This window comes from Serratia sp. CY71090 (assembly GCF_052166845.1).
Classification (GTDB): Bacteria; Pseudomonadota; Gammaproteobacteria; order Enterobacterales; family Enterobacteriaceae; genus Serratia; species Serratia nematodiphila.
Genome location: NZ_JBJNOA010000012.1, coordinates 1 through 115,343, shown reverse-complemented (window position 1 = coordinate 115,343; position 115,343 = coordinate 1). Strand labels below are relative to the sequence as shown.

Annotated in this window: 98 protein-coding genes (1 of these 98 running past the window's edge); 52 read left to right on the top strand and 46 right to left on the bottom strand. The window is 61.1% G+C overall.

The features are described from left to right. The 4 genes from ACJ8OK_RS20295 to ACJ8OK_RS20280 all read left to right on the top strand — a co-directional run. A protein-coding gene (locus tag ACJ8OK_RS20295) for a Tex family protein (RefSeq protein ID WP_033631907.1) crosses the window boundary here: on the top strand, window positions 1-654 show its end. 1,680 nt of this gene lie to the left of the window's left edge; only the last 654 of its 2,334 coding nucleotides appear in the window; its start codon lies off the left edge, out of view; the stop codon is at window positions 652-654. Between the two features lie 606 nt (window positions 655-1,260). Beyond that, window positions 1,261-1,485 carry a ferrous iron transporter A gene (gene feoA, locus ACJ8OK_RS20290; protein WP_004930752.1) on the top strand — a complete coding sequence of 75 codons (225 nt, stop codon included), beginning with the start codon at window positions 1,261-1,263 and terminating at the stop codon, window positions 1,483-1,485. 71 nt (window positions 1,486-1,556) lie between these two features. Next, on the top strand, window positions 1,557-3,872 hold the full coding sequence (feoB, locus tag ACJ8OK_RS20285) for a Fe(2+) transporter permease subunit FeoB (protein WP_060557875.1): 2,316 nt from the start codon (window positions 1,557-1,559) through the stop codon (window positions 3,870-3,872). Beyond that, window positions 3,872-4,111 (top strand): FeoC-like transcriptional regulator, encoded by a 240-nt coding sequence (locus ACJ8OK_RS20280; protein WP_015379315.1) that lies wholly within the window; start codon window positions 3,872-3,874, stop codon window positions 4,109-4,111. The genes feoB and ACJ8OK_RS20280 overlap by 1 nt, the downstream gene beginning before the upstream one ends. A gap of 44 nt (window positions 4,112-4,155) precedes the next feature. Here the strand turns inward: ACJ8OK_RS20280 and ACJ8OK_RS20275 are convergent, their stop codons facing one another. Then, window positions 4,156-4,440, bottom strand: coding sequence for a YdgH/BhsA/McbA-like domain containing protein (locus tag ACJ8OK_RS20275; protein ID WP_004930765.1), 285 nt, complete (start codon window positions 4,438-4,440; stop codon window positions 4,156-4,158). A gap of 270 nt (window positions 4,441-4,710) precedes the next feature. Next, window positions 4,711-5,481, bottom strand: coding sequence for a pimeloyl-ACP methyl ester esterase BioH (bioH, locus tag ACJ8OK_RS20270; protein WP_021504761.1), 771 nt, complete (start codon window positions 5,479-5,481; stop codon window positions 4,711-4,713). A 40-nt stretch (window positions 5,482-5,521) separates the two neighbouring features. Between bioH and gntX the strand changes: the two genes are divergently transcribed. Both gntX and nfuA read left to right on the top strand, forming a co-directional pair. After that, on the top strand, window positions 5,522-6,205 hold the full coding sequence (gene gntX, locus ACJ8OK_RS20265) for a DNA utilization protein GntX (protein ID WP_033631903.1): 684 nt from the start codon (window positions 5,522-5,524) through the stop codon (window positions 6,203-6,205). Window positions 6,206-6,263: 58 nt separating this feature from the next. After that, window positions 6,264-6,839, top strand: coding sequence for a Fe-S biogenesis protein NfuA (gene nfuA, locus ACJ8OK_RS20260; protein WP_033631902.1), 576 nt, complete (start codon window positions 6,264-6,266; stop codon window positions 6,837-6,839). Window positions 6,840-6,908: 69 nt separating this feature from the next. Here the strand turns inward: nfuA and malQ are convergent, their stop codons facing one another. After that, on the bottom strand, window positions 6,909-8,999 hold the full coding sequence (malQ, locus tag ACJ8OK_RS20255) for a 4-alpha-glucanotransferase (protein WP_033631901.1): 2,091 nt from the start codon (window positions 8,997-8,999) through the stop codon (window positions 6,909-6,911). 9 nt (window positions 9,000-9,008) lie between these two features. Continuing rightward, a complete protein-coding gene (gene malP, locus ACJ8OK_RS20250) occupies window positions 9,009-11,414 on the bottom strand; it encodes a maltodextrin phosphorylase (protein WP_442530908.1) in 2,406 nt (801 codons plus the stop codon). Between the two features lie 460 nt (window positions 11,415-11,874). Between malP and malT the strand changes: the two genes are divergently transcribed. From malT to glpD, 5 genes are all read left to right on the top strand, one after another. Then, window positions 11,875-14,589 (top strand): HTH-type transcriptional regulator MalT, encoded by a 2,715-nt coding sequence (gene malT / locus ACJ8OK_RS20245; protein WP_033651750.1) that lies wholly within the window; start codon window positions 11,875-11,877, stop codon window positions 14,587-14,589. An 82-nt stretch (window positions 14,590-14,671) separates the two neighbouring features. After that, complete coding sequence (gene glpE, locus ACJ8OK_RS20240; RefSeq protein ID WP_004930790.1) at window positions 14,672-14,998, top strand: thiosulfate sulfurtransferase GlpE; 327 nt, start codon at window positions 14,672-14,674, stop codon at window positions 14,996-14,998. Between the two features lie 171 nt (window positions 14,999-15,169). After that, a complete protein-coding gene (glpG, locus tag ACJ8OK_RS20235) occupies window positions 15,170-16,006 on the top strand; it encodes a rhomboid family intramembrane serine protease GlpG (RefSeq protein WP_015379321.1) in 837 nt (278 codons plus the stop codon). Between the two features lie 51 nt (window positions 16,007-16,057). Continuing rightward, window positions 16,058-16,816, top strand: coding sequence for a DeoR/GlpR family transcriptional regulator (locus ACJ8OK_RS20230; protein ID WP_004930797.1), 759 nt, complete (start codon window positions 16,058-16,060; stop codon window positions 16,814-16,816). 247 nt (window positions 16,817-17,063) lie between these two features. Next, window positions 17,064-18,572, top strand: coding sequence for a glycerol-3-phosphate dehydrogenase (gene glpD / locus ACJ8OK_RS20225; protein ID WP_033631898.1), 1,509 nt, complete (start codon window positions 17,064-17,066; stop codon window positions 18,570-18,572). A gap of 58 nt (window positions 18,573-18,630) precedes the next feature. Here the strand turns inward: glpD and glgP are convergent, their stop codons facing one another. From glgP to asd, 6 genes are all read right to left on the bottom strand, one after another. Further along, on the bottom strand, window positions 18,631-21,078 hold the full coding sequence (glgP, locus tag ACJ8OK_RS20220) for a glycogen phosphorylase (RefSeq protein WP_033631896.1): 2,448 nt from the start codon (window positions 21,076-21,078) through the stop codon (window positions 18,631-18,633). A 141-nt stretch (window positions 21,079-21,219) separates the two neighbouring features. Continuing rightward, window positions 21,220-22,650 carry a glycogen synthase GlgA gene (glgA, locus tag ACJ8OK_RS20215; RefSeq protein ID WP_004930807.1) on the bottom strand — a complete coding sequence of 477 codons (1,431 nt, stop codon included), beginning with the start codon at window positions 22,648-22,650 and terminating at the stop codon, window positions 21,220-21,222. A 134-nt stretch (window positions 22,651-22,784) separates the two neighbouring features. Next, window positions 22,785-24,062, bottom strand: a complete 1,278-nt coding sequence (gene glgC, locus ACJ8OK_RS20210) for a glucose-1-phosphate adenylyltransferase (protein WP_004930810.1) — start codon at window positions 24,060-24,062, stop codon at window positions 22,785-22,787. A 15-nt stretch (window positions 24,063-24,077) separates the two neighbouring features. After that, a complete protein-coding gene (gene glgX / locus ACJ8OK_RS20205; RefSeq protein WP_103687558.1) occupies window positions 24,078-26,060 on the bottom strand; it encodes a glycogen debranching protein GlgX in 1,983 nt (660 codons plus the stop codon). Next, complete coding sequence (gene glgB / locus ACJ8OK_RS20200) at window positions 26,057-28,243, bottom strand: 1,4-alpha-glucan branching enzyme (protein WP_442530905.1); 2,187 nt, start codon at window positions 28,241-28,243, stop codon at window positions 26,057-26,059. Before glgB ends, glgX begins: the two co-directional genes overlap by 4 nt. A 443-nt stretch (window positions 28,244-28,686) precedes the next feature. Then, a complete protein-coding gene (asd, locus tag ACJ8OK_RS20195) occupies window positions 28,687-29,790 on the bottom strand; it encodes an aspartate-semialdehyde dehydrogenase (protein ID WP_442530904.1) in 1,104 nt (367 codons plus the stop codon). 192 nt (window positions 29,791-29,982) lie between these two features. Here asd and ACJ8OK_RS20190 point away from each other — a divergent pair, with 192 nt between their 5' ends. Next, window positions 29,983-30,576, top strand: a complete 594-nt coding sequence (locus ACJ8OK_RS20190; protein ID WP_025159894.1) for a YhgN family NAAT transporter — start codon at window positions 29,983-29,985, stop codon at window positions 30,574-30,576. Between the two features lie 30 nt (window positions 30,577-30,606). Here the strand turns inward: ACJ8OK_RS20190 and gntK are convergent, their stop codons facing one another. From gntK to ACJ8OK_RS20170, 4 genes are all read right to left on the bottom strand, one after another. Next, a complete protein-coding gene (gene gntK / locus ACJ8OK_RS20185; protein WP_442530902.1) occupies window positions 30,607-31,134 on the bottom strand; it encodes a gluconokinase in 528 nt (175 codons plus the stop codon). Window positions 31,135-31,235: 101 nt separating this feature from the next. Continuing rightward, window positions 31,236-32,552 carry a gluconate transporter gene (gene gntT, locus ACJ8OK_RS20180; protein ID WP_004930830.1) on the bottom strand — a complete coding sequence of 439 codons (1,317 nt, stop codon included), beginning with the start codon at window positions 32,550-32,552 and terminating at the stop codon, window positions 31,236-31,238. A 340-nt stretch (window positions 32,553-32,892) separates the two neighbouring features. After that, window positions 32,893-33,888, bottom strand: a complete 996-nt coding sequence (gene gntR / locus ACJ8OK_RS20175; RefSeq protein ID WP_004930833.1) for a gluconate operon transcriptional repressor GntR — start codon at window positions 33,886-33,888, stop codon at window positions 32,893-32,895. Between the two features lie 292 nt (window positions 33,889-34,180). Beyond that, on the bottom strand, window positions 34,181-34,876 hold the full coding sequence (locus tag ACJ8OK_RS20170) for a pirin family protein (protein ID WP_442530900.1): 696 nt from the start codon (window positions 34,874-34,876) through the stop codon (window positions 34,181-34,183). A gap of 389 nt (window positions 34,877-35,265) precedes the next feature. Here ACJ8OK_RS20170 and ACJ8OK_RS20165 point away from each other — a divergent pair, with 389 nt between their 5' ends. Together ACJ8OK_RS20165 and ACJ8OK_RS20160 are read left to right on the top strand one after the other, a co-directional pair. Next, on the top strand, window positions 35,266-35,781 hold the full coding sequence (locus ACJ8OK_RS20165) for a GNAT family N-acetyltransferase (protein ID WP_060557884.1): 516 nt from the start codon (window positions 35,266-35,268) through the stop codon (window positions 35,779-35,781). Further along, the gene (locus ACJ8OK_RS20160; protein ID WP_033631891.1) at window positions 35,774-36,952 is read left to right on the top strand and encodes a P1 family peptidase; all 1,179 of its coding nucleotides are present in this window, start codon (window positions 35,774-35,776) and stop codon (window positions 36,950-36,952) included. Before ACJ8OK_RS20165 ends, ACJ8OK_RS20160 begins: the two co-directional genes overlap by 8 nt. Window positions 36,953-37,013: 61 nt before the next feature. On the opposite strand, the gene iolE is transcribed toward ACJ8OK_RS20160, so the two are convergent. The 4 genes from iolE to iolD are packed head-to-tail and all read right to left on the bottom strand — an operon-like array spanning window position 37,014 to window position 41,883. Next, on the bottom strand, window positions 37,014-37,910 hold the full coding sequence (gene iolE / locus ACJ8OK_RS20155) for a myo-inosose-2 dehydratase (protein ID WP_015379329.1): 897 nt from the start codon (window positions 37,908-37,910) through the stop codon (window positions 37,014-37,016). A 59-nt stretch (window positions 37,911-37,969) separates the two neighbouring features. After that, complete coding sequence (locus ACJ8OK_RS20150) at window positions 37,970-38,854, bottom strand: sugar phosphate isomerase/epimerase family protein (RefSeq protein WP_004930845.1); 885 nt, start codon at window positions 38,852-38,854, stop codon at window positions 37,970-37,972. A 39-nt stretch (window positions 38,855-38,893) separates the two neighbouring features. Then, complete coding sequence (locus ACJ8OK_RS20145; RefSeq protein WP_004930848.1) at window positions 38,894-39,907, bottom strand: Gfo/Idh/MocA family protein; 1,014 nt, start codon at window positions 39,905-39,907, stop codon at window positions 38,894-38,896. Between the two features lie 35 nt (window positions 39,908-39,942). Further along, window positions 39,943-41,883 carry a 3D-(3,5/4)-trihydroxycyclohexane-1,2-dione acylhydrolase (decyclizing) gene (iolD, locus tag ACJ8OK_RS20140; protein WP_442530897.1) on the bottom strand — a complete coding sequence of 647 codons (1,941 nt, stop codon included), beginning with the start codon at window positions 41,881-41,883 and terminating at the stop codon, window positions 39,943-39,945. A 547-nt stretch (window positions 41,884-42,430) separates the two neighbouring features. Between iolD and ACJ8OK_RS20135 the strand changes: the two genes are divergently transcribed. After that, complete coding sequence (locus tag ACJ8OK_RS20135; RefSeq protein WP_033631888.1) at window positions 42,431-44,362, top strand: bifunctional 5-dehydro-2-deoxygluconokinase/5-dehydro-2-deoxyphosphogluconate aldolase; 1,932 nt, start codon at window positions 42,431-42,433, stop codon at window positions 44,360-44,362. A 203-nt stretch (window positions 44,363-44,565) separates the two neighbouring features. Continuing rightward, a complete protein-coding gene (locus tag ACJ8OK_RS20130) occupies window positions 44,566-45,402 on the top strand; it encodes a MurR/RpiR family transcriptional regulator (protein WP_004930856.1) in 837 nt (278 codons plus the stop codon). 41 nt (window positions 45,403-45,443) lie between these two features. Here the strand turns inward: ACJ8OK_RS20130 and ACJ8OK_RS20125 are convergent, their stop codons facing one another. The 4 genes from ACJ8OK_RS20125 to ACJ8OK_RS20110 form a co-directional block, all read right to left on the bottom strand. Further along, window positions 45,444-45,782, bottom strand: coding sequence for a type II toxin-antitoxin system RelE/ParE family toxin (locus ACJ8OK_RS20125; protein ID WP_004930859.1), 339 nt, complete (start codon window positions 45,780-45,782; stop codon window positions 45,444-45,446). Window positions 45,783-45,796: 14 nt separating this feature from the next. Further along, on the bottom strand, window positions 45,797-46,066 hold the full coding sequence (locus ACJ8OK_RS20120) for a hypothetical protein (protein ID WP_004930864.1): 270 nt from the start codon (window positions 46,064-46,066) through the stop codon (window positions 45,797-45,799). A gap of 174 nt (window positions 46,067-46,240) precedes the next feature. Further along, window positions 46,241-47,062 carry a 5-deoxy-glucuronate isomerase gene (gene iolB / locus ACJ8OK_RS20115; protein WP_033631886.1) on the bottom strand — a complete coding sequence of 274 codons (822 nt, stop codon included), beginning with the start codon at window positions 47,060-47,062 and terminating at the stop codon, window positions 46,241-46,243. 77 nt (window positions 47,063-47,139) lie between these two features. Then, entirely contained in the window at window positions 47,140-48,645 is a 1,506-nt protein-coding gene (locus tag ACJ8OK_RS20110) for a CoA-acylating methylmalonate-semialdehyde dehydrogenase (RefSeq protein WP_015379335.1), read from the bottom strand. A gap of 556 nt (window positions 48,646-49,201) precedes the next feature. Here ACJ8OK_RS20110 and ACJ8OK_RS20105 point away from each other — a divergent pair. Both ACJ8OK_RS20105 and ACJ8OK_RS20100 read left to right on the top strand, forming a co-directional pair. Then, a complete protein-coding gene (locus ACJ8OK_RS20105) occupies window positions 49,202-50,644 on the top strand; it encodes a sugar porter family MFS transporter (protein ID WP_442530894.1) in 1,443 nt (480 codons plus the stop codon). A 32-nt stretch (window positions 50,645-50,676) separates the two neighbouring features. Next, window positions 50,677-51,513: a TIM barrel protein gene (locus ACJ8OK_RS20100; protein WP_085337647.1), complete on the top strand. Its 837-nt coding sequence runs from the start codon at window positions 50,677-50,679 to the stop codon at window positions 51,511-51,513. 35 nt (window positions 51,514-51,548) lie between these two features. Here ACJ8OK_RS20100 and fetB read toward each other — a convergent pair whose 3' ends face one another. From fetB to ACJ8OK_RS20075, 5 genes are all read right to left on the bottom strand, one after another. Continuing rightward, the gene (fetB, locus tag ACJ8OK_RS20095) at window positions 51,549-52,322 is read right to left on the bottom strand and encodes an iron efflux ABC transporter permease subunit FetB (protein ID WP_033631883.1); all 774 of its coding nucleotides are present in this window, start codon (window positions 52,320-52,322) and stop codon (window positions 51,549-51,551) included. Further along, window positions 52,309-52,986 (bottom strand): iron efflux ABC transporter ATP-binding subunit FetA, encoded by a 678-nt coding sequence (fetA, locus tag ACJ8OK_RS20090; protein WP_442530892.1) that lies wholly within the window; start codon window positions 52,984-52,986, stop codon window positions 52,309-52,311. Before fetA ends, fetB begins: the two co-directional genes overlap by 14 nt. 191 nt (window positions 52,987-53,177) lie before the next feature. Further along, entirely contained in the window at window positions 53,178-53,465 is a 288-nt protein-coding gene (locus tag ACJ8OK_RS20085; protein WP_004930885.1) for a FaeA/PapI family transcriptional regulator, read from the bottom strand. A gap of 37 nt (window positions 53,466-53,502) precedes the next feature. Beyond that, the gene (locus ACJ8OK_RS20080; RefSeq protein ID WP_442530891.1) at window positions 53,503-54,612 is read right to left on the bottom strand and encodes an FKBP-type peptidyl-prolyl cis-trans isomerase N-terminal domain-containing protein; all 1,110 of its coding nucleotides are present in this window, start codon (window positions 54,610-54,612) and stop codon (window positions 53,503-53,505) included. Between the two features lie 29 nt (window positions 54,613-54,641). After that, a complete protein-coding gene (locus ACJ8OK_RS20075) occupies window positions 54,642-54,986 on the bottom strand; it encodes a hypothetical protein (protein WP_370446676.1) in 345 nt (114 codons plus the stop codon). 827 nt (window positions 54,987-55,813) lie between these two features. Here ACJ8OK_RS20075 and ACJ8OK_RS20070 point away from each other — a divergent pair. The 8 genes from ACJ8OK_RS20070 to ACJ8OK_RS20035 all read left to right on the top strand — a co-directional run bounded on the left by ACJ8OK_RS20070 (window position 55,814) and on the right by ACJ8OK_RS20035 (window position 63,264). Continuing rightward, window positions 55,814-56,344, top strand: a complete 531-nt coding sequence (locus ACJ8OK_RS20070; RefSeq protein ID WP_004930897.1) for a fimbrial protein — start codon at window positions 55,814-55,816, stop codon at window positions 56,342-56,344. Between the two features lie 91 nt (window positions 56,345-56,435). Further along, window positions 56,436-56,987 (top strand): fimbrial protein, encoded by a 552-nt coding sequence (locus tag ACJ8OK_RS20065; RefSeq protein ID WP_004930899.1) that lies wholly within the window; start codon window positions 56,436-56,438, stop codon window positions 56,985-56,987. A gap of 86 nt (window positions 56,988-57,073) precedes the next feature. Then, a complete protein-coding gene (locus tag ACJ8OK_RS20060) occupies window positions 57,074-59,560 on the top strand; it encodes a fimbria/pilus outer membrane usher protein (RefSeq protein WP_082997473.1) in 2,487 nt (828 codons plus the stop codon). 24 nt (window positions 59,561-59,584) lie between these two features. Continuing rightward, window positions 59,585-60,331 (top strand): fimbrial biogenesis chaperone, encoded by a 747-nt coding sequence (locus ACJ8OK_RS20055; protein WP_021505171.1) that lies wholly within the window; start codon window positions 59,585-59,587, stop codon window positions 60,329-60,331. A gap of 11 nt (window positions 60,332-60,342) precedes the next feature. Continuing rightward, on the top strand, window positions 60,343-60,954 hold the full coding sequence (locus ACJ8OK_RS20050) for a fimbrial protein (protein ID WP_004930909.1): 612 nt from the start codon (window positions 60,343-60,345) through the stop codon (window positions 60,952-60,954). Between the two features lie 14 nt (window positions 60,955-60,968). Then, on the top strand, window positions 60,969-61,973 hold the full coding sequence (locus ACJ8OK_RS20045) for a fimbrial protein (RefSeq protein ID WP_004930911.1): 1,005 nt from the start codon (window positions 60,969-60,971) through the stop codon (window positions 61,971-61,973). Window positions 61,974-61,991: 18 nt separating this feature from the next. Then, window positions 61,992-62,531 carry a fimbrial protein gene (locus tag ACJ8OK_RS20040; RefSeq protein WP_085337650.1) on the top strand — a complete coding sequence of 180 codons (540 nt, stop codon included), beginning with the start codon at window positions 61,992-61,994 and terminating at the stop codon, window positions 62,529-62,531. Between the two features lie 109 nt (window positions 62,532-62,640). Next, window positions 62,641-63,264 carry a LuxR C-terminal-related transcriptional regulator gene (locus ACJ8OK_RS20035; RefSeq protein ID WP_060557887.1) on the top strand — a complete coding sequence of 208 codons (624 nt, stop codon included), beginning with the start codon at window positions 62,641-62,643 and terminating at the stop codon, window positions 63,262-63,264. A 13-nt stretch (window positions 63,265-63,277) separates the two neighbouring features. Here the strand turns inward: ACJ8OK_RS20035 and ACJ8OK_RS20030 are convergent, their stop codons facing one another. The 5 genes from ACJ8OK_RS20030 to ACJ8OK_RS20010 form a co-directional block, all read right to left on the bottom strand. Beyond that, window positions 63,278-64,369 (bottom strand): fimbrial protein, encoded by a 1,092-nt coding sequence (locus ACJ8OK_RS20030; protein ID WP_139806268.1) that lies wholly within the window; start codon window positions 64,367-64,369, stop codon window positions 63,278-63,280. Window positions 64,370-64,442: 73 nt separating this feature from the next. Continuing rightward, window positions 64,443-66,989, bottom strand: coding sequence for a fimbria/pilus outer membrane usher protein (locus ACJ8OK_RS20025; RefSeq protein WP_442530888.1), 2,547 nt, complete (start codon window positions 66,987-66,989; stop codon window positions 64,443-64,445). A gap of 57 nt (window positions 66,990-67,046) precedes the next feature. Continuing rightward, entirely contained in the window at window positions 67,047-67,751 is a 705-nt protein-coding gene (locus ACJ8OK_RS20020; RefSeq protein ID WP_033631872.1) for a fimbrial biogenesis chaperone, read from the bottom strand. Between the two features lie 55 nt (window positions 67,752-67,806). Next, a complete protein-coding gene (locus ACJ8OK_RS20015; RefSeq protein WP_033631871.1) occupies window positions 67,807-68,352 on the bottom strand; it encodes a fimbrial protein in 546 nt (181 codons plus the stop codon). A gap of 118 nt (window positions 68,353-68,470) precedes the next feature. Next, window positions 68,471-68,857 (bottom strand): winged helix-turn-helix domain-containing protein, encoded by a 387-nt coding sequence (locus ACJ8OK_RS20010; RefSeq protein ID WP_050501227.1) that lies wholly within the window; start codon window positions 68,855-68,857, stop codon window positions 68,471-68,473. A gap of 1,062 nt (window positions 68,858-69,919) precedes the next feature. Here ACJ8OK_RS20010 and pdxR point away from each other — a divergent pair. After that, complete coding sequence (gene pdxR, locus ACJ8OK_RS20005; protein ID WP_442530886.1) at window positions 69,920-71,413, top strand: MocR-like pyridoxine biosynthesis transcription factor PdxR; 1,494 nt, start codon at window positions 69,920-69,922, stop codon at window positions 71,411-71,413. On the opposite strand, the gene ACJ8OK_RS20000 is transcribed toward pdxR, so the two are convergent. After that, window positions 71,410-72,327 (bottom strand): DMT family transporter, encoded by a 918-nt coding sequence (locus ACJ8OK_RS20000; protein WP_033631869.1) that lies wholly within the window; start codon window positions 72,325-72,327, stop codon window positions 71,410-71,412. The two genes, pdxR and ACJ8OK_RS20000, sit on opposite strands and share 4 nt — an antisense overlap. Window positions 72,328-72,621: 294 nt before the next feature. On the opposite strand from ACJ8OK_RS20000, the gene ACJ8OK_RS19995 reads away from it, so the two are divergent. Genes ACJ8OK_RS19995 through ACJ8OK_RS19985 form a run of 3 tightly spaced genes read left to right on the top strand, consistent with a single transcriptional unit; the run spans window position 72,622 to window position 78,994 of the window. Next, window positions 72,622-73,863, top strand: coding sequence for an SrfA family protein (locus ACJ8OK_RS19995; RefSeq protein WP_033631868.1), 1,242 nt, complete (start codon window positions 72,622-72,624; stop codon window positions 73,861-73,863). Beyond that, on the top strand, window positions 73,863-76,808 hold the full coding sequence (locus tag ACJ8OK_RS19990; protein WP_033633561.1) for a virulence factor SrfB: 2,946 nt from the start codon (window positions 73,863-73,865) through the stop codon (window positions 76,806-76,808). The genes ACJ8OK_RS19995 and ACJ8OK_RS19990 overlap by 1 nt, the downstream gene beginning before the upstream one ends. Further along, window positions 76,805-78,994: a virulence factor SrfC family protein gene (locus tag ACJ8OK_RS19985; protein WP_033631866.1), complete on the top strand. Its 2,190-nt coding sequence runs from the start codon at window positions 76,805-76,807 to the stop codon at window positions 78,992-78,994. Before ACJ8OK_RS19990 ends, ACJ8OK_RS19985 begins: the two co-directional genes overlap by 4 nt. A gap of 33 nt (window positions 78,995-79,027) precedes the next feature. Here the strand turns inward: ACJ8OK_RS19985 and ACJ8OK_RS19980 are convergent, their stop codons facing one another. Continuing rightward, complete coding sequence (locus ACJ8OK_RS19980; RefSeq protein WP_004930950.1) at window positions 79,028-79,927, bottom strand: LysR substrate-binding domain-containing protein; 900 nt, start codon at window positions 79,925-79,927, stop codon at window positions 79,028-79,030. A gap of 142 nt (window positions 79,928-80,069) precedes the next feature. On the opposite strand from ACJ8OK_RS19980, the gene ACJ8OK_RS19975 reads away from it, so the two are divergent. From ACJ8OK_RS19975 to ACJ8OK_RS19960, 4 genes are all read left to right on the top strand, one after another. Next, window positions 80,070-81,080, top strand: coding sequence for an aldo/keto reductase (locus tag ACJ8OK_RS19975; RefSeq protein WP_033631865.1), 1,011 nt, complete (start codon window positions 80,070-80,072; stop codon window positions 81,078-81,080). Window positions 81,081-81,135: 55 nt separating this feature from the next. After that, window positions 81,136-81,933 (top strand): SDR family NAD(P)-dependent oxidoreductase, encoded by a 798-nt coding sequence (locus ACJ8OK_RS19970; RefSeq protein ID WP_033633560.1) that lies wholly within the window; start codon window positions 81,136-81,138, stop codon window positions 81,931-81,933. A gap of 36 nt (window positions 81,934-81,969) precedes the next feature. Next, entirely contained in the window at window positions 81,970-82,386 is a 417-nt protein-coding gene (locus ACJ8OK_RS19965) for an SRPBCC family protein (RefSeq protein ID WP_031300306.1), read from the top strand. 126 nt (window positions 82,387-82,512) lie between these two features. Beyond that, window positions 82,513-82,932 (top strand): VOC family protein, encoded by a 420-nt coding sequence (locus tag ACJ8OK_RS19960; RefSeq protein ID WP_060557902.1) that lies wholly within the window; start codon window positions 82,513-82,515, stop codon window positions 82,930-82,932. On the opposite strand, the gene ACJ8OK_RS19955 is transcribed toward ACJ8OK_RS19960, so the two are convergent. Next, complete coding sequence (locus ACJ8OK_RS19955) at window positions 82,929-83,612, bottom strand: Crp/Fnr family transcriptional regulator (RefSeq protein ID WP_060557904.1); 684 nt, start codon at window positions 83,610-83,612, stop codon at window positions 82,929-82,931. The genes ACJ8OK_RS19960 and ACJ8OK_RS19955 overlap by 4 nt on opposite strands. A gap of 160 nt (window positions 83,613-83,772) precedes the next feature. Here ACJ8OK_RS19955 and ACJ8OK_RS19950 point away from each other — a divergent pair, with 160 nt between their 5' ends. Together ACJ8OK_RS19950 and add are read left to right on the top strand one after the other, a co-directional pair. Continuing rightward, window positions 83,773-84,714: a nucleoside hydrolase gene (locus ACJ8OK_RS19950; protein WP_049240478.1), complete on the top strand. Its 942-nt coding sequence runs from the start codon at window positions 83,773-83,775 to the stop codon at window positions 84,712-84,714. Between the two features lie 9 nt (window positions 84,715-84,723). After that, window positions 84,724-85,716: an adenosine deaminase gene (add, locus tag ACJ8OK_RS19945; protein ID WP_033631862.1), complete on the top strand. Its 993-nt coding sequence runs from the start codon at window positions 84,724-84,726 to the stop codon at window positions 85,714-85,716. A 28-nt stretch (window positions 85,717-85,744) separates the two neighbouring features. Here the strand turns inward: add and ACJ8OK_RS19940 are convergent, their stop codons facing one another. After that, window positions 85,745-86,944: an NAD(P)/FAD-dependent oxidoreductase gene (locus ACJ8OK_RS19940; protein WP_060557909.1), complete on the bottom strand. Its 1,200-nt coding sequence runs from the start codon at window positions 86,942-86,944 to the stop codon at window positions 85,745-85,747. A gap of 300 nt (window positions 86,945-87,244) precedes the next feature. On the opposite strand from ACJ8OK_RS19940, the gene pitA reads away from it, so the two are divergent. Then, on the top strand, window positions 87,245-88,747 hold the full coding sequence (gene pitA / locus ACJ8OK_RS19935) for an inorganic phosphate transporter PitA (RefSeq protein ID WP_015379362.1): 1,503 nt from the start codon (window positions 87,245-87,247) through the stop codon (window positions 88,745-88,747). A gap of 73 nt (window positions 88,748-88,820) precedes the next feature. Here the strand turns inward: pitA and uspB are convergent, their stop codons facing one another. Continuing rightward, on the bottom strand, window positions 88,821-89,156 hold the full coding sequence (uspB, locus tag ACJ8OK_RS19930; protein ID WP_004930978.1) for a universal stress protein UspB: 336 nt from the start codon (window positions 89,154-89,156) through the stop codon (window positions 88,821-88,823). Between the two features lie 433 nt (window positions 89,157-89,589). Between uspB and ACJ8OK_RS19925 the strand changes: the two genes are divergently transcribed. The 10 genes from ACJ8OK_RS19925 (at window position 89,590) to ACJ8OK_RS19880 (ending at window position 100,732) form a co-directional block, all read left to right on the top strand. Further along, entirely contained in the window at window positions 89,590-90,363 is a 774-nt protein-coding gene (locus ACJ8OK_RS19925) for an SDR family oxidoreductase (RefSeq protein ID WP_103086203.1), read from the top strand. 105 nt (window positions 90,364-90,468) lie between these two features. Beyond that, window positions 90,469-91,377: a LysR family transcriptional regulator gene (locus ACJ8OK_RS19920; RefSeq protein ID WP_015379363.1), complete on the top strand. Its 909-nt coding sequence runs from the start codon at window positions 90,469-90,471 to the stop codon at window positions 91,375-91,377. A 267-nt stretch (window positions 91,378-91,644) separates the two neighbouring features. Further along, on the top strand, window positions 91,645-92,082 hold the full coding sequence (gene uspA, locus ACJ8OK_RS19915) for a universal stress protein UspA (RefSeq protein WP_004930988.1): 438 nt from the start codon (window positions 91,645-91,647) through the stop codon (window positions 92,080-92,082). A gap of 199 nt (window positions 92,083-92,281) precedes the next feature. Further along, the gene (gene gdhA, locus ACJ8OK_RS19910; RefSeq protein ID WP_016930438.1) at window positions 92,282-93,625 is read left to right on the top strand and encodes an NADP-specific glutamate dehydrogenase; all 1,344 of its coding nucleotides are present in this window, start codon (window positions 92,282-92,284) and stop codon (window positions 93,623-93,625) included. 329 nt (window positions 93,626-93,954) lie between these two features. Continuing rightward, complete coding sequence (locus tag ACJ8OK_RS19905; protein WP_028128102.1) at window positions 93,955-94,941, top strand: autoinducer 2 ABC transporter substrate-binding protein; 987 nt, start codon at window positions 93,955-93,957, stop codon at window positions 94,939-94,941. Window positions 94,942-95,045: 104 nt separating this feature from the next. Further along, entirely contained in the window at window positions 95,046-96,545 is a 1,500-nt protein-coding gene (locus tag ACJ8OK_RS19900; protein WP_033631858.1) for a sugar ABC transporter ATP-binding protein, read from the top strand. Then, the gene (locus ACJ8OK_RS19895) at window positions 96,538-97,527 is read left to right on the top strand and encodes an ABC transporter permease (protein ID WP_442530882.1); all 990 of its coding nucleotides are present in this window, start codon (window positions 96,538-96,540) and stop codon (window positions 97,525-97,527) included. The genes ACJ8OK_RS19900 and ACJ8OK_RS19895 overlap by 8 nt, the downstream gene beginning before the upstream one ends. 1 nt (window position 97,528) lies before the next feature. Then, window positions 97,529-98,482 carry an ABC transporter permease gene (locus ACJ8OK_RS19890; protein ID WP_166730426.1) on the top strand — a complete coding sequence of 318 codons (954 nt, stop codon included), beginning with the start codon at window positions 97,529-97,531 and terminating at the stop codon, window positions 98,480-98,482. Between the two features lie 13 nt (window positions 98,483-98,495). Continuing rightward, window positions 98,496-100,133, top strand: coding sequence for an FGGY-family carbohydrate kinase (locus ACJ8OK_RS19885; protein ID WP_004931001.1), 1,638 nt, complete (start codon window positions 98,496-98,498; stop codon window positions 100,131-100,133). Then, entirely contained in the window at window positions 100,133-100,732 is a 600-nt protein-coding gene (locus tag ACJ8OK_RS19880) for an SIS domain-containing protein (RefSeq protein WP_442530880.1), read from the top strand. The genes ACJ8OK_RS19885 and ACJ8OK_RS19880 overlap by 1 nt, the downstream gene beginning before the upstream one ends. 28 nt (window positions 100,733-100,760) lie before the next feature. Here the strand turns inward: ACJ8OK_RS19880 and rsmJ are convergent, their stop codons facing one another. From rsmJ to ACJ8OK_RS19860, 4 genes are all read right to left on the bottom strand, one after another. Further along, the gene (gene rsmJ / locus ACJ8OK_RS19875) at window positions 100,761-101,507 is read right to left on the bottom strand and encodes a 16S rRNA (guanine(1516)-N(2))-methyltransferase RsmJ (RefSeq protein WP_004931005.1); all 747 of its coding nucleotides are present in this window, start codon (window positions 101,505-101,507) and stop codon (window positions 100,761-100,763) included. A gap of 8 nt (window positions 101,508-101,515) precedes the next feature. Further along, window positions 101,516-103,558, bottom strand: a complete 2,043-nt coding sequence (gene prlC, locus ACJ8OK_RS19870; RefSeq protein ID WP_015379371.1) for an oligopeptidase A — start codon at window positions 103,556-103,558, stop codon at window positions 101,516-101,518. Window positions 103,559-103,675: 117 nt separating this feature from the next. Further along, window positions 103,676-104,137 (bottom strand): HIT family protein, encoded by a 462-nt coding sequence (locus ACJ8OK_RS19865; RefSeq protein WP_033631854.1) that lies wholly within the window; start codon window positions 104,135-104,137, stop codon window positions 103,676-103,678. Window positions 104,138-104,153: 16 nt separating this feature from the next. Beyond that, window positions 104,154-104,558: an ASCH domain-containing protein gene (locus ACJ8OK_RS19860; RefSeq protein ID WP_033631853.1), complete on the bottom strand. Its 405-nt coding sequence runs from the start codon at window positions 104,556-104,558 to the stop codon at window positions 104,154-104,156. Window positions 104,559-104,693: 135 nt separating this feature from the next. Here ACJ8OK_RS19860 and ACJ8OK_RS19855 point away from each other — a divergent pair, with 135 nt between their 5' ends. Both ACJ8OK_RS19855 and gorA read left to right on the top strand, forming a co-directional pair. Continuing rightward, window positions 104,694-105,536 carry a 23S rRNA (adenine(2030)-N(6))-methyltransferase RlmJ gene (locus ACJ8OK_RS19855; protein ID WP_004931012.1) on the top strand — a complete coding sequence of 281 codons (843 nt, stop codon included), beginning with the start codon at window positions 104,694-104,696 and terminating at the stop codon, window positions 105,534-105,536. A gap of 130 nt (window positions 105,537-105,666) precedes the next feature. Further along, window positions 105,667-107,019: a glutathione-disulfide reductase gene (gorA, locus tag ACJ8OK_RS19850; protein ID WP_021505213.1), complete on the top strand. Its 1,353-nt coding sequence runs from the start codon at window positions 105,667-105,669 to the stop codon at window positions 107,017-107,019. 77 nt (window positions 107,020-107,096) lie between these two features. On the opposite strand, the gene ACJ8OK_RS19845 is transcribed toward gorA, so the two are convergent. The 3 genes from ACJ8OK_RS19845 to ACJ8OK_RS19835 form a co-directional block, all read right to left on the bottom strand. Beyond that, window positions 107,097-107,615 carry a DinB family protein gene (locus ACJ8OK_RS19845; protein ID WP_048326438.1) on the bottom strand — a complete coding sequence of 173 codons (519 nt, stop codon included), beginning with the start codon at window positions 107,613-107,615 and terminating at the stop codon, window positions 107,097-107,099. A 67-nt stretch (window positions 107,616-107,682) separates the two neighbouring features. Continuing rightward, complete coding sequence (locus tag ACJ8OK_RS19840) at window positions 107,683-108,534, bottom strand: PhzF family phenazine biosynthesis protein (RefSeq protein WP_033631852.1); 852 nt, start codon at window positions 108,532-108,534, stop codon at window positions 107,683-107,685. 33 nt (window positions 108,535-108,567) lie between these two features. After that, window positions 108,568-109,197: a LysE family translocator gene (locus tag ACJ8OK_RS19835; RefSeq protein ID WP_033631851.1), complete on the bottom strand. Its 630-nt coding sequence runs from the start codon at window positions 109,195-109,197 to the stop codon at window positions 108,568-108,570. Window positions 109,198-109,336: 139 nt separating this feature from the next. Between ACJ8OK_RS19835 and ACJ8OK_RS19830 the strand changes: the two genes are divergently transcribed. The 3 genes from ACJ8OK_RS19830 to ACJ8OK_RS19820 all read left to right on the top strand — a co-directional run bounded on the left by ACJ8OK_RS19830 (window position 109,337) and on the right by ACJ8OK_RS19820 (window position 113,124). Further along, window positions 109,337-110,686 carry an aminotransferase-like domain-containing protein gene (locus ACJ8OK_RS19830; RefSeq protein WP_033631850.1) on the top strand — a complete coding sequence of 450 codons (1,350 nt, stop codon included), beginning with the start codon at window positions 109,337-109,339 and terminating at the stop codon, window positions 110,684-110,686. A gap of 162 nt (window positions 110,687-110,848) precedes the next feature. Continuing rightward, the gene (locus ACJ8OK_RS19825; protein WP_004931017.1) at window positions 110,849-111,343 is read left to right on the top strand and encodes a molybdopterin-dependent oxidoreductase; all 495 of its coding nucleotides are present in this window, start codon (window positions 110,849-110,851) and stop codon (window positions 111,341-111,343) included. Then, window positions 111,340-113,124 carry an ATP-binding response regulator gene (locus ACJ8OK_RS19820; RefSeq protein WP_033631848.1) on the top strand — a complete coding sequence of 595 codons (1,785 nt, stop codon included), beginning with the start codon at window positions 111,340-111,342 and terminating at the stop codon, window positions 113,122-113,124. The genes ACJ8OK_RS19825 and ACJ8OK_RS19820 overlap by 4 nt, the downstream gene beginning before the upstream one ends. Here ACJ8OK_RS19820 and ACJ8OK_RS19815 read toward each other — a convergent pair. Both ACJ8OK_RS19815 and ACJ8OK_RS19810 read right to left on the bottom strand, forming a co-directional pair. After that, entirely contained in the window at window positions 113,114-113,965 is an 852-nt protein-coding gene (locus tag ACJ8OK_RS19815) for a helix-turn-helix domain-containing protein (protein WP_442530875.1), read from the bottom strand. The genes ACJ8OK_RS19820 and ACJ8OK_RS19815 overlap by 11 nt on opposite strands. 454 nt (window positions 113,966-114,419) lie before the next feature. Continuing rightward, window positions 114,420-115,343: autotransporter outer membrane beta-barrel domain-containing protein (locus ACJ8OK_RS19810; RefSeq protein WP_442530873.1), on the bottom strand; the 924-nt coding region annotated here is incomplete at its 5' end.

The window sequence follows — 115,343 nt, the reverse complement described above, 5'->3', positions numbered from 1 at the left end:
CCGCTGGATGCTTCTACCGTTCACCCGGAAGCCTATCCGGTGGTGCAACGCATCCTGGCCGCCACCGAGCAGGCGCTGCAGGATCTGATGGGCAACGCCTCCGCAGTGCGCAGCCTGAAAGCGGTTGATTTCACCGACGACAAGTTCGGCGTGCCGACGGTCACCGACATTCTGAAAGAGCTGGAGAAGCCGGGCCGCGATCCGCGTCCGGAGTTCAAAACCGCCACCTTCGCCGAAGGCGTGGAAACCCTCAACGATCTGCAGCCGGGCATGATCCTGGAAGGCTCGGTGACCAACGTCACCAACTTCGGCGCCTTCGTGGATATCGGCGTGCATCAGGACGGCCTGGTGCACATCTCCTCGCTGGCGGACAAATTCGTCGAAGATCCGCACACCGTGGTGAAGGCCGGCGACATCGTCAAAGTGAAGGTGATGGAAGTCGATCTGCAGCGTAAACGCATTGCGCTGAGCATGCGCCTGGATGAGCAACCGGGCGAGGGTTCACCGCGTCGCGGCGGCAACGCGCCTGCCCAGACGCGCGACAATGCCAACCGTTCGGCAGGCGGCAACAAGGCCAAACCGCGCAACGCGGCGCCGGCCGGCAACAGCGCCATGGGCGACGCGCTGGCGGCGGCATTCGGCAAGAAACGCTAAGTCGGAACCGACAGGGCGGAGCCTGCTCCGCCCTTTCCGATGAATAAAACTTGCGGCATTTCTTGACCCGCCTCAATAAACCGTTATCTTTTTATTTCCCGTTCCTGCGTGACCGCGCTCCCATTATTCAGGCAACAAAAATTTCTTCTGCAGCCATTTATTAACAACTTTGTTAACACGCATTTTTCATCTCGCCAATTGTGAGAGAAACACAAATGGTTACCGCTCGCATTACGGCGGAATAATGTTATCGAATTGCTTTTCAGCGGAAATAAATAAAGGGAAAAAACCCTCGATATTTGCAAACGAGAAAACTCGGCTACAAATACGCAACTGATTTAACTCGCCATTCTCATTTGTTCCCCATCGCAAGCGGTGGTAAAACGTCATTAATCAAGACGACACAACCAAAAACTGTCGACGCCATAATAATTGGTTACAATACCCCTATCTTTTGTATTGAATGCGATAATGATAATTACTATTATTTGCGCTCACTTTATTGCATGACCTTATGGATGAATACCGCCGACGGCGTGGCATTTTCGCCGGCAACGTCCAATTATCATCAGCCCGATGTTCATCGGCACCCGGAAGGTTAATCACATGCAGCTTCAACCTAAACACACATATAAGATTGTCGGCTTTTCCGGTGAAATTGCGCCGGCCTACCGCCAGAAACTGTTATCGCTCGGCATGCTGCCCGGCTCTTCGTTCGACGTGGTGCGCGTCGCGCCGCTGGGCGATCCGATAGAAATAAAAACTCGCCGCGTCAGCCTGGTGCTGCGCAGGAAGGATCTGGCGCTGCTGCAGCTCGACGGCCAGTCCTGAACCGGCGCACCTCCATTTGCCGACGCGCCCTTGCGCCGGCGCGGCTCTCCTTGAAGACGACACGCAGAACTATGAAAAAACTCACCATCGGCTTAATCGGTAACCCGAACTCCGGCAAAACCACGCTGTTCAACCAGCTGACCGGCGCACGCCAACGGGTCGGCAACTGGGCGGGCGTGACGGTCGAACGCAAAGAAGGCCATTTCACTACCCCGCAGTCCGACGTGCGGCTGGTCGATTTGCCCGGCACCTACTCCCTGACCACCATTTCAGAGCAAACCTCGCTCGATGAGCAGATCGCCTGCCACTACATTTTGAGCGGCGACGCCGATCTGCTAATCAACGTGGTCGACGCCTCCAACCTGGAGCGCAATCTCTACCTGACGCTGCAGCTGCTGGAGCTGGGCATTCCCTGCATCGTGGCGCTGAACATGCTCGACATCGCCAAAAGCCAGCATATCGATATCGACGTCGCCGCGCTGTCGGCGCGCCTCGGCTGCCCGGTAGTGCCGATGATCTCCACCCGCGCCGACGGTATCGGCGTGCTGAAACAGATGATCGACAATCATCGCATCAACGAACAGCAGGCGCTGGTGAACTACCCGCCGTTGCTGCTGAAAGCGGTCGCCACGCTGAGCGACGCCATGCCGCAAACGCTGCCGGCGGTGCAACGCCGCTGGCTGGCATTGCAGATGCTGGAAGGCGACATCTACAGCCACCGGCTGGCCGGTCCCGCCGTCGCGCTGTTGCCTGCGGCCATTCAGGCGTTGCAACAGCAGCAGCAAGAAGACCCGGCGCTGGTGATCGCCGACGCGCGCTACCAGTCTATCGCCACCCTGAGCGACGCGGTCAGCAACTCGCAGCAGGCGATGCCCAACCGCCTGACCGACATGCTGGATAAAGTGATCCTCAACCGCTGGCTGGGCGTACCGATCTTCCTGTTGGTGATGTACCTGATGTTCCTGCTGGCGATCAACATCGGCGGCGCGCTGCAGCCGATCTTCGATATCGGCTCGGCGGCGATCTTCATTCAGGGCATTCAGTGGCTCGGCTACACCCTGCACTTCCCCGACTGGCTGACCGTTTTCCTGGCGCAGGGCGTCGGCGGCGGCATCAACACCGTGCTGCCGCTGGTGCCGCAGATCGGCATGATGTACCTGTTCCTGTCGTTCCTGGAAGACTCCGGCTACATGGCGCGTGCGGCATTCGTGATGGATCGCCTGATGCAGGCGCTCGGGCTGCCGGGCAAATCCTTTGTGCCGCTGATCGTCGGTTTCGGCTGCAACGTGCCGTCCATCATGGGCGCCCGTACGCTGGACGCCCAACGCGAGCGCCTGATCACCATCATGATGGCGCCGTTCATGTCCTGCGGCGCCCGGCTGGCGATCTTCGCGGTGTTTGCCGCCGCCTTCTTTGGCCAGGACGGCGCAGGGGTGGTGTTCTCGCTGTACATGCTCGGCATCGCGGTGGCGATTCTCACCGGCCTGGTACTCAAATACACCCTCATGCGCGGCGAAGCCTCGCCGTTCGTGATGGAGCTGCCGGTTTACCACGTGCCGCACCTGAAAAGCCTGCTGCTGCAAACCTGGCAGCGGTTGAAAGGCTTCGTGTTGCGCGCCGGTAAGGTGATCGTGGTGGCCAGCATATTCATCGGCGGCCTGAACAGCTTCTCGTTCAGCGGCAAAACGGTCGACAACATCAACGACTCCGCGCTGGCCACGGTTTCCAAGGTGCTGACGCCGTTGCTGCAGCCGATGGGCGTCCACCGCGATAACTGGCAGGCCACCGTCGGCCTGGTGACCGGCGCGATGGCGAAAGAAGTGGTGGTCGGCACGCTGAATACGCTGTATACCGCCGAGCACATCAACAAAGAGGCGTTCGACGCCGCCAACTTCAACCTGCTCGATGAGCTGGGCGGCGCGCTGCAGGAAACCTGGGACGGCCTGAAAAACACCTTCAGCCTGAGCGTGCTGTCCAACCCGATCGAAGCCAGCAAGGGCGACGGCGAGATGGGCGTCGGCTCGATGGGCGTGATGAGCAGCAAATTCGGCTCCGGCATCTCCGCCTACAGCTATCTGATCTTCGTGCTGCTGTATGTGCCCTGCGTCTCGGTGATGGGCGCCATCGCCCGCGAATCAAGCCGCGGCTGGATGACATTCTCCATCCTGTGGGGGCTGAATGTGGCCTACTCGCTGGCGACGCTGTTCTACCAAGCGGCGACCTTCAACCAACACCCGCAGTACAGCCTGACGGCGATCCTGGCGGTGCTGCTGGTGAATCTGCTGGTGCTGTTCGGCCTGCGCCGGGCGCGCAGCCGCGTCACGGTTCGCCTGGGCAACGCCACGCCAGCGGCCTGTTGTCAGGGCGCCAAAGGGAGCTGTCACTGATGGCCGGGCTGCTGCAGTTGCGCGATGCGCTGGCGCTGCGCGGCAGCGCCCAGGCGCAGCAGCTCAGCCAATCGCTGGCGACGCCGCTGCCGCTGGTGCAGGCGATGCTGGATCGTTTGACGGCGATGGGGAAAGTGGAGCGCATCGAACAGGATGACGGCGCCTGTTTGAGCGGCGGCTGCAAAAGCTGCCCGCAGGGCCAGGGGTGCAGCACGGTGTTCTATCGACTGAAAGCCTGAAGATAAGGGGCGCCAATGACGGGCGCCCCATTACCGTTCAAGGCTTATTGTTTGTCTTTGTAAACTTCGGCGATGGCGCTGAATTTACCGTGTTCGCGGCCTGCCAGGATCACGTAGTATTGACCGCCCTTTTCGTCAGCCAGTTTGGACAGCTCTTCCTTGGCGTCCATCGGTGACGTGGTTTCCGCCGTCGTGGTGACGGTGCCGATCTTCTCGTATTTACCCGGGTTCTTATCCAGATCTTCCTTGGTCAGCAGGGTTGCCGCCATGGAGCCGAAAGACACCGAACCCAGCACTGCCGCTGCAATAATCATCTTCAATGATTTCATGACACTAACCTCTCAATGGATAATTTATCTGTTATGAAAGCCGTCAAAAATCCATGCGTAGTACCGCAGGCTGCCGCGACATCCTCAGGCCTCGTTGCTTTCCCTGACGGGGCCCGTTTCCCAGAGACGAAACGCCAAAATGAAAAGCGCCGCACGCGGTCTTTTCATTTTGCAGCCAACGCATTGACTCACTAAGTATTGAACAGCTTTGTCTTTTATCCACCCGGCGGCGTTTTTTTTCGCGCTCTATCGTGCGTTTTCCCGCTGCATTCAATGTGCTGCAATAAACGCTTCGATCATCGTCACAAATTCATCGGGATGAGAGATAAACGGCGCATGGGCGGCTTTGGCCACGATCTGCGACGCAGAATTCGGCCAGGCGGCATCGAGCAGCTCGGCGACCTTGCGCGGCACTAACCCGTCCAGATAACCGTAGATCCGCAGCAGCGGCAAATTCAACTCCGCCAGCGGCGCGCGCAGATCGGCGGTGCGCAGGATCTCCAGCCCGCCGTTCAACACCTCGACGCTCGGCGTCGGCTGGTTAAGCACCACCGCTTTCAGCTGGCGCGCATCCTGACGCGCGCTCTCGGTACCCAGCGTTTGCAGCGCCAGAAAGCGCTCGACGGTGCGCTGGAAATCCAGGCTCAGCTGATGCTGGAAACCGCTCAGCACGTCCGGGCGGATCCCCGGCCACGCATCGCGAGCGGCAAAACACGGCGAGGAGGCCACGGTGATAAGCCCCTTGACCCGCCCGGGCTGCATCAGCGCCGCCTGGCTGGCCACCAGCCCGCCGAGCGACCAGCCAAGCCACCAGGCCTGCGGCGGGGCGGCCGCCAGCACGATATCCGTCATCTGCTCCAGCGACAGGGCGCCGAACCCCTGGCTGCGGCCGTATCCCGGCAGATCGACCAGATGCAGGCGAAAATGCGGCGTCAGTCGCGCCTGGATGCAACTCCACACTTCGGCGTTCAATCCCCAGCCGTGCAGCAGCACAAGATCGCGTTCGCCTTCGCCTATTGTTTGCCAGTACAGCGCTGTCATTGGTTACTGTCCTTTCATGCTTATCCGTGTCGGAGGCCCTATGCTATCAATCCGCAGCCGCTGTTGGCTATGCCGACAGCCGTTGCGCCTGGTGCGTCATGGCATCTGCAGTTGCTGCCTGCGCCATCTGCCGGTCAACCCTCCGTGTTGCCCGCGCTGCGGATTGCCCGCCGGCGAGACGCAAATGCCCTGCGGCCGCTGCCTGCAACGGCCGCCGCCCTGGCAGCGGCTGGTGTTCGTCGGCGACTACGTTGCTCCGCTCAGCCAACTGGTAAAAAGGTTCAAGTTCCACCGCGCGCCCGAGCTGGCGCCGACGCTGGCGCGCCTGATGCTGCTGCGGTGGCAGCAGGCGCGAAGAGAGCAGTATCTGAACAGACCCGACCTGATTTTAGCGGTACCCTTGCATGCATCACGCTGCTGGCGCCGTGGCTATAATCAGAGCGATCTGCTGGCCCGGCCGCTGGCGCGCTGGCTGGGCTGCGCCTATCGGCCCGCCGCCTTGCGCCGGGTGCGCAAAACCGCCCTGCAACAGCGGCTGAGCGCCTCTGCCCGCAGACGCAATCTGCAGCGCGCGTTCGCCTGTACCGTGCCGGTCGCCGGCCGGCATATCGCCCTGGTGGATGACGTGGTGACCACCGGCAGCACCGTCGCGGCGATCGCGGCGCTGCTGCGGCGGCAAGGCGCCGCTTCGGTGCAGATATGGTGCGTTTGCCGCACGTTGTAGTGCCACGGCAATGGGCGTATTATAACCGACTATAGAAGTCAACTATTGAGCTAATGCTATGATCCGTATAACAGATGCTGCACAGGAACACTTTGCCAAACTGCTGGCAAATCAAGAAGAAGGCACCCAAATCCGCGTATTCGTGATCAACCCGGGCACGCCGACGGCCGAATGCGGTGTCTCTTATTGCCCGCCGGACGCGGTAGAAGCGACGGATACCGAACTGAAGTTCGACAAACTGTCCGCCTATGTCGATGAGCTGAGCGCGCCGTATCTGGAAGACGCCGAAATCGACTTCGTGACCGACCAGCTGGGTTCTCAGCTGACGCTGAAGGCACCGAACGCCAAGATGCGCAAGGTCGATGACAACGCGCCGCTGATGGAGCGCGTGGAATACGTGCTGCAGTCGCAGATCAACCCGCAGCTGGCGGGCCACGGCGGCCGCGTAACGCTGATGGAGATCACCGACGACAACATGGCTATTCTGCAGTTCGGCGGCGGTTGCAACGGCTGTTCGATGGTGGACGTCACGCTGAAAGAAGGCATCGAGAAAGAGCTGCTGCAGAAATTCCCGGAGCTGAAGGGCGTGCGTGATTTGACCGAGCACCAGCGCGGCGAGCACTCCTACTATTGATACCCGGCGTTCGCGCCACGGTAGATAACATAATGCCGGAAGGGGGAACCCGTTCCGGCATTGTCGTTTTCAGCCCACCGACACCTTGCGGCGCCGCTTGTCCAAATCCTTCAGTAAGCGGTTTATGTGCGGGTCGGCAAACATCTCCTCCAGCGTCTGGGTCAGCTTGCGCCGCCAGTTAGGGTATTGATCGCTGGTGCCGGGAATATTGACCGGATCGGCCATATCCAGCCAGTCTTCCGGCTGCAGGCCGAGCAAGGCGCTGGCGCTGTCGGCAACATAGCGCTGCAGGCCGCGGTTGAGCAGCGGGCTCATGCCGAGCAGCGCCGCCTTCTTGCCCACCTTCTGCGGCACGCAGCCATAGCGATGCAATCCGTCCAGCAACCCCTGTTTGGCGCGTTCCCGATCGGCGAACAGCGCCCGCAGGATCTCCGCATCCGGATAAAGGCCCAGCCGATTGCCGAGCGTCAGATCGTCGCTTTGCCAGTAGCCGCGCAGCGTCGGCAGATCGTGGGTGGTGATGGTCGCCATCGCCTGCACCGGGTAGGCCTGCGGCGCACGGAAATGGTGCTCGCCGTCGCTTTCGAAATAGAGCACTTTGTAGGAGTAGACGCCGCTGTCGCGCAGCTTGCCGACGATCTCCACCGGCACCGTGCCGAGATCCTCGCCGATCACCATGCAACGGTGGCGCTGGCTTTCCAACGCCAGCACCGCCAGCAGATCGTCCACCGGGTATTTGACATAGGCGCCGCGACCGGCGGTTTCGCCATACGGGATCCACCACAGCCGCAGCAGCGCCATGACGTGATCGATGCGCAGCGCGCCGCAGCTGGTCATGTTGGCGCGCAAAAGATCGATGAACGGCTGATACCCGCGCGCCGCCATCACGTGCGGATCCATCGGCGGCAGGCCCCAGTTTTGCCCCAGCGGCCCCAGAATATCCGGCGGCGCCCCGACCGACGCTTTCAGGCAGTACAGCTCACGGTCACACCAGGTTTCCGCCCCGCCTTCCGCCACCCCGACCGCCAGATCGCGATACAGGCCAATCGGCATCTGCTGCTGCCTGCTCTGGTCAAAACACTGCGCGAACTGGGTGGCCGCCAGCCATTGCAGCCACAGGTAAAAGCGGACCGCGTCCTGATGTTCGGCGCAAAACTGCCGCACCGCGTCGCTCTGCCCCTGCCGATAGCGCTCGGGCCAGGCCGGCCAGCCCCACTGGCTGGCGTCTTTGGCCGCCAGATGGGCATGCAGCGCATCAAACGCCGCCTGCTGATACAGGCTGTCGCCCCCCTCAGCCACGAACTGCTCGAACGCCTGACGCTGCGCGTCGTTCGGCTGGCGCGCCTGAAACAGCGGGAACGCCAGCTTCAGCGCCGCCAGCTTCAGCTGCATTACGGCGGTGTAGTCCACCCACTCCGCGGCGCGCGCCTTGGCCAGCTGCTTCTGCGTCGCCGGCTTCTGCCACCAGCGCTGCGCCGCGTCGCTGCGCTGGAAATCCTCCACCGCATTGACATCGATATACGCCAGATTCAGCCAGCGGCGCGATGAGGGGCTGTAGGGGCTGGCGCTCTCCGGGTTGGCCGGATACAGCGCATGGATCGGATTGAGGCCGACGAAGGCACCGCCGCGCTCACCCACCTCTTCCACCATCAGGCGCAGATCGCCGAAATCGCCGATGCCCCAGTTGCGATCGGAACGCAGCGTATACAGCTGAACGCAGGCCCCCCACAGCTTCTTGCCGGTCAGCAAGGCGTCCGGCTCAAAGCAGCGCCTCGGCGCGACGATCACTCGGCATGACCACTGCTGCTCGCCCTGGCTCAGCGTCAATTGGTGGTACCCCATCGGCAGATCGCCGGGCAGCGTCAGGGTCTTGCGCGCGCCGACGCGCCCCTGCAGGCATTCGCCGTCTTCACGCTGCAGCGCCCACAGGTACTCGCCTTCACCCGCCGGGGTCAACGCCAGCGGCGCGCCCTGATAGAACACCTTGACCGCCGGTAACGGTGATGCCGCGCCTTCCTGCGCGCCATCGGCCCGATTCATGGCCGCCAACAGCTTGCGCTTGGTCTCCGGTTCAATCGCCTGCCGCTTGCCGTGGGCATTGATAAAATCGGCAGCGATCCCCGCCTGCGCTGCCGCCTGATCGATACGCTTGCGATCCATTCGCTCTCCTTAACGTTTGGCTTGCCAGATACGCTGCTGATAATCGCGGATCGAGCGATCCGAGCTGAACATGCCGACGCGCGCGGTGTTAAGGATAGTCCGCCGCGTCCATTCGTCCCGATCGCGATACAGCTCGTCGACCCGGCGCTGCGCCTGGCAGTACGAGGCAAAGTCCGCCAGCACCAGGTAGGGATCGCCGCCTTCCAGCAGGCTGTGCAGCATCATGTCGAACGCGTGCTTGTCGCCGTGGCTGAAGGCACCGCTCGCCAGCTCGTCCAGAATCGTCTTCAGGTGCTTGTCTTTCTTGCGGTAGCTGAGCGGATCGTAACCCTTCGCCACTATCGCCTTCACCTGCGCCACGGTATTGCCGAAGATAAAGATATTGTCTTCGCCCACCTGCTCGGCGATTTCGACGTTGGCGCCGTCCAGCGTGCCGACCGTCAGCGCGCCGTTCAATGCCAGCTTCATGTTGCCGGTGCCGGAAGCCTCTTTGCCGGCGGTGGAGATCTGTTCGGAGATATCCGCCGCCGGGATCATCAATTCGGCCACCGACACACGGTAGTCAGGGATGAACGCCACTTTCAGGCGATCCTTCACCAGCGGATCGTTGTTGATCTTCTCGGCCGCCTGGTTAATGGCGTAGATGATGTTCTTCGCCAGGTAGTAACCCGGCGCCGCCTTGGCGCCGAACAGGAACACGCGCGGCACGATGTCCAGGTTCGGGTTGTCGCGCAGCTGGCGATACAGCGACAGGATATGCAGCAGGTTCAGGTGCTGGCGTTTGTACTCGTGCAGGCGTTTGATCTGCACGTCGAAGATCGCGTCCGGGTCGAGCGTCAACCCCATCACGCCGTGCACGTACTGGGCCAGCGCCACCTTGTTGTCGCGTTTGATCTGCTGATAACGCTGGCGGAACGCCGCGTCGTCAGCGAATTTCTCCAGCCCGCGCAGCGCGTCGAGATCGTTCGCCCACTCCACCTTCAGCGTCTCATCGATCAGGCCCGACAGCGCCGGGTTGCACTGTTTCAGCCAGCGGCGCGGCGTGATGCCGTTGGTGACGTTATGGAATTTATTCGGCCATAGCTGGTGGTATTCCGGGAACAGATCTTTCACCACCAGATCCGAATGCAGCTGCGCCACGCCGTTGACCGCAAAGCCGCTGACCACGCACAGGTTGGCCATGCGCACCTGCTTGTTGTGGTGCACCGCCAGCTTGGCCCACACCGCCTCGTCGCCCGGCCAGTGCTTATCCACCAATTTTTTAAACCTGGCGTTGATTTGTTTGATGATGGAGAAATGGCGCGGCAGCAGGCTGCGCACCAATTTTTCATCCCAGCATTCCAGCGCTTCCGGCATCAGGGTGTGGTTGGTATAGGCGAAGGTGTTGCTGGTGATCGCCCAGGCCGCCTCCCACTCCAGCTGGTGCTCGTCCAGCAGAATGCGCAGCATTTCCGGAATGGCGATGGTCGGGTGGGTGTCGTTCAGCTGGATCACTTCGTACTTCGGCAGCTCTTCAATCTTGCGGCCGGCCTGATGGTGCTTGCGCAAAATGTCCGCCACCGAGCAGGCGCACTGGAAATACTGCTGCATCAGGCGCAGGCGCTTGCCGGCCTGATGGTTGTCGTTCGGGTAAAGCACCTTGGTCAGCTTGTCGGCTTCTACGCCCTGCTTCTCCGCCTGCAGGAACTTGCCGTCGTTGAAATCGCTCAGGTTGAACGGATGCTGATGGGTCGCCTGCCACAGGCGCAGCGGCTGCGCCACGCCGTTGCGATACCCCAGCACCGGCAAATCCCAGGCTTCGCCGCGCAGGGTGAAGGCGGGGCGCCACAGTTCGCGGCCGTCGGCCTGCTTTTCCAGCTTGCCGCCGATGCCCACGTCCACCGCCAGCGCGGCGTTGTGACGGAACCACGGATAGCTCTCGCGTTGCCAGTTATCCGGCGCCTCTTGCTGTTGCCCATCGCGGAACGACTGACGGAACAGCCCGTACTGGTAGTTCAGCCCATAGCCGGTGGCCGGTTGTTCCACCGTCGCCATCGAGTCGAGGAAACAGGCCGCCAGCCGCCCCAACCCGCCGTTGCCCAGCGCCGGATCGGTTTCCTGCTCCAGCAGATCCGCCAGCTTGACGTTTTGCTCGGCCAGCGCCTGCTCGACGGTGTCGTACCAGCCCAGGTTGATCAGGTTGTTCGCCGTCAGCCGGCCGATCAGAAACTCCATCGAGATGTAGTTTACGTGGCGCAGCGGTTTGGCGCTTTTGCGCGGCGCCGGCTGCGCGGCCAACTGCTCGGCCAGCGCCGCACTGACGGCTTCCCACCATTGATGTTGCGTCATCTGCTGTGCGGAACTGAGGCCGAACCGTTGCCATTGACGGGCGAGCGCCGCCAGAAAAGCATCCTTCTTAAGCGTAGGCTGTGACATAAGGAAAACTCTCTATCCAGTAAGTGGGTCAAATTGCCGCTATCGTGCCGGTGAGAAAGCCTGACGGCATCATCCCGCCTGGGGATTAGCTGGGGAGGAGGATTGGGGCGTAGCTGGAATTGTGATCTCAGGCACTGTTTGACTCCCTTGCAACGATGCAAAAAAGCCCGCCAACGCGTGCGGCGAGCACTGAGAACGTTAACCCTGACGTTAGCACAAGTATTCGCGCTGCTGAAGTTTTGTCCATGGCCGGAAATGCGATCCGCCACCGCATCGCCGCACGCCGGCGCCAAACGTAAAAAAGTGTGATCGATAGCAACTTAACTCCAAGCCGATGCGGAAGCTTGTTGCAATACGTTTAGGGTTGGCAGAAGTTAGGGGGAGCTATTAATTACGAACCATAAAATAATTAGCGCCACTCCAATCCCGGCGGGAACCGCGATTTATACCCTGGAATACTATGCTGATCCCATCAAAACTGAGCCGCCCGGTACGGCTGCAAAATACCGTGATCCGCGATCGCCTGCTGGCCAAACTGGCCAGCGCGGGCAACTATCGTCTGACACTGGTCAATTGCCCGGCGGGATACGGGAAAACCACGCTGATCGCCCAATGGGCGGCCGGCAAGGCCGATCTGGGCTGGTATTCCCTGGATGAGAGCGACAACCAGCCGGAGCGCTTCGCCAGCTACCTGATCGCCGCCCTGCAGCAGGCCAGCGGCGGCCGCTGCGTCAAGAGCGAGGCGCTGAGCCAGAAACACCAGTACGCCAGCCTGTCGGCGCTGTTCGCCCAACTGTTTATCGAGCTGGCCGACTGGCATCAGCCGCTGTACCTGGTGATCGACGACTACCACCTGATCACCAACGACGCCATCCATGAAGCCATGCGCTTTTTCCTGCGCCATCAGCCGGAAAACCTGACGCTGATCCTGCTCTCGCGCACTCTGCCGCCGCTCGGCATCGCCAACCTGCGGGTGCGCGATCAGCTGCTGGAAATGGGCACGCAGCAGCTGGCGTTCACCCATCAGGAAGCCAAACAGTTCTTCGATTGCCGCCTGGCGGCGCCGATGGAGCAGCAGGACAGCAGCCGCCTGTGCGACGAAGTCGAAGGCTGGGCCACCGCGCTGCAGCTGATCGCGCTGTCGGCTCGCCAATCCGCCTCCTCGGCTCAGCTGTCGGCCAAGCGGCTGGCGGGGCTGAACGCCAGCCATCTGTCCGACTATCTGGTGGACGAAGTGCTGGATCACGTCGATGCCGATGCGCGCGCCTTCCTGCTGCGCTGTTCGGTGCTGCGCTCAATGAACGATGCGCTGATCGTGCGGCTGACCGGCGAAGACAACGGCCAGCAGCGGCTGGAGGAGCTGGAGCGCCAGGGGCTGTTTATCCACCGCATGGACGACACCGGCGAATGGTTCAACTTCCATCCGCTGTTCGCCTCTTTCCTGCGCCAGCGTTGCCAGTGGGAACTGGCGCTGGAACTGCCGGGATTGCACCGCGCCGCCGCCGAAGGCTGGCTGGCGCTGGGGTATCCGGCGGAGGCCATTCACCACGCGCTGGCGGCCAGCGACGTCAGCATGCTGCGCGATATCCTGCTGCAACACGCCTGGTCGCTGTTCCACCACAGCGAACTGGCCTTGCTGGAGGAGTGCCTCAACGCGCTGCCGTATGAGCGCCTGATCCAAAACCCCAAGCTGGCGCTACTGCAGGCCTGGCTGGCGCAGAGCCAGCACCGCTACAGTGAGGTCAACACCCTGCTGGAGCGCGCCGAGCGCACCATGCGCGAGCAGAAAATCGAAATAGACCAAACGCTACACGCCGAGTTCGACGCCTTGCGCGCCCAGGTGGCGATCAACGCCGGTAAACCGGAAGAGGCCGAACGGCTGGCGACCGAAGCGTTGAAATTCCTGCCGCTGTCCAGCTACTACAGCCGCATCGTCGCCACCTCGGTGACCGGCGAAGTGCACCACTGCAAGGGCGAACTGGCGCGCGCGCTGCCGATGATGCAGCAAACCGAGCAGATGGCGCGACGCCATCAGGCCAACCATTATGCGCTCTGGGCGCTGCTGCAGCAGAGCGAAATCCTTATCGCCCAAGGCTTCCTGCAGGCCGCTTACGAAACCCAGGACAAGGCGTTCGAACTGATCCGCGAGCAGCACCTGGAACAGCTGCCGATGCACGAGTTCCTGCTGCGCATCCGCGCCCAGATCCTGTGGTCGTGGTCGCGGCTGGACGAGGCGGAAGACGCGGCGCGCGCCGGGTTGAAAATCCTGGCTAACTACCAACCGCAGCAGCAGTTGCAGTGCATCGCCATGCTGGCCAAATGCTCGCTGGCGCGCGGCGATCTGGACAACGCCAATACCCATCTGCAGCGCTGCGAAACCCTGCTGCACGGCGCGCACTATCATCGCGACTGGCTGACCAACACCGACAAATCGCGGGTGATCCACTGGCAGATGACCGGCGACACCGCCGCCGCCGCCCAGTGGCTGCGTCATACCGAAAAACCCGGCATGGCGGACAACCATTTCACGCAGGGCCAATGGCGCAACATCGCGCGGGTGCAGATCCTGCTCGGCCAGTATGAAGAGGCCGGCGTGGTGCTGGATGAACTGAACGAAAACGCTCGCCGCTTGCGACTGGTGAGCGATCTCAACCGCAATCTGCTGCTCAGCAACCAGCTTTACTGGCTGCAAGAGCGCAAAGGCGAAGCGCAGCAGGCGTTGATCGAAGCGCTGTCGCTGGCCAACCGCACCGGTTTTATCAGCCACTTCGTCATCGAGGGCGAAGCGATGGCGCAGCAGCTGCGCCAGCTGATCCAGCTCAACACGCTGCCGGAGCTGGAACAGCATCGCGCCCAGCGTATCTTGCGCGACATCAACCAGCATCATCGGCACAAGTTCGCGCATTTTGACGAGAACTTCGTCGATAAGCTGCTGACCCACCCGCAGGTGCCGGAACTGATCCGCACCAGCCCGCTGACCCAACGCGAATGGCAGGTGCTGGGGCTGATCTATTCCGGTTACAGCAACGACCAGATCGCCGGCGAGTTGGACGTGGCGGCCACCACCATCAAGACGCATATCCGCAATCTGTACCAGAAACTGGGCGTGGCCCATCGCCAGGAGGCGGTGCAGCAGGCGCAGCAACTGCTGAAAATGATGGGCTACGGCGCGTAAAAACCCTGATATCCCTCTGGTCTTAAACGCCGCAGAGTTGGTTACAATAGCGGCGTCCCCCTATTACGAGGCAGTCAGCAGTATGGAACAGTTCGAAGCGATCAACGTTGAGCAGGCGTACACCCGCTGGAAAGAGGGCAGCGCCGCCCTGGTCGACATCCGCGATCCGCAAAGTTTTGAAGCCGGGCATACGCCGGGCGCTTTTCACCTCACCAACGCCACCCTGTCGGCCTTTATGCAGCAAAACGACTTCGAGCGGCCGGTGATGGTGATGTGCTACCACGGCAACAGCAGCCGCAGCGCGGCGCAGTACCTGCTGCACCAGGGGTTCGACGCGGTCTACAGCATCGACGGCGGCTTCGAAGCCTGGGCCCGCCAGTATCCGCAAGACGTGGAAACCTCTGCCTGATCCCCGCCGCCCGCCCTGCATCGGCGGGCTTCCCTTTCGTTTTTGTGCGCGTTTTCGCGGGTTTTTCGCAGATCCGTTTGCCAGCGCTCAGGATTTCGACGTTATAATCGGCCGTCAGGGTCGCCGGCGAGCAAGCCGCGGCCAAAATCATTCACTTACGACGGAAGAGCAATGGTTAGAGTAATCGCCATATCCAACCCGCGCCTGGCGCTGGCCTTTGTCGACTATATGGCGACCCAGGGCATCCGGCTTGAGCTGCGCAACAGCGGCGAGGCGGCGGAAATCTGGCTGGCCGACGACGGTCACCTCGAGCAGGTGCAACACGAGCTGCAGCAGTTTCTGGCCGATCCGCTCAACCGCCGTTATCAGGCCGCCAGTTGGCAGACCGGCCATACCGACGCCGGCCTGCATTATCAGAGCGAATCCTACCTGCACACCCTGCGCAGCAAGGCCGGGCCGCTGACGCTCGGCGTGATGGTGCTGTGCATCGCGGTCTATATTCTGATGCAGGCGCTGGGCGACGATACCGTGATGTACTGGCTCTCCTGGCCGCAGGACAGCAGCCAATACACGCAGCTGTGGCGCTGGGTCAGCCATGCGTTCCTGCATTTCTCCCTGCTGCATATCCTGTTTAACCTGATGTGGTGGTGGTATCTCGGCGGCCAGATGGAAAAACGCCTCGGCGCCGGCAAGCTGTTCGTGCTGGCGGTGGTGTCGGCCTTCTTCAGCGGCTGGGCGCAATCGTTGTTCAGCGGCGCGCTGTTCGGCGGACTGTCGGGCGTGGTTTATGCGCTGATGGGCTATGTGTGGCTGTCGGGCGAACGGGCGCCGGAGCGCGGCTTGATGCTGCCGCGCGGCCTGATGGTGTTCTCGGTGCTGTGGCTGGTGGCCGGATATTTCGATATTTTAGGAATGTCGATCGCCAACGCGGCACACATAGCCGGTTTAGTGTTAGGGTTATTGATGGCATTTTGGGATACGCGTCATCGCGCACACAACGAACAATAACAGCCGGGAGCTATGCCCCAATGGGCATAGCGGGCGTTTTAGGGGATTATCGTGAAGCAAACACAGCGTCATGACGCAATTATCGAGCTGGTGCGCCTGCAGGGTTACGTCAGCACGGAAGAGCTGGTCGAACATTTTGACGTCAGCCCGCAAACGATTCGCCGCGATTTGAATGACCTGGCCGACCAGAACAAGATCCAGCGTCACCACGGCGGCGCGGCGCTGCCTTCCAGCTCGGTCAACGCTGCCTATAACGATCGCAAGGTGATGTGGTCGGAAGAGAAGGCCCGCATCGCGCAGCGCGTCGCCAGCCAGATCCCGGACGGCGCCACGCTGTTCATCGATATCGGCACCACGCCGGAGGCGGTGGCCCATGCGCTGATGAACCACAAGAACCTGCGTGTGGTCACCAACAACCTTAACGTCGCCACCCTGCTGACCGCCAAAGAAGACTTCCGCCTGATCCTGGCCGGCGGCGAAGTGCGCACCCGCGACGGCGGCATCATGGGCGAAGCCACCCTGGACTTCATCTCCCAATTCCGTCTCGATTACGGCATTCTCGGCATCAGCGGCATCGATATGGACGGCTCGCTGCTCGAATTCGACTATCACGAAGTGCGCACCAAACGCGCGATTATCGAAAATTCCCGCTGCGTGATGCTGGTGACCGACCATTCCAAATTCGGCCGCAACGCCATGGTCAACCTGGGCAACATGAACCTGATCGACTACCTGTTTACCGACCAGCTGCCGCCGCCGAGCGTGATGAAAATCATCGAACAGTACGACGTGCAGCTGGAGTTGTGCTGATTCAGCCTTAACCTGCGGGGCGCGCCGCCGCCCCGTTTCATCCCTTCAGGCCCCCCTCATCGACAGCCGTTTGCGCGCCCGCGCCATATCCATACTATTTGTGTGACTATCATCACCAAACTGTTACCTCTATCACGCCTAAATGTTTTTGTTTGGTTAACTCTTGGCTTGCTTGTTGGTTTTTGATTACAATCATGAGCGAAAACGAACATGAAAGAGCTATTTCGAACATCTGGAGGAAGATGACGTGGAAACCAAAGACTTGATCGTTATCGGTGGCGGCATCAACGGTGCCGGCATCGCGGCGGATGCTGCCGGGCGCGGGCTGTCGGTACTGCTACTGGAAGCGCAAGACTTGGCCTGTGCTACGTCTTCCGCCAGTTCCAAACTGATCCACGGTGGCCTGCGCTACCTGGAACACTACGAATTCCGTCTGGTGAGCGAAGCGCTGGCCGAGCGTGAAGTGCTGCTGAAACTGGCGCCGCACATCGCGTTCCCGATGCGTTTCCGCCTGCCGCACCAGCCGCACCTGCGTCCGGCCTGGATGATCCGTATCGGCCTGTTCCTGTACGATCACCTGGGCAAACGCACCAGCCTGCCAGGCAGCAAGGGTTTGCGCTTTGGACCAGAGTCAGTGCTTAAGCCTGAACTGAAGCGCGGTTTCGAATATTCTGACTGCTGGGTTGATGATGCTCGCCTGGTGGTGCTGAACGCGCAGGAAGTGGAAAAACGCGGCGGCGAAGTGCGCACCCGCACCAAAGTGACCCGCGCATGGCGTGAAAACGGCCTGTGGATGGTGGAAGCGGTCGATATCGACAGCGGCAAAACCTTCACCTGGCGCGCCAAAGGCCTGGTGAACGCCACCGGCCCGTGGGTGAAAAACTTCTTCGACGACGGCCTGAAGCTGAAATCGCCTTACGGCATCCGCCTGATCAAAGGCAGCCACATCGTGGTGCCGCGCGTGCACGATCAGCCGCAGTCTTACATTCTGCAGAACGAAGACCACCGCATCGTGTTCGTGATCCCATGGAATGACGAGTTCTCCATCATCGGCACCACCGACGTGGAGTACAAAGGCGATCCGAAAGACGTGAAGATCGACGAGAACGAAATCGCTTATCTGCTGAAAGTGTACAACGACCACTTCAAGAAGCAGCTGGGCCGCGACGACATCGTCTGGACTTACTCCGGCGTGCGTCCGCTGTGCGACGACGAATCCGATTCACCGCAGGCGATCACCCGCGATTACACGCTGGACGTGCACGATGAGCAGGGCAAGGCGCCGCTGCTGTCGGTGTTCGGCGGCAAGCTGACCACCTACCGCAAGCTGGCCGAACATGCGATGGAAAAACTGGCCCACTACTACCCAGGCTGCGGCCCGGCGTGGACCAAAAACGCCACGCTGCCGGGCGGTGACATCGACGGCGATCGCGACGGCTACGCGGCCAAACTGCGCCGTGCGCACGGCTGGTTGCCGGAAGCCCTGGCGCGCCGCTATGCCCGCACCTACGGCAGCCAGAGCGAGCTGATCCTGGCCGGCGCCAACGGCCTCGCCGATCTGGGCGAAGATTTCGGCCACGGTCTGTATGAAGCCGAACTGCGCTACCTGACCGAGAAAGAGTGGGTCGTAGAGCTGGACGACGCCATCTGGCGCCGCACCAAGCTGGGCATGTGGCTGGACGAAGCGCAGCAGGCGCGAGTAGAAGCCTGGCTGGCGGAACACGCGAAAACGAAAGCGCTGTCTCTGGCTTCCTGAGCTGCAGCGTAACGAAAAAGGGCCGGTTATCCGGCCCTTTGCTTTTTTCCTCTCTCGCTTACAGCTTCACCGGCTTAATGTGCCAAATTTCATCCGCGTATTCCTGAATGGTGCGATCGGATGAGAAGTAGCCCATATTGGCGATATTCAGCACCGCGCGCCGCGTCCACTCGTCCTGATTGAGATAGACCTCGTCCACCTTGTCCTGCGTGTCCACATAGCTGCGGTAATCCGCCAACAGCTGATAGTGATCGCCGAGGTTGACCAGCGAGTCGAACAAATTGCCATAGCGTTTCGGCTCTTCCGGGCTGAACACCCCGGTGGCGATCTGCGTCAGCGCCTGATGCAGCTCCGGATCCTGCTCATAGTACTGGCGCGGGTTGTAACCGTTGCGGCGCAGTTCCTCAACCTGCTCGGCGGTATTGCCGAAGATAAAGATATTCTCCTCCCCCACGTGCTCGCGCATCTCGACGTTGGCGCCGTCCAGCGTGCCGATGGTCAGCGCGCCGTTCAGCGCGAACTTCATGTTGCTGGTGCCCGAGGCCTCGGTGCCCGCCAGCGAGATCTGTTCCGACAGATCCGCCGCCGGGATAATGATCTGCGCCAGGCTGACGCCGTAGTTCGGGATGAACACCACCTTCAGTTGGGTATGCACGCGCGGATCGTTGTTGATCACTTTGGCCACGTCGTTGATCAGACGGATGATCTGCTTGGCGGCATAGTAGGCTGAGGCCGCCTTGCCGGCGAAGATCACCACCCGCGGCACGCGCTCGATGTCAGGGTCAGCCAGCAAACGGTTATACAGCGTGATGACGTGCAGCACGTTGAGCAGCTGCCGTTTGTACTCGTGGATGCGCTTGATTTGCACATCGAACAACGCATCCGGGTTGACCACCACGTTGAGCGTTTTGGCGATGTACAGCGCCAGCCGCTCCTTGTTCTGCCGTTTGGCGCGCTGCACCGCCTGCAGGAAGCTCGGGTAATCGACGTTGGCTTGGATCTCGCTCAGCTGGCTGAGATCGGTGCGCCAGGTTTGACCGATGCAGTCGTCCAGCACCGCCGCCAGCGGCGGATTGGCCAGCGCCAACCAACGGCGCGGCGTCACCCCGTTGGTTTTGTTGCAGAAACGGGTCGGGAATAGCCGGGCGAAGTCGGCGAACAGCGACTGCACCATCAGTTCGGAATGCAGGGCGGAAACGCCGTTGACCTTGTGGCTGGCCACCACCGCCAGCCACGCCATGCGCACCCGGCGGCCGTTGGTTTCGTCGATGATCGAGACCCGCGCCAGCAGATCGTTGTCGTCCGGCGCCACTTCCTGCACCATCTTGAGGAAGTGATCGTTGATTTCGAAAATCAGCTGCAGATGGCGCGGCAAGATGCGGCCAATCATATCCAGCGGCCAGGTCTCCAGCGCCTCGCTCATCAACGTGTGGTTGGTGTAAGAGAACACCTGCTCCACCACTTCCCAGGCGTCGAGCCACTTGAATTTATGCTCGTCGATCAGCCGGTGCATCAGCTCCGGAATCGACAATACCGGGTGGGTGTCGTTGAGGTGAATGGCGATCTTGTCCGCCAGGTTGTCGAAGGTTTTGTGCATCAGCCAATGGCGGTTGAGAATATCCTGCACCGTGGCCGACACCAGGAAATACTCTTGCCGCAGCCGCAGCTCGCGCCCGGACGAGGTCGAATCGTCCGGATAGAGCACGCGCGACACGTTCTCCGAGTGGTTTTTGTCTTCCACCGCCGCGAAGTAATCGCCCTGGTTGAACTTGCCGAGGTTGATCTCATTACTGGCCTGCGCGCCCCACAACCGCAGCGTGTTGGTGGCGTCGGTGTCAAAACCGGGGATCACCTGATCGTAGGCGATGGCCACGACCTCTTCGGTCTCCAGCCAGCGCGCCTTGGCCCCCTCCTGCTGCACGCGGCCGCCGAAGCGCACCTTGTAGCGGGTGTTATGGCGCGGAAACTCCCACGGATTGCCGTACTCCAGCCAGTAGTCCGGCGATTCCATCTGTTGGCCGTTGACGATGTTCTGCTTGAACATGCCGTATTCATAACGAATGCCGTAGCCGCGCCCCGGCAGCGCCAGCGTCGCCAGCGAGTCGAGGAAACAGGCCGCCAGCCGGCCCAGGCCGCCGTTACCGAGCCCGGGGTCGTTTTCTTCCTCCAGCAGCTCCGCCAGGTTCAGCCCCATCTCATTCAGCGCGTTGTCGATATCCTGATAGATGCCCATCGACAGCAGCGCGTTTGACAGGGTGCGGCCGATCAGGAACTCCATCGACAGGTAATACACCTGCCGCACGTCTTGAGACAGCTGGGCGCGGTTGGAACGCAGCCAGCGCTCCACCATGCGATCGCGTACCGCGAACAGCACGGCGTTCAGCCAATCGTGCCGGTTGGCGATGGCCGGATCCTTGCCGACGATAAACATCAGCTTATAGGCGATGGAGTGTTTCAGCGCTTCCACACTGACCGTAGGTGAGGTGTAACTAAACGGTGAAGTCATGGCTTTTTAATCCCTTGTGGGGAGCCCCGCCATTCGCCGCGGAATAGCGGGCTCCGCTGAACATGGACGCGGCACGCCGCGCCCCGACAATCTACCCTTACGGCTGCCCGCCGCGCGTCAACCCGAAACGCGAAACGCGGGCTACAAGCGTTGATAAAGCGATAAATACTCTTTCGCCGCCACCGGCCAGCCGAAGTCCACGCTCATGGCGTGGCGCTGAACGTGGCGCCAGTGTTTCGGCCGGCTCCACAGCACCATGGCGCGGCGGATGGCGTTGCCCAGCGCGACGGCGTCGCAATCGTCGAACACGAATCCGCTGGCGGTGCCGTCGGCCAGGTTCTCCAGCGCGCAGTCCACCACCGTGTCCGCCAGCCCGCCGGTACGGCGCACCAGCGGCAGCGTGCCGTACTTCAGACCGTAGAGCTGAGTCAGGCCGCAGGGCTCGAAGCGGCTCGGCACCAGAATGACGTCGGCGCCGCCGATGATGCGGTGGGAGAAGGATTCGTGATAACCGATCTGCACGCCGACCTGTTCAGGGTAGTCGGCGGCGGCGGCCAGAAACGCCTGTTGCAGCACCGCATCGCCGGCGCCCAGCAGCGCCAGCTGCCCGCCCTGCGCCAACAGTTCAGGCAACGCCTGCAGCACCAGATCGAGGCCTTTCTGGCTGGTCAATCGGCTCACTACCGCGAACACCGGCAGTGATTCGTCCACCTTCAGCCCCATGGCCTTTTGCAGATGCAGCTTGTTTTTGACCTTGCTTTTCAGATCGTCGGCGTCATAGCGGGCGCTCAGCCGCGGGTCGTGGGCCGGATCCCAAATCTTGTCGTCCACCCCGTTGAGGATGCCGCTCAGCCTGCCCTGCCGCTGCCGCTCCTGCAGCAGCCCCTCCATGCCGTAGCCGAACTCCGGCCGGGTGATCTCACGCGCATAGGTCGGGCTGACGGCGGTCACGTGGTCGGCATAAAACAGCCCGGCCTTGAGGAACGACATCTGGCCGTAGAACTCCAGGCCATAGACGTTATAGAACGACGCCGGCAGCCACAGCTCGGTCACGTGATGGGCGGAGAACAGCCCTTGATAGGCCAGGTTATGCACCGTGAACACCGAACGCGCCGGGTGGCCGTTGGCGGCCAGATAGGCGCAGCTAAGACCGGCGTGCCAGTCGTGGGCATGCACCAGCTGCGGGCGCCAGTAGCGATCCAGCCCCTTGGCCAGCTCGCAGGCCATCCAGCCCAGCAGCGCAAAGCGGCGGTGGTTGTCGGGGTAGGCGTACATGGACTGATCGTGGTACGGGCTGCCCGGCCGGTCATACAGCCAGGGCGCATCGATGAGATAGATGCCCACGCCATGGTAGGTGCCGTAACGCAGGCCTACCCGGCCGGCGAACGAGTCGATTTCCGCCACCAGCACAGTGTCGGGTATGCCGTTGCGTACGTCAGGGAAAGCGGGCAATAGCACCCGAACATCGGCGCCTTCGGCGATTTGCGCCGCCGGCAGCGCGCCAACCACGTCTGCGAGTCCGCCCGTTTTCAGCAGGGGGAACATTTCAGAACATACGTGTAAGACCTGCATTATCACTCCTGAAAGTCGGCCGAAGGCCTCTGGATAAGAAATAAAGCAGGCTTGCCGCTGTTATGTGTGCCGCGTTGCGCAAGCCATCGAACCGTTCATCGGGCGGCAGGCTATCGTTCTGCCCCCACGTTAACTCACAATTTTGACAACATTTCGCGCGTCACCAGCACGATGCCGCCTTCCGAGCGATAGAAACGCTTGCTGTCCTCATCGGCGTTTTCCCCGATCACCATGCCCTCCGGAATGTGGCAGGCGCGGTCGATGATGCAGCGCCGCAGGCGGCAGGAACGGCCGACGTTCACGTCCGGCAACAATACGGTAGAGTCGATGGTGCAGAACGAGTTCACTCGCACGCGCGGGAACAGCACCGAATGCACCACCACCGATCCGGACACGATGCAACCGCCGGACACCAGCGAGTTCATGGTCATGCCGTGGCTGCCGGAGCGATCCTGCACGAACTTGGCCGGCGGCAGCGGTTCCATGTGGGTGCGGATCGGCCAGGCGCGGTCGTACATGTCCAGCTCCGGCGTCACCGACGCCAGATCGAGATTGGCGCGCCAGTAGGCGTCCAGCGTGCCCACGTCGCGCCAGTACGGCGGCAGATCGGGGTTGGACGTCACGCAGGACAAGGTAAACGGATGCGCCCACGCCGCCTGCTGCGCGGTGATTTTCGGGATCAGATCCTTGCCGAAATCGTGGCTGGAGCCGGGGGTCGACATATCCTCTTCCAGCAGCTGGAACAGATAAGCGGCATTAAAAATATAGATGCCCATGCTGGCCAGTGACATATCCGGGTTGCCCGGCATCGCCGGCGGATCGGCGGGCTTTTCCAGAAACTCGATGATGCGGTCGCTTTCATCCACCTTCATCACGCCGAATTCGCCGGCTTCGCTGCGCGGCACCGGCAGGCAGGCCACGGTGCACTGAGCGCCCTTCTCGACGTGATCGATCAGCATGCGCGAATAATCCATCTTGTAGATGTGATCGCCCGCCAGGATCACCACGTATTCGGCCTCGTAGCGGCGGATGATATCCAGGTTCTGGTACACCGCGTCGGCGGTGCCCTTGTACCAATGCTCGGTGCTGAGGCGCTGCTGGGCCGGCAGCAGATCGACGAACTCATTCATCTCCTCGTTGAGGAACGACCAGCCGCGCTGAATGTGCTGCACCAGCGTGTGCGACTGGTATTGGGTGATCACGCCGATGCGGCGGATGCCGGAGTTCAGGCAGTTCGACAAGGCGAAGTCAATGATGCGGAATTTACCGCCAAAGTGGACGGCGGGCTTGGCGCGGGTGGAGGTCAAATCTTTCAAACGTGAGCCGCGGCCGCCGGCCAGGATCAGCGCTACGGATTTAATCGGCAACTGGCGCGCCAACATCAGGGGGTCTTTATTTTCAAACCTAACCATAGCGGACTCCTTTTATTATTTCCGTACCAGAACGCAAAGCGAGCGCGCGGCCTGGTGCCAGGCGGGCAATACCGCCCGTGAGTCTTCCTGAGTGAACGGGGCGACAACCTGCCAATCGCCTTCCGGCAACCTCATCTCCGTCGTTTGCGGCGTGGCGTTGACCAGCAACAGCCAGCGCTGCGACAGCAGGATCTGCATGAGCAGCTCGCCCCGCTCCCACTGCTGCGCGTCGAGCGGCTGGCCTTGCGCGTTCAGCCACTGCACGCTGCCGTCGTCCTGCTGCCACCAGTGGTCCTGCTGCAGCGCGGGGATCTGGCGGCGCAGCGCGATCAGCGCCGCGACGTAATCGGTCAGCGCGTCATCCGCCGTGGCCCAATCGAGCCAGGTGGTGGCGTTGTCCTGACAATAGGCATTGTTGTTCCCCTGCTGGCTGTGTCCCTGTTCATCGCCGGCCAGCAGCATCGGCGTGCCCTGGGACAGCAACAGCGTGGCGAGCATCGCCCGCTGGCTGGCCCTGCGGCGTTGCACAATGGCGTCGTCGGCGACCAGGCCTTCCACGCCGTGGTTGTTGCTGAAATTGCGATCGCTGCCGTCGCGGTTGCCCTCACCGTTCGGCTGATTGTGTTTCTCGTTGAAGCTGACCACGTCCTGCAGGGTAAAACCGTCATGCGCGGTCAGCATGTTGACGGTGGCGTAAGGCGCCCGCCCGCGCTGGTTGTACAGATCGCTGGAAGCGGCAAAACGCCGGGCGAACTGGCCGAGCGACACGCCGCTCTGCAGCCAGAAACGGCGCATGTCGTCGCGGTAATGATCGTTCCATTCGGCGAAGCGGCCGGGAAATGCCCCCACCTGATAGCCGCCGGGGCCAACGTCCCAGGGTTCGGCGATCAGCTTGCAGCGCGACAGCAGATCGTCCGCCAGCATCGCCTGGAACAGCGGCGCATCGCGATCGAACCCCGGCGTGCGGCCCAGCACGCTACCCAGATCGAAGCGGAAGCCGTCGACGTGGCACTCCCGCACCCAAAAATGCAGGCAATCCATCACCCAGGCTACGCCCTGCGGCTGATCCAACCGCAGCGTGTTGCCGCAGCCGGTGTCGTTGACGTAGTCCCCTTCGGGCGTCAGCCAGTAATAGCTCAGATTATCGATGCCGCTCAGCGACAGCATCGGCCCATCCCTGTCCAGCTCGGCGCTGTGGTTGAACACCACGTCAAGGATCACCTCAATGCCGGCTTGGTGCAGCGCCTTGACCGCATCGCGAAATTCGTTGAGCGGCGTGGCATCGGTGCTCAGGCTGGCGTAGCGGTTGTCCGGCGCATAGGGCGCCAGCACGTTATAGCCCCAGTAGTTGATCAGCCCCAGCCGCTGCAAGCGCGGCTCGGAGGTATGCTGTTGCACCGGCAGCAGTTCCAGCGCGGTAATGCCGAGGCGTTTGAAGTGGGCGATCATCGCCGGGTGCCCCAGCGCGGCGAAACTGCCGCGCAGCGCCGGTGGGATCTGCGGGTGCAGCAGCGTCAGGCCGCGCACGTGGGCTTCGTAAATCACCGTCTGCCCCCAGGGCGTGGCGGGCGGGCGATCGTCCTGCCAGTCATACTGTTCGTCCACCACCACGCACTTCGGCATCAGCTCGGCGCTGTCGTGCGGGTCCGGCTGCTCGTAACCGCCGTGCAGGTGCGGGTGGTCCGCCACCGGCCCTTCCACCGCGCGCGCGGCCGGATCGAGCGCCAGCTTGTTGGGGTTGAAGCGCTGCCCGTTCGCCGGATCAAACGGGCCGTAGACCCGGTAGCCGTAACGTTGCCCCGGCCTGCCGCCCGGCAAATAGCCATGCCAGATATCGCCGCTGCGCGCCGGCAGCGGCAGGCGCACTTCGCGCTGCTGGCCGTCGAACAGACACAGCTCCACCCGCTCGGCATGCGCCGAGTACAGGGTAAAGTTGATGCCTTCGCCGTCATACTGCGCGCCCAGCGGCGCGGCGCGGCCAGCCGTCAGCTCGGTCATGGCGCCTCCCGCAGCAGATAAATGGTCGACAATGGCGGCAACGTCACGCTGATAGAGAAATCGCGGCCATGGCTGCCGACCGTTTCGGAAGAGACCCGCCCCTGATTGCCGGCGTTGCTGCCGTGATAGTGATGCGAATCGGTATTGAGGATCTCGCGGTAGTCACCGGCGCGGGAAATGCCGATGCGGTAGCGATAGCGCGGCACCGGGGTAAAGTTGCTGATGGCGATCAGCTCATTGCCCTGCGAATCGTAGCGCGCGAAGGCAAACACCGAGTTATCGTGATCGTCGACCACCAGCCACTCGAAGCCGTCCGGCCGGTAGTCGCGCTCGTACAGCGGCGCCTGCTGCCGGTAGCAGTGGTTCAGATCGCGCACCAGCCGCTGAACGCCGTTATGCCAGTTATCCAACCCTTCCAATAAATGCCAGTCGAGGCTGGTATCGAAATTCCACTCGCGCCCTTGCGCGAACTCGCAGCCCATAAACAGCAGCTTTTTGCCCGGATGCGCCCACATAAAGCCGTAATAGGCGCGCAGGTTGGCGAACTTTTGCCAGGCATCGCCCGGCATACGGTCTAGGATCGATTTTTTGCCGTGCACCACTTCATCGTGCGAGATAGGCAACACGAAGTTCTCGGTATAGGCGTACAGCATGCCGAAGGTCATCTGGTTGTGGTGATACTTGCGGTGCACCGGATCGCACTTCATATAATTGAGCGTGTCGTGCATCCAGCCGAGGTTCCATTTGTAGTGGAACCCCAGGCCGTTGGCGTCCGGCGGCAGGGTGACGCCGGGATAGTCGGTGGACTCCTCCGCCAGCGTCACCGCGCCCGGCTGCGCCTGGCCGATAGTCTGGTTGGTATAACGCAGGAAGGCGATGGCCTCCAGGTTCTCGTTGCCGCCGTAGTAATTCGGCACCCACTCGCCGTCGGCGCGGCTGTAATCGCGATAGATCATCGACGCCACCGCATCGACCCGCAGCGCGTCGATGCCGAAACGCTCCAGCCAATACAGCGCGTTGCCCGCCAGGTAGTTGCGCACCTCGTGACGACCGTAGTTGTAGATCAGCGTATTCCAGTCCTGATGGTAGCCCTCGCGCGGATCGGCGTATTCGTACAGCGCAGTGCCATCGAAATTCGCCAGGCCGTAGGCGTCGCTCGGGAAGTGCCCCGGCACCCAGTCGAGGATCACGTTGATGCCCGCCTCATGCGCCGCCGCCACAAACGCCCTGAAGTCGGCCGGCGTGCCGAAACGCCGGGTCGGCGCATACAGCCCCAGCGGCTGGTAGCCCCAGCTGCCGTCGAACGGGTGCTCGTTGACCGGCAGCAGCTCGATATGGGTGAACCCCATGTCCTTCACGTAGTCGATCAGCTGCACCGCCAACTCGCCGTAGCTGAGCCAAAAGTGGTTATCGGTGTGGCGACGCCATGAGCCGAGATGCACCTCGTAGATGGCGATCGGCTGGTCAAAATCGTTGGCGCGGCGGCGCGCCGGCGTCGACGGCACCACCTCCGGCAGCGGCGCCACCAGCGAGGCGGTATCCGGGCGCATCTGCGCCTCGAAGGCGTAAGGATCGGCTTTCAGTTGGGTATTGCCATAGCAATCGACAATTTCATACTTGTACAGCTGCCCGGCCCGCACGCCGGGCAAGAACAGCTCCCAGATGCCGTTCTCACGCCGCAGACGCATCGGGTGGCGGCGGCCGTCCCAGAAGTTGAATTCCCCCACCACCGAGACGCGCTGCGCGTTGGGCACCCAGACCGCAAAGCTGACGCCGTCGACGCCATCCAGCGTGACGAGGTGAGCGCCCAGCCGTTCATAGGGGCGCAGGTGCGTGCCTTCGGCCAATAACCAGCTGTCGATATCCTGCAGCAGCGGGCCGAACCGGTAGGGATCGTCGACGATCTGTTGATGATCGCGCCAGCTGACCTGCAGCTGATAGCGGAAAGGATTTTTGCGCCGCGGCACCACCGCGCTGAAGAAACCGCGCGGATCGTCGCAGTTCAGCTGCACCAGCCGCCGGCCGGTTTGCTGTTCCACCAGCCAGACTGCGCCGGCGTCCGGCAGCAGCGCGCGCACCTGCAGACCGTTATCGGTCGCATGCATGCCAAGCAGAGCGAAGGGATCGGCGTAATGGCCGGCGATGATCTGATCAATCACGTCACGATCGGGAAGTACAGGCATAGTCTTCTTCCTTAGATTAACAGCATGATCTAAGCACGGCTTGTTGATTATTCCTTGGCCGTTTTGGTCATCATGCAATGCATTCGGACTCTAAAGCGTGATTGCGGTCGGTTATTGACCAATCTTTACTCTGCCGACCTGAATTTCGCTCTTTATGCTTATTTTTTGAAATATTTCAGTCATGGTGAAAAATTGTCCACCCATGCGTTAAGCATAGCCAATGTCTGTTAAAAACTGCTCAGCATTGCTCAGGAAAATTCTTCATTAAGAAAACTGCCAGCCTGGCGGCGTTTGCATGCGGCGGCTGACGAGGAGATAGGCGGGAGCCCGCCCATTGAAACGAGGCTGGCGATGACGCTGCCCGACGCGGTGCGCGGCGAACAAAAAAGCGGAAAATAAGGCATTAGGGGGCTGAAAGCAGCCAGCCCCCTGGAAGTGCGGGTTTACAGCAGGATGCGCAGCATGCGGCGCAGCGGCTCGGCCGCGCCCCACAGCAGTTGGTCGCCCACGGTGAACGCCGACAGGTACTCCGGCCCCATATTCAGCTTGCGCAGACGGCCGACCGGCGTATTCAGCGTACCGGTCACCGCCGCCGGCGTCAGTTCGCGCATGGTCAGTTCGCGGTCGTTCGGGATCACGCGCACCCAGTCGTTGTGCGTTGCCAGCATCTGCTCGATTTCCGGCAGCGACACGTCTTTTTTCAGCTTCAGCGTGAACGCCTGGCTGTGGCAGCGCAGCGCGCCGACGCGCACGCACAGGCCATCGACCGGGATCACGCTGGCGGTATTCAGGATCTTGTTGGTTTCCGCCTGGCCTTTCCACTCTTCGCGGCTCTGGCCGTTGTCGAGCTGCTTGTCGATCCACGGGATCAGGCTGCCGGCCAGCGGCACGCCGAAGTTATCGGTCGGCAGTTTGCCGCTGCGGGTGGCCTCGGTCACCTTGCGTTCGATATCCAGAATCGCGGAGGCCGGGTTCTGCAGCTCTTTCGCCACGTCGGCGTGCAGCATGCCCATTTGGGTCAGCAGTTCGCGCATGTGGCGCGCGCCGCCGCCGGAGGCCGCCTGGTAGGTGGCGACCGACGCCCACTCCACCAGATCGTTGGCGAACAGGCCGCCGAGCGACATCAGCATCAGGCTGACGGTGCAGTTGCCGCCGACGAAGGTTTTGATGCCTTTGTCCAGGCCCTGCTGGATCACCGCGTGGTTGACCGGATCCAGGATGATGATGGCGTCGTCCTGCATGCGCAGCGACGAGGCCGCGTCGATCCAGTAACCCTGCCAACCGCTGGCGCGCAGCTTAGGATAAACTTCGTTGGTATAATCGCCGCCCTGACAGGTAATAATGATATCGAGCGTGCTCAGCGCGTCGATGTCATACGCATCCTGCAGCGTGCCCTGCTGGCCGCCGAAGGCCGGCGCGGCGGAACCGTGCTGCGAGGTAGAGAAAAAGACCGGGCGAATGGCGTCGAAATCGCGCTCTTCCGTCATGCGTTGCATGAGAACCGAGCCGACCATTCCGCGCCAACCGATGAAACCAACGTTTTTCATAATATCTGTGTCCCGCCCGGATAAGGGCTTATTAGGTGATAACGAGTTGTGTGCAATATCTCCTCACCTTACAAAATGTCGGCGCGGGCGCAAAGTGAATTTATTCGATGGCTGGGGATTTCTCAGCAATCCTTCTTATAGGCAAGGACGCGGCCGGAAAGGCCGAGGCGTTTTCCCGATCACGAGGTCACCATGACAGAGATGATTTCCGCTACGGTATTGCTGTTTTTAATTATGGATCCGCTGGGCAATCTGCCGATTTTCATGTCGGTGCTCAAGCACCTGGAACCGCGCCGCCGCCGGGTGGTGCTGATCCGCGAGCTGCTGATCGCCCTGCTGCTGATGCTAATCTTTCTGTTCGCCGGCGAGAAAATTCTGGCGTTCCTCAACCTGCGCACCGAAACCGTCTCCATTTCCGGCGGCATCATCCTGTTTCTGATCGCCATCAAGATGATTTTTCCCTCGCAGGAGGGGAACAGCTCCGGGCTGTCCGCCGGCGAGGAGCCATTCCTGGTGCCGCTGGCGATCCCGCTGGTGGCCGGGCCATCGATTCTGGCGGCGCTGATGCTGCTGTCGCACCAGTATCCGCATCAGCTGCCGCATTTGGTGGCGGCGCTGCTGATCGCCTGGGGCCTCTCTGCGGCCATTTTGCTGATGTCGAACCTGTTCCTGCGCCTGCTGGGCAGCAAAGGCGTCAGCGCGCTGGAGCGGTTGATGGGGCTGATTCTGGTGATGCTGTCGACCCAGATGTTCCTGGACGGCGTGCGGGCTTACATGAAGCTGTAGGCGCCTGGCGGCGCCGACAACGGTCCGCGCTTAGCGGGCGGTAACGCGGCGAATATAGGCGAGCGTATCGGCAACCACGTCGTCCAGCGGCTGGTTGATGTCGATCGCTTGCACATCCGGCTCCTGCTCGCCCGGCTCTTCCAGCGTGGCGAACTGGGAAATCAACATCTGCGGCTTGAAGAAGTGACCTTTGCGCTGCTTCAGGCGCTCCTCGATCACCGCCTTGTCGCCTTTCAGGTAGAGGAAATGCAGGTTGAGATTGCCGTCGCGCAGGCGATCGCGATAGCTTTTCTTCAGCGCCGAGCACACCAGCAGCGACACGTCGTTGGTGCGCTGCATGGCGAAGATGGCGTCGTTCAGAGCCGCCAGCCACGGCGCGCGATCGTTGTCGTCCAACGCATGCCCGGAGGACATTTTGATGATGTTGGCGCGCGGGTGCAGGTAGTCACCATCCAGCATGGCGGCGTTGGCCTCGTGAGCGACAGCGCTGGCCACGGCGGATTTGCCGCTGCCGGAAACGCCCATCAAAACAAATACGTGATTCTGCGGATTACTCATTGTGTCATGCCCTTATGGGAACTGGCGCGCGCGCGCCAAATGCGTCCCTACTGATAAAGATACTCTGGAACGCCGGCGCCCCGCAGGGCGCCGGATAAAGATTATACGACCGTCGCCAGCAGCAGACAGCCCACCAGGCCGCACACCGAGATAATGGTTTCCAGCACCGACCAGGATTTGATGGTTTCCATGATGCTCAGGTTGAAGTACTCCTTGAACAGCCAGAAGCCCGGATCGTTGACGTGCGAGAAGATGACGCTGCCGGAACCGACCGCAATCACCATCAGCTCAGGGCTGACGCCGGTGGTGGCGATCAGCGGCGCCACGATGCCGCCGGCGGTGATCGCCGCCACGGTGGCGGAACCCAGCGCCAGACGCAGCGCAGCGGCGATCGACCAGGCCATCAGGATCGGCGAAACGTTGCTGCCTTCCATCAGGCCGGCGATGTACTTCTCAACGCCGCTGTCCACCAGCACCTGCTTGAAGGCGCCGCCGCCGCCGATGATCAACAGCATCATGGCGATGATTTTAATCGAGTCGGTGATGGTGCCCATCACTTCATCCATGGTACGGCCACGGTTCAGGCCGAAGGTGAAGATGGCGATCAGCACGGCGATCAGGGTCGCCATCACCGGGTCGCCGAAGAACTCGGCGAAGCGCAGCAGGCTGTGGCCCTTCGGCAGCACCATTTCAGCGACCGCGCGCAGCGCCATCAGGATCACCGGCACCAGCGACGTGGCAACGCTGACGCCAAAGCTCGGCATCTCCGCGTCGGTAAAGGTTTTCGGGTTGTACAGACCTTCCGGCACCGGCTTGTCAATGCCTTTCAGGAAGCGGGCATAGACCGGGCCGGCCAGGATCACCGTCGGGATCGCCAGCAGCGTGCCGTACAGCAGGGTTTTACCCATGTCGGCATGGAAGATGGTGGCGATGGCGGTCGGGCCTGGGTGCGGCGGCAGGAAGCCGTGGGTCACCGACAGCGCGGCGGCCATCGGCACGCCGACGTACAGCAGCGGGATACGCGCGGAGGCGGCGATGGTGAACACCAGCGGCAGCAACAGCACGAAGCCCACTTCGTAGAACAGCGCGAAGCCGACGGTGAAGCCGGTCAGCACCACCGCCCATTGAATGTGTTTTCTGCCGAACTTGTCGATCAGCGTGGTGGCGATGCGCTGTGCGCCGCCGCAGTCCGCCAGCAGTTTGCCGAGCATGGCGCCGAAGCCCATGATCAGCGCCAGGCTGCCCAACGTGCCGCCCACGCCGGCCTTGATGGAGCCGATGACCTTATCGACCGGCATACCCTGCGCGATCCCGACCGCCAAAGCAACCAGAACCAGAGAGATAAAGCCGTTCAGCTTGAAGCGGATCATCAGCAGCAGCAGCAGCGCTACGCCGCCTGCAACAATCACTAATGGCATAGTTTTTCTCCAACCTTTTATCGCGACTCTCTTTACAATAGGCGTAAAGCGTGCGGTTGTTTTATTTTTAGGCTCTTTCCCGGTGTTTAAGAAGAGCTGTAGGTGTTGTTGAGTCAGAGGTTCAGTCTTGCAGCAAGATGACCGCGCACTCGTTGTTACCGGTATCATGATACCGGTAACAACATGAGCGCCGGAACCGGGTAACCGGCTAAAATTCGCGTTCTGGGACAGAGATCAAACTTATGCCGGCAACGAGAGGCGGGCTTACAGGCGGGATAACCAGCGCGCCTCAGGGCGCGCTGTAAAAAGAAAGAGTGTTAAAACAGAACGTTAAAATGGCTCAGATGCTGCCGCCGGGGATCACGGTGAAACCGACGTCCACCATGCGCGGGCACACCGTTTCGCCGCGCAGCCGGGCCAGCAAGCGCTCGGCCCCGATCTGGCCCATGCGTTCGCGCGGCGTCAGCACGCTGGCCAGCTTCGGCACCATCACCTGGCCGATGTCATGGCCGTGGAAACCGGCGATCGCCATGTCCTGCGGGATCGACAGCCCTTGCCGCTGGCATTCGAAGGCCGCGCCGATCGCCAAGTCATCGTTGGTGCAGAAGATACTGTCGATCTGCGGGTAGTCACGCTGCGCCTGGCGCAACAGCTCGCCGCCGGCGGAATAAGAGGAAGAACGCGCGGTCATGATGCTGTACGGCTCCAGGCCGGATTCACGCATCGCCTGCTCATACCCCTGCTGCTTGATGATGGTACGCTCATCCTGACGAGCGCCGAAATAGACCACGTGACGGTGGCCGTGCGCGATGATCTGCTGGGTCATCTGGCGCGCCGCCTCGAAGTTGTTGAAGCCCACCGCCAGATCGATGCACGGCGAGACGCAGTCCATCAGCTCCACCACCGGAATGCCCGCCACCTCGATCATTTTCAGGGTACGCGGCGTATGGTGGCGCTCGGACAGGATCAGACCGTCGATATTGTAAGACAACAGCGAGGTCAGACGCTCTTCTTCACGTTCCGGCAGGTAGCCATAGTGCGCCAGCATGGTTTGGTAGTTGTGCGCGTCGGTCACGCTTTCGATGCCGCGCAGCACTTCGGCGAACACCTGGTTGGTCAGCGACGGCAACAGCACGCCAATCGCCCGGCTGGTGGCGTTGGAGAGGATATCCGGCGCGCGGTTGGGGATGTAGCCCAGCTCATCCAGCGCGACGGCGATTTTTTGCTGCAGGGCGGCGGAAACCTGGTCGGGATTGCGCAGATAACGGCTCACCGTCATCTTGGTCACGCCCACCTTGTCCGCCACATCCTGGAGTACCGGCCGTTTTTTCTTCATTATCAATGAACTGACTAACCGTGAATGGGCAGCCATTTTAGCAAAAAAAACGGCGGGCCGATATTGTCGGTTATGCGACGGCCAACGCAAAAAGGGCTCACACCGTGAGCCCTTCATACGCTGACAAAGGGGGAAAAAGCGTGGTTTTTCCCCCTTTGTGATGATTAGCCGAAAATCAATAAATTGATTTTCCTTGTTTTTATATGCTGGCGGCGTCAAGTCAGGCAACATCGTCAGACGTGTCATTAACCTCAAGGGCTCACATCGTGAGCCCTTGAAATTTACCGCTTAATCACACCGGCGGCAGATCGAACAGCAGGATTTCGCTCTCTTCGTCGGCCAGGATCGTCAGCGCCGATTCATCCCACACCGCGAACGCGTCGCTGATGCCGGCGGCCTGGCCGTTGACCGAGACCTTGCCGCGCACCACCTGGATCCAAACGCGACGGCCAGCGGCGATCGGGCATTCCCCCTGCTCACCTTTATTCAGCGCCCAACGCGACAGCGTCATATCCTGGAACACCTTCAGCGAGCCGTCACGCGCATCCGGCGACAGCACCAGCTGACGGCCCTGCGGCGCGTCGAACATGCGCTGCTCGTAGCGCGGCTCCAGCCCGACCTGATCCGGGATGATCCAAATCTGGTACAGGTGCAACGGACGATCCTGATTAGCGTTGTACTCAGAGTGACGCACCCCGGTGCCCGCACTCATGATCTGGAATTCGCCGGCCTGGATCTGCTCCTTGTTGCCCATGCTGTCCTGATGTTCCACCGTACCGCTCAGCACGTAGGTCAGGATTTCCATGTCTTTATGCGGGTGAGTACCGAAACCCTGCCCTGCGTCGATCACATCTTCGTTGATCACTCGCAGCGCCGAGAACCCCATAAAGTTCGGATCGTAGTAATCGGCAAATGAGAAGGTGTGCCAGCTATCCAGCCAGCCATGATTGGCGTGGCCGCGGTCTTCCGCTTTACGTACATAAATCATTTTCAACTCTCCTCAATGTTTTTTTACAGTCTAGTCCTGCCAGCAGAATAAGAAAGCGTAAAAAACTCATGCCTCTGTTCAAAAATTTCGATGGAATGAAACAGCGGATGGGCAGCGGATTTGTTGAAAGCGGAACCGGCTGAAAAAGGGCAAAAAAAAAGCCAGCACCCGAGCTGGCTAAGTAAACACTGGAAGCAATGTGAGCAATGTCGTGCCTTCGCAGCGAGAGTATCAAGGATTGATGCCCTCCCCGGAACGCATCGCAATAATAATCATTATCATTCGCACCTGTAAAGCGTTTTTTTTGACCCGTTCAAATAATATTGACTCAAGGCAGTAAACGGATAAATTCAGAGGTTATTCAACCGGTAAGCAAAAGGAGCAGCGAGATGAGCGAGATCGTGATACGCCACGTGGAAACATCGGATGCGCAGGCTCTGCATCATCTTTATTCTCAGACGCCCGTCTACCGCGATACGCTGCAGCTCCCGCTACCGTCCGTCGAGTCCTGGCAAAAACGCCTCGCCAACCCCGAACCGGGCATGCATAACCTGGCGGCCTTCGTTGACGGACAGCTTGTCGGTCAGTTAGCCGTGATGCTGAATCAGCGCGTTCGCCGCCGCCACGTGGCCACCTTCGGCATCGGCGTCGATCCGCGCTACCACGGTAAAGGCGTCGGCAGCCGCCTGATGCAGGCGATGATCGACCTGTGCGACAACTGGGCGGCCATCGAGCGCATCGAACTGACGGTGTTTACCGACAACCCGGCGGCCATCGCGCTGTATCGAAAGTTCGGTTTTGAGATTGAAGGCACCAGCCGCGCTTTCGCCATTCGCGACGGCGTGCTGGTCGATGCCTACCATATGGCGCGTTTTCGCTCCGGGCAGCCGCGCGGCGATGCGTGATCTCATCCCCCCGCAGGGGCCGCTGCGCCGGCCCCTGAATATCAACCGCCGAACCTTTTTACACGCGCTGGCCGGCCTGACCGCCGCCGGCATGTTCTCCCCCTTCACCCCATTAGGTGCCGCTATGCCAACTTCCGCCGCCGGGCGCCCTGGCGCCCGCAACCTGATTACCGATGTGCCCGGCCTGAAGGTCGGCGTGGCGCAGGACAGCCGGGTGCGCACCGGCGCGACGGTGATCCTGCCGGACAGCCCGGCGATTGCCGCCGTAGACGTGCGCGGCGGCGGCCCCGCCACCCGGGAAACCGACGCGCTGGGTGAAGACAATTTGGTACAGACCGTCGATGCGTTGACGTTCAGCGGCGGTTCGGTATACGGCCTGGCGGCGGCGGACGGCGTCGCGGCCTGGCTCGGGCTACAAGGCAGAGGCTATGCGCTGCGGCCGGATCCCGGCGTGCCGGTCTCACCTATCGTGCCCACCGCCTGCCTGTACGACCTTGCCAACGGCGGCGATAAAAACTGGCAGCTCACGCCGCCGTATCGCCAGCTGGGCATCGACGCGGTCGGCAAGGCTGGTTTGGACTTTCCACTGGGCACCGTCGGCGCCGGCTACGGCGCCATGACCGGCATGGGCAAGCTGAAAGGCGGGCTCGGTTCGGCATCGATCGTTGCCGCCAGCGGCGCTACCGTCGGCGCACTGGTGGCGGTCAACAGCCTGGGAGCGGTGGTGGCGCCCGGCACCCGTGCCTTCTGGGCGACGCCCTATGAAATTGACGGTGAATTCGGCAACGGCGGCGCGGCGGCGCTGGCGCAACTGCGCGCGCAGGGCGAAGACTGGATGGTGCAAGAGCCGCAGGGCGGCAGAAAGAACACCACCCTGGCCTGCATCGCCACCGATCTGGCGCTGACGCGGGTGGAGTTGAAACGGGTGGCCATCATGGCGCAAGACGGCATGGCGCGCGCTATTCGCCCGCTGCACAGCCCGTTTGACGGCGACGTGGTGTTCGCCCTGTCCACCGGGCAGCGCGAGGTACAGGGCAGCCGCGAACTGGCGGTGCTGCAGATCGGCGCGCTGGCGGCGGACACCCTCGCTCGGGCGATCGCCCGGGGCGTATACGCCGCCACGCCGTGGCCGGGCAGCCAGGTCACAACCTGGCAAACGCTCGGCGGCTAACGCGCCGCCATCAAAAAAGGGGCGCCGGCGGCGCCCCTCGATCTTTATTGCCCCCCACCGCCTAAATGCCGGCGGTTTCCCGAATATAACGGCGCGCCTTCACCGCATACTCGAACGGGTTGGCCAGCGCCGGATCCTGCTCGGCCTCCACCACCATCCACCCTTTGTAACCGCGCTCGTCCAGCAGCTTGAACACCGGCCTGAAGTCGATCACGCCATCACCCGGCACGGTGAAGGTGCCCTTCTTCACGCCGTCGAGGAAGCTCAGCTTGTTGGCCTTCACTTCCGCCACCACCTCATCGCGCACGTCCTTCAGGTGGACATGGTTGATGCGCGGCAGATACTTCTCCAGGATCGCCATCATCGCCTGTTGGCTGCCTTCCGAATAGTAGGCGTGGCCGGTATCGAACAGCAGGTAAACGTCGTCGTTGACCATGCTCATGTAGCGATCGATTTCGGCCGTGGTCTGAATGCCGGTGCCCATGTGGTGGTGCAGGCACACCTGCATGCCTTTATCGGCGGCGATCTTCGCCAGCTCGTTGTAACCGTCGGCCACGCGCTGCCACTCTTCATCGCTGAAGTACGGCTTCTCTTCGAACACGCCTTTGGTGGTGCCCTGAATGCTCTTGCTCTGCTCGGAGCAGCCAATCACCCTGGCGCCCATGGCATGCAGGAAATTCATGTGGTTGATAAATTCATCAATGGTTTTGTCTTTCTGGCCGTCGGCGAAAAAGGTGCTGAACCAGGCGTTGCAGATCTGGATGCCGCGAATATCCAGCATCGGTTTCAGCACCGCCGGATCGCGCGGGTATTTGCTGCCCACTTCGCTGCCGGTGAAACCGGCCAGCGCCATTTCACTGACGCACTGCTGGAAGGTGTTCTCCTTGCCCAGATCGGGCATGTCGTCGTTGGTCCAGCCGATCGGCGCAATGGCCAATTTCACGTTGTCTTTATTCATGGTTTGCCTCGGTCCTTGCAGGGCCGCCGGTACAAACGCCGCCGGCGAGCCGAATCAGATTATTTGCCCAACAGCTCTCTTTCGATGCGTTCTCTGGTCGCCACCGCCTGGCTCGGCATCTTTTCCGGGTAGCCGAACAGCGAGGTGCAGATGATCGATTCGCCGCCGACCTTGAAGCTGCGGTTGGCAAATTCCATGTCGCGCAGCGTCTGGAACAGGGCGTCGAAATTCACCTCGCCTTCGCCGATGCCGACGTGCTGGTGCACCGCGGCGTCAACGCCCGGCGGGTTGACGATATAACGGCAATGCTTGGTGTGATTCATGGTGTCGGCGATCAGCACGTGGGAAAGATCGTCCCCGGCGTACTGCAGCATGCCGGCTACGTCACCCTGCCCCTTGTCGTAGTAGAAGGTGTGCGGCACGCTGTAGAGGTATTTGACGTGGTCGCTGCGCAGCGACTTCACCAGATCGGCGGTTTCGTTGCTCAGCTCGCAGAAGTCCCACGGATGCGACTGGATCTCCATACGAATACCCTCGCGCTCAACGATCGGCAGCAGCTCCTCCATCGAGCGATACCACAGCTCCTCGCAGATCTCCGGTTCGTTGGGATTGCCGGCCAGCTCGGTGTTGATCACCTGCACGCCCATTTCCACCGCGATTTCGATCATCCGCCGCCAGTTTTTGACCGCCGCCTGGCGGCGATCTTCCCCCGGACCGGACCAGCGATACACCACGATAAATGAGGAGATCTCCACGCCGGTCGCTTTTAGGGCGTTTTTATACTCCGCCATGATTTCGCGGCTGGCCTTCGGATGTTTGTAAAACGGGTTGATCTGCGGGTGCGGCGACTGCTCGATGTATTTGTAGCCCCAGTCCGCCACCTGCTGAACCATTTTGGTGACGCCCAAATCCCGGATAACGTCGACATCAAAAGCGATCTTCATGGTCACTCCTCTGCAATCGTGGTTACGCGCTGCGAGCGGTTATTTGCCGTAAAACGCCGGGCGCGCCGGCAGGGTCACCGGCACGATCTCGCCGCTGAGCTGGGCCGCCACGCAGGCGTCGGCGGTCACTGCGGCGGCGTAGCCGTCCCAGGCGGAAGGCCCGGTCAACTTGCCCGCGGCTACGTCGTTGATGAAGCCCTGCAGCTCGACGTCATAGGCATCGATAAAGCGATCCTTCCAGTCGGTCAGGATTTCGGTCGACAGGCGGGCGCCGCTGCGCATCTGCACCGAGGACGGTTCCGGCAGTTTGGCGATGCCGGTTTCCCCCACCACTTCGCACTGAATGTCGTAGCCGTACTGGCAGTTGACGAAGATTTCGACGTCGATGCGCGTCCCCTTGGCGGTTTCAAACAGCACAATTTGCGGATCTTTCAGGTGCGGGAACGCCTTCGGGCTCTTGCGTGGGAACACCACCTGCACCGACACATAGTCGTCGTCGAGCAGCCAGCGCAGCACGTCGATTTCGTGGATCAGGGTGTCGGTGATCGCCATATCGGTGGTATAGGCCTCGCCGACCGTCGGATTGCGGTGCGCGCAGTGCAGCATCAGCGGCTCGCCGATCTGGCCGCTGGTCAGTACCTGTTTCAGCGCGCGATAGCCCTGGTCATAGGGGCGCATGAAGCCGACCTGCACCAGCCGTTTGCCGTGCTTCGCTTCGGCGTCGACGATGTTTTTGCAGCCCTGCGCGGTCACCGCCAGCGGCTTCTCGCAGAATACCGGTTTGCCGGCGGCGATGGCCGCCAGCACGAACTCTTCATGACTCGGCCCCCAGGAGGTGACCAGCACCGCCTGCACGTCGGCGGCCTTGATCAGATCGTGGCCGTTGTCATACACCCGCGCATCCAGCTGCAGATCGCTCACCACCTTGGCGGCGTTGTCGCGGTTGATGTCGTTCACCGCCACCACGCGGGCGCCCTGCAACACTTTGCTGCAGCGACGGATATGATCGCGGCCGATGGCGCCGGTGCCGATAACCCCAATGTTCAATGTCATTTTCGCTACCCTCGAGATTAATGTATGAAAACGAATCAGTAATCGCGCGCCTTATCGATGTTTTCCTGCAGCTTGCGCGCCACTGCGACGATTTTTTCGCTGTCGGCCACCTGAGCGCCGCCCACGCGCCACCAGCTGAGATACTTGTGCACCATGGTCTTCGGCAGCACCTTGATGTCCAGCAGCGTGGACACGGTTTGCCTGCGGGCGTCGGCCAGCGCGTCGAGCAGCTGCTGCTCGGTAGTGACGCGATAGGTTTTACAGCCGTAAGCCGCCGCCAGCATGGCGAAATCGACCGGCACCAGTTTGCCGTCGAGCTTGCCGCCCTGTGGATTGCGGAAGCGGAATTCGGTGGTGTAGCTGTCCATGCCGTGTTCCATCTGCAGGTTGTTGATGCAGCCGTTGGTCATGTTGTCGAACAGCACCACGTTGATCTTGCAGCCTTCCTGAATCGAGGTGACCAGTTCGGAATGCAGCATCATGAAGGCGCCGTCGCCCACCATCGCGTACACCTCGCGCTGAGGCTCGGCCAGCTTGACCCCCAGCGCGGCGTTCACCTCGTACCCCATGCAGGAGTAGCCGTATTCCACGTGGTAACCGTGCTCGCCGCGGTTGTGCCACACCCGCTGCAGATCGCCCGGCAGGCTGCCGGCGGCGGCGACGATCACGCTGTCCGACGGCAGCTCGCGGTTCAGCACCCCCAGCACCCGGCTTTGCGTCATCGCCGAGCCGGTCTCGGCGATAAATTCGGCGAATACCTGCTCGCGATCGAGGTGATCGTCTATCTCCGGCACAAAGTCTGCGCCGCTGTATTCCACCGCGTAAACGCGCTCGGTCTCTTCGCGCTGGGCACCACGCGCCGCGGCGATGGCGTCGCCCCAGCCGGCGCGATAATCGGCCTGCGCCAGCAGCGCGCCCAGTGCGTTCAGGGCCTCGCGGGCGTCCGCCAGCACCTGCACGCCGTCGAGCTTGCCGGCGTCGAAGGCGCTGACGTTGATATTGAGGAAGCTGACGTCCGGGTGTTGGAACAGCCATTTGGACGAGGTGGTGAAATCGGTGTAACGGGTGCCGACGCCAATCACCAGATCGGCCTGCCGGGCCAGCGTGTTGGCCGCCAGGCAGCCGGTTTCGCCGATGCCGCCGAGGTTGAATTCATGGTCGCTCGATACCGTGCCTTTACCGGCCTGGGTCTCGGCGAACGGAATGCCGAAGCGCTCGGCGAATTCGCGCAGCGCTCGCCCGGCCTGCGAGTACTTCACGCCGCCGCCGCACACCAGCAGCGGTTTGCGTTTGGCCGTCAGCAGCGCCAAGGCGTCCGCCAACATGCCGTCGGTCGCCGGGCGGCGATCGAGCCGATGCACGCGCTTTTGGAAGAAATAGTCGGGATAGTCGTAGGCTTCCCCCTGCACGTCCTGCGGCAGACACAGCGTTACCGCGCCGGTTTCCGCCGGATCGGTCAACACGCGCATCGCATTGATGCAGGCGCTCATCAGCTGTTCCGGGCGCACGATGCGATCCCAGTATTTGCTCACCGCACGGAACGCGTCGTTGGTGCTGATGCTGAGATCGTAAGACTGTTCGATTTGCTGCAACACCGGGTCCGGCTGGCGGGAGGCGTAAACGTCGCCCGGCAGCAGCAATAAAGGAATGCGGTTGGCGGTGGCGGTGGCCGCGGCGGTGATCATATTGGCGGCGCCGGGGCCGACCGATGAGGTGCAGGCGTAAATTTGCCGGCGCAGCTTCTGTTTGGCGAAGCCGATCGCCGCATGGGCCATCCCCTGTTCGTTGCGGCCCTGGTGCACCCGCAGATCGCCGCTATCCTGTTCCAGCGCCTGCCCCAGCCCCAGCACGTTGCCGTGGCCGAAAATCGCGAAAATGCCCGCGACGAATTTGGTTTCCACGCCGTCGGCCAGCAGATACTGGTTATCGAGAAATCTGACGAGCGCCTGCGCCATGGTTAACCTGATCTTGCCCATTTACCCACCCTTTAGATTAAGGGCCGCCCCGGAAAGCGCTCATGCCGAGCCGACAATCCCGTGTTTGTGTTACGCGGCGGCAGCTATTATCTTGAGCAGGCGATGCCCGCGCTGCTCACGAAGTCGACAACCTGAAACGTGAAGCGATTATAAACAAATATATTTTTCATAAAATCACATTACAGAAGAAACATTTCATTTTGCGATAAAGATCGCATATTACATGAAAAGCCCGTTTCATCTCGTGGTTCAGCCTTCATGGGCTTCGTGCCGCGCACCGGCCGATAAAAGTCGTTGGCACATGGGCTGACAGCCTTTTCCTCTGCCCTCACCTCCCTTTTATGTTCGGCCCCGGCGGCCCTTGCGCAGCCGATTCATCGCCTTTTCCCACGCCTCTGTCGATGTTTTAAACGCATCACATTTTTGGGGTGTAAATTTCATTTCATATTGAAATTGAAATTTTCATTCCCCATACTGTCCCCATGCTTCCTGCAGGGCGCCACGCTCGGGCCGCCGCCGGAGTTTTGCTTAACAGAAGGAAACGGGTATGGCTACACAACAAAAACAGCTTGATGTCATTTGTCTCGGGCGCATCGCCGTCGATTTCTATGCTCAGCAGATCGGCGCGCGTCTGGAAGACGCCGGCACATTCGCCAAATACCTCGGCGGCTCTTCCGGCAACGTGGCCTACGGCACCGCCATTCAGGGGTTGAAATCCGGCATGCTGGCCCGCGTCGGCGATGAACACATGGGCCGCTTTCTGCGTGAAGAGCTGCAGCGCGTCGGGGCCGATACCCGCTGTCTGATCACCGACAAGCAACGATTAACCGGCCTGGTGATCCTCGGCATCAAGGATCAGGAAACCTTCCCGCTGATCTTCTACCGTGAAAACTGCGCGGACATGGCGCTGACGCCGGACGACATCGACGAGGCCTACATCGCCTCCTCGCGCGCGCTGGCCATCACCGGCACGCACCTGTCGCACCCGAACACCCGCGCCGCGGTGCTGAAGGCGCTGGAGTATGCGCGCCGCCACGGCCTGCGCACCGCGCTCGACATCGATTACCGCCCGGTACTGTGGGGGCTGACGTCGCTGGGCGACGGCGAAACCCGCTTTGTGGAATCAGACCAGGTAACCCGCGAACTGCAGGAGGTGCTGCACCATTTCGATCTGATCGTCGGCACCGAAGAGGAATTTCATATCGCCGGCGGCAGCACCGACACGCTGACGGCGCTGAAAAACGTGCGCCGGACTACCGCGGCCACGCTGGTGTGCAAGCGCGGCGCACAGGGCTGCTCGGTGTTCGAAGGTGAAATCGCCGACGACTGGGCGCAGGTGAAGCTGCACGCCGGTGTGCGGGTTGAAGTGCTGAACGTGCTGGGGGCCGGTGACGCCTTTATGTCCGGACTGCTGCGCGGCTACCTGAATGATGAGGGCTGGGAGCAGGCCTGCCGCTACGCCAACGCCTGCGGCGCATTGGTGGTTTCGCGCCACGGCTGCGCGCCGGCGATGCCGACCAAACGGGAGCTGGACGACTACCTGCAGCGTGAACAGCAGGTCACGCGCCCGGACCGCGACGCACGCCTGAACCACCTGCACCGGGTCACCACCCGCAAGCAACAGTGGCCGGAACTGTGCGTGTTCGCCTTCGATCACCGCAAGCAGCTGGCGGACATGGCGCGCGAAGCCGGCGTCGGCGAGGAACGCATTCCGCGCCTGAAGACCCTGCTGCTCACCGCGGCGCAACAGGCTGCCGCGCAGGCCGGCCTCAACGGCAACAGCGGCATTCTGGCCGACACCACCTACGGGCAGGCGGCGCTGAACGAGATCACTGGCCAGGGATGGTGGATCGGCCGGCCGGTGGAGCTGCCCAGCTCGCGCCCGCTGCGCCTGGAGCACGGCAATATCGGTTCGCAATTGATCGACTGGCCGCAGGAGCACGTGGTGAAGTGCCTGGTGTTTTATCACCCGCAGGATGCGGAGGAACTGCGCCGCGAACAGGATGAGCTGATCGCCGACGTCTACCGCGGCTGCTGTAAATCCGGCCACGAGCTGCTGCTGGAGGTGATCCTGCCGGACAGCAACGCCGACAAAGACGAACGCTATTACCTGGAGATGATTGAGCATTTCTACCAGTTGGGCATTCAGCCCGACTGGTGGAAACTGCCACCGCTGAGCGCAGAAAACTGGCGGCAGGTCGGTGCCCTGATCGACACCTACGATCCCTTCTGCCGCGGCGTGCTGATCCTGGGGCTCGACTCCCCGGAGGCGGTGCTGAAGGCGGGCTTCGCCGCCGCCGCGGATGCGCGCTGGGTGAAAGGTTTCGCCGTCGGCCGCACCATTTTCGGCCAACCTTCGCGCCGCTGGCTGCAGGGGGAAATCGACGACGCGGCCCTGATCGAGCAGGTGAAACAAAAATACCTGACGCTGATCGGTTTCTGGCGCCAGTACCGTCCGCAGGCGGGCGGCGCGCACTGACAGCGACAGCAGGTTCACGTCCCCTTAAAGCCATTTCGCCGCTTTAAGGGGATTTTTTTGCCCCTTTTCTGTGAAGTCGCGCAATGTGCGATCGAATAAATCGCTTTTTGAGGAAATGAAATTTCCGCTCCGTCTGTTAAAATACCCTGTCAATATTTCAGGCATCAGGCCAATGCGCCTTCACCCCACTGCGAGCCGAATGGATGAACAACCCAACTCAACTTTCGCTGTTACAGGACGAGATCCGCCACCGTTATGAAACGCTGAGCAAGCGTTTGAAGCAGGTGGCGCGCTATATTTTGGATAACAGTAACAGCATCGCTTTCGATACCGTTGCCTCCATCGCCGCACAGGCCAGCGTGCCGCCTTCCACCCTGATCCGTTTCGCCAACGCCTTCGGCTTCAGCGGCTTCAACGAAATGAAGCAGGTGTTCCGTCAGCATCTGATGGAAGAAACGGTGAACTATACCGAGCGCGCGCGCCTGTTCCGCCAAACCTCTACCGACGACAACGTCGCGCCGGAGAAGCCGGCGGAGATTCTCAACGTATTCACCATGGTCAATGCGCAGGCGCTGCAGCAGCTGGCGATGCAGATTGCCCCCGAGCAGTTGGATCGCGCCGTCGAACTGCTCAACAACGCCGAAAACATCTACGTGATTGGCCTGCGCCGCTCGTTCAGCGTCGCCTCCTACCTCACCTATGCGCTGCGTCATCTGGAGCGCCGCGCATTTCTGATCGACGGCCTGGGCGGCATGTTCACCGAACAGCTGAGCATGGTGAAACCGAAAGACGTGGTGATCGCCATCAGCTATTCGCCGTACGCCCGCGAGGCGGTGGAACTGGTGGAATTGGGCGCCAAGCGCGGCGCGCAGCAGATCGCCATCACCGACAGCCAGGTCAGCCCGCTGGCCGCGTTCAGCGACGTCTGTTTCGTGGTGCGTGAAGCTCAGGTGGACGGGTTCCGTTCGCAGGTGGCCTCGATGTGCCTGGCGCAAACGCTGGCGGTCTCGCTGGCGCTGAATAACGCCCGGGACGAGTAAGGCGGATGTGAACGCGCCCGACAGGCTCGGGCGCGGCGGAATTATTGCAGCAACAAATAGCGGTAGAGCGCGCTTTCCAGATCCTGCTTCATGCTGATGAAAAGCAGAATCTCCACCGTTTGGCCGTCGTAGTCATAGATGACGCGGTATTCGCTGTCGGGATCCAATCGTTCGTGCAACCGCACTCCCATGCCCGCCAGCACGGCGTTGAAGCGGTAGCGGGCGGGATCGTCGGCAATTGCCGCGAGGGACGATAACAACAGATTGTCCACGAACATCCCGGCTGCGACGGCCCCTATCGTTCCGCTCTTATAAGACTCGATGTCTTTCAGGCTCCATTCCGCCGCCGGCGCGACGGTAAAACGTATTTCCTGGGGCATCCTGCACCTCGGGTCTATTTCCGCGCGTCACGCAGCCGCTGCAAGGTTTCTTCGGGCGACAGACCGCGCTGATTTTTAATCTCTTGCTTCGCCATCATAGTCAGTTTCAACAACGCGTTGGACTGGCGCTCGAGATTGCGTTCCCGTATTTCGGCCTCTCTCTCAGCCGCCGTTTGCACAAACAGCTCGGCAACACCATTTTTTGTGACGTAAACCCCGCCTTCAAACAGATCGGGCGAACCTAATCCTTCGCGCGCCGCTTTTTGAGACATGGTGGTTGTCATAATTTTTCCTCCTGTGTACCGGCATTCTCACTGCATAACAGCGGTTCGTTAGATTCACTCAGCCAGGGAGCAATCGCGTGCGGACAGGTTATCATTTGAGCAAGACAGAGGGCAAATTTAGGTCAAATTTATCCCCTGATAAAGAGAAAGCCCGGCAAGCCGGGCCTCAAGCGCTTATTGCGCGGCGGGGTAGCCGTCGCCGTTAATCCAGGCGTGGTCTTTTTCCCAGGTGAATTTCCACTGCCGCACCGGCCCGGCCATCACGTTGAGGTAATAGTTGTCGTAGCCCGCCAGGGTCGCCACCGGATGATAACCGCGCGGCACTTTCACCACGTCGCGATTGTAGACCGGCATGCATTCGTCGAGCGTGCGATCGTCGGTATAGACGCGCTGCATGCAGAACCCTTGCTCCGGCTGAATGCGGTGATAGTACGTCTCTTCGAGATAGGTCTCGTCCGGCGAATCTTCTTGATCGTGCTTGTGGCTCGGGTAGGAGCTGGTGTTGCCCTCGTCGGTGTAAACCTCCACCACCAGCAGACTGTCGGCCGGCTCGCTGTCCGGCAGAATGTTATGCACCAACCGCTGGTTGCGCCCCTTGCCGCGCCGCTCCACGCCGATTTCCGCCGGCGTGATCAGGCGTGAAGGCAGATGGCCGCTGCCGGGCGCGCTGCACACCGCCAACTCCAGATCGGTTTCTGCCCGCACGTCGATGCGATCGTGGTGCGGCACGTACACCGCGTAAGGCGGCGTGCGCTCGAACGGACTCATGCGTTTGCCGATATGCGGGTATTCGGCGCGCAGCGTGGCGACGGAGGCGATACCGGCCACCAGTACCAGACACAGTTCCTTGTCACCGCATTCCAACCGCAGCGACTGCCCGGCGGCCAGGCGGTAAACGTCAAAGCCGACATAGCCCCAACCGGCATTTTCCGGCGTCACGTGCTGGATACGCCCCTCGGCGTTCGGCGCCTGACATTTGGCAAGCAGTGAAGACATTTCGATTCTCCTGTTAACTCCCCGTGCAAAGGCCGCTGCCCCCATGGAGCAACGGCCCGCTCATACTCTGCGATCGCTTAACCCAGCGTCGGCATGCTGAATTCAGACACCGTCTGTTGTCCGGCCGGCCAGCGCGCGGTGGCGGTCTTCATGCGCGTGTAGAAGCGCACGCCGTCGGTGCCGTGCACGTTCAGCGCGCCGAACACCGAGCGCTTCCAGCCGCCGAAGCTGTGGAACGCCATCGGCACCGGCACCGGCACGTTGACGCCGACCATCCCGGCCTGCACTTCCTGCACGAACTGGCGCGCGTAGTGGCCGCTGCCGGTAAAGATGGCGCTGCCGTTGCCAAACTCGTGGCCGTTGACCGTGTCGATGGCGGTGCGATAGTCCGGCACCCGCACGATGCCCAGCACCGGCCCGAAGATCTCTTCGCGGTAGATGCGCATGTTCGGCTTCACATGGTCGAACAGCGTGCCGCCGACGTAGTAGCCTTCAGGGTAGCCCGGCACCTGATAATTGCGGCCGTCGGCCACCAGGGTGGCGCCTTCTTCCACGCCCAGATCGATGTAGCCCAGCACCTTTTTCTGATGGGCGGACGACACCAGCGGCCCCATTTCATTCTCTTCGCCACCCTGCTGCAAGCCCGGCCCGACGCGCAGCTGCGCGATCAGCGGCTTCAGTTTGGCGATCAGTTTGTCGGCGGTGTCGTCACCGACCACCACGGCGATCGGCAGCGCCATGCAGCGCTCGCCGGCAGAGCCGAACGCGCCGCCCATCAACGCGTTGACCGTGGCGTCCAGATCGGCATCCGGCATGACGATCGCCTGGTTTTTCGCCGCGCCGAAGGCCTGTACCCGCTTGCCGTGCGCGCTGGCGGTGGTATAGATATGTTCCGCCACGGTGGAGGAACCGACGAAGCTCACCGCCTGAATGCGCGGATCGGTGCACAGCTGCGCCGCGTCTTCATTGGCGCAGTGCACCACGTTGAACACGCCGTCCGGCAGGCCGGCTTCTTTCAGCAGCTCCGCCAGGCGCACTGAGGCCGAAGGCACCAGCGCCGGCGGCTTGAGGATAAAGGTATTGCCGCAGGCCAACGCGATAGGGAACATCCACATCGGCACCATCGCCGGGAAGTTGAACGGGGTAATGCCCGCCACCACGCCCAGCGGCTGCATCAGCGAGAAACTGTCGACGCCGCTGCCGACGTCCGGCGAGTATTCGCCCTTGATCAGATGCGGGATGCCGCAGGCAAATTCGACCACTTCCATGCCGCGCGTCAGTTCGCCCAGCGCATCCGAATACACTTTGCCGTGTTCGCTGACGATAAGCTCGGCCAGCTCGTCGCGGTGCTGTTCCAGCAGCGCCTTGAAATTGAACATGATGCGCGCGCGGCGCAGCGGCGTGGTGCGCGACCAGTCGGCAAACGCCCGGTGGGCCACGTCGATGGCCTGTTTGACTTCGGCGGCGGTGCTCTGCGTGACGCGTCGCTCAACCTGCCCGCTGGCCGGGTTGTGCACGTCGACGGTTTGATTGCTGCTGCTCAGGCACACCTGCCCGTCAATAAAGTTACCCACGGTTTTCATGTCACGCCCTCTTTTCAAGTCCGCTGTCGCCTGGCCACACCCAGGCGGCGCGGCGTTAATCGTCCCGCTCGCCAAACCCCGTCGGCAAGCCGGCTAAATCCTGACCGGATGCAGCAAACTCTATTTCATTGAAAAAAAAGTTTCAAATAAATTGTTTTGAAAAATTTGTTTTTAGTGCGTGAGGTCGCAATTTTGCGGTGTCGATCGGGTTGGCGCTTGCATTGCCGTGCCAGGGGAAGCGCAACTGCGGCGGAGAAAGTTGGGGTAATACACACTGACTTTGCTACAGAAAACCCGCACTGTGCCTGCCCTGTCGCCGTTACCGCACGCCCTCGAGCGCCCAAGGTGCCCGAATCGCTCGCGACGGTTTTTTTTGAACTGGATCTAAAAATCAATATTCCATTATTCACTAATTATGAAATAAATGTTCTTGTTTGTTCCAGCATTTATCGACGACATCGCCTTGATGACAGGCACGGTTCACACCCTTCCGCTCGCCCTCTTCCCGACACCCCAACCGTGCGGACGGAAGCCAGGATAAAAATCGGAGCAACACATGTCATATCAGCGTAAGCACAATACCGGCTACATATTGCGAATTTGCGGCATCGCCGCCCTGGGCGGCATTCTGTTCGGCTACGATACCGCCGTGATCTCCGGCGCGATCGAAGCGTTGAAAGCCTATTTCGATCTCAGCCCGGCCGAAACCGGCTGGGCAGTCTCCAACGTGGTGATCGGCTGCGTGGTCGGCGCCTTCGCCGCCGGGCCGCTGGCGGCGCGCTGGGGCCGTAAAAAGGCGCTGATGCTGGCAGCGCTGCTGTTCACCGTGTCCGCCGTCGGCGCAGCTTTGGCCCCAACTTTCACCTGGTTCGTCATCTACCGCATCATCGGCGGGCTGGCGGTCGGCATTGCCGCCACCGTGTCGCCGATGTACATGTCGGAGGTGTCGCCGAAAGACATGCGCGGGCGGGCGCTCAGCATGCAGCAATTCGCCATCGTCTTCGGCCAGATCGTGATTTTCTACGTCAACTTCAAAATCGCCAGCCTCGCCAGCGAAGCCTGGCTGGTGGAAATGGGCTGGCGCTGGATGTTCGCCTCGGGCGTGATCCCCTGCATTCTGTTCTGCATCCTGGTGTTCGTCATTCCTGAATCGCCGCGCTGGAACGTGATGATGGGCCGCGACGATCAGGCGCTGGCGATGTTGACCAAGGTCTCCAACGCCGCCCACGCGCAGAATCTGCTGAAAGAAATCAAAGACTCGCTGCAGCAGGATCAACAGCAGCAGCACCGGAAGCTGAACTACGGCGATATGCGGGTGCGGTTCATCCTGTTCGTCGGCTGCATGATCGCCATGTTGCAGCAGGTCACCGGCGTCAACGTGATGATGTATTACGCGCCGGTGGTGCTGAAAACCGTCACCGAAAACGCGCAGGAAGCGCTGTTCCAGACCATCTGGATCGGCGTGCTGCAGTTGGTCGGTTCGGTCATCGGCGCCATGCTGATGGATCGCATGGGCCGCATTCCGCTGATGCGTTACGGCACGCTGGGCGCCATCGCCGGCCTGCTGCTCACCTCGTACGCGCTCTACACGCAGGCCACCGGCTATTTCGCGCTGTTCGGCATGCTGTTCTTCATGGTGTTTTATGCGCTGTCCTGGGGCGTCGGCGCCTGGGTGCTGGTGTCGGAAATCTTCCCGAACCGCATGCGCGCGCAGGGGATGAGCATCGCCGTCGGCTGCATGTGGGTCGCCAACTTTGCGGTGTCGCAGTCGTTCCCGATGATCAACGACCACCCTTACCTGTTCTCGCATTTCCACGGCGCCTTCCCGATGTGGATCTTTGCCGCCTGCTGCCTGTTCAGCTACTGGTTTATCGGCCGCTATATTCCTGAAACCAAAGGCGTCTCGCTGGAAAAAATGGAACAGGTGGTGCTGGCCAAACGCCACCGCCAATCCCTGCCCGACGGCAAGCCGCTGCCGCTGGAAAACGGCAAATCCTGATCTCTCACCCCTTATCGCTGGAGTCATGCCCCATGAACATTGCGCTGGACCGCTTCTGTATTAACCGCAAGATCGCGCCGAATCTCGACCTGGACAATTTTTTCCGCCTGGTGAAACGCTGCGGGCTCAGCAAAGTTGAGCTGCGCAACGACATGCCCAGCGGCAAGGTGACCGACGATCTGAGCGACGCGCAGCTCAACGCGCTCGCCGCGCAATACGGCATTGAAATCGTCACGATCAACGCCCTCGGCATGTTCAATCGGGTGGATGACCCGGCGGCGCTGCAGCAGCGCGCCGAAGCGTTGCTGGCGCAGGCGCAGGCCATCCACAGCCGGGCGCTGGTGCTGTGCCCGCACTGCAGCGCCGACGACACGCGCAGCGAGCAGCAAAAACGGGACGATACCCTCGCCGCGTTGCGTCTGCTGGCGCCGCTGTTTGCCCGCTACGGCGTGCAGGGATACGTCGAGCCGCTGGGCTTCGGCATCAGCTCGTTGCGATCGTCGCTGCTGACCCAGGCGATCATCCGCGATTCGGGCGCGCCATACCGCATCGTGCTCGATACTTTCCACCACTATCTGAGCGGTGTGGCGCAAGCCGACTTCGACTCGCAGATCCAGGTGGCGCAGATCGGCCTGGTGCATCTGTCCGGCGTGGAGGATGGGCGGGATAAAGGCGCGCTGAGCGATGAAGAGCGCATCATGCTGAGCGCGGGCGATCGGCTGGAAAGCCGCCGTCAGGTACAGAACCTGGAACGTCTGGGCTACACCGGCGTCTATGCCTTCGAGCCCTTCTCTTCGCAGTTGGACGGCTGGAGCGAGGCGGATATCGAACGGGAAATCCGCCAGAGCATCGCCCTGCTGCAAGGGTAAAAAAACGGCCTCCGCGGAGGCCGTTTTTCATGGCGTTACTTCAGGTTGCCGACCACCAGCTGGTGGCGCGCATTGTAAAACTTACGGTAGGCCAGATAGCAGGCGATGATGGTCGACAGGCTGGCGGTGGAAAGCAGCATAAAGGTCACCATAATCTGGTATTTGATCGCTTTCACCGGGTCGATGCCGGCAAAGATCAGGCCGGACATCATGCCCGGCAGGCTGACCAGCCCAACGGTTTTCGCCGAGTCCACGGTCGGGATCAGCGAAGCGCGGATGCTATCGCGGATCAGCGCCGCCGAGGCGAACTTGGGCGTCGCCCCCAGGCTGAGCATCTCCTGAATCTTCTGCTGCTCGCCTTTGAAACGCTGGCCGAGGTTGGTGTAGCACAGCCCCACCGCCACCATGGCGTTGCCGGCGATCATCCCGGAGATGGGGATCACCTGCATCGGCGTAAATTCGATGGAGCCGGTCAATACCAGCACCGCCAACGTCAGCACCGCGCCGGTGGTGATGGCGATAAACGACGTCACGAACGCGTGTTCGACGTACTTGCTGCGTTTCTTGGCGTTGTAAGCCGCGTTAAAGCAGATGAACAGCACCATCAACACGGTGAGAACGGCGTTATCCAGGTCGAAAATATACTTCAGCACGTAGCCGACGATGATCAGCTGCACCACCGCGCGGCAGATGCTCCAGATAATGTCCTTTTCCAGCGCCAGCTTTTCCCGATGGCTGATCAGGATGGCGACCACCACCAGCACCATCGACAAGCCCAAGGATTCGTTGGTGATGTTATGCTGATTCATGCTGTTGCTCCTGTTGCTCGGCGCCGTGCGCGCGCAGGGTGATCACCTCGTCCGCATGCGCTATCTCTTCGGTATCGTGCGTCACCCACAGCACCGCCAGCCGGTGTTCCGCCACCAGCTGATGCACTATCTCATTGACGTTGCGTTTGTTTTCCTCGTCCAGCGCACTGGTGATCTCATCGAGCAACAACACCCGGGGCATAAACTGCAGGTTGCGGATCAGGGACACCCGCTGCTTCTCCCCGCCGGACAGTTCATTGATGCTCTTGGTCAGCATCGCCTCCGGCAGCCCGAAACGCGCCAGATCGGCCTTCATTTTTCGCTCGGCCGGCGGTTCCTGGCGGATCTGGTAGGGCAGCGCCAGATTGTCGTAAACCGTATTGCCGAACAGTGACGGCGTCTGGAAGCAGTAAGAGACCTGCTTGCGATACGCCTCCGGCGACATCTCGTCGATCGCCTGGCCGTCGAAATAGAGCTTTCCGCGGGTCGGCTCCATTAAGGAAGAGATGATTTTCAGCAGGGTGCTTTTCCCGCAGCCGGAAGGTCCGGTGATCAGTTTGAACTCGCCTTCACCCAGCGTGAAAGAGACGGAATCCAGGATCACCTGGCTGTCTATTTGATAATGAATATCATCCAATCTCAGTATGTCTTTCTTTTCCTTCATTACGATGCCGGCTCCCTATACCTGTTCCCGTCTGAGCGATAAGTATATGGCTGCCAAAAACATCTTAGCAATGGCTGTGCGGATGGCAGCGAACGGAGGGGAAGGATTGACGGAGCGAAACGCCCCGCCAAATGATAAATTTAATTAATGATTAGCTGTAGGAATAGTCAAAAGCGACCGCCAGGGTCGAATCACTCTTTTTTTATCGCTGCCTGTTCGTCGCAGCTGTACCAGCGGAGAGAATTGTTGATGCTGCGGTGGGTGCAGTGAACCTTACCCTCCTTTTCCAGCGCCAGCAGCAGGGTGCGGGTGGTATAAATATTTTCGCCGCATTTATCCGCCAGCTCGCGCGTCTTCGGCCACTGCTCCGGCGGGGGATGATGGCCCCCAGATCCTTCCACACGCTCCCTGCACAATCCTTGCAACACATTCAGCATCAGCGATTTTCTGCTTTCAAACGTTTTCGGCGCCTTGGCCATAGCATTCCTCCTGAGTGGTTACTGCTGAGCACCCCGCTCACGGCTGCACGTCAGCGATGCGCAGGGTGTAAATCATGGTGGCATTCGGGGGGATCGCCGGCGGGTTGCCCTGTTTGCCGTACGCCAGCGCCGGCGGCACCACCAGCGTGATCGCGCCGTGGCGCTGCAGCTTCTCGATAGCCGCGCGAAACAGCGGCGGGTAGCGCGTCAACGGCTGCGAGATCACCGTCCCCGCCAGCTCCATGTCTTTGACTACCCGGCCGTCGGTCAGGCTTTCGCGCACCACGATATCCACCCGATCGTCGGCGCCGATCGCCCCGCTGCCGGCATAGTCCACCCGGTAATAGAAACCGAGCGCATCCTGCTTGACCCCCTCCTGACGGACGAAATTGGCCAGGTAGGCGTTGTCATCCCGAGGCGGCGCCTGCGTCTGTTGCGCCTGCTGCAACCGCTGCTGCGCCGTGTGCAGCGCGCCGTCGATGGCGGCTTCATCGAGCCGCAATCGCCCGGCCAGGGTATCGGCGATGCCCGCCAGCAACAGCTGGCGATCCGCCTCCAGCCCCGCGCGCCGGTTCTCCTGCTGCAGATGCAGAATGTCGCGTCCGAGCGACACGCCGGCGGCATACGCCTGCTTGTCCGCCTCGCTGGCCAGCGCGGGCGGCTCGGCCGCCTGCTGCCGTTCGGCCAGCAAGGTCTCCACCCGCCGCTGCTGCTGCGCCAGCTGCGCCGCCAAACTTGCGCTGCGCTGTTCGGACCGCGTTAACGAAACGGCCAGCACGCTCACTTCAGGCACCGGCGCAACGGCCTGCCGCAATCCCTTCAGGGCATCGGCCAGCGGCCGAATATCGACGACGGCCGGTTCCCGTTTCGGCGCCGCGGCGGCCTGAGCCGCCGCCAACTGCCGCTCCAGCTGACGGATTTTCTCCGCCTGCTGTTGCACAGAGTGCTTCAGAGAAGTTAAACGAGCGCCGTCTGCCCCCGCGACGGCGGCCGGTTTGGCGGCCGGTGCGGGCGCCGATTTACGCGCGCTGTCTTCCCTGGGCGCGGCCGGCGGCGCCTGCCGCTGTTCGGCAAACTTCAACAGCGCGGGAATGCCGTCATCGGCGGCGCAAGCGGCCCCGCTCGCCGCCAACAGCAAAAGCCCCATCGCCCATCCTTGCGCGCATCGCTTCATGGTTACAGATTCTCAACCCGGCTGGACAGATCGGACATCAGCTCATGCTCGACGTCAGCGCAGAATTTCTCGGTTTTATATTGATAAAGAGCATCAATCGCTTTACGGGTACTCTCATCCACGTTGCCGCGCACCCCGGCATATCCCGAAGCGTTGGAAAGCAGGCCATTAAAATAGGCGATGCGTTTTTGGTAACTTTGCGGATTAATATTCTTTAATGAATTAACCCGCTGCTGACAAAGCGCGATGCGTTGCTCATCGGATTTATCATTAGGATTATTCTGTGAGATTTTTTTCACGGAATTCAGTTTTGTCTTGCTCCCGCCCGCACAGCCAGAAAGCGCCATAAAAGACAGCAGAAATAGGGTCAAACCCGCCCAACGGCGCCCGCCGCAAGCATTAATCATCGTTATCATTCCGTTTATAATCCTTTAATTGTCACTTAGGTCATCATTATGTGGCGAACGGCAGCAGCACATGCCTTAATTTGATTAATCAAAATGGGTTAGGTAGCAAAAAATCCCTATCACGCAATGCGATAGAATAATTCACTACCGGTGCAATTGTTATTTAATTGTTAACCAATTAGGTCTAAACGCTGGCTAAACGCGAATAAGAAACCCCATTCCCTCATGAACAAACAACCATGAAATAACAATAAAAACAATAAATTATGTTTTATATTTTGTTTCTAAAGGGAAATGCATCATCTGCTGCCTCAGAGCGATATTAGCAAAACAATATTGTGAATTGTAGGTGCCACCCTATTTCCCCCGATCTAATATCTCGCATATCGTTATTTATATAGTGATTTATACTGGATAATATTTGTATACGATCTATTGATTTTAAAGCAAATATATTTCTTTTTCCTTTTGGTTTTATATTCTGAATTTGACTTAATTTAATAAAATCTATTTCCAAGCAATACTATTATTTGCAAGAATATTCCCAGCAACACGCCACACGTAAAACTCGTATTTTATTTACCAGAAAATCCATTATCGATTTTCCAAATCTCGTTATTTCTCATAAATAACGGATGTCGGCGTATTGCCCAGAGCAAAAGGATCTGGCTCCAACCGCACGGACGGCGACATGGCGTTGCCACCGCCGCGGGGGATTTAGATGTGCTGTTCTTTTTATTTAAAAACTCTCTACAGGAACCTGAGAAATGAAACTGAATAAATTAATGCTGGCAACCATGATTGCTTTCGCTTCCGCATCTGTTGCTCATGCCGCATCTAATCAGGGCAGCGGTAAAGTCACCTTTACCGGCGAAATTATCGATGCGCCATGCAGCGTCGCGCCGGAATCCGTTGACCAAACCGTGCCGATGGGCCAGATCAGCAGCCGCATCCTGGCCAACCAGGGTAAATCCAGCATGCAGCCTTTCAACATCGAACTGAAAGATTGCTCCATCTCCACCATGAAAAACGTCAAAGTGACCTTTACCGGCACGCCTGATCCGGTCAACAACAAACTGCTGGCCCTGAGCGGCACGGCAACCGGCGCCGGCATCGTGATCTACGACAACCTGCACTCCAAAGAGGTGGAACTGGGCACCGCGACCGACGGTCAGGGCCTGAACGACGGCGACAACTCGCTGAAATTCGCCGCTTATCTGCAGGGCAGCAGCGCCTCAAGCGCCGTGGTGCCGGGCGACTTCACCAGCGTGGCGAACTTCACCCTGGCTTACCTGTAATACCCCACAGGGGATGTCTCAGGGCATCCCCCGCTTTATTGCATGCCGAGGATACCGGCAAGGGAACAGGGAAAGACAGGGAGACGCCAGCATGACTATCCGCCTTTGCGGCCTGTTGCTCATCGCGCTCAGCGTCGGCAGCGCGGCGGCGGCAGCGAAAAATCAGGGCCACGGCAAAGTCAGCCTAGGCGGCACCATCGTTGAAACGCCGTGCGGCATCGCCAGCGACAGCCTGGATCAAACCGTCGATTTTGGTCTGATTTCCATGACCGACGCCTCGCAGGATGGGCAGTCGGTGCTGATCGGCAGCCGCCGCCATTTCACGATCAAACTGGTGAACTGCGAGCTGGCCAGCCAGGTGAAGCCTGACTTCATCTATCGCGCGGCCAACGTCACGTTCGACGGCACCGCCGACAGCGGGGATCCTTCCCTGCTCGGCGTTTACGGCGAGGCGAAGGGCGTGGCTATCGAGCTGTTGAACGATGCCGGCACGCCGATCCCGCTCGGCAGCACGACGGCGGATTACCAGATCGTCGCCGGCGACAACACGCTGCGCTTTGGCGCGCAGTTGCGCCTGCATCCCGACAAGGCGCGGGCGGGCGGCTTCAGCTCTCTGGCCAAATTCACCCTGTCTTATCTCTAGCGCCGGCGGGCGCTGCACAGCATTACGTATTCAGGTCGTACGGATGACCTGCTATTGGGCGCGGACTTGCCATGAGTGATTATGCTATGACGTCATTACAGACACGGAAACACCTACCTCTCCTCGTCATTCTGTCTTTCCTCTGGGTGCGTCCGGCATTTTCCGCCACGGAATTCAATACCGACGTCCTGGATATCGGCGAGCGCAGCAAAGTGGATCTTTCGCGCTTCTCCGACGCCGACTACGTCATGCCCGGCGCTTATTTGCTGGACATCAAGATCAACCAGAAAACGCTGCCCCAGCGCAGCATTCAGTATTTCCCGTCGCCGGATAACAAGAGCGGCAGCCAGGTGTGCCTGCCGCCTGATCTGGTGGAAAAAATGGCGCTGAAAGAAGAAGCGGCCAAAAAAGTCACCCTGTGGCACGACAACCAGTGCGCCGACATTCGCGGCATCAAAGGCGCGACCATCTCCGATCGCATCGGCGGCGGCGTGCTGGCGATCACCATCCCGCAGGCGTGGATGAAATACTCCGATCCCGACTGGACGCCGCCCGAGCAGTGGGACGACGGCATTCCCGGCCTGCTGCTGGATTACAACGTCAGCGGTCAGCTAGGCAAACAGAGCCATAACAACAACACCGCCCAGAACCTGAGCAGCTACGGTACGCTGGGCGCCAACCTGGGCCCCTGGCGCCTGCGCGCGGACTACCAGGCCAATTACAATCAGCAGGCCGGCGATCGCAGCACCGGTTTCGACTGGAACCAGATCTACGCCTACCGCGCGCTGCCGATGCAGGCCGCCAAGCTGACGCTGGGTGAGATCTATCTCGACTCCGGGGTGTTCGACGCCTATCGCTTCACCGGCCTCAACCTGGCCAGCGACGAGCGCATGCTGCCGCCTAACCTGCAGGGCTACGCGCCGGAAGTGCGCGGCATCGCCAAGAGCAACGCCAAGATCACCGTCTCGCAGGAAGGCCGCACGCTGTACGAAACCACCGTGCCCGCCGGGCCGTTCGCCATCCAGGATCTCAACAGCTCGGTGCGCGGCAAGCTGGACGTCAAGGTGGAAGAGCAGGACGGCACCGTTTCGACCTTCCAGGTGGATACCGCCACCATTCCGTACCTGACCCGCCCGGGCTACGTGCGCTACAACGTGGCGCTCGGCAAAACCTCGGCCTACGACCACCGCACCCAGGGGCCGCTGTTTTCCGCCAGCGACTTCTCCTGGGGGCTGAGCAACGCCTGGTCGCTGTATGGTGGCGCGCTGCTCGGCGGCGACTATAACGCCTGGGCGCTCGGCCTCGGCCGCGATCTGAACGTGTTCGGCGCCATGTCGCTGGACGTCACCCAGTCGATCGCTCGCCTGCCCGGCGAGCCGACCGCCAGCGGCATGTCGTTCAAGCTCAACTACGCCAAACGCTTCGACGAGCTGAACAGCCAGATCACCTTCGCCGGCTACCGCTTCTCGCAACGCAAATTCATGAACATGTCGCAGTATCTGCAGGAGCGCTACGGCGATTACGACAAGAATTACAACGGCCGTCAGAAAGAGCTGTATACCATCACCGCCAGTAAAACCTTTATGGCGGAAGACAGCGCCAGGGCGATCACCACCTATCTGACTTACTCGCACCAGACCTATTGGGACGCGCGAACCCAGGATCGTTACGGGCTGTCGACCAGCAAGTTGTTCAGCATCGGCGATATCAGCAACATCACCGCCTCGCTGTCGGCTTACCGCACCTATTACCAGGGCCGCACCGACGACAGCGTGATGCTCAACTTCACCGTACCGATCGGCGATCGTCGGCGCGTCGGCTATGCGCTGCAAACCAACAACGGCGACGTCACGCAGACCGCGTCGTACAACGACTACAGCGATCCGGACAATACCTGGCAGGTCAGCGGCGGCTTTAACCAGTCCGGCAAATCGCTGGCGCGCGGGTACTACACCCACAACGCCTCGTTCGGCTCGCTGAACGCCAGCGCCTCTTACCAGCAGGACAGCTACTCGTCGATCGGCGGCTCGTTCCGCGGCGGTCTCACCGCGACCCGGCACGGCATCGCGGCGCATCAGAACTCGAGCAACGGCGGCAGCCGCATGATGCTCGACACCGACGGCATCGCCGGCGTGCCGATCAACAACGGCCGCGCCTACAGCAACCGTTTCGGGCTGGCGGTGATTTCCGACATCACCAGCTACTACAACACCGACACCCGTATCGACGTCAACAAGCTGGCGGACGACGTCGAGGCCACTCGCGCCGTGGTGCAAGGCACGCTGACCGAAGGCGCCATCGGCTACCGCCACTTCGAGGTGGTGAAAGGCAGCAAGCTGCTGGCCACCATTCGCCTCGCGGACGGCAGCGAACCGCCGTTCGGCGCCGCGGTGCTGAGCGAGAAAGGCCGCGAGGTCGCGGTGGTCAACGACGGCGGCTCGGTCTATCTGACCGGCGTACAGCCGGAGGAAAAACTGGATGTCGCCTGGGAAGGCCAACGCCGCTGCCGCATCGTGATCCCGGGCGCCGCCAAGCCGCTGGACCAGCTGCTGCTGCCGTGCGCCACCCTGTAATCCGTAACGCTGAGAAATAATGACATGAACAAACACCCGATAACGCTACTGACCGCCGCCGGCCTGGCCCTGAGCGCCGTACTGCCCACCGCCGACGCGGCGATATCGCTGGATCGCACGCGCGCCGTCTATGTGAGCGACGCCAAATCGATCAGCCTGAATATCGTCAACGAAAACAAAGAGCTGCCTTTCCTGGCGCAGTCCTGGCTGGAGAACGAGCAGCATCAGAAAATCACCTCGCCGCTGGTGGTGCTGCCGCCGTTGCAGCGCGTGGAGCCGAGCGAGCGCAGCGTGGTGCGCATCACCAAGACGCCGGAAGCGGATCGCCTGCCGCAGGATCGCGAGTCGGTGTTCTACTTCAACCTGCGCGAGATCCCGCCGAAAAGCACCAAAACCAACGTGATGCAGCTGGCGCTGCAGACGCAGATCAAGCTGTTTTACCGGCCGAAGGCGATTGTCGCGCCCAAGGGTGAAGTGTGGCAGGAAAAGCTGGTGTTCCGTAAAAGCGGCGGCGCCATCACCGTCGACAACCCGACGCCGTTTTACATCACCCTGACCGGCATGACGCGGCAGACGCAAAAACAGGGCGGCGGCGCGATCGGCGGCTTTCAGCCGCTGATGCTGAAGCCGAAATCCAGCGAAAGCCTCAAGCTGCACGACACCGGCATGAACAGCTTCGTCATCACCTACATCAACGACTACGGCGGCCATCCGGAGCTTCGCTTCGTCTGCAATGGCGGCGTTTGCACCGCCGTGCCCGAGAAAAAATAAGGAGGTCCAGCATGGCTGAATTCACCGATCGACTGCGCCCTCTGCTGCTCGGCGCACTGCTGTGCGGCGGCGGCGCGCTGGCGGCAACGCCGCTGGGCGTGATCGAAGGCACCACCGGCACCGTCAGCTTTCACGGCGGTCTGCTCAGCTCTCCCTGCAGCCTGACGCCGGACAGCCGGGATCAGTCCGTCGATCTGGGCGACGTCAGCGCACGCGACTTCCGCAACGCCGGCGATCGCAGCGCGCCGGTGCGTTTTCGTCTCTCGTTCCGCAATTGCCTGCTGGGCGCGCGCGCGCTGGCGGATAACCCGGCCGGCCCGCGCAACGGCGATGCCGGCCGCCTCTACCTGCAGGGTGAGCAGGCCGCCACGCTGGTGTTTCTCGGCGAAAGCGACGTCGACAACCCGTCACTGCTGAAGCTGAACGGCGGCGTACAGGGCATCGGCCTGCGGCTGCAAGACCAGCAGGGCCAGGCGCTGGAGCTGAATCAGCGCAGCCGCCCCTACATTCTGCAGCCCGGCAGCAACACCCTGTGGTTCAGCGCCAGCGTGGAATCCACCCAGCGGGCGGTGATGGCGGCCGGGTTCGCCGCCGTGGCGCACATTCAGGTGATTTACCTGTGAGGCTCGAGAACGCAATGAAAACTCAACTGACCAAACTCTGCCTGCCGCTGGCGATCGCGCTGGCGGCCCCCGCCGCCTGGGCCAACGGCTATGTCACGCCGGACGGCGGGCCGAAACAGTTCTATATCGATCTGAATGAAAGCAACATCACCAACCAGGTGGGGTTCACCAAACTGTTTCCCTATGATCTGGGCGGCACCTATACCGGCAAGGTGTATTGCGATACCCCTATCCCCACCAGCCCGCACTTTTACAAGTCGGATTCGGCGTTGCCCCCCTCCGACTACGGCAACGGCTATTTAAAGCTGAATGACTTTTTGGATTTAAAAGCCGAGGTGTGGATCGCCGGCAACAAGAACGCCTACGTCACCGTGCCTTTTTACAACGAATCGAATTTGCTGAGCCAACACCGCTGCCAGCCGCCGTACTTGCAGGTCAACAACTACGGCAGCGGCTCCAAAGGCAAGATCACCTTCCGGGTGCGCAAAAAAATCATTAACGGCGTTGAGATTAACGATCGGCAGATTATCGAGATGTACGGCCGCCTCGGCTCGACCGACGGCGGTTTCGGCCCCAACCCGATGGCGCAGGTGTTTATCCAGTCCGCAATCCTCTACGTGCCCGATAAATGCGTGGTGAACGAAGGCCAGTTGATCAACGTGGAGTTCGGCGAGATCGGCGGCAGCGATCTCAACGGCTCGAACTACCCGCAAAGCATTCCGGTGCGCTTCCAGTGCGAGGGCGGCAGCTTCGAGGACGGCACGCTGAATATCAAGCTGGCGGTGTCGGGCACGGCGGCCTCCTTCAGCAACGAGGTATTCAAAACCGACAAGAACGATCTCGGCATCCGGCTGACGCATAACGGCCAGTTGGTTATCCCGAATGAGTTTTACCCGGTGCCGAACATCGGCAACGGCGGCTCCTGGAACCTGGTGGCGGCGCCGTTCGCCAACGGCGGCGCAGAGATCGGCGAAGGGGAATTCAATGCATCGGCCACCATCGTGGCGGCATTCCAGTAACCGAGGGAGGAACGGAAAATGCGTCTACGCGCTTTAGCGCTGCTGAGCTGCGCGCCCTGCTGGTTTGCCGCCATGCCGGCGGCGGCGAACACCGAGCTTATCGGCGCGCCGGTGCAGTTCCACGGCACCGTGGTGAGCCGCCCGTGCAATATCGAACCGCAGTCCGCCGATCAGCTGGTGGAGATGGGCACGGTGATCGTCAAAACCCTGTACCGCTACGGCCACACCACGCCGGTGCCATTCAGCATCAAGCTGACCGACTGCAAGACCACGGTGTTCAAATCCGTCAGCGTGACCTTCAGCGGCGCCGAAGACGGAGAGCTGCCGGGCAAGCTGGCGATCAACAACGGCGCGAACGGCGCCGCCATCGCCCTGTTCGATCATCAGGGTGCGGACATCTCTCTGAATAAGGCCACCAGCGCCGTCGCGTTACAAAACGGCCCCAACAACCTGAACTTCACCGCCTACGTACAAGGGCGGCCGAGCGCGATTCAGAACCAAAGCATTACCGAAGGCGAATTCACGTCCGTCGCCAATTTTGTGCTGGCGTACCAATAAGCCCCGCACCGCCCCAGGGAAATCAGGAAAACGCCCGGCGCGCTATCGCCGGCAATGGGCCGTCACCGTTCGCTCCGGCGCGGTGCCGCGGCCTTTTAAGGAGCCACCCATGCCAGATATTCGCTTCACGCTGTTCGACAGCGATAACTTCTACCAGCAGGGGCTGCGTCTGCTGCTGCAGGATTATCTGCACTCCCTGAACGAATGCCAGCGCCTGTACCCGCAGTTCTCGCCGCTGGCGCTGCAGGCGTTGGATAACATCGAAATCGTGTTCCGCACGCCGGAAGAGCGCTGGGGCTGCGCCTGCTGTTACCAGAGCCCCTACGGCATCCCGCGCCAGCGGCAGCTGACTCTGCTGATCCTCGACGACACGACCCAGCAACAGGTGAAAAACCTGCCGCCGCTGTTCAGCATCCATCGGCGCGATTCGGCCTACGCCATCCGCCTCAAGTTGCAGATGGCGCTGGAGAAATTTATCCAGCATCCGTGGATGGCGCTGCACGCCGCCGGCATGTGGAAATGCCAGGCCTGCCGCATCGCCGCGCTCAGCCACTGCGAAAAAAAGGTGTTGGGGTTGATGAGCAGCGGCATGTCCGCCTGCAGCATCGCCGGCCTGCTGCAGCGCAGCCAGAAAACCATCAGCGCCCATAAGCGCTCGGCGATGCGCAAGCTGAACGTGCGTAAAAACAGCGAGTTGAATAAAGTGCTGCTGAATCAGCGCGGGCTGAGTTGACCAGCCCGCCCACTCAATAATAATTGATGTTAAAGGTCACGGTCGCGTCGGCGGCACCCGGCGTGACCGTGGGCTCGGTTTGGATATAGCGGGCTTTTAACGGAATAGTAAAAGACGTGGGCGTTGCAGGAGAAAGCGGCACGGTGATTGCCCGCGAGAACTGTACGCTCTGAGGTAAAGAGGCTCCATATCCCAACTGAATGCCTACGCCGCCGGCGCTGCCGCTGCCTTCTTTCACGCCCATGACGCCATTGACGTCATCGATCACCGACGTGTTGGGCGTCAACGAAAGCGTCAGACTGTTGCCGGTCGCGCCGCTAATGCTGCCAGTACCGTCATCCGAATACTGGGCCTCGGCCGTGCCGTAAAACCTCGGGCAATCCATCAGGCGGATCGAGGCGTCTTTCCATTCGGTTACGCTGCCTTTTCCGGTGAAATGTCGCCCCATGTCATATTTCCCCATGGCGACGAAAACATCGGGCGTGGTGCAGGTTTTCGCTTCCACGTTGATAGCGCCGGTAAAGCACAGCCGCATCGCCGTAAAGGGGGCTGCGGTCGGTCCCACCCGCGTCATCAGGCAGGGCAGAGCGGCGCCGGTGACGGTACCGGGTTGCACGTCGCCAGTCTTGATTAAGCGGATACGATACTTGAACAGGTTATTCGCCCAGCCATTATCCTCTTTCACTAACGTACCGTTGGAAATATACGGCAGCGTGAAAGTATCCAACGAGTGATTATCGATAAATACGCCCACCCCCGGCAAGCCGGTTTCATACACTTTGCCGAATTTCGCCGAGCTCCACCCCGATAACGGGTACGGAGGCGTTTCATAATCCATCACCAGCGAGACGAACGTCTGCGGCGTATCGCATTTAACCCATACTGTGCCGAATGAGGGATTAAAGTTTTGCGTATAGATCACTGAGCCAACCGGCACATCTGCGCCAATACTGATATTGCCGGTCACCAAAGGCGCATTGACCGTCAGATCGTTCTTGATACTCGACTTATCGCTGTAATAACAGTCGGCCCACGCCGATTGAGCCAGCAACAGCGCCAACAAGGCGATGCCGCGCCAAATAACCTGGCGGTTTTTTTGTGTCATCTCATTCTCTCCCGCGCGTTGAAACGCGCCGCTGCAGCCGTGCCCGGCGGCGTTCTCAAGCCAAAAATAGATCTCATCGTTCTGCGCCAACGCCGCTGCGACACGGCGCGCTAAAGCGCTGCAACACCGGCCGACCGCCTTTCTGCTGCGGCATCAGCACATAATTCAAGTCGCACTGCGCATTGCGATCCGCCCCCCAGCGCACCCGCAAACCGCCTCTGTCCTGAGCGACGCGCGCATAAACCAGCCCGCCCTGCCCCACGGCGCCAACCACGGCGCCGCTTTCGTCGAGCACTTCGGCGCCGAAAGGCGCCGGCACGCCCGCAGACCCGGTGTCGATCAATACCGGCATGCCTTTACGGGCGTTATATTTCACTTTCACCAACGCGCCAGAATAAGGCGCGACCTTGCGCGTCGTCTCTTCCAGCTCGACGTCGGACGCTGCGCCTTTGGGATCCAGGCTAATTTCATTCAGCTGGTAGGGGGTTAAATAAGGCACCAACGCATAACCGCGCGCATCGACAGCGACGCCCGGGTAGGTGGAAACTCCGGCGCCTTCGGCGCCTTTCGCTTCCACCAGAGCGAACGTTTCCGAACCGTAAGAACTGAACGATACGCCGCCGGCATGCCCCACTACGGTGCCGCTGAGCCCGGCGGAGCCGCTGCGATAGCCTTTGCCCGCGCTGTAAGCGCCGCTGAGCAGCGCCCTCTGGCTGCGATACTGAGCGTTCAACGAGCCGCTGCCGCCATTGCGGTTGGCGTTCATCGCACTCAGGCCATAGCTGAACTGATTGGCAGCGCCGAGATTGCCGGAAATCATCGCCTGCTGGCTCCTCGCCCCGTTGCTGTCATGCGCCAGGCCCAGGCGCAGCTGCGGCGCGCCCGCCTTGTCGCGCCGCCCCAATGGCAGGCTGATATTCAGCAAAAAGCTATTTTGCGCCTTGCCGTTACTCGTCTTGCTGCGCGCCGCGCTCAGGCCATAGGCGACCGACCGATAGCCGTTGCTGTAGCCCAACTGATACTGCTTATCACGCCCGTACCCGTTCCAATAATCCTGCAGCGAGCCGCTGACATAAAGTTGCCCCCATCCCGACGCCAGCCCTTGGGCAACAGAGAAGGTCAGACGATTCTTGGCACGCGGAACGGCGTTATCCCCCTCACCCGGAGCCATGCGCTCACGCGTCTGCATGGCGGTCATGAAATCCATATAGCCTGAGGTGGAAAACCGATAGGCGGCCAGCGAAAGACTGCTGTTGGTTTCGTTGACGGTTTTGCTGTAGCTGAGCCGATAGCTCTGCCCGCTTTGCCGTCGCTCGCGGCTCAGGCGGCTGTCGCTTTGGGTCACGTCGATCCCCACCGCACCCAACGACGTGCCGACGGCCGTCCCTAATTGTACGGCCCGATAATCGGCCGCGGCCTGCAGGCCACCGTAGGCAGTGAGCGCATTGGATAAACCACGCTGGTAGGTCGCCTGATACAGCCAGGGCTTTTCCCGCAGGCTGTCACTGTCGGCCTTGCCAAGCACCGCTTCATAACGATCGGCCCCCGGTCGCAGCAGCTGAGTGACCGCCGCATAGGGCACGGTGAAGACACTCTGCGCGCCATCGGCTTCGCGCACCGTAACCTCCAGATCGCCGCCGTAGCCGGTGGGATACAGATCGTCGATCAGGAATGCCCCCGGCGTTACCGTGGTTTGATAAATGATCTGCCCACCTTGCCGCACGGTCACCTGGGCGTTGCTTCTGGCGATGCCGCGGATTTCCGGCGCATAGCCGCGCTGCGATTCCGGCAGCATGCGCTCATCGCTGGCCAGCTGCACGCCGTTAAACGCCAGCGTATCGAACAGTTGACCGGTGGTGTTCGCCTGGCCGATCACACCTCTGCCCTTCAGCAGCGGAATATCGCGCTGCAGGAAGGTGTTGATGCTGTCGTATTGCGAAGTGCCGTTTTGCATCCAGCTATACGTGCCGTTATGCCGCAGATACCAAGCGCCCAGGTTGGCGCCGCCGGACAAACCGGCGTAAAAAGATTGGTAGTCCACGCCGCGCGACGAGCTGGTATAGCCGTTCAGGTTGTAATTCAGAAACAGAGCCGCGACGCCGCTGTCCCACTGTACCGGATCAACGCTGCCGCGCGCGGTTTTACGCATATAAATCTGCGGTATCACAATATCCAGCCGCTGCTCGCCGCTATCAAAGTTCATCTGCGCGTCGGGGATTTGCCGCGGCAGATCGAAGCATGCCTCTCCCTGCGCCAGTGGCGCCAGCGCCGCTTTCGGCAACGCGGCCTCGTTAAACGCGATCGCCTTGACGATGTCCGACGTCAGGCAGGGATACAGGCTGCCATCGGCGCGCGTTTTGAATTCAATTTCTCTATTGGTTGTGGCTTCTTCATTGATATACAGCGCCACCCGATGTTTTCCGATCAACCCCGCCGCCCCGCGTGCAAAGCGTGACAAATCGACATGCTCGCGATTACCCATATTCAGAAATGACGGATCGAATTCGACGTTTTCGGCCCAGGCTGAGCCGCTTAATGCGCCGAGCACGCACAGCGCCGCCGGCGTTAAACGCCACGCGCCATGGCGGCCCGCGCGCGCAAAGCTAAAATATCCGCTCATGTTATTTTCCCCGTCACGCCCGGCCGATATTCGCCCCATTAATGACTTCGCTCGCGCTTACTTAACCAAAGCAATGAATTTATTGACGGCGCCGTAGTCATTGACGAATTCGACGCTTAACGATTTTCCCGCTGCAGCGCTGACGCCTTTAAATTCCAACGCGGATCGCGGCGCGATCATTTGCCCCTCAGTTTCCTTGCCGTTGGCAGCAAGGCTGACCAGCGACACAAAATACGGCGTCGGGTTAGTCGCCTTGACGCCGCCCGGCGTCACGGACCAGCTCAACTGCTTTGCCGCCTCATTGGCGTCACCGCTCAGTCCATCCGGACGGAAAAACAACTTGATGCGCGAACGGAAGGCCATTTGCAGCAGGCTTTCATCGCCTTTAAGCTGCTTTTTGGCCGGGATCTCCAGCACGTTAAGCCAGTAAACGCTCTCTTTATCCGCCGGCAACGGTGCACCGGTGTAACTCAGACGCAATGTCTGCCCCTTGCCTGCATCAATGCGGTTAATCGGCGGCGTCAAAATAAAAGGCACATTGATATTTTCTGGTTTTTTATTCGGATCGCCGTCATCAATCCAGCTTTGAATTAATACCGGCGATTTGCCCACATTATTTAATCTCACCGTAGTTTCTTTATCTGACGAAGAGTAAATAACCCGCGTACCGTTAATCACTACGCTGGCGGAAGCCATCATGGGAAAAGAGGCAAGCACGGCCAAAAAAAACGCGCACGAAAAAAAGCGAGCTTTATTGCTCATAATCATCACTCCAGTAATTTTGATAAATACAGGGGGGAGCCCCCCTGTAAAATGGTTATTTGTACTGCAGGGAATACACCACATTACTCACTACCGAACCGGCGCTTGCTGCGCCCATGGCATAATATTCAACCGTATACGGTAACGTGGCCATACCGGTAGAAGCGATAGTGTGATAGGTAGCATTCGTTATTTGACTTGGGCTGCCGGCCACGATCGGATTGAATGATCCCGAACCTTCACGCAATTGCAGCGCGACATTCTTCGCCGAGCCGGTGAGGTTATGCAGACGCCCGCTGGAGTCCACCCCTGGGCCGGCCTCAAAGTAAGCGGCCACCGTTTTCAGGGAGCCCTGGCAGTTATTCAGTTTCAGCTCAAACGCCGTGCGGCCGGCGGTCCAACTCATCACGCTCAGTTGATCCTGAGTGACGACAGGCAGCGTGATGTTGCCATCGGCTGCCTGCCCGTTGACTCTCACATCGCAAGTCATCGCGGAAACGGCGCCGCTAAAGTTAATCGTCCCGTTGCTGGCCGCTTGCGCCTGGCCGACCAAGCCAGACAGGCCGAGTAAGGTAAACACTATTGCGGAGGACTTTTTCATATAGACTCCTGATTATTTTATCAATAACGCATTCTATTACCTTTTATTTCCATGAATAACGCCAAGCAGGAACGATAATATTGATATGCGCGCTTTTATTTTACGCTTTTAAATACAATCACTCGTAGAATAAAGGCGTAACGACTGGGTTATTAAGGGTATACCCCGCCCCCTTCACATTAACGATGAAGTCATGCGGCAAACCTATCACATCGAGCCTTAATCTGAGCTCTTTAATGGTTTGCCAGAGTTTTTGGCTGGATGACGAGTAACTGTTGTCATCCCACACCTGTTGCAATATTTCCGCTTTGGTGAATTTCCGACCGTCGCCATGGTGTTGTAATAAAAAAACCAGTAAGCTCACCATGGCATCATTTAATGTCACCGCGCTAAAGTGCACCCATTTTTCCGGCGCCAGAGAATTGATTCTCACCAATCGCTTGTTGGCGATGTCCAGTTGAATGTCGTGATCTATAATAAAACCGAAGAGATGGCGTTCCATCATTAAGATTCCCTGAAAGAATAAAAAAATAAAACTGCATCATTTAAATTCATAATGTCTTTATGTCATTATAAATTCAGAAAAGTCTTGGGCAATCCCTTAAAATTGATCAGTTGCCATTCAATATTACGAGAACCATGAGAAGTTAGTCTCAAGAAGCGCCTGACAACCGATATATTCCACTGCCGTCATCTTCACACAGTGCAATAAATCATGATTATCATTAGATTTTAATCATGAGTCTTAAATCCCGCATTTCAAAAAAAATCAGATATAAATTCCAAAAACACGAAAAGCATAGCCTGCTATTTATATCTTCATCGTACCTCCCACCAAAACACTGCCTCAGACTGTTTTCCTTCCGTCCTTAAAAAGGCAACCCTCTCATCATGGAATTAATATTTATGATAGAAAAAGCCATTCAGATAACGCAGAGACATGATACACAAACCCCGAAGAAAAAAGTTTTATATATTGAAATTATCTTTAAATTTAAAATAAAAACCTACAAAAAAACATAAAATAGGTTTTTGTAAATTTAAATTAGAAAGGAAATAGAACAAACAGAATATAAGACTAATGGGATTAGTTGATTTTAATAAAAAATATATCCCAGATACCAAATCGCCGATTTTAGCTTGGGGAAATTTCGCGAAACGCGTGTACAGCCGCAGAGTTGCGCAACCTTAGGCATTCCACTACGCAGTGTAACAATGCATGCTACCTTCACCATTAGCCCCACACGCCATCAATCAATTCACAACAGATATAGCATGCCTCTGATTGACGCCTGAAAGCCATCACCAAACATTTTGGTGATGAGGTTTATTTCAAATTCGCCGATAAGCAACATTGCATTATGTAACCCCGTTATAGAAGCCTGGTAATAGCGCTAAAATAATGAAGCGCATACAATACCGGGTAAAATGTTCTCGCGGCCATCCCCCAAACACGACAACGCGGATTCGCGCTCCTTTTTTCAATCTGGTACGGCGCATTAGCGAACACAGTAAGAGTGGTTTACGCTGAATACTCATTTTCGCACTGCAAAGCGAGCCGGAATCCATGCCCAGAACAGCCAAAGTCGTTGACGTCCCAGCCCTCGGCGAGATTGACCGCCAGGCGGGGCAGCTAAGCCACCAACTGGCGCAGGCCCTGCGCCGGGCCATCCACAAAGGCGATCTGAAAGCGGGCGATCTGCTGCCTTCGACGCGCCGGCTGTCGGCGGCGCTGGATCTGGCGCGCGGCACGGTATTGGAAGCCTTTGCTCAGCTGACGGCGGAAGGCTTTCTCGAACCGCAGCCCGGCTCCGGCACCCGGGTCGCCCACTATCAGGCGCCGCGCCGCACGCCGCACGCCACGGCGCAGGCGAGTTCAGCGGTAGCGGTTCCGCTTTCTTCACAGGCGCAGCATCTGGCGCGCTTTGCCACGCAGGCGCGGGCGCTGCCGCCGGTGCCGTTCACTGTGTCAGTGCCAATCGGCGATACCGCGCCCGACGATATCTGGCGGCGGCTCGGCAACCGCATCCGCGCCCGCGGCCCCGGCGCGCCGTCGGGCTACGGCGATCCGCTGGGCGCGCTGCCGCTGCGCGAAGCCATCTGCGACTATGTGCGCCGTTCCCGCTCGGTAAACTGCACGCCGCAGCAAATCCTCATCACCTCCGGCACCCAACAGGGACTGTATTTGGCCGCGCAGATCCTGTTGGACGCCGGCGACAGCGCCTGGGTCGAAGATCCTGCCTACGCCGGCATTACCGCCATTTTCGATAGCCTGTTCCGCGATCGGCGCATGATTAGGGTGCCCGTCGCCGACGACGGCATCGACGTCGCCGCCGGTGTGCGCCTGGCCGCCGACGCCCGCGCCGCCTTTGTCACGCCGTCGCATCAGTATCCGCTGGGCATGCCGATGAGCATGGCGAAAAGAAGCGCCCTGCTGGCCTGGGCCAGAGAGCGGCAGGCTTGGATCGTGGAAGACGATTACGACAGCGAGATGCGCTACGCCGGCCACCCGTTCCCTTCGCTGCAGGGGCTGGCGCCCGAGCGGACGCTCTATCTCGGCACCTTCAGCAAGGTGTTGTTCCCGTCGCTGCGGCTGGGTTACGCCATCGTGCCGCCGCCGCTGGTCGACGCCTTTTGCGGCGCCAGGATCCTGATGGATCGCCATCCACCCAGCGCGGATCAACACGTGCTGGCCGCCTTTATCACCGAAGGGTATCTCGACCGGCATATCCGCAAAATGCGCGGCGTCTACGCCGAGAAGCGTCGGGTGCTGATCGCGGCGATCAACACGCATATTCCCGCTGAACTGGCGGTAGTGCAGCCCTGCGATCAGGGCATGCACATGGTGCTGTGGCTGAGAAAAGATCTCGACGACGTGCGGATCGCCCTGCAGGCCAACGAAGCCGGGTTGGCGCTGCGGGCGGTGTCGCCGATGTATGCGCCCGGCCACGGTGAGCCGGGCCTGGTGCTGGGGTTGGGCGGTTACGCCGACCGCCAGGTGCAACAGGCGGTGGAACGGCTCGGACGGGTGATCCTGGCTTGCGCCGGCAGCGGCGCCTAGCGGGAAAAGCGCTTGGCGCCGAACACGCAAACCACCACGCCGGCCATCACGGCGATCATCATCGGCTGGACGGTCTCATGCAGCAGCCAGCCCGCCAGCGCCAGGCCGAAGAACGGCTGCAGCAGCTGCAGCTGCCCGACGGCGGCGATGCCGCCCTGCGCCAGGCCGCGATACCAGAAAATAAACCCAATCCACATGCTGAACACCGAGACGTAAACCAGCGACAGCCAGGCAGCGCCGCTGACCACGGGCCAGGCGGCCGGTGCCACCAGCCAGGTGGCCGCCAGCGTCAACGGCAACGCCACCACCAGCGCCCAGGAGATCGCCTGCCAGCCGCCGATCCGGCGCGACAGCACCGCCCCTTCGGCATAGCCCAGGCCGCACAGCAACACCGCCCCGACCATCAGCGCATCCCCTTGCCAGGCGCCGCCGCTCCCCTGGCTCAACGCGAAAGCGCCCACCAGCACGGCGCCGACGCCTGAAAAAGCCCAAAAAGCGGGCTTGGGCCGCTCTCCGCCGCGCAAAACGCCAAAACCGGCGGTCGCCAGCGGCAGCAGGCCGATATACACCAGCGAATGCGCCGACGTGGTGTGCTGCAGCGCCAGCGCCGTCAGCAGCGGAAAACCGATGACTACGCCAAGCGCCACAAACAGCAGCGGCGGCAAATCCGCCCGCGTCGGCCGCGCCTGCCGGGTGATCAGCAGCGCGCACAGGGCCAGCAAAGCGGCGATCGCCGCCCTGACCGCCGTCAGAAACAGCGGATCGAGCTCCAGCACCGCCACCCGGGTGGCGGGCAACGAGCCGCTGAAGATCATCATGCCAAGAAAACCGTTCATCCAGCCCTGGGCCGAATGCCCGGCGGCGGGATGTGCAGGGGTAACAACGAGAGTTTTTGCAGACTGACTGTCCGTCATGTGAACGCTCCGCACGCCTGAGGCATACCGAAATCGGCAACCCGCGAGGCGATGTCATAGTGAAAGAGAACATCGTTGCCCGGCGTCGCTTGCCGGGGCTGCGTTCTATTTTTCAGATAAAACGGTTCACAGACAGGACCAGATAGCGAGATTTTCACTGTGCCGGTTAGCAAAGCGCGCCGCTAACGCCAAAGAAGGGCGTTTTTCGGGCTGTCCTTGGCCGTTTGGCGGCCCTGCCTGCGGGGTATCATGGACTTTTATGCGTTTTTGCAGAACAGGACAAGGTGCGGCGCCGTGGTGAAACCCTTCTTACGCAGTGGCAGTTTGGATGATGTGCTGGCTTTAGGCGAGAACGGGCAACCGGTCTACGCCTGCGCGCAGCAGCTGCGGGAAACCCTGCGCCTTCGCCGGCAGCAGCAGGCCGCCGACTGTCTGGCGATCCCCCAGCCGAACGAAAGCGGCACCCGCATCGACTGGTATGCGCCCTTTCCCGGCAAAGTCACCTCCTGGCTGGCGGCGAGCGATGCCCAGCGCGCGCAGGCGGTACGGCACCTGGAACACAGCCTGACGACCTTCCGCAGCCTGACGGAACAGGCCCTGGCGACCGATCACCCCAGCCATCGCCTGTTCGGCGCGCTGCTGGCCAAAGCGATGCACATACCCGACCCCAACCACGTTTACCTGGTGGACGATCGACCGGTGCTGACCTTCTGGGGCTTTATCAAGCCGCAGGCGCAGAGCCCGAACGATCCGTTGGCCTGCCTGCGCCCGATCGACGCAGAGATGAAAGTCGAAGTGGAAAAACCGGCGCCGATCGCTGCCGCTCCGCGCAAACCGGTCGTTGTCGAACCGGTAAAACCAGCCCCGGCCGCCGAGCCCGAACCGGCGCCCGCCCCGGCGGCGTTCGTCGAATCCCCTGCCGCTCGCCGGCGCCACGCTCTCTGGCTGTTGCCCGTTCTGTTGCTTGGCAGTGCGGCGCTGGCCGCCTGGCTGCACCGCTCACCGCCGCCGCAACCGGCGATGCCGGCTGAGGTACGGCATCCGGCGCCGCCGAAAAAAACCGCCGCGCCGTTGCCCAAGCTGCGCTTGCCGCTGGCGCACGCGACGCTGATGCCGCCGCCCCCGGCGCCGGCCATCCCGCAACCGCTGGACAAAAATGCGCTGGTGCTGCCGCCCGAGGCGGTGAAGGCCGGTTCCACCCGTTTCCTTAACGGCAAATGGCGCGCCACGGTAGCGCTGAAAGACCCGATTACCGGCAAGCGCCCCGGCCTGCAATACCGTCTGAACGGCGGCAAGGGCAGCGCTGTCATCGCCTACGGCGACGGCGTCAGCTGCCGGGTGGCGGTTGAAGCCGGGCTGATGCAGTCCGGCAATCTGGTGATCAACAGCCGCACCAAGGCGCGCTGCAGCGACGGCAGCCGCTACCAGATCCCGGAGATCGTCTGCCGCCAGGGCGAAACCGGCGCGGCAGAGTGCACCGGCCGCTACGATGCGGACACCACCTATCCCATGACGTTCAAGCGCGAGAGTAAATGATGCTGGCACCCCTTACGGACTACAAACACGGCATTACGCTGATCCAGGACAGCGGCATTCAGTTTCTGGACTTTGCCTTGACCCCGCGGCTGGACGCCGAGTTTCCCGGCAAATTCGTGCGCAAGACCGCCAGCGGCCCGCTGCTGCGCCTGCAATGGGAGGCCGAGAGCGGCAAATACCAGTTGCCGGCCGTGGGCGACCAGGCCGCCGAAGTGGTGCGGCCGGAGTTCAGCTACCCGCTGCAGCAGTCGCTGCGCCTGCTGGATAAGCTCTGGCTGCCGCTGCCCTTCTTGCGCCACACCCCGGCGGGCCTGTTTTTGTCGGGCCCGGACAACTGGGCGCGCCTGCAGGTGGTGCAGCTGGATGAACCGGATCAGGACGGCAACCTGCTGCGCGTGGTGCTGGCCTTCGACACTCGCGCCGCCGCGCCCGGCCAGGAGGCGCTGGCGCCGGGCGAAAGCGATCTCGGCGCCGATCTGAGCTTCGCGCTGGCGCACCGCAACCACGAGCTGGGCGAATTTCTCGATCTGACCTGGGTGGACGGCTGGCTGCGCGAGGCGTTCAGCCAGCGCGCCGCCGAGCGGGAGCAGCGCGCCGAAGTGGAGATCAACGCCGGGCTGAAAACCTTCGAGTATCAGGCGCACTACCTCAACCTGTTGCACATGCTCGGCCACCAGCTGGCGGTGCCGCAGATAAAAATGGTGGCGGCGACGCTGCAGCAACCGGCGATCGACGTCGATCTGGTGCTGGACGTCGGCAACTCGCACACCTGCGGCGTGCTGGTCGAAGACCACCCGGAAGAGAGCAACGGCCTGAAGCAAACCTACGAGCTGCAGCTGCGTTCGCTGTCTGAACCGCACCGCGTCTACAACGAGCTGTTCGAGAGCCGGGTGGAGTTTTCTCAGGCCAGCTTCGGCAAGCCGCATCTGTCGTTCCAGAGCGGGCGCGACGACGCCTTCCAGTGGCCGTCCATCACCCGCGTCGGCCGCGAAGCCGCGCAGCTGGCGCAGCGGCGAACGGGCCATGAAGGCACCACCGGCATTTCCAGCCCGCGCCGCTACCTGTGGGACGAGGAGCGCTATGCGCCCGGCTGGCGCTTCAACGAGCGGCACGAGCCGATGGCCGCCGCCGCGCCGTTGACCACCCTGATCAACGACGAAGGCGTGCCGCTGTCCGCCCTGCCGACGGCGCAACGGCTGCCGGTGTTCGCCGCCCATTACAGCCGCAGCGCGGTGATGACATTGATGCTGAGCGAGCTGCTGGCGCAGGCGCTGATGCAGATCAACAGCATCGCCCAGCGCAGCCGCATGCCGAACGCCGCCGCGCCGCGCCGTTTGCGCACCATCATTCTGACGCTGCCTTCGGCGATGCCGAAACCGGAGCGCGAGATTTTCCGCCGCCGCATGCAGGAGGCGATCGGGCTGGTGTGGAAGGCCCTCGGCTGGCACCCGCAGGATGCGCCGTTCGACGGCGCGCACGCCCGCTTCCCGGCGCCGCAGGTACAGATGGAGTGGGACGAGGCCACCTGCGGTCAGATGGTCTATCTGTACAACGAAACCCAGGTGAACTTCGCCGGCCGCACCGACGCCTTTTTCGCCGCCATGGCCCGGCCCGACCGGCCGTTGGCGCCGGGTGAGCAGGCGGGAAAAACGCTGCGTATCGCCTCCATCGACATCGGCGGGGGCACCACGGATCTGGCGATCACGCACTATTCGCTCGACGACGGCGTGGGCAACAACATCAAAATCAACCCGCGCCTGCTGTTCCGCGAGGGCTTTAAAGTCGCCGGCGACGATATCCTGCTGGACGCCATCCAGCAGTTTATCCTGCCCGCCGTGCAGCAGGCATTCGAAACCGCCGGCGTGAGCGCCGCCCCGGCGCTGATGGACAGGCTGTTCGGCAACGAAGGGCGCATGGACGGGCTTTCCACCCTGCGTCAGCAGGCCGCGCTGCAGATCTTCATGCCCGCCGGACGCGCGCTGCTCGGCGCCTATGAAGAATACGACCCGCTGGACAACCGGGCGGAAATCGCCGCCAGCCTGGGCGATCTGCTGCCGCAGCCGCCGACGCCGCAGGTGCTGGCGTTTATCAACGGCGAAGTGCAGCGCGAAGCCGACAGCAACGCCTTCGATATCCTGCACACCCCGCTGGTGATCCGCCTGGCCGATCTGCACGCCGCCTTCTTGTCCGATCGCATCGGCATCGGCCGCTGCCTGCGCCTGCTGGCCGAGGTGGTGGCGCTGTATACCTGCGACGTGCTGCTATTGACCGGCCGCCCGGCGCGTTTCCCCGGCGTGCAGGCGCTGCTGCGCCATCTGCAGCCGCTGCCCGCCAGCCGCATTCTGCCGCTTGAGGGCTACCACACCCGCAGCTGGTACCCGTTCAACAAACGCGGCCGCATCGACAACCCAAAATCCACCGCCGCCGTGGGCGCCATGCTGTGCCTGCTGGCGATCGACCTGCGGCTGGAGAGCTTTTACTTCAACGTCGGGGATTTCCAACCCTACTCCACCATTCGTTATCTGGGCATGCTGGACGGTAACAACATGCTGGCGGACGATAACGTCTATTACCGCGACATCGATCTGGATCGCGCCGATTTCGCGCTCGATCCCGCCGGCAGCTTCCAGCTGCGCGGTCCGCTGCGCCTGGGGTTCCGCCAGTTGGACAACGAACGCTGGCCGGCCTCGCCGCTCTATACGCTGACCATCAATGACGCCCAACTGGCGCGCAAACTGGCCGGCGATGCGGTGATCAGCCTGCGGCTGGCCATCACCGCCAGCGCCGAACAGGGCGCCGAGAGCGTCAAGATCGCGCAGGCGCTGCTGGCCGACGGCAGCCCCGTCCCGGCGCACCACCTGCAACTGAAACTCAATACCCTGGCTGCCAGCGCCTCCGGTGCGACCCACTACTGGATAGACAGCGGGAGCATTTACCCACGATGAACACACAAACCTTCGCCCCAGCGGCCCCGAATAACGCGCTCAGCGCCGGCATATTGCAGGCGATCGACTGGGTGGACGCCGCACGCCGGCAGTCCGCCCGTTTGGAACAGGAGGCGGATCGCCTGACGCTGCGCCTGCGCCGTTGCCATAACCGCGCCGCACGGTTGGAAAACGCATGCCCTGCGCAGGTCGCCATCGGTTTGTATGGCCACAACGCCGCCGCCAAGGCCCATCTGCTGGCGGCGCTGGCGCCCGGCGCGAAACGCTTCAACGCGGACCTTTCGCTTGCGGTGCGCTACTGCACGGCGGCCGAGGCGGGGCCCGCCGAGTATCCGATCGCCCTCGCCCTGCTCAATGAAGCGCAGTGGCTGGCCATCACGCTCGATGCCGCCGCGATGGGCGGCTTCCGGCTGGACTGGGACGCCCGCGCGATCGCCGGCCATCTGCAAACGTTGGCGCGCCACCGCCAAGCCATCGCCCCCGACGGCCTCAGCGACGGCGATGTGCTGGCGCTGTGGGATAGCCAACGCCGCCACGGCGACAAGGGGCAACAGACGCTGGACAGGCATTTCTGGCCGCAGGCCGTGGCGCTGGCGCCGCAGCTGAGCATCGACGATCGCGCGCGCCTGTTTGCGCCGCTGTGGGGAGAGGAACCGACGCTGACGACGCATTATCGCCAGCTGGCGCACGCGCTGCATGCCCTCGGTGACAGCCGGCAGGTTCACGCTCCGCGCCGCGCCTTGACGCTGCTGACTGCGAGCGCCGCACCGGAAGACACGGCAATCGTCGTGATGGCCGAACACGGCGGTGAACGGGAGATCGCGCTGAGCGATCTGGTCTGGTTGACCGCCGAAGTCACCACCGTTCTGCCGCAAACCGCGCAGGCGGGCCTGCCCGCCGACGTGGCGCTGATCGACCTGCCCGGCAGCTGCGCCCGCCCGCAGGCGGAACCGACGCAGCGGCTGCAACAGGCGAAACGCGCCCATTTGCTGGCCCGCTGCGCGGACGGCCTGCACGCCAACCTGCTGCTGGTGGCCGATGCCGCCGCCACGCCGCAGGACGCCGCGCGCATCGGCCAGGCGCTCGCCGGTTGGGTAGACCACACCCAGGGGGAAACCCCGGCGCTGCGCCAGCGCCACAAACCCGGTTTAATCTGGGCGATCACGCCGTTCGACCCACGCCAGGAAGGCAAACCGCGCCCTGACGACGCCGTTCAGCGCCAGGTCGGCGAACCCGGTGACAGCTGGGCCACACTGCTGGCGCTGGATGAGCAGGATTGCCGCCGCATGGTGAACTACCTGGCCGCACAGGCGCGCCCGGCCCACAAGCAAGCGCGCCTGCTCGAGCTGCGCGAAGAGTTGCAGCGCGAGCTGACGGAAAGCCTGCTCGGCAACTGGCTCACCGCCGCCGATCCATACGCGACTCAGCAACGCGCCCAACAGCTGCTGCGCGCGCTGCAGGCGCAGGCCGGCCGCCACGGCGAACTGCTGGAACGATTGTTGCCCCAGCGCGATACGCTGCGCCAGCTTTACCAGCAACAGCAGCACGCCGCGCCGACCCCGGCGACGCCTGCGCCGTTCGGGCTCGACATCGATCTGTTCGGCGCACCGGAAACCCCGGCGCCCGGCGAGCCCCCCACGTCACCCTTTGCCGCGCGGATATTCGCGGATTGGATCAACCATCTGCGCAGCCTGCCGGACAGCCGCCGGTTGCTGGATCTGCTCGGCGTCGACAAACCGCATCTCGAACTGCTGGTTGATGCGTTGATCGGCGCCGCCTGCCGCCAGCGGCTCGATGATGAGCTGGAGCGCGCGCTGTGCGCCGGCGGCCTGCCGGAACAGGGGGAAGATCGGCAGATCAGCCAGGCGCTGGCGCTGTTGGGCGACTTCGTCGCCTGGCTCGGCTTCCAGCGGCGCGATGCGGCAACGCGCCCCGAGAGCCGCGTCAATCCCGGCCAACCGATCTTTACCCCACCGCCGCAGCCGGCGGTGGACTGGAGCGGCCAGCAGCGGCTCACCCGGCTGGCGCCGACGCCAACCAAAAATACCGCATTTTATATCTATGACTGGCTGATCGGCCTGCAGACCCTGCTGGCGGAAAATGCCGCGCAGGCGCAGCCCGCGCTGGCAGACGAGCAACGCGCCGCACTGGCGGCGATCGTCGCCGCCCTGCGCGCTGTGTCATAGCGGACGCCATCCGGGCCGGACACCGCCGCGCAGTCAGTGGCAGGCCGGCCCGGCCGACATCACTTCGCGGAAATGGGTGACCAGCGGGCGCAGGTTGGCCTTGTGCCACACGGCCCACAGCTGCGTGGTGTATTGCATCCAGGGCAGTTCGCGCAGCACTACGCCTTGCGGCGCGTTATGCCGCAGGCTGTGCTGGATCAACGTCATCCCCAACCCGGCGGCGACCAGCCCCAGCGCGGTCAGCGGCTCGCCCGCCTCCAGCCGGATATCCGGATCGAACCCGGCCTTCACGCAGGCCGCCACGAAGTCGTCGCGCGAATGGGCATCCTCCTTGTGCAGCACCGAAATCCAGGCCTGATCGGTGAGATCCGCCGGCAGCAGCGTCTCCCGCTCCGCCAGCGGATGGGCCTGCGGCAAGGCCAACAGCATGCGATCGTCCAGCACCTGCGTATATTCAAAATCCGGATCCGCGCGATCCGGCACCGTATTGACCAGCGCCACGTCCAGGCTGCGCTGCCGCAGCCCTTCCAGCTGTATGAAAGAAGGCTGGCTGTAAAGCACGATGTGCACATCCGGCCGGGAAACCCGCAGCGACCGCAATGCGTTCGACAATACGCCGGAGTGCATCGCATTTTCGATATAGCCAATGCACAGCCCGCCGTCTTCCCCGCGCCCCAGACGGCGCCCAAGCGACTCGAGCCGGGTGGCGTGCGTCAACAGCGCGCGGGTTTCTGCCAGAAACGTCTGGCCGTCGGCGGTCAGGCGGATGCGCTGCTGATTGCGCTCGAACAGCATCAATCCGAGGCGTTCCTCAAGTTGGGAAATCTGCCGGCTCAGCGGTGACTGGGAAATGTGCAGCCGTTCGGCGGCGCGGCCGACGTGCTCTTCTTCCGCCACCGCCACAAAGTATTTCAACTGACGTAAATCGATCATGTGAGACCTCAAAGGACTTAACTTAGACAAATTATGTCCTATCAAGTCACAACTTGCCAAGTTATCTTTAGCCTCGTGACGGGGCAGACGCTGTATGAGCCCCACTAGTTTCCCTGAAAAGATAACGTATTGAGGATTCACCATGAGCATCAAAAATATTTTACCCGGCAAGATCGGTTTGGGCGGCGCGCCGCTCGGCAATATGTTCCGCGCCATTCCAGAAGAAGAAGCGCTGGCTACCGTAACCAGCGCCTGGGACTTGGGTATCCGCTACTTCGACACCGCACCGCTTTACGGTTCCGGCCTGTCGGAAATTCGCATGGGCGAAGCGCTCTCTCAGTACCCACGCGATGAGTTCGTGCTGAGCACCAAAGTGGGCCGCATCATGCTGGACGAAATGGAAGATCCCGCCGCCCGCGATCTGGGTGAGAAAGGCGGCCTGTTCGAACACGGTTTGAAAAACAAGATCCTGAACGACTACTCGGAAGACGGCACGCTTCGCTCCATTGAACACAGCCTGAAGCGTCTTAAAACCGACCGTCTGGATATCGTCTGGATCCACGACGTCGCTCAGGATTTCTACGGCGACAGCTGGCTGGAACAGTTCAATATCGCCCGTACCGGCGCCTTCCGCGCACTGTCCCGCCTGCGTGACGAAGGCGTGATCAAAGCCTGGGGCCTCGGGGTCAACCGCGTCGAGCCTTGCGAACTGACGCTGGCGCTTGATGAGCCGAAACCGGATGCCTTCCTGCTGGCCGGCCGCTACAGCCTGCTGGATCACGAACGCGCCCTGCAACGCCTGATGCCGGAAGCGCTGGAACAGAATGTCGATATCGTCGTCGGCGGCCCATACAGCTCCGGCGTGCTGGCCGGCGGCGAACATTTCGAATATCAGAAAGCGTCCCCGGCTATTCGCCAGCAAGTCGCGAAAATCAAAGAGATCGCCGCTCGCTTCCAGGTAGACGTCAAAGCCGCCGCGCTGCAGTTTGCGCTGGCTAACCCGGCCGTTGCCGCCGTGATCCCCGGTTCGAGCCGTCCTGGCCGCATGGCCGAAGATCTGGCTGCGCTGGATGCAGCGATCCCGGCTGAGTTCTGGGCGGAGATGCGCCGCCAGAAACTGGTGGCCGACAACGCGCCGCTGCCGATTCGTTAAGTTTTATGGGGCCGGCCCCCGGCCCCATTACCCACATTACAGAGTGATATACATGATGAAACTGGATCTTTCAGGCAAAGTCGCCGTCGTCAGCGGCTCCACCTCCGGCATCGGTCTCGGCATCGCGCGCGGGCTTGCCAAAACGGGCGCCACCGTGGTGATCGTCGGCCGTCAGAAAGTCGGGGTCGATAACGCCATCGCCGATATCAGCGCCAACGTGCCCGGCGCGCAGGTACGCGGGGTGGTCGCCGATCTCGGCACCGAACAAGGGGCTGCAACCCTGTTCGCCGCGGAACCGAAAGCCGACGTGCTGGTCAACAACCTCGGTATTTTCAACGATAAAGACTTCTTTACCGTGCCCGACAGCGAGTGGATGCACTTCTATAACGTCAACGTCCTCTCGGGCGTGCGTCTGGCTCGCCACTACGCGCAGAGCATGACCGAACAGGGCTGGGGACGCATTATTTTCGTGTCGTCCGAATCCGGCGTCGCCATCCCGGCGGATATGATCAACTACGGCGTGACCAAAAGCGCCAACCTGGCGGTATCTCACGGCCTGGCGAAACGCCTCGCCGGCACCGGCGTGACGGTCAACGCCATCCTGCCAGGGCCAACCTTTACCGAAGGCCTGCAGGAGATGCTGGCGGAAGCGGCGGCCAAATCCGGGCGCAGCGCGCGCGATCAGGCCGACGAGTTCGTTAAAACCGAACGCCCAAGCTCCATCATTCAACGCGCGGCGGACGTCGATGAAGTGGCCAACCTGGCCGTTTACCTTGCGTCCCCGCTGTCTTCGGCCACTACCGGCGCGGCGCTGCGCGTCGACGGCGGCGTCGTCGACACCCTGGCAATGTAATTCCGTACCCTAAACCGATATCAAGAGAGAAAGAAAATGGCTACTACATCCGTATCTATGAACATCCCGGCATCCGCCGACACCGTATGGCAACTGATCGGCGGTTTCGACGCCCTGCCTGACTGGCTGCCGTTCATTCCGAAAAGCGTCGTTTCTGAAGGCGGCCGCGTGCGCACTTTGACGACCTCTGACGGCGGCACCGTTATCGAGCGGCTGGAAGCGTTCGACAACCGTCAACGCAGCTACAGCTACTCCATCATGCAGGCGCCGTTCCCGGTGGTGAATTACCTGTCCACCCTGTCGGTACACGCCACCGACGACGCCAACGTGGCGCGCGTGGAATGGTCGGGCAGCTTCACGCCGGTCAATATCAGCGACGACGAAGCCGTCGCCCTGTTCCATGGCATCTACCAGGATGGCCTGGATGCGCTGAGCGGCAACTTCCCGCGCTAATGCGTGAACACTCCTCACGCTTACGGCCGATGGTGAAACCCATCGGCCGCTTTTTTGCTTTAGCTCTGGAGCAGGATAAATCCGCCAGCGCCGTTTATGCTGTAAAGGAGACTTCCGTTTGAGGAGATGGCCGTGCGCCCTTTCAGCCTGAAGACTATCGACCATGTGGTGCTGCGCGTGCGCGATATGCAGAAAAGCCTGCATTTTTATACCCGGATCGTCGGCTGTGATATCGCCAAACAGCGGCCGGATTTGGGGCTGATGCACCTGCGCGCCGGAGCGGCCATGATCGATCTGGTGGATATTAACGGCGTGTTGGGGAAAAAAGGCGGCTCGGCGCCCGATCCTCACCGGCAAAATGTCGATCACATCTGCCTGCGCATCGATCCTTTCAACGAGGACGAGCTGTTGGCCTATCTGCGATCGCAGGGGATCGGCGTTGATCCCGCCGAATCGCGCTATGGCGCTGAAGGCGACGGCCCGTCCATTTATTTCAGCGATCCGGACGGCAATCGCGTGGAATTGAAGGGGCCGGCGATCGGCTAGATCCTGGCGCTCCCGTTGATGTCGGACAGCCGTTGGCGATCCGTCACCCGCAGTGATTTGTTTTTGAATTGAATGATGCCGTCCGCCGCGAGCTGCGCCAGCGCGCGGCTCAGCTGTCTGACGGAGATGCCCAATCTCGCCGCCAGCGCCTCCCGGTTTTCCAGCTCAATCAATTCCCCTTCGTTCTTTATCTTGAATAATAAAAATTTTCGCAGTTTATACTCCGCCGTAAAAGCGCCGTTCGCATGCAGCAAAGAGGCATTCAGCAGCTTATTGCTCAATTGCCGGCAGATAAAGGTGAGGAACGCCGGGTCGCTCAGGGCGTGATTGTTGATGGCCTCTATCGGTGCCGCGAGGAGCAGCGCGTCGGTCACCGCCTGCACGGTGCTGAACAGCGTGCGCTGTGCCTGGGAAAACAGTTCCAGATCGCCAATCACCGAGAAATCCGTTTCGAAGGAAAAGACAATGTGCGCGCCATTCACATCAAAATTCTCAACCTGCAATTTTCCCTGTACGAGAAAAAACAGGTGGGTCAAACGATCGCTTTGCGTCACCAGGTATTCGCCGGCTTCGACGCTGACCAGGCGCAGTGCGGCGAGCAGCGTGGGCGAAAGCGCCGTTCGCAGATCGTGAGCGTCGATAAAAGCTTCTTTTAGCTTGCTGTCACCGACCGTTTTCAAGGCGATTCACTCCCAGGGCTCATCCTTAAACGTCTTACATCCTCGCTTTCGACTGCGTTCAGCATAGCCGACGCGCTTCAGAACGAAAAAGGACATCTGACCTTTTTTGCCTTAGGTCGTCTGGGTACTTTCTCCGCATAGCCCACCCGAGGAGATGGCCATGCGACATATTCTGATAGACACCGATACCGCTTCCGACGATGCCGTCGCGCTGCTGATGGCGTTGCGCGCACCCGACGTGAAGGTGGAAGCGATCACCACCGTCGCGGGAAACTGCCCGCTTGAACAGTGCGTCAAAAATGCACTTATCTGCGTGGAAAAAGCGGGAACCTATGCGCCCCCGGTTTATGCCGGCATGGCGAAACCGCTTTTGCGAACGCGTTATCATTCGCACCATATTCACGGCGAAGACGGCATGGGCGACATGGCCTTGCCCGATCCGCGCCAGAGCGCCGAACCCGTTCATGCCGTGGACGCCATCATCGACTGCGCCGCACGGCTCAATGGCGAGCTGGAAATCGTCACCCTCGGGCCGTTGACCAATCTCGCGATGGCGGTGCTGAAAGCGCCCACGCTGGCCGAAAAAGTGAAGAGGGTTTATGTGATGGGCGGTTCCGGGCTGATGCCCGGCAATATCACCCCGCTGGCCGAATTTAATTTTTACGCCGATGCCGAGGCCGCGCATCTGGTGCTCACTGCCGGGCTGCCGCTCACCCTCGTTGGCTGGGAGATCGGCATGGGGGAAGCATTTATCAACGAACGCGATATAGAGCGATTGAATAATCTCGGCGAACTGGGGCGCTTTGCCGTGCGCTGCAATCGCACGCTGATGGCGTTCAACGCCATGCGCACCGAACGTAAAGGCTTTGATTTGCCCGATCCGACCACCATGGCGGTGGCGCTCTACCCGGACATCGTCGAAACCAGTCTGGAGGCGTATTCCTGGGTTGAATATAAAAGTGAAAGCTCTTACGGCCATTACGTCATCGATTCCACCCACCTGACCGGCGAACCGGCCAATGCGCGCGTGATCACCCGCATCAAACCCGGCCTGTTTAAAGAAAAGCTGTTCTCGTTGTTATCTCAGCCGTTAATGAAATAAGTGGCCCGTATGAAATTCGATCCAAGAAAATTGAAGAAAGTGGAATTACACGTCCATTTGGATACCTGTTTAAGCTACCACTATGTCAAAAAGGTCGACCCGCAAATAACCAGAGCGGCATTTAATCGGCAATTTATCGCGCCGAAGCGATGCGCCGATCTGGGGAACTTTTTAAGCAAGATAGCGCCGCAAATAGATCTATTACAGACACGCCAGGCGATAACGCTGGCCGTCGGGGACTTATTCGCGCAGTTGGCGGCGGATAATGTCATCTATGCCGAGCTGCGCTTCGCGCCGCTGCTGCATACCCGGCTGGGATTAACCGGCGAAACGGTGGTCGAGACGGTGCTGGCGGCCATGCATCACGCATCACGGGCTTACGGCATCGCCGCCGGGCTGATCCTGTGCACGCTGCGACATTTCGACGCGGCCGCCAGCCTGCAAACGGCGAAACTGGTTATCGATTATCAGGGAAGCGGCGTGGCGGCGCTGGATTTGGCCGCCGATGAAGCGCGTTACCCGCTGGCCAATCACGTAGCGGCCTTTCGGGCGGTGCGCGAAGCCGGCGGCAACGTCATCGCCCACGCCGGCGAGGCGAAGGGCGCCGACAGCGTACGGGAAACGCTGGAGCGGCTACAGGTGTCGCGCATCGGCCACGGCGTCAGGAGCATCGAGGATGCTGCCCTTATCGAGCGTCTGATAGCCACCGGCGTCCTGCTCGAGATCTGCCCCAGCTGCAATCTCGTCTGCAATCTGTTCGACAGCATCGACGATCATCCGATAGATCGGCTGAAAAGGATGGGAGTGCGGCTGAACGTGAATACCGATGCGCGCACCGTCGCCGACACCACGCTGAACAAGGAGTACCAGCTGTTGCATGACGCCTTCGGCTGGCAGGATGACGATTTTAACCGCAGCAACCGACAGGCGCTGGAGGCGAGTTTTCTCGACGGCAACACTAAAATGAAATTAATGAATCAGCTCAAGGCCGGGCCAACGTGACCCGGCACGTGTCAAGGCTGCGCGGGTTTTAACGCCCCTGCGCCGCCAGCGCCTGGGCGCAGGCCCAGGCCGAACTCCAGGCCCACTGGAAGTTGTAGCCACCCAGCCACCCGGTCACGTCCACCACTTCGCCGATGAAATAGAGCCCCGGCACCTTGTGGGCCTCCATCGTCTTGGAAGAAAGTTCGTTGGTGTCGACGCCGCCGAGCGTCACTTCCGCCGTGCGGTAGCCTTCGGTGCCGTTCGGCTGCACGCGCCAGTTCTGCAACAGATCAACCAGCGCCGCTTGTTGCGGCGCATTCAGCTGCTTCAGCGTCGCCTCCGGCAGTTGTCCCAGGGTCTGCAAGCACTCCACCAGCCGCTTCGGCAAATGCAGCGCCAGGGTGTTTTTCAGGCTTTGGTTCGGGTGCTCTTGGCGTTGGTTATCCAGGAAGCCCGCCAGATCAAGCTCAGGAAGTAAGTTAACGCTCACATACTCACCCGGTTGCCAGTAGCTGGACAGCTGCAATACCGCCGGCCCGGAGAGGCCACGGTGGGTAAACAGGATGCTTTCGCGGAAGCTGACGCCGTTCTCGGCGGTGATCACCGCCGGCACCGACACGCCGGATAGCGTCTGCACATGCTCCAGCAGCGGCTTATGCAGGGTAAAAGGCACCAGCCCGGCGCGCGTCGGCAGCACTTTGAGGCCGAACTGCTCCGCCAGTTTGTAACCGAACGGCGAGGCGCCCAACCCCGGCATGGATAATCCGCCGCTGGCCACCACAAGTGAGCGAGCACTTACCTTTTCGCCATTGAGCGCCAGCTGGTAGCCGTTCTCGGTTTTCTCCACGCCCAGCACTTCGCTGCGCAGGCGCATCGTCACCTGGCCCAGCTCGCACTCTTTGACCAGCAGATCCACCACCTGCTGCGCCGAATCGTCGCAGAACAGCTGCCCCAGCGTTTTTTCATGGTAGGCGATGCCGTAGCGGTTGATCAGATCGATGAAGTCCCACTGGGTGTAGCGCGCCAGCGCCGACTTGCAGAAGTGCGGGTTGTTCGACAGATAGGCCGCCGGTTCGGCGTACATGTTGGTAAAGTTGCAGCGCCCACCGCCGGACATCAGGATCTTGCGGCCCGGTTTTTTGCCGTTGTCGAGCAGCAACACGCGGCAACCGAGTTGCCCCGCCTGCGCGGCGCAAAACATGCCGGCGGCACCCGCCCCAATCACTACGACATCAAACTGTTCCACCTGAGCCTCACTTATCAAAACCACAATCGCGACAAAAGAGCGCCATATTACGCCGTTTCGCCGCCGGTCACCGCCAAATTCACGGCGGCAGATTGTAAAGCCCCGGCGCCGCCAACGCCACAGTAAGAAAATATTACAGAGGTCAGAGGAGAATAACGCGTTGATATTCAATATTTTTGTTATAGGCGCGTCATCGTTTCGTCATGTCCAAATCAAAAAAACGTCATATTTTCCTTTTCCCCGGCCCCGGTTGTCACTGATAATGCGCGGCGTTCATGTCCACAAACTGGCGTAACGCTTATGCTGCATTTGTTCGCTGGCCTGGATTTCCATACCGGCCTGATGTTAATTCTCGCATTGTTGTTCGTGTTGTTTTATGAAGCCATCAACGGTTTTCATGATACGGCCAATGCGGTCGCTACAGTTATTTATACCCGCGCCATGCGCTCGCAACTTGCGGTCGTGATGGCAGGTTTGTTCAACTTTCTTGGCGTAATGCTCGGCGGTTTGAGTGTTGCTTACGCCATCGTCCACTTGCTGCCTACCGATCTGTTGTTGAACGTCAGTTCAGCACACGGATTAGCCATGGTCTTCTCCATGCTGTTGGCGGCAATCATCTGGAACCTCGGCACCTGGTATTTCGGTCTGCCGGCCTCCAGTTCCCATACGCTGATAGGCGCAATCATCGGTGTCGGTTTAACCAACGCCCTGATGACCCACACTTCGGTAGTGGATGCGCTTAACGTCCCGAAAATGATTGGCATTTTCCTTTCTCTGCTGTTCTCGCCGCTGGTCGGCATGATGGTGGCGGGAGTGATGGTGTTCGCCTTGCGCCGCTATTGGAGTGGCACCAAGAAACGCCAGCGTATCCACATGACCCCTGCGGAACGTGAAAAGGTCGACGGCAAACGCAAGCCGCCGTTCTGGACCCGTATCGCGCTGATCCTGTCGGCGATTGGCGTCAGCTTCTCGCACGGCGCCAACGACGGCCAGAAAGGCATCGGCCTTATCATGCTGGTGTTGATCGGCGTTGCGCCGGCCGGCTTCGTGGTCAATATGAATGCAACCGGTTATGACATCACCCGTACGCGTGACGCCGTGACCCACCTGCAGCAATATTACCAGCAGCACGGCGACGCGCTGTCGCATGCGGTGTCGCTGACGCCGCTGGTGCCAAGCCCGGATGACGAAGCGGCGTCTGGCAAACCGGCCGAGTTCCACTGCGACAGTTCGCGCGCCATGCCGGCGATCGAGCTGGCTCAGGGCATGCTGACCAACCTGCAAAGCTACGATCAGCTGACGGTTGACCAGCGCAGCCACCTGCGCCGCCTGCTGATGTGCGTGACCGACACGGCGGATAAAGTCGCCAAGCTGCCGGAAACCTCATCCGCCGACCAGCGCTTCCTGAAGAACCTGCGTCAGGATCTGCTGCAGACCGTCGAGTACGCGCCGATGTGGATCATCGTCGCCGTCGCGCTGGCGCTGTCGCTCGGTACCATGGTGGGCTGGAAACGCGTGGCCACCACCATCGGCGAGAAGATCGGCAAGAAAGGCATGACCTACGCCCAGGGCGTATCGGCCCAGATGACCGCGGCGCTGTCGATCGGCGTGGCGAGCTATACCGGCATGCCGGTCTCCACCACCCACGTCCTCTCTTCGGCGGTTGCCGGGACGATGATCGTGGACGGCGGCGGCGTGCAGAGCAAAACCGTGAAGAACATCCTGTTGGCCTGGGTACTGACCCTGCCAATCTCGATTCTGCTTTCCGGTGCGCTGTATTGGATTGCGTTGAAGCTGATCTAAGCGACAAGCATCATGAGGAAGGCGGCCGCAGGGCCGCCTTTTTTTTGCCTGCATCAAGGGAAACAGAAAGGCATTAATACCAAATCATCATCGCTATCAGGCAGATGACCACCAAGCCGCACAGGGCCGAGGTCAGCATAAACTGCCCGCGCACCCGCTCACAGCGGCGAATAAACTCCGGATCGTGGTGCTCGACATAGCGCTGCGCAAAGATATAGCGCACCAGCCTCAGCTGCTTGCTGGGTTGGCCGTGGGCGGTGAAGAAGCCGCCGCCGTCGACGTATTGGTACAGCAACGGGTCACAGCCGCGCAATACCACCAGCAACGCGCGCAGAGAAGAGTAATACCGCACCATGTTTACCACACACACCACACATAAGGCCCAAAACAGCGCGACGGTACTGATCATGATTACCCCCTCAAGGCGTTGTTATCCGCGGCCATCCGCCGGGTCCAACCGCCCTACCTCATTACCCGATACTCTGCTGGAGCTTACCGCTCTCATCCCCTTTTTTTGCCTGCACGAGCCACGCCCATAACCCACCGCCTCCAAAGACGTTGCCGCGCCGCACAGAGAGATTTGCACGGCATGGTTCTACTCAGAGGAGAAATGGTGAGGCCCATATCCATCATTGTAGGTTAATGGAACGCAAACTGGCCTGAGCAGTGGATAAAATTTACCGCCCTGTACCGAAAAGTCACCTGCCGGGGCGTTATAAGCGATAACCGTCCGTTTCGATTATGTCGCTTTTCTGGATAGTCTATCCCGCGCCACGCCGCTGATCTTTCCCCCCACGCTGGCTAGACTCAGGTTTCCGTTACGCTCATCCAAGGAAACTGTTATGGCAAACCATTCAATCAAGGGAAAAACCGTCCTCATCGCCGGCGGCGCCAAAAACCTCGGCGGGCTGATCGCGCGCGATTTGGCTGAACAAGGCGCCAAAGCGGTGGTGATCCACTACAACAGCGCCGCTTCCAAAGCCGAAGCGGAGAAAACCGTCGCCGCCATTCAGGCCGCCGGGGCGCAAGGTGTCGCGCTGCAGGCCGATCTGACCACCGCAGGCGCGGTCGAGAAGCTGTTCGCCGATGCTGTCGCCGCCGTCGGCAAGCCGGATATCGCCATCAATACCGTCGGCAAGGTGCTGAAAAAGCCGATGATCGACATCAGCGAAGCCGAGTACGACGAGATGACGGCGGTCAACGCCAAAACCGCGTTCTTCTTCCTGAAAGAAGCGGGTAAGCACCTTAACGACAACGGCAAAATCTGCACGCTGGTCACCTCGCTGCTCGGCGCCTTCACGCCGTTCTACGCCGCTTATGCCGGCACCAAAGCGCCGGTGGAGCACTTCACCCGCGCCGCCGCCAAGGAGTTCGGCGAGCGCGGCATCTCCGTGACGGCGGTCGGCCCCGGCCCGATGGACACCCCGTTCTTCTACCCGGCAGAGGGTGCGGACGCCGTGGCCTACCACAAGACGGCGGCGGCGCTGTCGCCGTTCAGCCAAACCGGCCTGACCGATATCGAAGACGTGGTGCCGTTCATCCGCCATCTGGTCAGCGACGGCTGGTGGGTAACCGGCCAAACCATCCTGATCAACGGCGGCTACACCACCAAATGAACCCGGCGGGGGCACCTATCGCCCCCGCACCTGCTCGCACGCAACCGCGCCATGCGGCTACACTCTACTGTCAGAAACGGCGCCAAGGAACAGCAGATCAGCGAGATGGACAGATTCAATCAATACCGCGTATTCGTACAGGTGGCGGAAATGGGCAGCTTTATCCGAGCGGCCCATGCGCTGGAGGTGCCGCGCGCCTCGGTCTCCGCCGCCGTGCAGCAATTGGAAACGCAGCTGGGCGTGCGCCTGCTGCACCGCACCACGCGGCAGGTGCGGCTGACCGCCGACGGCGAACAGCTGCTCGAGCGGCTGCGCCCGCTGCTGGCCGAAGTGGAAGACATCGATCAGTCATTTCAGGCCAGCCAACGGCAGGCCTCCGGACGGCTCAGCGTCGACGTGCCGAGCCGCATCGCCCGCCGGCTGATCGCTCCGGCGCTGCCCGGCTTGCTGCGGCGCCATCCTCACCTGCAGCTGGTGCTCGGCTCCGCCGATCGCGCCATCGATCTGGTGCAGGAGGGGGTCGACTGCGCGGTGCGCGTCGGCGATCTGCACGACAGCAGCCTGGTGATGCGCCCGCTCGGCCATATCGCGCTGATCAACTGCGCCAGCCCCGCCTACCTGAGCGAATTCGGTCATCCGCTCCACCCCGGCGATCTTGCCGAGGGGCACTGGAGCATCGGCTACGCCTCACCCAGGACCGGCCGCGAATCCCCCTGGGAATACCTGACCGGCGACGGCCATACGCAACGGCTCGAACTACCCAGCCGGGTGGTGGTCAACAACGCCGAAAGCTATATCGCCTGCTGCCGCGCCGGGCTGGGGCTGATGCAAATCCCGCGCTACGACGTGCAACACCTGCTCGACGCCGGTGAACTGGTGGAAGTCCTGCCCGGTTACCGCGCCGCCTCCATGCCGATCGCCCTGATCTACCCCCATCGCCGCCAGCGTTCCCGCCGTTTGGCGGTGTTTCATGAGTGGTTTGAAAGCCTGCTGCAGCCGCATCTGGAGCGCTGATTGCACATTTAGCGCTATACTTTGTTTAATAACGCTTATAACTCAAGCGGTCAGACCGTTAAAACCCGCATAACCCTTAGGCTTTTTCGCCGCGCGGGTGTACAACGAAAGGTATCGTGCGCAGAGATTTTCGATGCGGCGCAGTGTGATCGCCCCAACATATCATTGCGTTATCCGAATGATACTATGGAACCAACAGCGCCAGGCGGGTACACGGAACGCCTGCTAACCCTTTTTAATCGGCATGTTTATGGAAGGAGTATTCTTATGGCTTACAAACACATATTGATCGCGGTAGACCTATCCCCGGAAAGCAAGATCCTGGTAGAAAAAGCCGTCTCTATGGCGCGGCCGTATAACGCCAAAGTTTCTCTGATCCACGTCGATGTCAACTATTCCGACCTCTATACCGGCCTTATCGACGTCAATCTCGGCGACATGCAAAAACGCATCTCTGAAGAAACCCATCAGGCGCTGACCGAGCTGTCGCAAAACGCCGGCTACCCGATCACCGAGACCCTGAGCGGCAGCGGCGATCTGGCGCAGGTGCTGGTGGACGCCATCAAGAAATACGATATGGACCTGGTGCTGTGCGGCCACCATCAGGACTTCTGGAGCAAGCTGATGTCTTCCGCGCGCCAGCTGATCAATACCGTGCACATCGATATGCTGATCGTGCCGCTGCGCGATGAAGAAGACGAATGAAGTAAGCGTTTGCTAACTTAACTGACCAACGCCCGCGCCCTGCGGGCGTTTTTCATGCCGCCACGCCGATTAATCGCTTGATAATCAACCGCCCTCCGATGATATAGTCGCTAAAGACACAACATCCTCCCCCGAGCATCGCCTATACCCATATTTATAAGAAATAGCGGGGGAAATTTAATGCGAAAAGGAGTTATCCATGGAATATGCCGTATCGGTAGAGTCTTTCCTGTCCTCGTTACAACGCCATAACCCTCACCAGCCGGAATATCTGCAGGCGGTGCGCGAAGTGTTCACCTCGCTGTGGCCATTTATCGAGCGCAACCCGCGCTATCGCGAACAGGCGCTGCTGGAGCGCCTGGTGGAGCCCGAGCGTATCATTCAGTTCCGCGTCAGCTGGGTGGACGATCGCGGCCAGGTGCAGGTCAATCGCGCCTTCCGCGTGCAGTTCAACTCGGCCATCGGCCCCTACAAGGGCGGCATGCGCTTCCACCCGTCGGTAAACCTGTCGATCCTGAAGTTCCTCGGCTTTGAGCAGACCTTCAAGAATGCGCTGACCACCCTGCCGATGGGCGGCGGCAAAGGCGGCTCCGATTTCGATCCCAAGGGCAAAAGCCAGGGCGAGATCATGCGCTTCTGCCAGGCACTGATGACCGAGCTGTATCGCCACTTGGGCCCGGACACCGACGTGCCGGCCGGGGACATCGGCGTCGGCGGCCGTGAAGTCGGCTTTATGGCCGGCATGATGAAAAAACTGTCCAACAACACCGCCTGCGTGTTTACCGGCAAGGGCCTCTCCTTCGGCGGCAGTCTGATCCGCCCCGAGGCGACCGGCTACGGCCTGGTGTACTTTACCGACGCCATGCTGCAGCGCCACGGCCTGGGCTTTGAGGGCATGCGGGTGGCGGTATCCGGCTCCGGCAACGTGGCGCAGTACACCATCGAGAAAGCGCTGGAGCTGGATGCGCGCGTGATCACCGTATCGGATTCCGGCGGCACTCTGGTGGACGAAGACGGCTTCACCACCGAGAAGCTGGCGCACCTGGCGGAGATCAAGAACCAGCGTTACGGCCGGGTGGCGGACTATGCCCGTGAGCGCGGTCTGACGTATCTGGCGGGCCAGCAGCCGTGGAGCGTGCCGGTGGATATCGCCCTGCCGTGCGCCACCCAGAACGAGTTGGATCTCGAGGCGGCGCAGACGCTGATCCGCAACGGGGTGAAAGCGGTGGCGGAAGGCGCCAACATGCCGACCACCATCCAGGCCACCGACGCCTTCCTCGACGCCGGGGTGCTGTTCGCGCCCGGCAAGGCGGCCAACGCCGGCGGCGTGGCCACCTCGGGGCTGGAGATGGCGCAAAACGCCGCGCGCATCGGCTGGCGGGCGGAAAAAGTGGATGTACGTTTACAACATATCATGGCGGATATTCACCATGCCTGCGTGGAATACGGCGGCGAGGGCAAGCAAACCCACTATGTACACGGCGCGAATATCGCCGGTTTCGTCAAGGTTGCGGAGGCGATGCTGGCGCAGGGCGTGCTGTAATCGGGCGCAAAGGTGATCTTGTTCACACATCGATTAAATGCTTCAATGCCGGCCTCTGCGCCGGCATTTTTTTCCGCGTCCAAGCCATCAAAATGATGCACAAACGTTAATTAAAAGTTAATAAAAAGTTATTTACAACCTATTAGTTGGTAGTAAATTTACCACCGACAAATAATTAAACATTTATTTAACACTAAAACCGCTAATATTTTACTTAAATATGCGCAGATCACATTTCGTTAACTTCGGCTACGCCCCCTCTTCCATTCCTTTGTAATCTGCAGCGGTGGAAAAACCGCCACCCCTACAGATAAAAAAAGGTACAGCTAATGAAATTTAACCTCGCATTATTAAATGCATGTGTGGTTTCTGCGTGCATGTTATCGACAACACCTGTGTTCGCCGCTGATAAATATGAGATTGCCGTGGTCGCCAAAGTGACCGGCATTCCGTGGTTCAACCGCATGGAAGTGGGCGTCAACGAAGCGGCGAAAAAACTCGACGTCAACGCCTACCAGACCGGCCCTTCTACGCCGGATCCGGCCGCACAGGTCAAGGTGATTGAGGATCTGATCGCCAAGAACGTCAACGCCATCATCGTGGTGCCGAACGACGCCAAAGTGCTGGAGCCGGTGCTGAAAAAAGCGCGTGACAAAGGCATCGTGGTGCTGACCCATGAATCCCCGGACCAGCAGATCGGCCAGTGGGACATCGAGACCATCGACAGCGAGAAATACGCGCAGGCCAACGTCGATGAGCTGGCGAAAGACATGGGCGGCAAAGGCGGCTACGCGATCTACGTCGGCTCGCTGACCGTGCCGCTGCACAACGCCTGGGCCGATTCCGCCATCAAGTATCAGAAAGAAAAATACCCGGACATGTTTGAAGTCACCTCGCGCTTGCCGGTGGCGGAAAGCATCGACAAATCCTACGCCACCACGCTGGATCTGATGAAAACCTATCCGCAGATGAAAGGCATCATCGGCTTCGGCTCGCTCGGCCCGATCGGCGCCGGCCAGGCGGTGGCCAAGAAGCGCGCCAAGGACAAAATTGCGGTGGTGGGCATCGCCATGCCGGCGCAGGCCGCCCCTTACCTGATGCGCGGCGACATCAAGAAAGCGCTGCTGTGGGATCCGAAAGACGCCGGTTATGCGCTGGTGACGGTGGCCGATCAGCTGCTGCAGGGCAAGGACGTGAACAAAGACCTGTCGATCGAGGGCCTCGGCAAGGCCGACGTCGATATGGAACACAAAGTGATTCGGTTTAATAAGATTCTGGAAGTGACCAAAGACAACGCCAAATCGCTCGGATTCTGATTTTTCGCGTAATTTCGCTACACCGGGAAAGTAGTTAAACCCTCGTAGGGGCGCAGCCTGCTGCGCCCAGGGCTTCGGCCGCTACGCAAGCACAGGTTAACGTTATGACAGCCTCCCCCGCATTTATCACCCTGGAGAATATCAGCAAGCGATTCCCAGGCGTGCTGGCATTAGACCAGATCAACCTGACGCTCAATATTGGCGAAGTGCACTGCCTGGCCGGGCAAAACGGCTGCGGCAAAAGCACCATTATTAAAATCATCTCCGGCGTCTATCAGCCGGAAAAAGGCGCCAACATTTCGCTGGAAGGCAAACTCTTCCACGCCCTGACGCCGCAGCTGTCCGGTTATTACGGCATACAGGTGATCTACCAGGACCTGTCGCTGTTCCCTAACCTGACGGTGGCGGAAAACATCGCCATCCACCGTTACCTGCCCGGCGGCCGCTTCTGGGTGCGCAAGCGATTGATGCGCCAGACGGCGCTGGACGCCATGGCGCGGGTCGGCGTGCGCATCGATCCCGATAAAAAGGTGGAAAAACTGTCGATCGCCGATCGGCAGCTGGTGGCGATTTGCCGCGCCATCGCCGCCGAAGCGCGGTTGGTTATCATGGACGAACCGACCGCCTCGCTGACCCGCCAGGAGGTCGACGGCCTGCTGCGGGTGGTCAACGAATTGAAAGCAGCCGGCATCTGCGTGGTGTTCGTCAGCCACCGATTGGATGAAGTGATGGAAGTCGCCGATCGCATCAGCGTGATGCGCGACGGCAAGCTGGTGGGCACCTGGCCGGCCAGCGAACTGGACAGCCATGAACTGGCGTTCCTGATGACCGGCCAACGCTTCCACTACAGCCCGCTACCGCCGCTGCCGCCGGCCGAACAGGCGCCGCTGCTCGAGGTGCGCAACCTCAGCCGCGGCGAGAAATACCGCAACGTCAATCTGGCGCTGCGCGGCGGCGAGATCGTCTCGATCGTCGGCCTGCTCGGCGCCGGCCGCACCGAACTGTGCCTCAGCCTGTTCGGCATGACGCGGCCGGACAGCGGCGAGATCCGCATCGAGGGCCAAGCGGTGCAGCTGCACAACAACCGCGAAGCGGTGCGCCACGGCATCGGCTATGTGTCGGAGGATCGTCTGACGCAGGGATTGATCATGGAGCAATCGATCTACGACAACACCATCGTCACCGTCTTCGATCGGCTGCATACCTCGCTTGGATTGCTGGATCACGCCAAGGCGACCGAGCTGGTCAACCGGCTGATCCGCGATTTGAACATCAAGGTGTCCGACAGCGCATTGCCGGTGAAGACCCTGTCCGGCGGCAACGCCCAGCGCATCGCCATCGCCAAATGGGTAGCGACTCAGCCGAAGATCCTGATCCTCGACTCGCCTACCGTCGGCGTGGACATCGCCAACAAAGAGGGGATCTACCAGATCGCCCGCGATCTGGCGCAGCTGGGCATGGCGGTGCTGATGATCTGCGACGAGATCCCGGAAGCCTATTACAACAGCCATCGGGTGATGGTGATGCGCAAGGGCGAGCTGATCGCCGAATTCGCGCCGCACCAGAGTACCGAACAACAGATCGCCGAGGTGGTGAATGGATAAGTCATTATTGGCCCGCCTGGCCGGGCGGCACGAGTTTTATCTCGGCCTGCTGGTGCTGCTGCTGGCGATCGGCCTGAGCGCCGGCACCGATGAGTTTCTGACGCTCGGTAACCTGACCGACGTCGCCACCAGCTACGCCATTCTCGGCATTCTGGCCTGCGGGCTGTTCGTGGTGCTGATCGCCGGCGGCATCGACATTTCGTTCCCGGCGATCACCGCCATCGCCCAATACGTGATGGCCAGTTGGGTGATCCAGCACGGCGGCAGCTTCCCGTTGGCGTTCGCCCTGGCGATCGGCGTCGGCCTGCTGCTCGGGCTGGTGAACGGTTTCCTGGGGTATTGGCTCAAGGTGCCGGCGATCATCATCACCATCGCCACCCTTAACCTGCTCTACGGCCTGCTGGTATACGCCACCAACGGCACCTGGCTGTACGGCTTCCCTGACTGGTTCATGAACGGCATCAACTGGTTCTCGTTCCAGGGCGCCGACGGCTACGACTACGGCCTGACGCTGCCGCTGCTGTGCCTGCTGGCGACCATCGTCGTCACCGGCGTGCTGATGAACCGCACCCGGCTGGGGCGCCAGATCTACGCCATGGGCGGCAATCGCGACGCGGCGTCGCGCCTGGGGCTGAATCTGCTGCGGCTGCATTTTTGCGTCTACGGCTATATGGGCATTCTGGCCGGCGTCGCGGCGGTGGTGCAGGCGCAAATCACCCAGTCGGTGGCGCCCAACTCGCTGCTCGGTTTCGAGCTGACGGTGTTGGCGGCGGTGGTGCTGGGCGGCACCAGCATGAGCGGCGGCCGCGGATCGTTGACCGGCACCCTGCTCGGCGTGGTGCTGCTGGCCTTCCTGCAAAACGGGCTGACGCTGCTCAGCGTCTCGGCCTATTGGCACCAGGTATTCAGCGGCGCGATCATTTTGATCAGCATCAGCACCACCGCCTGGAACGAAAAACGCAAGCTGCTCAAGGAGATCTGACATGACGCAGTTAACTCGGTTGATCCCAAACGATCGGATCATTCGCCTGCAGGGCGCGATCATCATCGCGGTGGCGCTGCTGTTCGCCGGGCTGCTCGGATCGCGCTTCTTCAGCCTCGGCAACTTCCAGTCGATCGCCTCGCAGCTGCCGATCCTCGGCCTGCTGGCGCTCGGCATGGGCATCACCATGCTGACCGGCGGCATCAACCTGTCGATCATCGCCGGCGCCAACGCCTGTTCGCTGGTGATGGCGGCGATCATCGTCAGCCATCCCGACCAGCCGCTGTTCCTGGCGCTGGCGCTGTTGGCCGGCCTGTTGGTGGCGGTGGCGATCGGCGCGCTGAACGGCGTGCTGGTAGCCTGGATCGGCGTTTCGCCGATCCTCGCCTCGCTCGGCACCATGACGCTGATCACCGGCCTGAACATCCTGCTGTCCAACGGCGCGGTGATCTCCGGCTTCCCGGCGGCGATTCAATTTCTCGGCAACGGCACCGTGCTCGGCGTGCCGGTGGCGCTGATCCTGTTCCTGCTGGTGGCGATCGGTCTGTGGCTGCTGCTGGAGCACACCACGCTGGGCCGCAGCCTGTACCTGATCGGCTCCAACGAGCAGGCCACCCGCTTTAGCGGCGTGAACACCGCGCGGGTGCAGATCGCGGTGTACATCCTGTCGGCGCTGCTCGGCTGGGGCGCCGCGCTGCTGATGATGGCCAAGTTCAACTCGGCCAAGGCCGGCTACGGCGAATCTTATCTGCTGGTGACCATTCTGGCCTCGGTGCTGGGCGGCATCAACCCGGACGGCGGTTTCGGCCGCATTCTGGGGCTGGTGCTGGCGCTGATCGTGCTGCAAATGTTGGAAAGCGGCCTCAATTTGCTGGGGGTCAGCAGCTACCTGACCATGGCCCTGTGGGGCGGCGTGCTGATCCTGTTTATCGCGTTACAGAATCGAAAAGCTTAGGAGAAAACAGATAATGGCGAGCTATTTTATTGGCGTAGATGTGGGCACCGGAAGCGCGCGCGCAGGCGTATTCGATCTCAATGGGCGCATGGTCGGCCAGGCCAGCCGGGCCATCGATCTGTACCGGCCGAAGGCGGATTTCGTCGAGCAGTCGTCGGATAACATCTGGCAGGCGGTGTGCAATGCGGTGCGCGACGCGGTCAACCAGGCCGACATCAACCCGATCCAGGTCAAGGGGTTGGGCTTCGACGCCACCTGTTCGCTGGTGGTGCTGGATAAAGAGGGCAAGCCGCTGACCGTCAGCCCCTCCGGCCGTACCGAACAGAACATCATCGTGTGGATGGATCACCGGGCGATCGCCCAGGCCGAGCGCATCAACGCCACCAAACACCGGGTGCTGGACTTCGTCGGCGGCATCATTTCGCCGGAGATGCAGACGCCGAAACTGCTGTGGTTGAAACAGCACATGCCCACCACCTGGGCCAACGCCGGCTACCTGTTCGATCTGCCGGACTTTCTCACCTGGCGCGCCACCCAGGACGCCACCCGTTCGCTGTGCTCGACGGTGTGCAAGTGGACCTATCTCGGCCACGAGCAGCGTTGGGACAAGAGCTACTTCCAGCAGATCGGGCTGGAAGACGTGCTGGAACATGACGCGGCCAAGATCGGCAGCGACGTTAAAATGATGGGTGAGCCGCTGGGCCACGGTCTGACCCAGCGCGCCGCCAGCGAGATGGGGCTGATCGCCGGCACGGCGGTGAGCGTATCGATCATCGACGCCCACGCCGGCACCCTCGGCACGCTGGGCGCCACCGGCGTCTCCGGCGAGGTGGCCGACTTCAACCGCCGCGTCGCGCTGATCGGCGGCACCTCCACTGGCCATATGGCGATGTCGCGCACCGCGCGCTTTATCGGCGGCGTCTGGGGGCCGTATTACTCGGCGATCCTGCCGGAATACTGGCTGAACGAGGGTGGCCAGTCCGCCACCGGCGCGCTGATCGACCACGTCATCCAGTCGCATCCGTGCTATCAGGAGCTGCTGGCGCAGGCGAAAACCCAGGGCCAGACCATCTATGAGGTGCTGAACGCCATTCTGCGCCGCATGGCCGGCGAGCCGGAGAACATCGCCTTCCTGACGCAGGACATTCATATGCTGCCGTACTTCCACGGCAACCGCTCGCCGCGCGCCAACCCGACGCTGACCGGCATCCTGACCGGGCTGAAGCTGTCGCGCACGCCGGAAGACATGGCGCTGCACTACCTGGCCACCATTCAGGCCATCGCGCTCGGCACTCGCCACATCATCGAAACCATGAACCACAGCGGCTACAGCATCGACACCATCATGGCCAGCGGCGGCGGCACCAAGAACCCGATCTTCGTGCAGGAGCACGCCAACGCCACCGGCTGCGCCATGCTGCTGCCGGAGGAGAGCGAGGCGATGCTGCTGGGCGGCGCGATGATGGGCACCGTGGCGGCCGGCGTGTTCGACACCTTGCCGGAGGCGATGAGCGCCATGAGCCGCATCGGCAAGACGGTGACGCCGCAGACCAACCAGATAAAAAGCTATTACGACCGTAAATACCGGGTGTTCCACGAGCTGTACAACGACCACATGAAATACCGCCGGTTGATGCAGGAGGAGGCGTGATGCAGCAGGAGTGGCGGCAGGCCGTACAGGGCTGGCAAACCTACAGCCAGGAGCTGGCGCAGCTGGGCGAACGCCTCGACGCGCACACCTGGCAGCGGCTGCTGGCGCTGCTGGCCGACTGCCGCGGTAAAATCGCCGTCACCGGCGTCGGCACCTCGGGGATTGCGGCGCGCAAGATAGCCCACATGCTGGCCTGCGTGGAGCGGCCGGCGGTCTATCTCGACGCCACCGGCGCGGCGCACGGCGATCTGGGCTTCCTGCGCGCCGACGATCTGCTGATCCTGATCTCGCGCGGCGGCAATTCCGACGAGCTGACCCGCCTGCTGCCGACGCTGCAGGCCAAGGGGGTGACGCTGATCGCGGTGACGGAAAACCCGCATTCCACCATCGCGCAGGCGGCGCAGCTGACGATCGCTACCGGGGTGCAGAAGGAGATAGATCCGCTGAACATGCTGGCCACCACCTCAATTGTGCTGGTGTTGGCGATCTTCGACGCCGCCTGCGCCTGCCTGATGGCGCGCAGCGGTTACGACAAGAGCACCTTGCTGGCGGTGCATCCGGGCGGCGGCGTGGGGAAAAGTTTGCGAGAGGAAAATTGAGGGCCCGACACGGCGGGCCCGGCAGACATTACAGCGGCATGTAGATATCGAAACGGTGGCTTTTGGTCAGCGTGGCGGCGTGCGCCGGCACGTCGGCCAGCGGCGGCGCGTAGTCCGGGCGTTTCACCACCACGCGCTTGGTGGCCAAACGGCGCGCCGGTTCCAGCAGGCCGTCGGCGTCATCATCGCTGCCCACCAGCGATTGAAACACCCGCATCTCTTTCTTCACCAGCGCGCTTTTCTGCTTGTGCGGGAACATCGGATCGAGATACACCACCTCAGGACGCGGGCTGAGATCCGCCAGCGCCGTCAGGCTGGAGGCGTGCAGCAGCGTCAGGCGCTCGCGCAGCCACGGGCCGATTTCCGCATCCTGATAGCCGCGCTGCAGGCCGTCGTCCAGCAACGCCGCCACCACCGGATTGCGTTCCAGCATCCGCACCCGGCAGCCCAACGCCGCCAGCACAAAGGCGTCTCGCCCCAGCCCGGCGGTGGCGTCCACCACGTCCGGCAGGTAACTGCCCTTGATGCCGACCGCCTTGGCCACCGCCTCGCCGCGGCCGCCGCCAAAGCGGCGCCGGTGCGCCATGGCGCCGGAGACGAAATCGACGTAGATCCCGCCCAGCTTCGGCTCGTCGCGCTTGCGCAGCTCCAGCCGCTGCGGAGTCAATACCAGCGCCATCGGCGCGTCGTCGTCAGACGCCAGCCGCCAGCGCTGCGCCAAAACAGACAAGGCGCCGGGATCGGCGCCTGCTTCACACAATAAACACACGCTCACGTGTCGGGTTATCCTTTAATGCCGTAATGGCGCAGCATAGCATCCAGCTGCGGCTCGCGGCCACGGAAGCGTTTGAACAGCGCCATCGGCTCTTCCGAACCGCCGCGCGACAGGATGTTGTCGAGGAAGGATTTGCCGGTCTCGGCGTTGAAAATCCCCTCTTCTTCGAAGCGCGAGTAGGCGTCGGCCGACAGCACTTCCGCCCACAGGTAGCTGTAGTAACCTGCCGCGTAGCCGCCGGCGAAGATGTGGCTGAAGGCGTGCGGGAAACGGCCCCAGCTCGGCGAAGGCACCACCGCCACCATTTTCTTCACTTCCGCCAGCGTCGGCAGGATCTGCGCCCCTTTCTCCGGGCTGTATTCGAAGTGCATGCGGAAATCGAACAGGCCGAACTCCAGCTGGCGCAGGATAAACAGCGCCGCCTGGTAATTCTTGGCCGCCAGCAGCTTGTCGAGCATTTCCTTCGGCAGCGGCTCGCCGCTCTGATAGTGGCCGGAGATAAACGCCAGCGCTTCCGGCTCCCAGCACCAGTTTTCCATAAACTGGCTCGGCAGCTCGACTGCATCCCACGGCACCCCGTTGATGCCGGAGACGCCGGCGGTATCGATCTGCGTCAGCATGTGATGCAGACCGTGGCCGAATTCGTGGAACAGCGTGGTCACTTCGTTATGGGTGAACAGCGCCGGCTGATCGCCCAGCGGACGGTTGAAGTTGCAGGTCAGGTAAGCGACCGGTTTTTGCAGCGTGCCGTCGGCCTTGCGCAGGCTGCCGACACAGTCGTCCATCCAGGCGCCGCCGCGTTTGTTTTCGCGGGCGTACAGATCGAGGTAGAAACTGCCGCGCAGCTCGCCGTCGGCGGCGAACAGATCGAAGAAGCGCACGTCCGGATGCCAGGTTTCCACGTCTTTACGTTCTTTGGCGGTGATGCCGTAGATGCGTTTCACCACTTCGAACAGCCCTTCCACCACCCGCTGCTCCGGGAAGTACGGGCGCAGCTGCTCGTCGCTGATGGAGAACAGATGCTGTTTCTGTTTTTCGCCGTAATAGGTGATGTCCCAGGCTTCGAGCTCATCCACGCCATAGTGCTGTTTGGCGAAGGCGCGCAGCTGCGCCAGCTCTTGCTCGGCCTGCGGGCGGGCGCGCTTGGCCAGATCGCTCAGGAAGCCGATCACCTGCTCCGGGCTCTCCGCCATTTTGGTCGCCAGCGACTTGTCGGCGTAGGTATCGAAGCCCAGCAGCTGAGCCAGCTCGTGGCGCAGCGCCAGCGTTTCCGCCATCACTTCGCTGTTGTCCCATTTGCCGGCGTTCGGCCCCTGATCGGAAGCGCGGGTGGCGAAGGCGCGGTACATCTCTTCGCGCAGCGCGCGGTTGTCGGCGTAGGTCAGCACCGGCAGGTAGCTCGGCATGTCCAGCGTCAGCAACCAGCCGTCCTGCTCTTTGGCCTGCGCCATCGCCTGCGCCTGTGCCAGAGCGCTTTCCGGCAGGCCGCTCAGCTCGGCTTCGTCGGTAATCAGTTTGCTCCAGCCCATGGTGGCGTCGAGCACGTTATTGCTGTAGGTGGATCCCAGTTCGGACAGGCGCGCGACGATCTCGCCGTAGCGCTGCTGTTTATCCGCCGACAGGCCGATGCCCGACAGTTCGAAATCGCGCAGCGCGTTATCCACCGCCTTGCGCTGCGGCACGCTCAGCGCCTCGAACGCCGCGCCCTCTTTCAGGCTGCGGTAGGCCTGGTACAGCCCTTCGTGCTGGCCGACCCAGGTGCCGTACTCGGACAGCAGCGGCAGCGCCTGCTCATAGGCGGCGCGCAGCTCCGGGCTGTTTTTCACCGAGTTCAGGTGCCCGATCGGCGACCAGATGCGCGACAGGCGATCGTCCGACTCCGCCAGCGGCTGACACAGATTGTCCCAGGTGAACGGCCCCGGCTGCGCGACCACGCGCTCTACCGCGGCGCGGCAGTCCGCCAGCGCGGATTGCACCGCTGGCACGATATCTTCAGGGCGGATCGCCGAGAAAGGCGGCAGGGAAAACGGGGTCAGCAACGGATTTGTCATAGGGCAGTCCTGATTAGCGTTGGGCCCGCCGCACGGGCGAGCCTTAAAATGCGTATGAATCTCTAACATGGAGCCAGACAGCAGGAAAATCAATGCCCGGCGTTGATCGTTCGTGCCTTAAATGGCGCTTTGGCGGATGCGGGCGGCCAGCGCCGCCAGCTGTTGGTCGTCGGCGCGCGCCGCATCGTGGGAGGAGATATAGCCCTCATAACGTTCGAAAAACTTCGGCGAGGTCGATTCGATCGGCCGCCACTGTTCCAGCGATGCGGTGCCGTGCAGCGGGATCAGTTTGGCATGCACATGGTCGACGCCGTAGCCCTCGAACACCATGCCGCAGCGGCCGACGTCGTCGAACGCGCGATCCAGCTGCTTCGCCACCCGCTTGGTCGCCAGCATCAACGCGCTCAGCACCTCGTCCGGCAGGTCAAAGGCGTAGCTCGGGTGGTGCGCCTTGGGGATCACCACGCTGAAACCGTCGGTGTTGGGAAAGATGGACAGGAACGCCAGATGGTCGTCGTCTTCCCAGATTTTATGGCATGGCGCCTTGCCCGCCACGATGTCGCAAAAAATGCAGCTCATCCTTTCTCCTTGTGATTCACAGCGTTTCAACCCGTTCGAACTCTTCGAACACCAGCCACATGTCCGGCGCAAAGCTCCCCTCGCGGGTAAAGAACGCCTGATGCCCCTCGCGCCAAAACGCCAGGCTTTTGTCGCCTTCACCCTCTTTGGCCGCCATCTCGGCGGTCACCCGATCGTAGCGCACCAGGCGCAGCGCCAGGGTTCTGATCACGCAGGCCGGTTCGCCGCGGCCATCGAGAACGATGCTGTAATCGCCGATCCGCGGGGTTTGTTCCCGACGATAGCTCGCATAGGAACTGCAGGTGGCGGTTTTATCCCCGCTCAGCACCAATCCCAGCAGTTCGTCGGCTAACGCGGGGCCGTCGCCGAACGCCCAGCGCGCCGCGTCGGGGTAATTCGCCAAAATCGCCTGTTTGCTCATCGTCCTGTCCCTTTCTGTTAACGTCTGCGGCAACGGAGTCCGGTTTTTCCCGGCCAGACAGTTTATACTGTGCAGATTATAAGCCTTATTGCATTGAATGCTCCGCCTGCGGAGCACAAGGAACCGCCACCCGTCATGTTAAGTTATCGCCACAGTTTCCACGCCGGCAACCACGCCGACGTGCTCAAGCACACCGTTCAGAGCCTGATCATCGAGTCGCTGAAGGAAAAAGAGAAGCCGTTCCTGTATCTGGATACCCACTCGGGCGCGGGCCGTTATCAGCTCAGCGGCGAACACGCCGAGCGCACCGGCGAATACCTGGAAGGCATCGGTTTGCTGTGGCAACGCGACGATCTGCCGGAAGAGCTGGCGGCCTACATGAGCGTGGTGCACAACTTCAACCGTTCCGGCACGCTGCGCTATTATCCCGGCTCGCCGCTGATCGCCCGCCAGCTGCTGCGCCCGCAGGACAAAATCCACCTGACCGAGCTGCACCCGAGCGACTACCCGCTGCTGCGCAGCGAGTTCCAGAAAGACGAACGCGCCAAAGTGCAGCGTGCCGACGGTTATCAGCAGCTGAAATCCCAGCTGCCGCCCCTGTCGCGCCGTGGTCTGATCCTGATGGACCCGCCGTATGAAATGAAGACCGATTACCAGGACGTGGTCAAAGGCATTCAGGAAGGCTACAAGCGTTTCGCCACCGGCACCTATGCGCTGTGGTATCCGGTGGTGATGCGCCAGCAGATCAAACGCATGCTGCGCGATCTGGAAGCCACCGGCATTCGCCGCATCCTGCAGATCGAGCTGGCGGTGAAACCCGACAGCGATCAGCGCGGCATGACCGCCTCCGGCATGATCGTCATCAACCCGCCGTGGAAGTTGGAACAGCAGATGAAGAACGTGCTGCCGTGGCTGCACAAGGTGCTGGTGCCGTCGGGCATCGGCCACCATCTGGTGAACTGGGTGGTACCGGAATAATCCCCATCAGGGCGCGGTTTGCCGCGCCCTGCGTCCGCCTATCGCAGCCATCGACGCAATCTTTGCGACAAACCCCGGTCAGGCGTTAAACTCTTACCCTCTTCAAATTCACAACTCATGGAAATCCCAGATGACGAAACATTACGATTATCTAGCAATTGGCGGCGGCAGCGGCGGTATCGCATCGATCAACCGGGCAGCCATGTACGGCCAAAAGTGTGCGCTGATTGAAGCCAAAGAGCTGGGCGGCACCTGTGTAAACGTGGGTTGTGTACCGAAAAAAGTCATGTGGCACGCGGCGCAAATCGCCGAGGCCATCCATCAGTACGGCCCGGACTACGGCTTCGACACCACCGTCAACGCCTTCGACTGGAAAAAGTTGGTCGCCAACCGCACCGCCTATATCGATCGCATCCACAACTCCTACGATAACGTGCTGGGCAAGAACAAGGTCGACGTGATCAAAGGCTTCGCGCGCTTCGTGGATGCGCACACCGTGGAAGTGAACGGCGAGACCATCACCGCCGACCACATCCTGATCGCCACCGGCGGCCGCCCGAGCCATCCGGCCATTCCGGGTGCCGAATACGGCATCGACTCCGACGGCTTCTTTGAGCTGGACGCCATGCCGAAACGCGTCGCCGTGGTGGGCGCCGGCTATATCGCCGTGGAAATCGCCGGCGTGCTGAACGCGCTGGGCGCGGAAACGCACCTGTTCGTGCGCAAGCACGCGCCGCTGCGCAGCTTCGATCCGATGATCGTCGAAACCCTGGTGGAAGTGATGAACACCGAAGGGCCGAGCCTGCACACCGAATCGGTGCCGAAAGCGATCGTCAAGAACGCCGACGGCAGCCTGACGCTGCAGCTGGAAAACGGCAAAGCATTCACCGTCGACTGCCTGATCTGGGCCATCGGCCGCGAACCGGCGACCGACAACCTGAACCTCGGCGTTACCGGGGTGAAAACCAATGAGAAAGGCTACATCGACGTCGATAAGTTCCAGAACACCAACGTCAAAGGCATCTACGCGGTGGGTGACAACACCGGCGCGGTAGAGCTGACCCCGGTCGCCGTGGCCGCCGGCCGCCGCCTGTCCGAGCGCCTGTTCAACAACAAGCCGGACGAACACCTGGACTACAGCAACATCGCCACCGTGGTGTTCAGCCACCCGCCGATCGGCACCGTCGGCCTGACCGAGCCGGAAGCCATCGAGAAGTTCGGCGCGGACAACGTGAAAGTGTACAAGTCCTCCTTCACCGCCATGTACAGCGCCGTGACGCAGCACCGCCAGCCGTGCCGCATGAAGCTGGTATGCGCGGGTAAAGAAGAGAAAATCGTCGGCCTGCACGGCATCGGCTTCGGCATGGATGAAATCCTGCAGGGCTTCGCGGTGGCGGTGAAGATGGGCGCCACCAAGAAGGACTTCGACAACACCGTGGCGATCCACCCGACCGCGGCGGAAGAGTTCGTCACCATGCGCTGAGGCGCAACCTCGCCGGATTCCGGCGCGTAACAGGCCAGGCGCGAAAGCGTCTGGCTTTTTTATTTATCTCGCTCGCCTCACGGCGCCCGGCGGTAATGATCGCGCAGAAACACCGGCAAATCGTTCGCCGGTGCAGCAAAGGGCACCTGATAGAGCATATCGCCGACAAAACCGCGATGATAGGTAGCGTGGTTGACGACATGCAGCACGATTTCCTGGCGCGTCATGCGGCCTTCCCCCCCGCCGACGAACTCGAAATGCACCACCTGCGCCAGCGCCTCGGGCGACCAGCTGTCCACCTGTTCGATATACCAGCGGTCCATTTCCTCCACCGCACACCGCAGAGAGTCAAGCGCGGGCGTTTGCTCGGTGTTGCGCGCGAGGTAACCATGCTTGCGGCCTTGCAGATGGTGCCTGAAGATATCGTCCACCACGTACACGTGATTCAAGGTATGCACCATATTGCCGAAACGGGTCGGGCGCGGCCGCAGCGCTTCGCCCTCCGGCAAGGCCGCCACGCAGTCAAAGGTCAAGGCGTTCGCCCACGCTTTGTAACGCACCAGCATTTTCAAGGTATCGATGGCCGTTGCAGACATACTGTTCACTCCTTATCGGATGAAAATCGATATTCCGTTCAGCCGCACGCGGGTGCGGCGGCGCGTGCTACGCCGTGCCAATCCCATGCAGCCGACCTTCAACCTGAGTGCGCGTGTTGCCGCCCACCCAAATCCGGCCGCTCTCGTCGCGGGTGACATGCACGCGCCCGTTGCGCCCACGGCAGCGCCCCTGAGCGGCGATATAGCCGCCGCTGACCACGCCGCTTGCAAACAGCCACTGAGCCAGGGAGGCATTGAGGCTGCCGGTGACCGGATCTTCGACGATAGCGCCAAGGTGATCGCTCAAAAAAGCGCGCACCTCGAAGGCTGCGTCACCATCGGCATGTGGGCCGACGACGCCAATGTCCACTCTGCGCGGCCAGCTTCTCGCCGGCGTCAGGGAAAGCACCCGCTCGGCGCTGGCCAGCCGGATCCCCAGCCACCCCGGACCGTTATCGATCCAGGCGGCATCGAGCGCCTCCTCAGGCGCGATCCCCAAAAACCGCAGCGCGTCGGCCAACGCCGCTTCTGACGGCGCCCCGGAGCGAATCAACGGCGGCGCGGCAAAACACAGCCGTCCGGCCTCGCGGCGAATGCTCACCAAGCCCGCCCCGCACTCCTGGATGATCTCCGCGTCATTACGCGGCGTACCGCCCGCAGTGAGCCAGGCATGACAACTGCCGAGCGTCGGGTGCCCGGCAAACGGCATTTCACGATCCAGCGTGAATATTCGCACCCGGTAATCCGCCTGGGGGTGTGTCGGCGGCAGCAAAAAGGCCGTTTCCGACAGGTTGAACCAACGTGTCAAGCGCTGCATGTCCTCCGTAGACAACGCTCCGGCGCCCGTAATCACCGCCAACGGATTGCCGGCGAGCGGCCCGGCGCCAAAGACATCCACCATCTGCATGCCAAAAACCATCGCTTCTCTCCTCAGGTTAACGCCGGGCGTTCATTACCCCCGCGATATCAACAGCTCCAGGCCCGCCAAAGCGAACAGCAGCGCAAGCGTTCCTTCAATCCAGCGCCTCACCCGGGTGTAAAACGCGATCATCGGCGACGTTGAGAACAGCAGGGCATACCCCCCGAAAATCGTCACGCCGAGCAGCGCGCAACCGCCAATAATTGCCGGTAAAACCTGCTCAGGCGCGCCTTGCCGCAATCCCAGCGACATGATCGCCATCCAGGACATGATGGCCTTGGGATTGCCGAGATGCATCAGCACGCCCTGCCGATACAACCTCTGATAAGATCGCGCGCTATCCCCTGCCGCTATGCCTGTCGAGATGGGAGACGCCCGTAATGCGGATCGGCCGGCGCGCAGCGCCAGATACAGCATATACACGCCGCCGACGATTTTGATGGCCCACAGCGCCTGTGCATACGTGGCCAGCACGGCGGAAAGGCCGGTCGCGGCCAACATCGCCCAGCACAGCGATCCGGTCACCACCCCGGCGGCCAGCACCAATGCGGGCCTGCGGCCGTCACGCATCGCCACGCCCATGATCGCCATGTTGCTGGGGCCGGGGCTGGCAGTTGCGAGGAGATAGGCGCCGTAAACCAACGCAAGCTGACTGACCATCATGGAAAAACTCCGCTGACCCGCCTTACGGCCGAGCCGTAGTTGAAAACGCCGGGACTCCTCACCAACATAGTATGTGTTACACTTTTCGCCTATTTAAATAGTGTCACGTGACACTATATTCTTTCTCCGGAGAGCGAATATGCGGCTTCAATCCCCCTGGCAGCCCCGCCTGGCCAATGTGGAAGCCACTACCGTCGAACGGCTGGTGTTGGCGTTGGCTGACGACATTATCGAGGGCAAACTGCAAGGGGGCGATCGTTTGCCGGCCCACCGTACGCTCGCCTGGCAATTGGCGATCGGTCTGGGCACGGTGACCAAAGCCTATGCCATCCTGGAGCGGCGTGGGTTGGTGCGCAGCGTGAAAGGCCGCGGGATGTTCGTGGCGATCCGCCGCGCCCGTGAAAAACGCGAAATCGATCTCTCGTCCAATGCGCCGCCGGCGATGCTTACCGATCGTTTGCTGGCGCGCACGCTGGCCGGCATTGCGCGGAAAATGGATGCGGACCATCTGAACTTCTATTCCCCTCCGACCGGGCATCTGGAGCACCGGCGTTTGTTGACCCGCTGGCTGGAAAACGCCGGCGTCACGATCGATCCGTCGCACCTGGCGCTGACCAGCAATGCCCGTCAGGCGATTTCGCTGGCGTTTGACCTGGCCTGCGGGCCACGCGGCACGATACTGACGGAGAGACTCACCTACCCCGGCGCGATCGCGCTGGCCCGACGTAAAGGCCATCGCCTGATCGGCGTGGAGATCGATGCGCAAGGCATAGTGCCGCAGGCGCTGGCGAGTGCGCTCGAGCGTGTCTCCTCCGGCCATACCGCGGTCTATCTGACGCCGACGCTGCATAATCCGACAACCGCCACCATGAGCGCCGAGCGCAGGCAGGCTATCGTCGAGATATGCCGGCGGGCGAATGTCTGGATCATCGAGGATGGCGTGTATGCGCTGGGGCATTCAGCGGCGCCTGCGCTCGCGGCTCTGGCGCCCGAGCGGGTGTTCCATGTCAATGGCCTGTCGAAAACGCTCGGCCCGGGATTGCGGATCGGCATGCTGACTCTGCCGCCCGGCATGCAAACTGCGGCGGAAGAAGCCTTGCAAGATCTTCCTTTCGCGCCTTCGCCACTGTCTTGCGCTGTGGTGGAGGAGTGGCTGGCCAGCGGCGCGATCGAGACGATACCGCAAGCGTTGCGTCATGAGGCTCAGCAAAGAGTGCATCTGGCCACCTCGATATTTGATGCCGACGAATGCGTATCGCATCCCGACGCTTATCATGTCTGGCTGCCGATGCCGCGCGAAACCGCCGAGTCTGTGGCCGCCGCCGCCGCATTGGCCAACGTAAAGGTGACGCCGCCGGACACCGTGATGGTAGACCGCGACGAACGTGCGACGGGCATTCGCCTGTGCCTGGGTTCCCCCTCGCCGGACGAGCTAACGGCAGGCCTGACGCAGCTGGCGCAGCTGTTGAAAGCGCATCGAAACGGCTGACAAACGGAAGAGAAAGGTTACGCGTACAGGCCGACCGGCCCAGGACTGTTCTTTTTGTGCGGTTTACTATTCCCTTCGCACCCGCCTGCTTTTTCTGCCATTATTCTGCCTGATAAATTAGCGGGACTGATACAAACCTCCCCGCGCCTCTGGAGAACGCCGATGCTGTTCAAACTATGCAAAACCCTTGCGATGGCCTGCGTGGCCCTGATTATCGCCCAGAGCAGCGCGCTCAGCTTTACCCTGGAAGTGGCGGGCAAGATCGACAACGTGACCGACCCGGTCAAAAAAAGCTATCTGTTCACCGATAAGCAGCTGTTGGCGATGCCGGTGCGCAGCATCACCACCTCCACCTCCTGGACGCCGCAGAGAAAATTTGAAGGGATTTCGGTGGCCGATATCCTGGAGCGCGTCGGCGCCAAGGGCGAGACGCTGACTTTCTATGCGCTGAACGATTATTACATCGACGTGCCGCTGTCCGACGTCAAGAAATACAACATGATCCTGGCCTACAGGATGGACGGGGAAATGCTGAAGCTCAGAAACTTCGGCCCGCTGTTCCTGGTTTACCCGCGCGACGCCGCCGGGCCTGAACTGAACTCGCCGTTGTACAATTCACGCTTTATCTGGCAAGTCGACAGGATCGTGATCAAATGAAGCTGACGACCTTTAAGAACGGCAGCAGGCTGGCGATCCCGGCCATCTTTGCCGCGCTGTTTTTAGTGGCTTCGACCGTCACGCTCTATTACTACAGCGCCACCCTGTCGAAGAAAGGGCTGTATGCCATCGCCGGCACGCAGGAGAATTACTCCTGGTCGATCGCCAAGTTCTCCATCAAGCTGGCGGAGTTCGACACGTTCGTCGAGCAGCAGAGCCATGCGCCGCAGGTGGACAGCGACAACCTGCGGCTGCGATTCGAAATCCTCTATTCGCGCTTTTACGTGCTGGAAACCGTCTCCGAATCCACGCAACCGCTGTACGCCGAGCCGGGCTACCCGGAAGTGGTCAAGCAGATGCGCCTGCAGATGGATCGCATCGATAAACTGCTGGATAACCCGAAAATCGACTTCAGCCAGGTTTTTGCGGCCATGAAGGCCATCAAGCCTTACGCCATCGAAATGGCCAACCTGACCGACCACGCCGAGGTGAAGCAGCGCACCGCCGCCTATGAGGACTACATCGAGAAACGGCACATCATTTTCTATGGGCTGGTGATTGTCATGTTCTCGGTGATCGCGCTGATCGCCATCACCCTGATCGTGTTCCGTCAGCAGCGGCTGACCATTCGCCAGCAGGCCAAGGCCATTGAGGCGGAGAAAGCGACACGCACCAAAAACGCCTTCCTCGGCGCCATCGGCCACGAGCTGCGCACCTCATTGCAGAGCGTAATGTCGGCCATCGACGTGCTGGTGAACACCCGGGTGTCGACGGAGCATGCGGACACTTTCCAGCGGCTGGAGACCGCCGCGCAGCAAATCGAAAGCCAGATGAAGGATCTGACCGACTACGCGCACCTCGACAGCGGCATGATGGAATTGCGCATCGTGCCGTTCGACGCGCAGAAGCTGATCGCGGAAACCGCCAACGAAATCGCCACCCTGACCCGCAAAGAGCAGGTCAAACTGAGCTGCGAAGTGGAGTGCAGCCACCTGTTGGTGCACTCCGATCCGCTGCGCATCCGGCAGATTATCGTTAACCTGCTGACCAACGCCTACAAATACACCGAAAGCGGCAGCATTACGCTGCACAGCTGCCTGCGCCGCCAGCCGGGCGGCAATTCGTTGATCATCGAAGTGACCGACACCGGCATCGGTATCGAAAAAGACCAGCTCGATCAGATCTTCAAACCCTTTACCCAGTTGGATCAGTCGCATACCAAACAGTATGCCGGCGTGGGGATGGGGCTGGCGATCGTGCACGGCCTGGTGACGCTGCTCAACGGCACCATCACGGTGTACAGCGAAATCAAGAAAGGCAGCACCTTTATCGTCAGCATTCCGGTGCAGATCAGTGAAGAAGAGCGCGCCGACGAGCCCGCCGCCGCCAATGCCCCCCTGCAGCAAAAGCCGCAGCAGGTGCTGGTGGTGGATGACAACAAGTCGGTGGGTGACGCCTTTGCGGCGTTGCTGGACAAACTGGGCTACCAGCACGAACTGTGCGACTCGCCGGAGCGCGCGTTGCAGAAGCTGCTCAGACGCCCTTACGACGCGCTGTTGCTGGATCTGCAGATGCCGGGCATCGACGGCGCCGCCCTGGCCAGGCAGCTGCGCAATCGTCGCGGCCCCAACCGCCATGTGCCAATCATCGGCATCAGCGCCTATACGCCGGAGCAGCTGACGGCGGATCAGCGCGCCCTGTTCGATAACTACCTGATGAAACCGGTTCGGCTGGATGCGCTGTCGAGCGCACTGGCCGAGGTGTTCCCCGCTAAAGATTAAAACAGCGTTGCAGTGCGGCTTCGATCACATGGAGCCGCACCGGTTTTTCATAAGGGCCGAGCACATCGTACTCGCGCATCGCCTGAGCGATCTCCGACTCGCGTCGGTCGGTGCCCAGTTCGCCGGTCAGCACCAGTACCGGCGCGTCCGGGTTGTCGGAGGCGCGGATGGTGGCGATACAGCGATCCGCCGTTTCCTCACCGATCAGCCAGTCCACCACGTAACCGTCGAACAGGCTTTGCTGCAACGCTTGGCAGAAGCTGTCGACATCGTAAAACGCCACTGCGTTGAAACCGCAGCCGCCGAGGTACTTGGCCAGCTCATCGGCCGCCTGATGCGAATCGTCCAATACCGCGATGCTCAACCGCTCGTCATCGCCGTAGCCGGGCCGGATTTCTATCAGTTCGACGCCGTAACGCAGACCTGACGGCGCCTCATCGGCGCGATAGATATGCCATTGCCCCTCCACACGCAGCGCCACAAATTCCGCCGGCCGCCCGGCAGAAAGTTCGTCGCCAATGTGCCCGACGCAAGGGATCGCCACTCCCGCCACGAAAAAGATGGCATCACGCGCCATGTTTGGCTCGGTCGTCTCGTGTTCGGCGCTCAAATCGGCGATCGCCGCCGGCGTTTCTCCCAACGCGGCCGCGACGCTGTTGATCTGTTCCAGCGTCCAGGGGCTTTGCCCTTTCAATTTGCGGTGCGCATGTGAAAAACTCAGATCCAAGATGCGGCTGAGTTCGCGGGCATGCTGACGTTTTCCAATCCCGTAATGTAAAAACAGCTCCCTGACCCGATTGGCAATCGACTGTGAATCGAATTTTTGATGATTGTTATCCATTTGTTCCTTCGATTTTTTTTACTGATTTATCAGTCGTTTTGATTATTTCTGCTGAAAAAGCCACACCTAAAACTAGCATCCCATGCAATTATGCGTTAAAAACGTTGCTTGACATACCATGTTGTATCGTCAAACATGGTATCAAAAGAGACATACAGCAATACACTATAAAAAATAACACCAGCACGATTTTTAATAATAACCATAGTAACACCAGGGAAAATTTGTTCCGTTGCCGCTACTGAGACGATGCTCACATCGCTTGGACTGCATAAGCAAAACGGGGCTTGAGCCTTTAGCGCTAATCTGTTTTACCCACTTTTAAGCCGGGATCCGTCAGGGTCCCGGTTTTTTATTGCCCTGGCGCCGCGCCATCATACGGACTCATCCCGCAGCCGCAAATAAAAACGGAGCCGGCATGCCGGCTCCGTTGACCCTGTAATGACCGCTTGGCTTAGAAGCGCCAGGTGAAACCGGCGTTGACGCTGTTGTCCTGATGGTTCTGCGACAGCAGCCCGCCGTAGCCCAGCGACAGCGAGGCGTTCTCGTTCACCGCCACTTCCGCCCCCGCCTTCAGCACCATGCCGTCGCGCGACACCGGCACGCTGTCCACCACGAACGGCGCGTTGCCGCCGTTGAACCGCAGCCCGGTGCCACGCTCCAGCCCGCCGTACTGGTGTTGCCACCCCAGCTCGCTGCGCAGCGCCACCGTCGTGCCCGGGCTCACCTGCCACTCAGTGTCCGCGCGCAGCCCCAGCGTCGACACCGTCGCGTCGGTGTGCTGCTTGTCGCCGCGCAGCGCCGCTGCGCCGCCGCTTTCCGCGATGCCGTTGTTTTCAAAGTTCACGTACGCCAGGTTGACGAACGGCTCCAGGTTCAGCCACTCACCCTTCACGCTGTAACCCGCTTCCGCGAACAGTTGCTCGGTGCGCGCGCTGTACTTCGCCGTGTCGCGGTCCGACTGCATCCCGTAGTTCACCGACCGTTTGGTGTCGATGCGGTGCCAGGTGTAGCCCGCCCCGCCGCGCAGCGCCAGCGCGCCAAACTGCTTGTCGCCGTACGCCGCCAGGTGGTAGTTGTCGCTGTCCGCCTTCGACCCGTACCCGCCGTGCAGCGAGGTGCGGGTGTAGCCGGTCGCCACCCCCAGCCGCCAGTCGGCCGCCGCCGCCGAGTCCAGCCCCACCAGCACCCCGTAGGTCGAGGCCTGATAGCCGGTGGCGTTGGCGTCGCCCGATGCATGGTCCCACGCCCCCAGCAGCTGCGCCCAGGCGCCGTCCTCGTCCGCCTTGATGGCCGACGAGCTCGCCAGCCCTTCCGCCTGACGCAGACGCCCGTTCAGCGCCTCACGCAGGTAGCGGCTGTCGTTCACCAGCGCCGA

What these genes read in the sequence shown, in the direction of transcription:
- feoA (WP_004930752.1), top strand. Translation starts at nt 1,261, where the DNA reads ATGCAGCTTCAACCTAAACACACATATAAGATTGTCGGCTTTTCCGGT.
- feoB (WP_060557875.1), top strand. Translation starts at nt 1,557, where the DNA reads ATGAAAAAACTCACCATCGGCTTAATCGGTAACCCGAACTCCGGCAAA.
- ACJ8OK_RS20280 (WP_015379315.1), top strand. Translation starts at nt 3,872, where the DNA reads ATGGCCGGGCTGCTGCAGTTGCGCGATGCGCTGGCGCTGCGCGGCAGC.
- ACJ8OK_RS20275 (WP_004930765.1), bottom strand. Translation starts at nt 4,440, where the DNA reads ATGAAATCATTGAAGATGATTATTGCAGCGGCAGTGCTGGGTTCGGTG.
- bioH (WP_021504761.1), bottom strand. Translation starts at nt 5,481, where the DNA reads ATGACAGCGCTGTACTGGCAAACAATAGGCGAAGGCGAACGCGATCTT.
- gntX (WP_033631903.1), top strand. Translation starts at nt 5,522, where the DNA reads ATGCTATCAATCCGCAGCCGCTGTTGGCTATGCCGACAGCCGTTGCGC.
- nfuA (WP_033631902.1), top strand. Translation starts at nt 6,264, where the DNA reads ATGATCCGTATAACAGATGCTGCACAGGAACACTTTGCCAAACTGCTG.
- malQ (WP_033631901.1), bottom strand. Translation starts at nt 8,999, where the DNA reads ATGGATCGCAAGCGTATCGATCAGGCGGCAGCGCAGGCGGGGATCGCT.
- malP (WP_442530908.1), bottom strand. Translation starts at nt 11,414, where the DNA reads ATGTCACAGCCTACGCTTAAGAAGGATGCTTTTCTGGCGGCGCTCGCC.
- malT (WP_033651750.1), top strand. Translation starts at nt 11,875, where the DNA reads ATGCTGATCCCATCAAAACTGAGCCGCCCGGTACGGCTGCAAAATACC.
- glpE (WP_004930790.1), top strand. Translation starts at nt 14,672, where the DNA reads ATGGAACAGTTCGAAGCGATCAACGTTGAGCAGGCGTACACCCGCTGG.
- glpG (WP_015379321.1), top strand. Translation starts at nt 15,170, where the DNA reads ATGGTTAGAGTAATCGCCATATCCAACCCGCGCCTGGCGCTGGCCTTT.
- glgP (WP_033631896.1), bottom strand. Translation starts at nt 21,078, where the DNA reads ATGACTTCACCGTTTAGTTACACCTCACCTACGGTCAGTGTGGAAGCG.
- glgA (WP_004930807.1), bottom strand. Translation starts at nt 22,650, where the DNA reads ATGCAGGTCTTACACGTATGTTCTGAAATGTTCCCCCTGCTGAAAACG.
- glgC (WP_004930810.1), bottom strand. Translation starts at nt 24,062, where the DNA reads ATGGTTAGGTTTGAAAATAAAGACCCCCTGATGTTGGCGCGCCAGTTG.
- glgX (WP_103687558.1), bottom strand. Translation starts at nt 26,060, where the DNA reads ATGACCGAGCTGACGGCTGGCCGCGCCGCGCCGCTGGGCGCGCAGTAT.
- glgB (WP_442530905.1), bottom strand. Translation starts at nt 28,243, where the DNA reads ATGCCTGTACTTCCCGATCGTGACGTGATTGATCAGATCATCGCCGGC.
- asd (WP_442530904.1), bottom strand. Translation starts at nt 29,790, where the DNA reads ATGAAAAACGTTGGTTTCATCGGTTGGCGCGGAATGGTCGGCTCGGTT.
- ACJ8OK_RS20190 (WP_025159894.1), top strand. Translation starts at nt 29,983, where the DNA reads ATGACAGAGATGATTTCCGCTACGGTATTGCTGTTTTTAATTATGGAT.
- gntK (WP_442530902.1), bottom strand. Translation starts at nt 31,134, where the DNA reads ATGAGTAATCCGCAGAATCACGTATTTGTTTTGATGGGCGTTTCCGGC.
- gntT (WP_004930830.1), bottom strand. Translation starts at nt 32,552, where the DNA reads ATGCCATTAGTGATTGTTGCAGGCGGCGTAGCGCTGCTGCTGCTGCTG.
- gntR (WP_004930833.1), bottom strand. Translation starts at nt 33,888, where the DNA reads ATGAAGAAAAAACGGCCGGTACTCCAGGATGTGGCGGACAAGGTGGGC.
- ACJ8OK_RS20170 (WP_442530900.1), bottom strand. Translation starts at nt 34,876, where the DNA reads ATGATTTATGTACGTAAAGCGGAAGACCGCGGCCACGCCAATCATGGC.
- ACJ8OK_RS20165 (WP_060557884.1), top strand. Translation starts at nt 35,266, where the DNA reads ATGAGCGAGATCGTGATACGCCACGTGGAAACATCGGATGCGCAGGCT.
- ACJ8OK_RS20160 (WP_033631891.1), top strand. Translation starts at nt 35,774, where the DNA reads ATGCGTGATCTCATCCCCCCGCAGGGGCCGCTGCGCCGGCCCCTGAAT.
- iolE (WP_015379329.1), bottom strand. Translation starts at nt 37,910, where the DNA reads ATGAATAAAGACAACGTGAAATTGGCCATTGCGCCGATCGGCTGGACC.
- ACJ8OK_RS20150 (WP_004930845.1), bottom strand. Translation starts at nt 38,854, where the DNA reads ATGAAGATCGCTTTTGATGTCGACGTTATCCGGGATTTGGGCGTCACC.
- ACJ8OK_RS20145 (WP_004930848.1), bottom strand. Translation starts at nt 39,907, where the DNA reads ATGACATTGAACATTGGGGTTATCGGCACCGGCGCCATCGGCCGCGAT.
- iolD (WP_442530897.1), bottom strand. Translation starts at nt 41,883, where the DNA reads ATGGGCAAGATCAGGTTAACCATGGCGCAGGCGCTCGTCAGATTTCTC.
- ACJ8OK_RS20135 (WP_033631888.1), top strand. Translation starts at nt 42,431, where the DNA reads ATGGCTACACAACAAAAACAGCTTGATGTCATTTGTCTCGGGCGCATC.
- ACJ8OK_RS20130 (WP_004930856.1), top strand. Translation starts at nt 44,566, where the DNA reads ATGAACAACCCAACTCAACTTTCGCTGTTACAGGACGAGATCCGCCAC.
- ACJ8OK_RS20125 (WP_004930859.1), bottom strand. Translation starts at nt 45,782, where the DNA reads ATGCCCCAGGAAATACGTTTTACCGTCGCGCCGGCGGCGGAATGGAGC.
- ACJ8OK_RS20120 (WP_004930864.1), bottom strand. Translation starts at nt 46,066, where the DNA reads ATGACAACCACCATGTCTCAAAAAGCGGCGCGCGAAGGATTAGGTTCG.
- iolB (WP_033631886.1), bottom strand. Translation starts at nt 47,062, where the DNA reads ATGTCTTCACTGCTTGCCAAATGTCAGGCGCCGAACGCCGAGGGGCGT.
- ACJ8OK_RS20110 (WP_015379335.1), bottom strand. Translation starts at nt 48,645, where the DNA reads ATGAAAACCGTGGGTAACTTTATTGACGGGCAGGTGTGCCTGAGCAGC.
- ACJ8OK_RS20105 (WP_442530894.1), top strand. Translation starts at nt 49,202, where the DNA reads ATGTCATATCAGCGTAAGCACAATACCGGCTACATATTGCGAATTTGC.
- ACJ8OK_RS20100 (WP_085337647.1), top strand. Translation starts at nt 50,677, where the DNA reads ATGAACATTGCGCTGGACCGCTTCTGTATTAACCGCAAGATCGCGCCG.
- fetB (WP_033631883.1), bottom strand. Translation starts at nt 52,322, where the DNA reads ATGAATCAGCATAACATCACCAACGAATCCTTGGGCTTGTCGATGGTG.
- fetA (WP_442530892.1), bottom strand. Translation starts at nt 52,986, where the DNA reads ATGAAGGAAAAGAAAGACATACTGAGATTGGATGATATTCATTATCAA.
- ACJ8OK_RS20085 (WP_004930885.1), bottom strand. Translation starts at nt 53,465, where the DNA reads ATGGCCAAGGCGCCGAAAACGTTTGAAAGCAGAAAATCGCTGATGCTG.
- ACJ8OK_RS20080 (WP_442530891.1), bottom strand. Translation starts at nt 54,612, where the DNA reads ATGGGGCTTTTGCTGTTGGCGGCGAGCGGGGCCGCTTGCGCCGCCGAT.
- ACJ8OK_RS20075 (WP_370446676.1), bottom strand. Translation starts at nt 54,986, where the DNA reads ATGGCGCTTTCTGGCTGTGCGGGCGGGAGCAAGACAAAACTGAATTCC.
- ACJ8OK_RS20070 (WP_004930897.1), top strand. Translation starts at nt 55,814, where the DNA reads ATGAAACTGAATAAATTAATGCTGGCAACCATGATTGCTTTCGCTTCC.
- ACJ8OK_RS20065 (WP_004930899.1), top strand. Translation starts at nt 56,436, where the DNA reads ATGACTATCCGCCTTTGCGGCCTGTTGCTCATCGCGCTCAGCGTCGGC.
- ACJ8OK_RS20060 (WP_082997473.1), top strand. Translation starts at nt 57,074, where the DNA reads ATGACGTCATTACAGACACGGAAACACCTACCTCTCCTCGTCATTCTG.
- ACJ8OK_RS20055 (WP_021505171.1), top strand. Translation starts at nt 59,585, where the DNA reads ATGAACAAACACCCGATAACGCTACTGACCGCCGCCGGCCTGGCCCTG.
- ACJ8OK_RS20050 (WP_004930909.1), top strand. Translation starts at nt 60,343, where the DNA reads ATGGCTGAATTCACCGATCGACTGCGCCCTCTGCTGCTCGGCGCACTG.
- ACJ8OK_RS20045 (WP_004930911.1), top strand. Translation starts at nt 60,969, where the DNA reads ATGAAAACTCAACTGACCAAACTCTGCCTGCCGCTGGCGATCGCGCTG.
- ACJ8OK_RS20040 (WP_085337650.1), top strand. Translation starts at nt 61,992, where the DNA reads ATGCGTCTACGCGCTTTAGCGCTGCTGAGCTGCGCGCCCTGCTGGTTT.
- ACJ8OK_RS20035 (WP_060557887.1), top strand. Translation starts at nt 62,641, where the DNA reads ATGCCAGATATTCGCTTCACGCTGTTCGACAGCGATAACTTCTACCAG.
- ACJ8OK_RS20030 (WP_139806268.1), bottom strand. Translation starts at nt 64,369, where the DNA reads ATGACACAAAAAAACCGCCAGGTTATTTGGCGCGGCATCGCCTTGTTG.
- ACJ8OK_RS20025 (WP_442530888.1), bottom strand. Translation starts at nt 66,989, where the DNA reads ATGAGCGGATATTTTAGCTTTGCGCGCGCGGGCCGCCATGGCGCGTGG.
- ACJ8OK_RS20020 (WP_033631872.1), bottom strand. Translation starts at nt 67,751, where the DNA reads ATGAGCAATAAAGCTCGCTTTTTTTCGTGCGCGTTTTTTTTGGCCGTG.
- ACJ8OK_RS20015 (WP_033631871.1), bottom strand. Translation starts at nt 68,352, where the DNA reads ATGAAAAAGTCCTCCGCAATAGTGTTTACCTTACTCGGCCTGTCTGGC.
- ACJ8OK_RS20010 (WP_050501227.1), bottom strand. Translation starts at nt 68,857, where the DNA reads ATGATGGAACGCCATCTCTTCGGTTTTATTATAGATCACGACATTCAA.
- pdxR (WP_442530886.1), top strand. Translation starts at nt 69,920, where the DNA reads ATGCCCAGAACAGCCAAAGTCGTTGACGTCCCAGCCCTCGGCGAGATT.
- ACJ8OK_RS20000 (WP_033631869.1), bottom strand. Translation starts at nt 72,327, where the DNA reads ATGACGGACAGTCAGTCTGCAAAAACTCTCGTTGTTACCCCTGCACAT.
- ACJ8OK_RS19990 (WP_033633561.1), top strand. Translation starts at nt 73,863, where the DNA reads ATGCTGGCACCCCTTACGGACTACAAACACGGCATTACGCTGATCCAG.
- ACJ8OK_RS19985 (WP_033631866.1), top strand. Translation starts at nt 76,805, where the DNA reads ATGAACACACAAACCTTCGCCCCAGCGGCCCCGAATAACGCGCTCAGC.
- ACJ8OK_RS19980 (WP_004930950.1), bottom strand. Translation starts at nt 79,927, where the DNA reads ATGATCGATTTACGTCAGTTGAAATACTTTGTGGCGGTGGCGGAAGAA.
- ACJ8OK_RS19975 (WP_033631865.1), top strand. Translation starts at nt 80,070, where the DNA reads ATGAGCATCAAAAATATTTTACCCGGCAAGATCGGTTTGGGCGGCGCG.
- ACJ8OK_RS19970 (WP_033633560.1), top strand. Translation starts at nt 81,136, where the DNA reads ATGAAACTGGATCTTTCAGGCAAAGTCGCCGTCGTCAGCGGCTCCACC.
- ACJ8OK_RS19965 (WP_031300306.1), top strand. Translation starts at nt 81,970, where the DNA reads ATGGCTACTACATCCGTATCTATGAACATCCCGGCATCCGCCGACACC.
- ACJ8OK_RS19960 (WP_060557902.1), top strand. Translation starts at nt 82,513, where the DNA reads ATGGCCGTGCGCCCTTTCAGCCTGAAGACTATCGACCATGTGGTGCTG.
- ACJ8OK_RS19950 (WP_049240478.1), top strand. Translation starts at nt 83,773, where the DNA reads ATGCGACATATTCTGATAGACACCGATACCGCTTCCGACGATGCCGTC.
- add (WP_033631862.1), top strand. Translation starts at nt 84,724, where the DNA reads ATGAAATTCGATCCAAGAAAATTGAAGAAAGTGGAATTACACGTCCAT.
- pitA (WP_015379362.1), top strand. Translation starts at nt 87,245, where the DNA reads ATGCTGCATTTGTTCGCTGGCCTGGATTTCCATACCGGCCTGATGTTA.
- uspB (WP_004930978.1), bottom strand. Translation starts at nt 89,156, where the DNA reads ATGATCAGTACCGTCGCGCTGTTTTGGGCCTTATGTGTGGTGTGTGTG.
- ACJ8OK_RS19925 (WP_103086203.1), top strand. Translation starts at nt 89,590, where the DNA reads ATGGCAAACCATTCAATCAAGGGAAAAACCGTCCTCATCGCCGGCGGC.
- ACJ8OK_RS19920 (WP_015379363.1), top strand. Translation starts at nt 90,469, where the DNA reads ATGGACAGATTCAATCAATACCGCGTATTCGTACAGGTGGCGGAAATG.
- uspA (WP_004930988.1), top strand. Translation starts at nt 91,645, where the DNA reads ATGGCTTACAAACACATATTGATCGCGGTAGACCTATCCCCGGAAAGC.
- gdhA (WP_016930438.1), top strand. Translation starts at nt 92,282, where the DNA reads ATGGAATATGCCGTATCGGTAGAGTCTTTCCTGTCCTCGTTACAACGC.
- ACJ8OK_RS19905 (WP_028128102.1), top strand. Translation starts at nt 93,955, where the DNA reads ATGAAATTTAACCTCGCATTATTAAATGCATGTGTGGTTTCTGCGTGC.
- ACJ8OK_RS19900 (WP_033631858.1), top strand. Translation starts at nt 95,046, where the DNA reads ATGACAGCCTCCCCCGCATTTATCACCCTGGAGAATATCAGCAAGCGA.
- ACJ8OK_RS19895 (WP_442530882.1), top strand. Translation starts at nt 96,538, where the DNA reads ATGGATAAGTCATTATTGGCCCGCCTGGCCGGGCGGCACGAGTTTTAT.
- ACJ8OK_RS19890 (WP_166730426.1), top strand. Translation starts at nt 97,529, where the DNA reads ATGACGCAGTTAACTCGGTTGATCCCAAACGATCGGATCATTCGCCTG.
- ACJ8OK_RS19885 (WP_004931001.1), top strand. Translation starts at nt 98,496, where the DNA reads ATGGCGAGCTATTTTATTGGCGTAGATGTGGGCACCGGAAGCGCGCGC.
- ACJ8OK_RS19880 (WP_442530880.1), top strand. Translation starts at nt 100,133, where the DNA reads ATGCAGCAGGAGTGGCGGCAGGCCGTACAGGGCTGGCAAACCTACAGC.
- prlC (WP_015379371.1), bottom strand. Translation starts at nt 103,558, where the DNA reads ATGACAAATCCGTTGCTGACCCCGTTTTCCCTGCCGCCTTTCTCGGCG.
- ACJ8OK_RS19865 (WP_033631854.1), bottom strand. Translation starts at nt 104,137, where the DNA reads ATGAGCTGCATTTTTTGCGACATCGTGGCGGGCAAGGCGCCATGCCAT.
- ACJ8OK_RS19860 (WP_033631853.1), bottom strand. Translation starts at nt 104,558, where the DNA reads ATGAGCAAACAGGCGATTTTGGCGAATTACCCCGACGCGGCGCGCTGG.
- ACJ8OK_RS19855 (WP_004931012.1), top strand. Translation starts at nt 104,694, where the DNA reads ATGTTAAGTTATCGCCACAGTTTCCACGCCGGCAACCACGCCGACGTG.
- gorA (WP_021505213.1), top strand. Translation starts at nt 105,667, where the DNA reads ATGACGAAACATTACGATTATCTAGCAATTGGCGGCGGCAGCGGCGGT.
- ACJ8OK_RS19845 (WP_048326438.1), bottom strand. Translation starts at nt 107,615, where the DNA reads ATGTCTGCAACGGCCATCGATACCTTGAAAATGCTGGTGCGTTACAAA.
- ACJ8OK_RS19840 (WP_033631852.1), bottom strand. Translation starts at nt 108,534, where the DNA reads ATGGTTTTTGGCATGCAGATGGTGGATGTCTTTGGCGCCGGGCCGCTC.
- ACJ8OK_RS19835 (WP_033631851.1), bottom strand. Translation starts at nt 109,197, where the DNA reads ATGATGGTCAGTCAGCTTGCGTTGGTTTACGGCGCCTATCTCCTCGCA.
- ACJ8OK_RS19830 (WP_033631850.1), top strand. Translation starts at nt 109,337, where the DNA reads ATGCGGCTTCAATCCCCCTGGCAGCCCCGCCTGGCCAATGTGGAAGCC.
- ACJ8OK_RS19825 (WP_004931017.1), top strand. Translation starts at nt 110,849, where the DNA reads ATGCTGTTCAAACTATGCAAAACCCTTGCGATGGCCTGCGTGGCCCTG.
- ACJ8OK_RS19820 (WP_033631848.1), top strand. Translation starts at nt 111,340, where the DNA reads ATGAAGCTGACGACCTTTAAGAACGGCAGCAGGCTGGCGATCCCGGCC.
- ACJ8OK_RS19815 (WP_442530875.1), bottom strand. Translation starts at nt 113,965, where the DNA reads ATGGATAACAATCATCAAAAATTCGATTCACAGTCGATTGCCAATCGG.